Genomic DNA, 114,777 nt, shown 5'->3' with positions numbered 1-114,777 from the left:
GTGTGGAACTTGAGGTCGGGTCGGGCACCGCCGCAGTCAAGCGAAGAGCCCAACGACGCAGCTCCGCCTGCACCGGTTCATGCCGCGCTGTTCTCCACTTTGGCCGGGGTCATCTGCGGCGGCGCGGGCTGAGCCGCGCTGGCAGCTTTGGACTCGCTTTGCGCCCAGTGGATCCGGCGGTAGTCGAAGCCCACAGCGGTGGCGTGGTGGACTTTCACGATGTCGAAGTAGGGCGACAAATCGAAGTCGCGCGGTGTGACGAGGGCCGGATCCTCCTTTTCATACAGCGCTTCGTACTCCGGCCGCCTGAGCCAGCTGAACCACCTGAACCAGCGGCGTCGTGGGGGCTCGGGGTTCAGGGTGACGCGCGGAATGATCGGGAACCCCACAGAGGCAAAGGCGCGCGCCAACATGGTTGTGCAAATCACTTGCGTGGCCTCTCCACCGTAGCGCAAGGCGGCACGGCGGTAGCGGCGGGGAATGAGGCTCACGGGGAAGAAATAGCGTGCAAGCTCCAGCACGTGGCGGACGTTGTAGGGTTTACCCAGTTGCGCCGTGACCTCGGCAAGGATGCGGTCGAGATCCTCCCGCCGCAACCCCCGCGGCCTGCACACACGGATATTGTGGCGCGCATACTTGGTGACTGGATTGCACACCACCCCGTCTTCCAACGCTTCGACGAGCAAGTAACTGGCGTCGCTGCCAAAGCGCTGCCGCAGCTCGGGAACGAGCTCGGGACGAAACCGACGCAGCTCGTCCCCGATGTACAGGGCGGCGTGCGACCATGAACTTTGCGTGAGATAGCGAATCACTTGGCTAATCCGCTGGTCCCCTTCGACCAAGATGACATCACCGGGACGGAGCTGGCTGCGCAACGCGGCGAGATCGTTTGGAATACGGTGCTCATAAACTTTGCGCGGTTTCGTGAGCACGCCCATCATCCACTTCACGACGCGACGGCGGATCGGTTCCGTCAGCCGTTGCCACCAACGCATAGCCCCTAGCTAGCCCGTGCAATGCCGTTATGGCAAGGGAAATTTTGTCGAGCGCGGGCACATTGAGCCGCCGGCGACGGCGACAAGCGGTGCACGACCGCGCCAAAAACAATTTGCAGAGGAGGAACGGCATGGAGCTCGGACGGATTGGCATTTGGACCTTCGCCTTCGATTTGCAGCCAGGCCAGAAGGCGCGTGAGCTCGCTGCCCAAGTGGAGGAACTCGGTTACAGCGCCATTTGGATTCCCGAGGCCATGGGGCGGGAGGCCATGACCAACGCTGCCTTGCTGCTTTCGGGAACCAAATCCGCCGTGGTGGCTACCGGCATCGCCTCGATTTGGGCGCGCGATGCCATGGCCTGTGCGGCAGCGCAGAAAACGCTTTGCGAAGCTTTCGGGGGGCGCTTCCTGTTGGGACTGGGCGTGAGCCATGCGCCAATGGTGGCCGTGCGCGGGCAGGAGTACGACAAGCCCTTGACCGCCATGCGCAAGTACTTGGATGCGATGGACTCCGCACCCTTCATGTCGGTGCCCCCTCCGGAACCGCCGAAGCGGGTTCTCGCCGCTTTGCATCCGAAGATGCTGGAGCTTGCGCGCGAGCGGGCACATGGGTCGCACACTTACTTCGTACCCCCGGAGCATACCGCGTGGGCGCGCGAGCGGCTCGGTGCTGAGGCCATCCTGGCGGTGGAACAGACGGTCGCTCTCGAAACCGATCCCCAACAGGCGCGCGACATGGCGCGGCGCTTCATGTCGGTTTACTTGGGGCTGCCCAACTACGTGCGAAACCTGAAGCGCTTGGGCTTCAGCGACGATGACATCGCAAACGGCGGGAGCGACCGACTTGTCGACGCAATCGTCGCGTGGGGCGATGAAGAAGCAATTCGCCGCCGGGTGCAGGCACACCTCGATGCCGGCGCCTCGCACGTGTGCATTCAAGTGCTCGATCAAGATCCCCGTGCTGTGCCCATGCCACAATGGCAGCGCTTGGCCTCGGCCCTGCTGTAGTGCCAGGAAGCAAGGAACCAGGGCAAACACGCTGCGCGGCGAGTGTATGCCAGAGGAAAGTCGCCTGCCGATGATGCATCGCGGCGAGCGCGACCGGTTTTGGCGGAGAGATCCCGGTCGGCCGCCCGCGATTGGATGACCCAGCGGCGTAGTCGCGCCTAGCGGATGGTGCCAGGCCAACCATTTTCGTTCTTGACAAAGCGGGTTCCCGCTCGCGATGCTAACGAGCCGTTGCGCAAACAGTGGACGGCGCAGAATTCTGGAGGAAAGGATACTGAATGACTCGGAAGCCCGAACGCGTGGCACTGATTGCCATGTTGCTTGCATCGGCTGCGGCAGCCCGTGCAGCCACATTGCAAGTGTCGAACCTGGGGAGCGACAGCTTGAGCTGTGGGCCGAGCAGCGCCCCGTGCCGCTCGATCTCGCAAGCGATCTCGAATGCGAACCCGGGCGACACGATTGTCGTCGGGCCGGGCCTGTATGGCGATATCAACGGCGACGGCGACCTTGCTGATGCCGGCGAAGAGAACTCCGGCGTGGCCGGCAAAACCATCCTGGTTTCGAAGCCGCTCACGATTCTCTCTCGCGATGGCGCGGGCGCCACGCTGATCCGCAATGTCGCGAGCGCGGACGCTGTGGCCATCGGCGCAAATGGCGTGAGCTTCGGGAAAAAGGCCAAGGGATTTACCGTTCGGGGTGGGGCTCCGGGAAGCGTTGGTGTGCGGGTGGATCCGGGTGTAAGCGCCGTCAGCCTCATGGGCAACGTGTTCGACAACCACGCGGGCGGACTCGGGATCGTGTCCGGCAGCAATCACAGTATTCGCAACAATTGGTGGCTCAACGGCACGCTGACGGTGGATGCGAGCACCGTCCTCGTGCGCGACAACCTCTTCGTCGCCGCAACCTTGGCCACGGGCGCGAGCTCCAATGCGGTGACGATCGACCGTAACCAAGTGAACCGCAGCACTGGAGTGGGGATCGACTTGCAGGGGACCGGCCACAATGTGCGGCGCAACGTGGTAGTTGCTGGACTTTCCGGGGCCGGGTTTCGCTGTACCGGAACCTGCTCCGGGGTCACCTTCCAAGACAATGTGGCCCGACGCAACAACGGGCATGGCTTTGAGATTTTGGCCGGTAGCGGACATAGCCTCACCGGCAACTTGGCCACCGGGAACGGAAGCTCGGGCTTCTACATCAATTTCTCCACGCCCACGGCAATTCCTTTGCTGCGCAATACCGCGACGAACAACGGTGCCGCGGGCTTTACCTTCCCGGGGATGACGGATTCGAGCAACTATCCGACTCTGACCAACTGCGTGGCGGTTGGGAATCAAGGAGATGGTATTCAAGTGAATGGCCACCTCGTGGTCACCAAGAGCAACCTTTACGGGAACATCGGCTCGGGTTTTAACTGCGGCATCAATAAACTCTCGAGCCTCGGATCGATCTCCGCAGTGCAAAATTTCTGGGGGAGTGCTACCGGCCCAGGCCCGGATCCGGCCGACCAACTCTGTGGTATCACGATGGCGATCGACGCCTCGTCGCCGCTGGCGAGCGAGGCGAAGGTGGCATCGCAGCGCGTACCGTGAACACCGACGGCGGGGAGAAGTAGTCTCTTCCCGGACCAGCGCGGCTGCATCGGCTAAGGGAGCTCGGATCCGACCCTGCCCGTCGGCGACGGTGCTGTGTGCCCGGCCGTTCCGGCGCAACCGTGCTTGCTTAAAAACCATCAACGGAGAGGGAAGAGCCGGCGCGTGCCAGTGAAAATATGCCCCGGCCGCGGCCTTGAACTGGAGCGACCCTGAATCACCGCGCTCGTGCACTGGCGGTGCGGTTACGGAAAGCGATGTCGGCGCGGACCCGTGTCTCGTCGCTCGAGCGCAAGGGTTTTCCGCATTGCAGAGTGAGCATCCTTTGGATTACACTTCGAGCAATGCTTCGCGGCCCGAGCGGGTGAAGGCGGCGAGAAGTGTGTCCAGGTCCGCGGCGCTGAACCGGCGGTAGCTGAGCTCGCGCCCGGGGCGCCAATACAGCGGATCGCGGCAGCGCTCAGGTAAAAACTTTTGGCGCCGGAGTTCGTTCTTGAGCACCTTGGTGCTTGCGGTTTGGGGCAATTCTGCAGCGATGCGCACAAATTTGGGCACCCATTTGGGAGATAGGTCTGGCTGCGCCTGCAGGAATGCAGCGAAGCGATCCGGGTCGAAGCTTGCGCCTTCCCGCAGCACGAGTGCAGCCATCACCTGGTCACCCCCGTCCGGGTCGGGGACGCCGTAAACTGCGGCGAGGGTTACGTCGGGATGGCGGAGGAGAATTTCTTCCACCGGACGGGCCAGGAAATTTTCGCCGTCCACCCGGAGCCACTCGGTTGTACGCCCCGCAAAGTAAAGGTATCCGCGCTCGTCCTTGTACCCCAGATCGCCGCTCCAGTACCAGCCAAAGCGGGTTCGCTCGGCGGTGGCGCTTTCGTTCTTGTAGTAGCCTTCGAACCAGGCCACACCTTGGGTGTTCACGATCTCCCCGATGCACTCCTCGGGATTGAGCAGCCGGCCGTGCTCGTCGAACCGTGCCGGTGGCCGCTCGCGCCCATGCTCGTCGACCACCGCGATGCCAGGCGCGGGAAAGCCGATGCTGCCGGGTGGGTCGTCGGGCTGGCGGGTGACGCCGAGTCCGCCTTCGCTCGATCCGAACACGTCGACAACGCGGCAGCCGAATCGCTCTTCGAACTCGCGCACAACTCGGTGCGATCCTTCATTGCCGAAGCAAATGCGCAGGGGGTTGTCCGCATCGTCCTCGCGTCGAGGGGTCGAGAGGATGTAAGCGAGCGGCTTGCCCGTGTAGTTGAAGTACGTCGCACGGTAGAGTCGAATGTCGGCCAGCCAGTGTTGTTTGGAAAACTTGCGCGCGAGGCCCACAGGAACACCCGCAGCCAGCGCAGGCAGGAAACCGCACATCACCGCATTGGCGTGGAACAGGGGCATGGCGATGTAGCCGGCGTCGCCCGCGCCGAGGCCATACACGTTCCGCGCCAGGTTCTCGCCCGTTTCCATCAGGCGGCGGTGGCTACACTGCACCGCCTTCGGCGCTGTCACGGTGCCACTGGTGAAAATCAACATGGCGAGATCCTGCTCCGCGCAAGCCACATGTGGGTCTGGCCTCCCGCGCAAGGCCCGCAAAAGTTCTTCCGCATCTTGCATTGGAGCTGTGGGATGCGCTGGTGGCTGCGCCATGCTCGGGTCGCGCCCTAAGCCTTGCCAGCGCCGCGACACCACAACCTGTTCAGGAACCAGGCGAGCTCGTTCGAGAACTGGCAGTAGAAACTCCAAGTAGTGGGGCTCGGTGATCAGCAACCCGCAATCCGTATACTCGATGTCGCGTGCCAAATGTTGCCCACGTTTGGTGTTGTTGATCCCGACGGCGACCGCTCCGGCAAGCCACGCACCGCCGAGGGCGAAGAGGTAGTCGGGAGTGTTGTCGAGCAAGATGCCGATGTGAAACGCTTCGCGGGCGGATGAATTCTTGCTGCGCAAGGCCAAAAACAAATGCGCCCAAGCCACGCACTCCTGGTAGTACGCGGAGAACGAACACTCCCAACCGAAAAAGCGGACGAAGGGCTTGGAGGCGGTTACTGGGTCCGTTCCTCTTTGGCGGATCAACGCGCCGAGGGTCATACGCCCGCGGGGGAGTTTCGTTTCAGGACGCCGCCTTCCTCTCCACCACAGCGAGTTTCACCCGAGCTTCCTTGCGGCGGCGGCTGCGGCTCTCGCTACGCTTGCGTTGTGCTTCGGCTGCTTGCTTGAGTTCCGCGAAGGCGTGCTCGATGTCCAGGATGAAGTCGTGCAGGTCGGGGAAGTGTTCCCAATCCGCGTTGACTCCCCAGTACAACCCGCCGTTGTACGAAAACAGTCCCACCACGACCCCGATGTTTTCGAACAGGGGCACCACCGGGTACGCGGTGCGCATTTGGGCCCCGAGCAGGTAGAGGGGAACTTGCGGACCGGGAACATTCGTGACGATGAGGTTGTACGGGCGCGTGCGCGCAGCCAGGCGCACGGCTTGCACGAGCAGGTTCGGCACGGTCCACTCGCTAATCGCCGTGAGCACCTCACCGCCTAACGCTTGCTTCGATTCTTTGAGGTCCTTGGTGGTCTCGGTCACGGCATGGAGACGCGCCACGGGATCGGCGATGTGGACCGGCAGCGGAGCGGCAATCTGCGTGACTCGGTTCCCCAGCGTGCCGCGCTGATCGTGTGTACGCACGCTCACCGGTACCATGGCTCGGATTTCCAGCTCATCCGGGTTGAGGCCGCGGCGTTCGAAGAAGCGACGCAGCGCGCCACTGACGGTTGCCAGGACAACGTCGTTAACCGTTCCCCCGAGCACGCGCTTGACTTCCTTCACTTCGATAAGGGGCATGTCTGTCCAATCGAACCGCCGGTGCGGTCCCACTTCCACCTGCAAGGGGGTTTGGGACACCGGGCTCAACGCTGGAGCTAGGGTTTCGATGATCCCCTCGATCGCGTCGGCAATTTCGTGGACTCGTTGCTCGGGGTGGCGGAGAGTTTCGATGATTGCCTTGGCTGCAGTGAGCGGTTGCTCCGCGCGGCGAAGCAACTCGTCCAGGAGCAACTGGCGTGGTGTCGGCTGCGGCCGCGGGTTCCAGGGCTCCGGCACGCCCGGATCTTCCTCGGGAAATGGGCTCAGAATTACGGACATGAGATCCGCGCCGGAAATGCCGTCCACCATGCAATGATGGGTTTTGCTCACCAGCGCAAAGCGGCCCCCCTCCAAGCCTTCGACAACCCACATTTCCCACAAGGGACGTTTACGGTCGAGCGGCTGCGACATGATCCGGCCCACCAAGCGCTTGAGGGTGCGTTCGTCGCCCGGGCGCGGGAGGGCAGTGTGGCGTACGTGGTAGGCGAGGCGAAAACGGTTGTCGTCGACCCACACCGGATGTTTCTCGTAGGGAATGTAGGCAATCCGCTGACGAAAACGGGGCACGAGGTGTAGGCGCGCGGCAATCGCCGCGCGGATTTTTTCGATGTCGATTCCACCTTCCGGCGTTTGCACCGGTGCGGCATCGAAAATACTCACTGCTCCCACGTGCATGTGGAAGTTCGAATCTTCGAGCCCGAGAAACGACGCATCCAAAGCGCTCAAGCGTTCGTAGTAGTACTGCTTTGTCATTGGCCCTTGTCCTCCGCGCACAGCAGCCGTAGCATGCCAGCCCTGACGGCGGAAAGCCAGGGGCAGAAAACTCCCCCGGTTGTCGCGGGGTGGTTAGGCTGATAGCGGCTTCGCAGGCAGCACGCGCACGGTTCCGGTGCCGCTGCGCGAGCACCAGCCCGCGTCGCCCCCGTGCGCACGGCGCGTTGCTCGCCTACAGGACGGAAATGCACGTTCACAGGCCGCTCCGCAGCGAGCGCTCTAATGCGCAATCTGAGTTCGCATTCTTCGTCACCGCCGCGCGTGGCACCGAGGTGTGGGTGCAGCGGGAGGCGTTGGCACTCGGGGCGCGCGAGGCAAAGGCGGTTCCCGGTGGCGTACACGTTGTTGGTCCGTTTGCGACCGGTTACCGGCTTTGCTTATGGTCGCGTGTCGGGCAGCGGGTGCTCCTGCCGCTAGCCACGGTGGCGGCTGCCGACGCTCAGGCCCTGTACGAAGGTGCCATGACGATCGACTGGGGCGCGCACATGACGCTGGACACTCGCTTTGAAGTCGAGTGTACGGCGGCCACCGATACCTCCATTCGGCACACCCACTTCGCTGCCTTGAAGGTGAAGGATGCGATTGCCGACTCCTTTCGCCACCGTTACGGCGGCCGGCCCTCGGTGGGACGGCAAGGGGTGCGGCTTACGGTTCACGTTTACCTTCACGGGAGTTCGGCTTCGTTGGCGATCGATCTTTCCGGGGAGCCGCTTTACAAGCGCGGCTACCGCGGCGAGCAGACCGAGGCGCCGCTCAAGGAGACGTTAGCGGCAGCGTTGCTTTACGCGGCCGACTGGCCCGAGCGTTTGCGGCGCGGAGACCTGCTCGTCGATCCCTTCTGTGGCTCGGGTACGATCGTCATCGAGGCGGCACTCATGGCTGGCAACCGGGCACCAGGACTGACTCGCACGCATTTCGGCTTCCTCGCTTGGAAACGACACGACGCTGAGCTGTGGCACCTATTGGTGGAGGAAGCGCGGCAGCAAGATCGCACTGCGCAGATGAGCCAACCGTTGGTGTACGGATCCGACATTTCACAACGCGCCCTTGCGCTGGCACAGGAAGGAGCAAAGCGAGCCGGCGTCGGTCGCCTGATCCGCTTTGCCCGTTGCGACGCCCGCAGCCTGGCTCCGCCGGGGCGTAACGGCATCGTCGTGACCAACCCACCCTACGGGGTGCGTTTAGCGAAAGGTGACTTGGACGAACTGTATGCGTCGCTGGGCGACACCTTGCGGCGGCGTTTTCTCGGTTGGACGGCCTTTATCTTTACCGGCAACCCAGCAGCGGCCAAGCGCATCGGCCTCCGGCCCGACCGTCGCTTCGAGCTGTGGAACGGGCCCATAGAGTGCCGCCTGTTGCGCTTTCCGATCTCCGCCGCCCCAGTGGCTGGCGAGGGACCCCACTGGCGCCGCTCCGGTAAATAGCGAGCGATGGCCTGGCAAATCGCGAATGGGGAACACGTGGATTGGCGACGGCGTCGTTACCGGTGTCACGCGCATTGCCATCTTAGCACCCTGCGCCAGCGCGATCGTAGGGGCAGCCCTTGTGGCTGCCCTCGTTGCCGGCACCACGCCGCGACGGAATGTTTCCGACGAGACGCAACCCGTAGGGGCGACGCATGCGTCGCCCCTGCTGCCGGTGTGGCACAACGCTACCACGGTCCGACGGCATCTTTCGATCGAGACGCAAGGCGTAGGGGCAGCCGACCGGTCGGCCGTGGGCAATGTGGCGCCGCGCGCACGTGGGTTGCGTGCCTCGACATGCGGTGTTAGCGAGCCTGGGCCTGCTGTACGGCGGACGCGAGCCGTTAGCTCAGGAGGTAGAGCACCTGCCTTTTAAGCAGGGGGTCGCTGGTTCGAATCCAGCACGGCTCATCATTCCGAGTGGCGTTACTCGGGCGCTCTGCCGGCGGTGTTTGTCCCTCAGGGTCGTGCCCGTCGTCCAACTCTGTTCGCTTACGCCTTTCCGGTTCATCGCCGTTTGTGGGCTACGGCGAGGATCTCGCCCGCCACGATCCACGGCGAGATGCGCCACAACGTTCGCAACAGTGGCTGCCAGCGTCGCTCCACAGTCCAGCCCCGATGCGAAGGCAGCGCCAGATCCCAATCGCCCTGACCCTTAGGAACGAAGCGAATGGAGAGCATGTTGTGATCGGCCACCCAGCCCATGTTGCGCGGCGGAAAGAACTCATGAGGAACGAAGCGTTCCACAGTCAATCCTTGCTCGGCCAGGAAGCGGCGGAGTTCCCGCGCGCCGAAACGGTATTCGACGAAATAGTGGCCGCGGCCTGCCCAGCGGTTGTTGTAGCGGCGGTAAAGGCGATTAAACACCGTCCGCCGCAGCCAGTTGTTGTAAGGCACGGACAGCAGCAACGTGCCCCCAGGTTCGAGCACGCGGGCGAGCTCGTGCAGCATTGCTGCGGGGCCGGCGGGATCGTGCTCGACAACGCCGAGGGAAATGGCTCCAGCGAGCACGCCGTCGCGAAAGGGTAGGCGACCGGCATCGGCCGCCACCAACAGTGCTTGGGGCGCGCGCGAGCGCACCGCGTGGAGCACGGGGCGGTGCCAGTCGACGGCCACGACCCGGCAGCCGCACGCCAGCGCAAAATGCGTCCAGCGCCCACCTCCACATCCCGCATCGAGCACCAAGCCGTGGCGCGGCAGCGCTGCGGCAAAGGTTGCGGCCGACACCATGTGGTGGGCCTCCTCGAGGTACGACGCTTCGCTTTCCGGCGTGGCTTCGCGGCTCAGCAGTCGATGCGGCTCGGCGTTGGGGAAGAAGGGTACGTAGACGGGAAAGGGCATAACGGTGGCGCCGTCAACGCGAGGGCCCACCTGGGCGAGCGTTCTTGGCCGCTGCGAGCAGGGCCGACCGCAACCTCCCCAACGAGGGGCGAGTGGGTAGGGTCGTAACCTCCACTTCGAGTTGCTTGGCTGCCGCATCGGTGGCCACACGGCAGACGTTGTGGCGGAACTTGTCCAGCACTTCGTCACGAGTGAGCGGTAGTTCCGGATGGCCCCGGTTGATCGCTTGGCGATGCTCCCACACGCTACCGTCGCGGAAGCGAATTCGCAGCGTGCCATCGAAGTAACGCGGGTATCGGCTGGTTTCATCCTGCCGGTAGCGAACGAGGCGGGCGACGGCGAGCACGGCCTCGTCGCTGATGGCGGCAGGCGTAAAGTCGTCGACGTTCACGTGTCCCCGCACGAGCATCGCTGCCACGGTGTAGGGCAGACTGAACTTGGCCTCGTAATCGGTGCGTGGCATCCATTTATTGGCGAGCGGCTCGCACACCACCGGCACGGCGCGCGGATGGATGTCAGCTTCGATTGCAGCGATGCGGTCCAACGCAAACCCGGGCCGCTCGCGCAGCACACGGGCAGCGTCGATAAACGCGTGCACCATGTGGCACGCCGGGTAGGGCTTCAAGCTGACTTCGAGAAGACGCCAGCGCGTGCCGAGCCCATCGGTGAGAACACCCACGTCCCACCCCCTGTCGCCGAGATGGGTACGATACAAGCCGAAGCGTCCTTCGAACGTTGCGCGGGGGCCGAGGAAGCCGGCGGAACCTAGCCGCGCGGCAAGCACGCCAGCATGTGCAGCCCAGCCGGCGTGGAGGCGCTTCGACCAACTCCCGTCTCCCAAAAATTCCAGCGTGCCGGCGGCTTGGCTTCCAGCGATCCCGAGCGCGTCGGCCATGGCCCGCGCATCCAAGCCAAAGGCCTTGCTCGCCGCGACGCTTGCGGCGTAGGCCCCGCAAATGCCGGTGGGATGAAAACCGCGATCGTGAAACGCCCCGGGGGCCGCCAAGCCGATGCGCGCGTTGACTTCCATTCCCACAGCAACTGCAGCCAGGAAATCGCTGCCTGCAAGCTCTCTCTCCTCAGCCACGGCAAGTGCGGCCGGCACGACGGTCGTGCTTACATGGAGCACGGCCTCGGCATGGGTGTCGTCGTAATCGAGCCCGTGGGCGAGCATGCCGTTGTAGAGGGCTGCCCACGCAGCCGGCCAGCGCCGCGCATGGCCGAGCACGCTCGCCCGACCCCGCCCGGCCACGGGCTCCAGTGCCGCCATCGCTTTGCGAGCAAATTGCTCGGGGCACGCCGCCAGGGCCACTCCCAGCGTGTCCAGTACGTGCAGCGCGACCTTCTCCCGCACCGCTTCGGGCAGTTGGCCGAACGTGGTCCGGGCGGCAAACTGTGCGAGCTGCTCGCTCGCCGAAGCGGCTCGCGCCTCGGCGCTTGCTTGCTCAGGGTGCTGTTCAGCCGTGTCTCTCATGGCCGAGGCACCGTAGGGCCGGCCACTTCTTTCGTGGCCTGAGTCTGGCTGTCGACCAGTACGGCGCGCACGCCCGTGTACTTACCCGCCGGGTAAAACACAAAGCCACTGACCGGAATCCCTGGCTTCACCTCCCGCTCGCCGAAATACAAGCCGTGGAGTTGGTCGATAATTTCCTGCTCGGTTTTCGATTTCGACTCATGGTATCCACCGATGGCGCCCACAGCCACGCCAATTCCGGCACCGATGGCGGCACCCTTGCCCGCTCCTTCCGCTCCACCTTGCGCGGCGCCGATAATTGCGCCGGGAATGGCACCGAGGAGTCCGGTGAGAAAAGCCCCGGCGCCTGCGCCTTCCAGTCCCGCAGCCAGCGCCGTCGCCCCGCCCGCCTGGCGCGCAGCCTCTTCGACAGAGAGCGGCGCAATGCGGTGCCCGGCTTCATCGATCGCGAAAATGCGATCGGCAGAAGCAATGTAGGTCCGTCCCTGCTCCCCGTTTGCAATGCCGATCCCTAGAGCCACCATGCTACCAAAATTTTTGCCTTCGGAGCCAACAATGCGGACTTGATCGCTGACCGTCTCGGGCACAACCGCGCGAGGTGCAGTGACGGGCTTCTTTACGCACGCGGACACGAAACCCAGGGACAATCCGAGGGCCAAACCAAAGAGTCGTTTCTTCATTTTGTCTTCCTCCTTTGCTTGCTCTTGGCCGCCGTCGAGCGGTCTTGCCGTGTTCGTTTGGTCTTCTCGGTTGAAGCCTTGCGCGGCGGCGCAGTCGCGGCTGTTGGCGTCGGCGTGATCAAGGAGAACGCCTCGGGAGATAGCCGCGGTGTGGGCGTGGCGGGCCAAAACTCCGGCGGTCGTAAGTGCAACACTCGCCGTGTGCCAGCAAAAGCATCGACCGGTGTGCGCACGATCCCGGCATTGAGCGTCGAGGAGACCACCACGTCTTCGCTTTCCAGCACGCCCACATGGTACGGAGTGTCCTCGTCGAGGTAAAGCACGACATCGCCTGCTGTTGCTTTCTCCGTGCGGCGAAACACTTGTGTGCGTGTGAGGGCGAGGGTGTGTTCGAAGGGAATTTCCCAGCCATTGCGCCGATAGAGCTCCCACACAAACAAAGAGTTCGGCAGAAAATTCACACCGCCCCGCTGGAGCGACTGTTGCATGGCTGGGATGTCGACGTCGTGAGAGAATATGTGTGGCGGGGGTGGCGGAGCAGCGATCCTCCAGGTGCCGTCGTCGCTCGGTTCCACGCGGTACCGCCGTGCTTCCACCGTGGGGGCTTGTTCGAAGCCGGTCGCGGTTACTGTGCCCTGTACCGCGTAACGCACCTCGATCGCGAAGACGTCGTCCGCCTCGGCAACGGGCCAGCCCACGGTGTAGCTGGTGATGAGCACGACCCGGTCCCACGCCGGCTCGAGTTGCCAGGCGACCAGCGGCGCCACTTGTGGCCAGCCTTGGAGCGTGGCACGTGCACCGAGGGCGTCGAGGCGGCAAAACTCCCGCACCACGTTTTGCGGCCCGAGCTGCGCGGCGCTGCTGTTGGCGAGCAACACCGCCACCGCCGACAGGGCCCAGGCCTGGGCGCGGCTGTGGGTTCGCAAGCGAGTCACGGCGGCGAGTTTTCCACCCATGGGCGCAATCGCGGAATCAGTAGCAGCGCGGGCAAGGCTAGAACAAAGGTGAGTGCGAAAAAGGTTGGATAGCCGAGAATCTGCGTAAGCCAGCCGCTGGTAGCACCGACCACTTGCCGGGGAACGGCAAACAAGGCAGAGAGCAGCGCATATTCCGTGGCAGCACGCTCGCGCTCGCACGCGCGCATGAGGAAAGCGAGAAACGCTGCGCTGCCGAGACCGCCGGTAAAGCTTTCCGTAAGGGACGCGGCATAAATGCCGTACCGCCCCCAACCGGCTGCGGCGACTAGAGCGTACCCCAAGTTCGACAACGCCTGCGCTAGCCCGAGCACGAACAACGCCCGCGAGATGCCAGCGCGGCTCGTGTACCAGCCACCGACGAGCGCCCCGGCAATGGTGGCGAGCGCCCCCGCAGTCGTGGACACCATGCCGATTTCCGCCGGGCTTAAGCCGCGGTCGACCCAAAACGGCTTGATCATCGGCCCCATGCTGGCGTCGCCGAGCTTGTAAGTGAGCGCGAACAGGAACAACGCCGCAGCCCGCGGCCGCTTGAGCCAACGCCCCAGTGCGCGCGCCCATTCGGCGGCAGGCCCGGGTACCACCGCCGCGCGGGGACTTAGCCACAACACCCCCGCCAACACGAGAGCGGTAACGGCAATCGTATGAAACACCGCCGGCCACCCGAACGGAGCCACCAGGAGGAGCGAAGCTCCGCCCACAATCATCAACGCAATGCGATAGGCAGCTTGCCGCACGCCATTGGCTACTCCTTCGTCGCCCCGGCGGACCAACTGGATGGAGTAGGCATCGATGGCGATGTCTTGCGTGGCACCCGCGAAGCAAACCACAAACAACGCAAGCAACCAGACGCGAGAGGTTTCCGCCGCTCCCAGCCGAGCGAGCACAGCGAGCGCGGTAGCGACAACCGCCAAGCAGGCAGCAATCCACCATTGATAGCGCGGCCAGCGGTCCACCAGCGGAGACCAAAACACTTTCAGACTCCACGGGGTGCCCAGCGCGGAGAGCAGGCCGATGCTCGCAAGATTCACCCCGTGTTGCCGCAGGAACACCGGCACGACGTCCACGAACACTGCGAGCGGGATTCCCGATGCAAAGTAGAGCACGGCAAGCCACGCCAGGGTGGCTCGCCGGGTTGGCCTCAACCGCCGCTCTGCCTCTCCCGACACGCTCCGGCCTGCCTTTCTGCTCGCCCCTCTCCCATACACCTCGAGCAAGCGCGTGCAACGGCCTGTCGCTTCAGCGAGAACCCTGCCGCGCTCAGGCCTCGGGGGCGACGCATGCGTTGCCCCCGAGGCCCGTCCCCAGTCGTAATCACCATTTCCCCAAAGCTACCGCTTGTCAGCCCGGGGGCGCGTGCACGAAGGTTGGCGCAGCAAGGTGTTAGAATGGCTGGCGATCGTCGCGGAGTTTGGCCAGGCGGCGCGGCTCGAAAATGGAAAGGGCGCCGAGGTCGAGCACGTGCTGGGCGTGGCGCGCGAACATGGTGAGGAACATGCGATCCCCGCGAGTGGTGCGTTCCACGAGCATCGCCGCCGCAACCGCCATCGTGATGCCGCTGAAGGCAAACACAGAATGGTCTTCGACGCAGCGCAAAAACGACAAGCTGCGTACTCCACGGCGGCGCAAGCGTTCAAAGTAGAACTGTAGAAGGTCTCCCTCGTAGCGGCGCCGCTCCTCGGGTTCGAATGCGCCCCCGATGAAGTACGCCACGTCGGCAAACGGCGGGCCCCAGGAGCACGTTTGCCAATCGATCACCAAGGTGCGGTAGGGCGCGGCACGGTGGCGCAAGAACAAGAGGTTGTCCGGACGAAAATCACCGTGCACCAAAGCAAACGGCCCGCGTGGGAGCTCGACCCATTCGGCAAAGCGCGGCGCGAACTCCTCGAGCACCCGTAGGTGGCGCGCGGCGAGCTCCCCGCCGTAACGCTCTAGGAAACCCGGCACCGCGGCTTGGAAGAAGGCAACGAGTTGGGCATTTTGCTCGGGGGTACGGCGCGGAAGCCAGTCGAGTGCGGCCAGCGACGGCTGCGCCCAGGTGGCGGCGTGAATCGCCGCTAAGGCGTCGAGCGCGCTGCGCGCTTGTTGCAGCGTGCACGACGCGAGTTGATCTCCAGCCTCCCCTTTCCTGATGTCTTCCAGGACGATGAGGAAATCGCCGTTCGTAGGGTCGAAGGCGGCAAAGAAGCAGCGCGGCACCGGTAGTGGAAAGTGAGCAGCGACCTGGCGGTAGAAGTTGGTTTCGATTTCATAACTGCGCAGCGCCAGCCCGGTGGCTCGGCTGGTGGGATCGGGCGAGGCAAACTTGCAGACCAAGCTCGGCGGACCGCACGCCTGTTGCGGGCACTCGTAGTCGAGCGCCACGCGGACGTTACACCCCATTTGTCCGGTGCCGATTCGTTCCCAAGCCAACGCGCGAACCTGCCCTAAATCGCGGAAGAAGGGCAGCAGCACCCGAGTGAACCACTGCGGATCAAGCTGCTCCGGGGAGCGGGGAAAGTCGCTATCGGCGTTTGCGTTCATCGGCACCAACGTTCCACCGTGTCCTCGTCGAAGCCGCGCTGTTGGATGACCTCGCGGAAGAAGAACGCGCTCCGGCGCGGCCTGCGCTCTAACGTTTGCCGGTCCACCTCGATCAGTCCGAACTTCGGGCCGTAGCCGAAGTTCCACTCGAAGTTGTCCATGGCCGACCAGTAGAAATACCCGCGCACATCCGCGCCGCGGCGGCGTGCTTGGTCGACTTGCGCCAGGTGGTCGGCGATGTAGCGGATGCGCACACGATCGTCGTCGTGGGCGAGCCCGTTTTCGGTGACCACCACCGGCAATCCGGTGGCCGCGGCGCGCTCCAAGAGCGGACCAAACCCTTCGGGGTACACTTCCCAGCCCATGTGGCTGAGGATGCGGTTGAAGTCCGGCATCGCCGGCCCCTGGGATTCGCCATCGTAGCGCACCCGCGAGTAGTACTGCACGCCGACGAAGGTGGAAGCTTCGCGCAACCCGGGGATGGCGACTGGCTCACGCCCGGGATAGGCAAACACGCCCGTGCGCAAAGCCTCGAACATCACGCCGTTAGTTTCCGCATCGCGGCGGGCTGCCAAGGCTCGGTCGGCCTCGCTTTCCAAACGCAGCGGCTCGTGCGCTTGCACGGCCAGAGTAATCCCGATCTCCACCTTGCTGCGCGCGTGCGCATGGAGCACCTCGGCCATGCGGGCATGGGCACGGAAGAAATTCGTGAGCACCTGCGCAGCCAAATCGGCATCGAGGAGCCGCGGCGGAAAATATCCGAAGCGGTACCCCATCTCGGCGACAACGTTCGGCTCGTTGATGGTGCACCAATGGGAAACGAGATCGCCGTACTCGCGCGCGAGCAGTTCCGTGTGCCGCACTAAGGCGTCGAGGTTGCGCTCCTCAGTGAAACCGCCTCGTGCAATGAACCAGAGCGGCGAGGTAAAATGGTGAATGGTCACCCACGGTTCGATGTTGTAGTCGCGCAACGTCCCGAGCACCCGCCGGTAATGTTCGAGGGCGCCACGGTCGATTTCTCCCGGTGCCGGCTCGATGCGGCTCCACTCGAGCGAAAGCCGATGAGCCGGATGGCCGAGCTCCCGGAGAAGCTGGAAGTCTTCTCGGAAGCGATGGTAGTGATCGCAAGCAATCCCGGAAGGCTCTACCGCGTTGGTATCCGGCGAATTCTCGTGGGCCCACCAATCGTTATGGATGTTGTTGCCTTCCACTTGATGGGCGGCAGTGGCAGAACCAAAAACGAAATCTCGAGGAAATTCGATGCGTGCCATGCTTCTTAACTCCTTGCTGCGGCGGCAATGTCAAGAGCGAGGCTGGAAACCAACCCAGCTAGGCAGGGATGTGCACGGTGGTGCAGGGGGAGGAGGTGAGGGATGCGAGCGGCGCTTTGGGCAACGGCGCCGAGCACTGTGCGCCGCCTTCGCTTTGCTTGCCTGCGCTGCCGGAAACGCGTTTGCACGCGCACCGAGTGCCGGTTGTGGAAAAACCGATGCCGGGGAAGAAGCTGCCGCCCGCGGGGTAGAGCAGGAACTGGAGGTCGATGGGCAGAAACGCACGTACATTCTCGATGTGCCACCTTCGGCCTTGGGCCGCGTACCCGTACCGTTGCTCCTAGACTTTCACGGCTTTCAACACAGCGCGGCCGGTGTGTGGCGGGTATCCGAGTTCAAACGCCTAGGCGAGGAAAACGGCTTCGTTACCGCGTACCCGCAAGGCTTGCCCGTGCAACTGCTGGGCAGGGAAGGCGCCGGGTGGCAGATCTTTACGAGCGAAAACAACCGTGATTTGCGCTTTGTCCGCGCGCTCATCGATCACCTAGCCGAGCGTTATTGCATCGACCGGCACCGCATTTACGCCACCGGCTTTTCCAATGGAGGCTTCCTCGCGCACTTGCTCGCCTGCCACATGGCCGACGTGATCAGCGGAATCGCTCCGGTAGGGGCGGGCCTCCTCCCCGTGCCCTGCACCCCAGCGCGGGCGCTGCCAGTGATCATCCACCACGGCACGATAGACGATCGGGTGCCGATCGAGCGGGCGCGGGCACTGCGCGACCGCTGGCGAGAACTCAATGGCTGTGACGTTGCGTCCGATAGGACCAGCGACGGCTGCCTTGTTTACCGACATTGTAGGAGTGGCGGGGCAGTGGTGTTTTGCGAGTCGGAGCTCGGCCATCATTGGCCCCCGGGCGCGAGCGAGCGTATTTGGCGCTTTTTCGAGCAGCACCGCGGCGCCGATCGCGACCGAGGCATGAAAGCGCCGGCTTGCGCTGGCTGCGTGCCCACGCCGTGAGTCCCCAGGTTCGGTTGGTTTGATATGTCCCTCCGATGAAAACGTGCGGGCGACCGCCGATCGCCCCTACGCGTTGCGTCTCGATCGGGTGATTCCGTCGGAGCGCTGGCCTCGTCCCGTAACCGCAGCAGGGGCGAGGCAGACGTCGCCCCTGCCATCCGCCATTCGCCGAGATTGCCTCCGACTCAGTCATTTCCGGCGGCCATTCGAGCGGGGGCAAGCGCTAGGTAGTTTGCAAGAGGGCCGAAACTTGGCAAAGAGCGTAAGCCAGGATGGACGTATGAACCTTGCCGAGCGCTGGCAGCTTCGAGACTTGATGCAGCGGGAGTTGGCCGACGACTGGGGCAGCGGTGATATCACATCGGCAGTCACGATCCCGCCTGGGCGCAGCGCCCGGGCGGAGATTCGCGCGAAAGCCCACGGCGTGTTGGCCGGCGTCGAGGCAGTCGCCGTTGCGGCCGAGCTGGTCGGCACCGTTCGTGCCGAGCTCGTCATCGTCGATGGTGCACGGCTAGAGCCTGGGCGGGTGGTCGCCGTGCTGCATGGGTCGGCGCGCGAGTTACTGGCGATCGAACGAGTGACGCTCAACGTGCTCCAGCACCTGAGTGGCGTGGCGACGCTGACCCGGCGGTATGTGGACGCAGTTGCTGGCACTCGGGCGCGCATTGTGGATACGCGCAAAACCCTACCCGGTTTGCGCCTGCTGCAGAAGTACGCGGTGCGGGTCGGCGGCGGGCACAACCACCGATTCGGCTTGAGCGATGGCATTTTGATCAAGAACAACCACATCAGTGCTGCGGGAGGGGTGCGCGCCGCTGTGGAAGCCGCGCGCCGGCACGGCCCGCACACCCTACGGGTGGAAGTCGAGTGCCGCACGCTGGAGGAGGTAGACGAAGCACTGACAGCCGGGGCCGAAGCGATTTTGCTGGACAATATGGACCCCGCCGGGCTTCGTCGTGCAGTGGAGCGCATCCAGGGGCGGGCGCTTACCGAGGCCTCGGGCGGGGTGAATTTGGAAACGGTGCGGGCGATTGCAGAAACGGGGGTAGATTTAATTTCCGTGGGTGCCCTCACCCACTCGGCCCCAGCCTTAGATCTCCACATGATTTTGCAGCGATGACAACTGTGGTTGCGACGCCGCTCGACATTGTTCGCCTGGAGGCGCTTCTACAAGGAGCGCGTTTGGGGCTGCCGTTGCATTACCGTGCAGTGACCGAGTCCACCAACGACGATGCGGCAACGCTGGCCCGCGAAGGCGCTCCGGAGGGCACCACGGTGGTTGCCGATGCGCAAACGCGCGGACGGGGGCGCCGGGGGCGAAGCTGGAGTTCGCCGCCGAACCTGAATGCGTACGTGTCGGTGGTGCTGCGCCCGGCAATCCCACCCGAACGCGCCCCGCAACTCGGCATCGTTGCCGGACTGGCCGCGTTACAGGCCATTCGCGCACTCTTGCCGGAAGCAGAGCTCAAGTGGCCGAACGATGTCCTCGTGCGCGGACGGAAGCTGTGCGGAGTCCTGGCGGAGATGAGCGCCGCAAGCGAGACGGCGCTCGATTTCGTGATTGTGGGCATCGGGGTGAACATCAATGCGCTGGTGGCAGATTTCCCCGAAGAACTCCGTGGGCTGGCGACAAGCCTTCGCATCGAATGTGGCCGGACGATCGATCGCGAGGAGTTCATTGCCGGTCTGCTCGCTGGCTTGGGAGCGGAGTACGAGCGCTTCACAGCCGAGGGCTTTGCGCCAATCCGGCAGCGCTGGGAGCAGGTGTGCGGCACGATCGGGAAACGGGTCGAAGTCGACACCGGCAGCACGCGATTTGCGGGCACGGTTTTAGGGCTCGACGAGGGCGGCGCCTTGCGCGTCGAGCGGATGGACGGCGGCGAAGTCGAGATCATCAGTGGCGATGTCTATCTGCGGGAATCGGCCTCTTCTGTGCGTTGATGTTGGCAACACCCACGTCGTCCTCGGGCTATTCGAGGGCGGCGCCTGGGTCCGGCAGTGGCGGGTCAAAACCAACCCCCGTGCCACGGCCGACGAATACGCCGTTTACCTCGAAACCCTTTTGCAAGGAGTGCTCGCCGGTGGGTTGGAAGCCGTGGCCATTTCTTCTGTCGTCCCACCGGTCACCGCCACTTTAGTGCGGTGGGCGCGCGACTACTTGCAAGTAAAGGCGGCGGTGCTGGGCGCAGATGACGTTGGCCGGGAGCGGGTGCGTTACGATGATCCTCGTCAACTTGGCACCGACCGCCTGGCGAACGCCATGGCAGCGCATGCGCTCACGGGTGGAGCAGCCATCGTCGTGGATTGCGGCACGGCAACCAAGTTCGAGTTTGTCGACGAACGCGGTGTGTACTGGGGTGGAGCAATTGCTCCGGGTCTCGGGATTGCCAGCGACGCGTTGTTTGCCCGTGCGGCGCGTTTGTACCGCGTGCCGTTGGTCGCACCGCAGCAGATCCTCGGGCGCAATACGGTGCACGCGTTGCAGGTCGGCTTGCTCTATGGCCATGCTGCGCTGGTTGATGGCATGGTCCACCGCATCCGGCGCGAAACCGGTGTGCAAGCGCCGGCCATCGCCACAGGCGGATTTGCGCCGCTGGTGGTGCCCTTGTGCCGGGCTGTCGACCGCATCGTAGACACGTTGACCCTCGACGGGATCCGCTTGATCTTCGCTGAGCGAAAAGAAAAAAACACAAGATCGGCCGCATCATGAGCCATCGCTGGTTCCTGGCTATCGATGTCAGCAACACGCAAACTGCTCTCGGGGTGTTCGAGGGGGAGCGGTTGCGTCATCATTGGTTCCTACAAACCGATGCGGGCCGGACTGCCGATGAGTATGCGGTGCTCCTCCGCAGCTTGCTCGAGCGCGCCGGACGCCCGCCGATCGGCGCGGTGGCGGTGGCCTCGTCGGTGCCAGCGATGCTTCCGATCATGGAGTCGCTGGCCCGCGACGTGTTAGGGTGCGAGCCGCTGATGGTCGGACCTGGGGTCCGCACGGGCATGCCCATTCTTTACGACAAGCCGCAAGAAGTGGGGGCCGACCGCATCGTGAACGCCATTGCCGCGTACGCCCGCACGCAGCGAACGACCATCGTCGTCGATCTCAGCACCGCGACCATTTTCGATTTCATTTCGGCACGCGGCGAGTATGTTGGCGGTGTGATTGCGCCGGGCTTGGGGATCGCGAGCGACGCCTTGTTCGAACGCACCGCCCGGCTGTTTCGCGTGGAATTGCGCCGGCCCAAACAGGTCATTGGCCGCAACACGGTCCACGCCATCCAATCGGGGCTGGTGTACGGCTATGTGGCGCTCGTCGATGGCATCGTGGAACGCATGCAGGAAGAAACGCGCGAAAAGGCCCATGTGTTGGCGACGGGAACCTATGCGGAACTCATTGCTCCCGAGTCAGAGACCATCGACGAGGTGGACCCGTTTTTAACCTTGCAGGGGCTTCGCCTGCTGTACGAACGCAACAAAGAGAAAGGATGAACGGCCATGGCAGAAGATGTCAGCTTGGTGCGCAGCATTGGCGTGATTGGACAAGGCGGTGTGGGTAAGACTTCGGTGGCCGATGCGTTGCTGTTTGCGGCTGAAGTCGTCAACCGACTGGGCCGGGTCGACGATGGCACCTCGAATTTTGACTTCGAGCCCGAAGAAATCCGACGCAAAATTTCCTTGAGCACGGCGGTGTATCACTTCGGGTGGAAGAAACATTCCATCCACCTGTTGGACATGCCTGGTTACTCCAATTTCCTGGCGGACACGCTCCTGTCCATGCGTGCTTGTACGGGCGCGATCCTCGTGCTCGCGCCGGCTGCCGGCGAGCTGCGCGTGGAGGCGGAAAAAGTGTGGGCTCGCGCACAAGAGCTAGGGTTGCCGGTGGTGGCCTTTGTGACGCGCATGGACCGGGAAAACGCCGACTTTCAGGCTGCCGTCGAGGACATGAAAAAAATCCTCGGGGCGAAACCTGTGCCTGTACAGTTGCCCTTGGGCAGCGCGGAGTCGTTTCGCGGAGTGGTGGACCTCTTGAGCATGAAGGCGCTCGTGCAAGGCGGGGACAATGCTGTGCGCGAGGAGCCAATTCCCGCGGAACTCGCTTCCGAGGCAAACAAGGCGCGCGAGCTGCTGATCGAACTTGCGGCCGACGCAAGCGACGAATTTACCGAGCGTTACTTGGAAAACGGCACACTCACGGACGAAGAATTGGCTCAGGCCTTGAAGTTGGGCACATTGGCGCGCCGCTTTGTGCCCGTGCTTTGTGGCTCCGGAGTCAAGGGCATCGGTGCGCAAGCATTGTTGGAAGCGATGGTCCGCTACCTCGGATCCGCCATCGAGCAAGGAAAACAGGTTGGCAAGGATCCTAAACTCGGTGTGGAGATCGAGCGCTTGCCGGACGTGAACGAGCCGTTTTCGGCTATCGTGTTCAAGACAGTGGTCGACCCCTTTGCGGGTCGCCTGTCGATGCTGCGAGTGATCTCGGGCAAGTTGGGTCCCGATACTGCCGTGCTGAACACGAGCCGGGATGTGCGGGAGCGGATTGGCCACTTGTTGAAACTAACTGGGAAGAAGCAAACCGGTGTGGGAGTGGCTGTGCCCGGCGACATTGTTGCAGTGGCCAAGCTCAAGGAGACGTTTACCGGCGACACGTTGGCGGACGAGAAGGCGCCGATTGTGTATCCGCGAGACACCTTGCCTCCGCCGGCAATTTCGTTCGCTATCGAGCCAAAGAGCAAGGGCGACGAAGAAAAGGCCACGCAAGCCTTACAAAAGATGATCGAAGAGGATCCGTCCCTGGAACTCCATCGCGATCCACAAACCCGCGAGCTGATTTTGTCGGGTGTGGACCAGTTGCATCTCGAGGTGGTGATCGAGCGCTTGAAGCGGAAGTACGGCGCCGAGGTGGAGCTCAAAGCGCCCAAAGTGCCGTACAAGGAAACCATCAAGGGTCGCGCCAAAGCGCAGGGCAAGCTCAAGAAGCAAACCGGGGGGCGAGGGCAATACGGCGACACCTGGCTGGAAGTGGAGCCGCTGCCGCGCGGAGCGGGCTTCGAGTTCGTCGACAAAATCGTGGGCGGGGTGGTCCCACGCCAGTACATTCCAGCCGTGGAAAAGGGCGTGCGCGAAGCCATGGCCGAGGGGTTTTTGGCGCATTATCCAATGACCGATATCCGCGTCACCTTGTACGACGGCTCATACCACGAAGTGGATTCGTCGGAACTGGCGTTCAAGATCGCGGCTTCGTTGGGGTTCAAAAACGCCGTGGCGCAAGCCAAGCCGGTACTCCTCGAGCCAATCATGTCCATGGAAATTACCGTGCCCGACGAATGTATGGGTGACGTCATCGGCGACCTCAACGCGCGACGCGGCAAGGTGCTTGGGGTCGATGCGAAGCCCGGGAGCCAGGTGATCAAAGCACTGGTGCCGCTTGCGGAAGTGCTGCGTTACTCGCCGGATTTGCGCTCGATGACCAGCGGCCGCGGCTCGTTCACCATGGCCTTCTCTCATTACGAAGAGGTGCCGCCTCACCTGACCGAGAAAATCATCAAGGAAGCCGAGGCCATGCGGGCCCAGAAGCAACACGCATGACGACCAATCCAGAAGAATTGCAGCGCATTGCCGAGGAAATTCAGCGCGGCACCGATCCCTATCACGTGCCTCCAGAGCTCGTGGAGGAGCCGAAAGACGAGCGGCCGCCGAACCGCAGCCTGCACGCGCGCATTGCCAACATGAGCGTGGCGGAGAAGATCAAGCTCGCACTGCTCGGCAACCGCGAAGCACGGGCGCTGCTGGTGCGCGACACCAATAGGATGATTGCCCGCTTCGTGCTGCGCAACCCTCGGCTGACTGAAGAGGAAGTGTTGGGCTTTGCCCGCAACCGCAATCTCGACAGCGAGGTGCTGCGCGAGATCGGCGAGCACAAAACCTGGCCGCGCAATTACCAAATTCGCCACGCACTGGTGACCAACCCGAAGACTCCGTTGGCCATCGCCTTGCACTTCGTCAGCTCGTTGCACGAACGCGACTTGCGCTTTCTCGCCAAGAGCAAGAACGTGTCGGCGACAATCGTCACGCAAGCGCGCCGCATCCTGGCTCAACGCGGCAAGATGTGACGGCGCCCAACAGTAGCGAGTGGCGAGCGGCGAATAGCGAATCGCGAAAGGGGGAATGCCTCGATCGTTCGCGGTGCCGCGCGTGTTGCCTCTTGGCACGCGGCACCTGCAAGATCGTAGGGGTGACGCATGCGTCGCCCCTACGCTGCCACATCGCAGCAGCGTGCCCGGTGATGCGGCGGCGAGCAGCGAGTGGTGGGAAGTGGCAGATCAGGGAACGCATGCATTGGCGGACGCTGTCGCGACCGCGGCCCCGCGCGTTCCCATCTTGGCAGCCTGTACCAACCCGATCGTAGGGGCAGCCCTTGAGGCTGCCCTCGTTGCCGGCCTCCACGCGGGCGCTGCCTGCTCCATGACCGATACTCCCGCTGCCCGACGGACAGACACGAGGCCTGCGCCTACAGTTTCTATGCACTCGCCGGCGGCTGTGGGGAAATAGGGACCTGCGCGAAATTCTGGTGGGTGGGGTTTTAACCCTGCCCCGATTGCCGCCTGGACACGGATTACTTGCCGCGCATCAGGTTGAGTGCAGCTCCTGCCTTGAACCACTCGATTTGCTCGGCACTGAAGGTGTGGCGGCAAGTAATTTCTTCCTCGCTTCCGTCCGCGTGGTGAAGGATGACCTTCACCGGCTTCCCTGGGGCAAGTTCAGAAAGGCCCACGATGCTGATGCGATCGTCTTCGCGAACCTTGTCGTAATCGGCTGGATTTTCGAACACGAGCGGCAGAAGCCCTTGCTTTTTGAGGTTCGTTTCATGGATGCGAGCGAAGCTGCGGGCAATCACGGCTTTGCAACCTAGGTAACGAGGTTCCATCGCCGCATGTTCGCGGCTCGAGCCTTCCCCGTAGTTCTCGTCGCCGATGGCTACCCAGCCGATGCCCTGAGCCTTGTAGTAGCGGGCAATCTTGGGGAACGGCACGCCGGTCTCCCCGGTGAGCACGTTCTTTCCCTTGCCCACCTCGCCGGTGAAGGCATTCACGACGCCGGTAAACAAATTGTCGCTAATCCGATCGAGGTGTCCGCGGTACCGCAGCCAGGGGCCGGCCGGGGAGATGTGGTCGGTGGTGCATTTGCCTTTGGCTTTTACCAGCACGGGCAAGCGGATGAAGTCTTTCCCATCCCACGGAGGAAAGGGCTCGAGGAGTTGCAACCGTTCGCTATCTGGCCGCACGATCACCTGCACATCGCTGCCGTCTTCCGGTGGCTCGACGTAGCCAGCGGTTCCCGCCGCAAAGCCCTGTGCAGGAAGCTCAGGTGCTTCGGGAGGCTCGAGTTTCACTTCCTTACCGTCCGGAGCCGTGAGCGTGTCGGTGAGAGGGTTGAAGTCGAGGCGCCCGGCCAAAGCAAACGCGGTGACAATCTCGGGACTGCCGATAAAGGCAAGCGTTTCCGGATTCCCGTCGTTGCGCGCGGGGAAGTTGCGGTTGAACGAAGTCACGATGGTGTTGCGCTCGCCCTTGTGGATATCGTCCCGCTGCCATTGGCCGATGCAGGGGCCGCAAGCGTTGGCCAGCACGATCCCCCCGATCGCAGTGAGTGCTTCCATTTGGCTATCGCGCTTGATGGTGTTGTAAATTTGGTCCGAGCCTGGAGTGATGAGGAATTTCGTGCGTGCGCGTAGGCCGTGCTTCAATGCTTGCCGCGCCACATGCGCGGAGCGGCCGATGTCCTCGTAAGACGAGTTCGTGCAACTGCCCACCAGGGCAGCGCGAATTTCGACTGGGTAGTTATTTTTCCCCACATCCTCTTTGAGTCGAGAAATGGGGCGCGCGAGGTCAGGAGTATGTGGCCCGACGATGTGGGGCTCCAATTGGGACAAGTCGATTTCAATGATCTCGTCGTAAAAGCGTTCGGGGTGCTCTTCCACCTCGGCATCAGCGCGCAAGTGAGCCGTGAAACGATCCGCCAAATCCGCAACGGCGGCACGGTTGGTCGCTCGCAGATACGTGGCCATACGCTCGTCGTACGGAAAAATCGACGTTGTGGCCCCCAACTCAGCGCCCATGTTGGTGATCGTGGCTTTGCCCGTGCAACTGATCGAACGCGTGCCCGGGCCGAAGTACTCGATGATTTTCCCGGTGCCCCCCTTCACTGTCATGATGCCTGCGAGTTTCAAAATGACGTCTTTCGGGGCAGTCCACCCGTGCAGTTTTCCTGTCAACCGCACACCCACAAGCTTGGGCAACTGCACGTTCCAGGGCAGGCCGGCCATTACGTCGGCGGCGTCAGCCCCGCCCACCCCGATGGCAAGCATGCCCAGGCCGCCGGCATTGGGAGTATGCGAGTCGGTGCCAATCATGAGGCCACCGGGGAAGGCGTAGTTTTCCAGCACCACTTGATGGATGATCCCCGAGCCCGGCTTCCAAAAACCAATCCCGTATTTGCGCGAGGCCGAGAGCAGAAATTGGTACACCTCGTCATTTTCCTGCAGGGCCGCCTGCATATCTGGCTCTGCGCCCACGCGTGCGCGAATCAAGTGGTCGCAGTGCACGGTCGTCGGCACCGCCACCCGTTTGCGGCCGGATTGCATGAATTGCAGCAAGGCCATTTGCGCGGTGGCATCTTGCATGGCCACGCGATCGGGCCACAGGTCCACCCAGCTCTTTCCCCGTTCGAGTTCGGCGCTCTCCGGCTTATCGAGGTGGACAAACAAAATTTTCTCCGCCAGCGTCAGCGGACGCCCCAGCCGGCGCCGAAGTGGCTCGAGGCGAGTGGGGAAACTCTCGTATAACTGACGAATGCGATCGATCATGGTTGGCCTCTCCCGCACACGCATCGGGCGTGTGCTCACGTGTACTGGTTTGCTTAGCAGGCTTGTCGGAAGGGGGTAGGGCGAACCAGGCTCAAGCCGCCTGCCGCAGCGCGTCGGGGAGGTTGGTGTCTACCTCCCACGGGGCCTCCGGCGCACGCCGGATACAGGAGCCGACGAAGTCGTAGCGGTGCCAGTAAATGACCCGCTCGTAAGCATGTGCAGGATCGTTACGCGGGCGCTTGTACAGCCAACGCTCGTTGTAACGGAAGCCGTTCTCTTCCCGTTCGCGTGGCTCGTTGACCGAGCCCTCAGCAACGTCGGGGGTCCCAAACAATTTCACTACATCGTTGCGGCGAATGCTGCTGGCCATCGACACCCACCCTGCACCATAACACGGGGCTCGCGCTGGTTCTGCACGGCCTACGTCAAACCACTGCTTCCACAGCTTTTACCAGTACTTGCTTCGGCACGGCGCCCACGATTTGGTCTTTCACCTGGCCCCCCTGGAACAAGAGTAAGGTGGGGATACCGCGCACCCCGTAGCGGCTCGCTGCCTCTGGGTTTTGGTCCACGTTAACCTTGGCCACCTTGAGTTTACCTTCGTATTCCTTGGCCAATTCTTCCACAATCGGGGCAATTGCCCGGCAGGGTCCGCACCACGGAGCCCAAAAGTCGACCAGAACGGGCAAGCTCGATTGCAGAACTTCCTTGTCGAACGTTGCATCCGTAACCTCGGTGATTTGTGCCACGATGCGCCTCCTATGAATGAGACTTCAACCATAAGACCCTTGCCCCTTGACTGCAACCAGAGAAATGCCACGAGTGTGGACGCGCTGCCGCGCCCTCGCAGTTTGTTTGGCCGCAGCGAAGAGCCGCGAGGCAGAGCGCTCGGATCCTGTCGGGGGACCTCGAACGCCCGCGCAACCCTCACGACGGCCGCATGCCTGCGCGGAGAAGCTGAGGACCCGCTTCTGCTCGGCCACCGCGGGGGCGTGGCTTAAGGAAAGGCCCTTTTGGTTAGGGAGGCCCAGTTGTCCGTGGAACCGAAACTTGCCTGCCCTTGGCACACGTGTGCAACGCCGTACGGTCTCCTCGGGTAGCGCACCCGCTTCGGTGAAATTTTCTTGAGAAAGAAAAAAATGAGCTGAGAGCTGCCCATTCGAGGAGGCAAGAGACGTGACTCGAGTCGGGCACGCGAGACGATTGGGAGCGTCGAGTGCCATGTTCTTTGGTGCTGCGCAGCAGCTCGCTGCGCCAGCCGAGGACGCGATGACCGCATACTTCCACATCGCGGGTGATGGTCGCGCAGTCATGCAAGCACTTAAGAAGCAGGTCGGGTTGCGGCTGCTTACGGTTGCGCGGCTTCGATGATTTGGTGGCTTAAGAGGTTAGTGCTGGTTGGGTTTCAACAACGGCACGTGGGAACCCGGCAATATTTGTGGGGGACACTTTTCCCACCATGCGCGGCGCTGCTCGTCGTTTTGGGCAGCGGCGGATGTTTCTGCTTGGCGGCGAGGCTAACACCCTTCGAGAGGGCGGACCACTACTTTCACCCACGCTTAGGCAGAACCACGTGCGCCAGCCTGAAGCTGCAGTGGCGAGATCTGACGCTATTTTTCAGCGGGGAGTTGGTCCCATCGGTGCGGGCCTGATTGGCCCCATTAAACGGTTAGGTGTGAGCTGCGGGCTTGGGACGGGCTGAGCAGTCGCCGGCTGAAGGACATCAACCTTTTCGGGTACGCCTTCGATGCGAGTCCCGGTTAGCCCGAGCCGATCGTCTGGCACGGTGTCTCGCACTTTGTCGTAAGTGATGGCGAGCGTGGGCAGAGCTCTGGCAGGCCGAAGTTTTCTCGGAAGAAGGCGCCGGCTGAAGCGGCTGGTGTGGACCCCATGGCAGCCGCCTGCGTTGCCACCTGCCGAACCTCTGGGCCTCAAAGCGGACACGCTGCCGTCGGGCGAATATCAAAGCGGCGGAATTCGCCGGTGGGCTCGTGCCAGTGCTCTTCCACTCGATCGACTACCGCGCTGCGGGGGCCGCGCCGGCAGGCCTCCGCGAGCCTCGCGAGAGCGGGGGACGGTCCTTCTGCTAGGACTTCTACCGCTCCGTTGGTCAAATTCCTCACCCAACCGGTAAGACCGAGCTCTCGCGCCTGCTGCTCTACGAAGAAACGGAACCCCACGCCCTGGACCAATCCGTAAATGACGAGATGGAGACGGCGCTGTCGTTCAGCCGAGTTCATAGCTCAGCCCCGCAGCATGCGCTCGAGCTCTTCCTCGTCGATGGTCGGAATCCCGAGCTCGCGCGCGCGATCGAGCTTGGATCCCGGGTCCAGGCCAACAACCACATAGTCGGTATTTTTGCTCACGCTCGAGGCCACACGACCTCCTGCCGCCTCGATGTCGCGCGCCACTTCGTCACGCGGACGGGAAAGGGTGCCGGTGATCACGAACGTTTTTCCAGCCAATTTGCCCGTGCGTGGCCGCCGCTCCGCATGTGGTTTCACTCCGGCTTGCAGCAAGCGGCGGATGACCGCACGGTTGTCCGGCAGCGAAAAGAAGGTGCGAATCTCGCGCGCGGTTTCTGGTCCGACCTCGGGGACCTGTAGGAGTTCCTCTTCAGTCGCATTTTCCAACCGTTCCATGCTACCGAAATGGTCGGCCAACACTTTGGCCAAGTGTTCCCCTACGTGGGGAATTCCCAAGCCGTAAATCAGGCGGGACAGGGTGGTGTTTTTGCTGTTCTCGATTTGTTGCAAGAGATTGTCGGCCGACTTCTCTCCCATGCGCTCGAGTTCGACCAGTTGCTTGCGCTCGAGGCGGTAAAGGTCGGCAACGTTGTGCACGAGCCCCTTGTCCACGAGTTGGCTCACAAGCTTCTCGCCAAGCCCCTGGATATCCAGAGCATGTCGCGAGGCGAAGTGACGAATGCTCTCGCGCAGCTTGGCAGGACAACTGAGGCCAACACAGCGGTAGAAGGCGCCACCTTCGTCGCGCACCACCGGGCTTCCGCACGCGGGGCATTTGCTCGGCATGCGAAACTTGCGCTCTTTCCCGGTGCGCCGCTCGACCACCACTCCGCTGATGTAGGGAATCACGTCGCCGGCCCGCTCCACGATGACATAATCGCCAATGCGCACGTCTTTGCGTTCGATCTCGTCCATATTGTGGAGCGAGGCGCTGGAGACGGTAACGCCTCCCACCTGTACGGGTTCGAGTTGCGCCACCGGTGTGATGATTCCCGTGCGCCCGACAGAGGGGATGATATCGAGAACACGAGTGATCGCCTGCTGGGCTTTGAATTTGAAGGCGATTGCCCAACGCGGCGAGCGCGACACTTCGCCAAGCCGGCGCTGGTAATCGAAGCGGTCGACCTTGGCGACCACACCGTCGACGTCGTAGTCCAAGGTGGCACGGCGCTTTTCCATCTCCGCATGGTACGCGACCACAGCATCCGCTCCTTTGCACCGGCGGTTGAGCGGGTTGGTTTTGAAACCCCACGCCTTCAGGCCTTCGAGGAACTCCCAGTGGGTCTCGAAGGGCAACCCGGTCATATCGCCCGGCGCGTAACAAAACATGTCGAGCGGGCGCGAGGCGGTCACGCGGGGATCGAGCTGGCGCAGAGAGCCAGCGGCGGCGTTGCGCGGGTTGGCGAACAATGGTTCGCCAGCTTTGGCGCGCTCCTCGTTGAGCTTTCGGAAGGCCGACTTGGGCATAATGACTTCGCCCCGGACTTCGAGGCGCCGGGGAATCGGCGGAGCTCCCCGCTCCGCGCGCAATTTGAGCGGAACGGAGCGAATCGTGCGCACGTTGGCGGTGACGTTTTCTCCATGAATGCCATCGCCGCGAGTGGAGGCAACCACGAGCGCGCCGTTCTCGTACACCAGTTCGACACCGAGCCCATCGAGCTTCGGCTCGGCCACGTACATCACCGGCCCCGAGAGCCCGAGCCCCTTGCGGACTCGCTCGTCGAACTCGCGGAACTCTTCCTCTGACATGGCATTGGCCAGCGAGAGCATGGGCACGGTGTGCCGCACAGTTTCGAATTTTTCCGCCGGGGGCGCTCCCACCCGCTGGGTAGGCGAGTTGGGGTCGAAAAATTCGGGGTAGGCTTTTTCCAATTCTTGCAGGCGGCGAAACATGCGGTCGTACTCCTCGTCGGAAATCACCGGCGCGTCGAGCACGTAGTAGCGATAGTTGTGATATTCGATTTCCTTGCGCAGCCGCTCAATTTCCTCGCGGATTCTTTCCTTGTCCGCTTTCGAGGTCATGGGCTTCGCATATCCCAAGCACGCAAGAACGGCCAGATCGCACACCTGGTACGTTGACATTACTTGTCCCTTCCGAGAAGGTGAAAGATCGTTGTGTACCGAGGCTTCCATTATCCATCTGTGATCCGAACGCTGCTTGTCTGCTTCCCCTTGCTCCTGGCCGCTCTAAGGGTTGGTCCTGCCAAAGCGCAATCCGTTTGCGCAGGCGATCTTGACGGGGATGGTACTTTGACCAGTGCGGACTTGGAGCTTGTACGCCAGCTTCTGGTTGATGAGGAGCGAGCCTTGCTGCTCGGTTACTTGGCTGACGTTAACAACGATGGCGTCCTCACCGCTGCGGATCTCGTCGCTTTGGTCCGGCAGCTCGGTCGTTCGTGCCTTCCGCCCACGGCCACGCCGCGGCCGAGCTCCACCGCAACGGCAACGGCGACCGCTACACAGCCAGTATCTTCTCCCTCCCCGACCACTCCGGCACGGACGGCGACACCCACGCCGACCCGAACGCGGACCTCGACGCCGACAGTCACGCCGACCCCAACACCGGTGTGTGCCGTGCAAACCTTATCGGCGGGTAGCGTGCTCGATGGCTCATTGGGGCCGAGCGATTGCAGCCGATTTCTCGCCGGGGTCCTGCGTTTTGTCGACGTGTATCAAGTAAGCGCTCCGGCTGGAACAGCACTGCGGGTGGAGGTGACCGGCCTTAGTAATGGGCTCACGTCGCCGTGGGTGGCGGTGGACGATCCCAATGGTCAATTCGGCTTTGCCGAGGGAACACCGCCGGTGGAGTGGTCGGTCGTGCCGGGTCAGCCGTACTTGATTTACGTCACCTCCCATCCTGGCCAGCCGCAGCAAACCGGTGCTTACCGCATCCGTGTGACCACCCGTGCCTGCCCGACGCCGCGAACGATCGACCTCACGCGCGGATTCAGCATGTCGAACTTGCGGCTGAGCAGTAGCGATTGTGCCGATCCGGTGAGTTTCGGCACGAATGGCAAGATCGACCCGGCGCATGTGTACACGTTCCAAGTGAGTAGCGTGCCGACGCAGGTGGACATTGTCATGCGTCAGCTCGTCGAGGACGACCCGCTCGATCCGACGTTCGTCGTCCTCGGTCCCGACGGGCTGGAGGCGGTACCGTCGGACCAAGTGGATGACGCCGCTGGGGGACCAATCGGTGTGGACGCAGGTGCGCGGTTTCTCGCCATTCGTCCGGGAACCTACACCCTGATCGTGGGCGGAGGCGAGGGGCGGTACTCGCTGGTGGTGAGCTCGCCGCGGTGCCCGGCTACGACTGTGAACAACATACCGGTGGATCGCCCACTGGTTTGCCCGGGCGAAGCGGGTCCGGGCTGCCAGGGAACGTTGTACGGTAGCCGCACCAATGGCACTTGCGGTGCCCCGCTGCCGGTGTTCGCCGACGAGGAGGCTCCGCAGATCAATGCTGGCGCCAAGGCTTACACCTTCACTGCGCAGCGCGGGGAGCTCGTGAGCGTGGGAGTAGAAGTCGACGGCGACGAAGCGTATGCACTCTTGCTCGGCCCGGCTAGTGAGGGTAATCCCATCGTCGGTTACGACTCCTCCACCCTCAGCGGTGCCGATTCCACTCAACTGAGTGCGACGGTGCTCCGCTCTGGCAGCTACACTCTCCTGCTCGGGAACGTGAACCCGCTCGCTCCACCGGATCTTAGTGCCGGTGACCCGGGAGATGTGTTGCCGTATCGGTACTACTTGCAGAAGTGCTTGCCCGGCGGGGTGGTGACTCCGGGTAGCGCACAGGAGTTGCGCTCAACGTTTCGGGTAAGTGACTGTTGGGGTTCGGGCCAAACGCCGCATCGGATTTACGTCGTACCGGGGCAGGCGGGGCAGTTCCTCATGGTGGAAATGGAGGGGGACGAGGGCGTCGATCCAGCGCTCAAGCTTTGGGCGCCGGATGGCTCGGTGAGCGACAACGACGACGACCCGTTCGGCAGCCCTCAGGTAGCGCGGGTGGCGCGCGTGTTGCCCGAGGCCGGAGATTACCTCCTGGAAGTTTACGCTTCCCCGAACGCTGGAGAACTCGATACGAGCGTGACGAACGCCTTTTCCGTGCGCGCGCGGACTTGCCCCACTCAGGGGATCCGGCCGGGGTTGATGTCTCTCAGCTTCGGTCCGCAAGATTGCAAGTTTGGCTCGGGCCAACCTTTTAAAGCATTGACTTGGTCGTTCAGTGGGGGCGCGCCGCAAGTGGCGAGCTTTACCTTGAGCGATGGTGTGTGCGCGCAAGCATTGTTGCCCACCGGTGAGGCCATTCCCGCGTATTCCTGCGCTGCCAATTTGCTCGAGGTGCCCATGATTCGCAGCGGAACCTATGCCTTGGTCGTCGCTCCTGGCCCTGGCGAAGCGCTGACACCGTTCGTGCTCTCGATGCGCCAGTGTGCGCTGACAGGCAGTGTAGCTTTTGCAGATCGCGTCTCGGGAACGCTGAGTTCTGCGAATTGCCTGGCGGCCGATGGGGTGCGTGCCGACTGGTACTGGCTTGCCGCCGGGGAGAACTTGTTGCGCTTTAATGAAGGGATGGCCGGCACGGTCGAAAGCACGTTCCGCGTGATCACCGGGCTTACCGACGCGTTGGGAACCGCAGAGGGTTCGAACGTGGTGTCTGTGGACCCGAGCACGATGCTGCGCGGCCAACCAGGGCAGCGTGGTGCGTTGGTGCGGCTCCGCTCGGCGGGAGCGAGCGCTGGCCCCTACCGTTTCATCGTCGATCCCGCAGTTAAGCGGCGGTAATCCTCTGAGCGACAGGCTTGCTCTCCTGGCTTAGAGAAGCTGGCCTGGCGCCAGGGCGAAGGCTCCTCGGCTCGGGCTGCGATGCATTCTTGCCAGGGCGGCGTTGGAGCGGGTCTTGACCAGTTGCAAGCGAGAGCACACGGAGCCGAGGACCGCCCACTGGCTTTGTGCCGTCCGGTGCGAGCGCAAGTGGAAAAGCAGGGTTTGCGGCTTGACCATGGGATTTTCGTTGGTGTATGTCGGCGCCCGGAGGTTGTATTGCGGGGAGTGGTGCGAAAGCTGGGTCGGGCTCGGGTTTGGTCAACCGTAGGGCTCCTCATTGCACTCGGAGCCACCGGTTGTGGTGGTGGCGGTTCGACGCCGGCGGCGAGCGGAGAGCTAGCGCTGCGGATTCGCTGGGAAACGGCTGCTGCCGCGCAGCGCAGCTACCGCGCACGGGCGTTCGAAAGTTCTTCGGAGCTGCCGCCCACGGTCCGCACGGTGGAGGTTCGTGTCGCGGATCGCGTGCAAATCGTGGACCCCACGCAAACCCGCTCTGTGTTATTCCAAGGTCTGCCACCTGGTCGGGCGGACGTGGTTGTGCGTGGCTGGGATGTAGCCTTCGCTCAGCGGGAGCGAATTGACCAGTTCCGCTTGCCTCCATCGTTTGCCGGACGCACCTCGGCTACTGTGATTGCAGGGGCGACGGTTACCGCCGAAGTCGACTTGTTGGCGCAGCCGTTTGTCACCGAGCTAGAACCTGCTCCCGGCGCGAGCGACGTGTCGAGGTTACCACGAATCCGCTTTCTCGTTGCCACGGCGGTGGGGGAGCTCGACCTGGAAACTCTGAATGTGACGATCGGCGGGAGAAACATTGTCCGCGAGGGCAGCTCCGCGGCCGCCGACTTGAACGCTTGCACGGACCGCGCTGCAGAAACTGACCTGCACTGCAGTCTTGGCGGAGTGAAGCAGGTTACGGGCTTTCACTTCGACTTCGAGCCCGATGCCCCCTTTGATCCGAACACTGACGTAGTTGTGAGTCTTGAAGTGGCCTCGCGCACGTTCCCAGACCGGCAACTGTCGTTTTCTTACAGCTTCCGCACGGGCACCTTCCTGCCTTCTCCAACGGCAACCGAAACGCCAGTTGCCACGGCGACGCCAACAGCAACGACCACGGCGTCCGCAACTCCGGCGACTCCCTCACCAACGCTGACCTCGACACAACGGCCGACCGCGACCTACACCGCGACGGTGACAGCTACGGGAACACCGGTTCCTACCACAACGGAAACGCCCACGGAGACCGAAACTCCAACGATTACACCGACCGAAACGCCGACTCCTACGGAAACCGCCACTGAGACGGCTACGCCGACCGAAGCCCCAACGGAAACCTCAACCGAAACTCCGACGGCCACGGCTTCCGCGACGCCGTCGCGCACACCCACCGAAACGCTGACGCCGACGCTGACTCACACTCCGACCGCAACCTGGACGCCGACAGATTCTCCGACGCCAACCGAAAGCCCGACGCCTACCGTCACCCCGACAACGACCGCGACGCCTACGATCACGGACACGCCGACCGAAACGCCCACCCCGACGGCAACGCCGACACCTACGGAAACTGCAACAGCAACCGAAACGCCAACCGCGACGAATACCCCCACCGAAACAGCAACGCCTTCGCCGACGGCTACGCCGACGGAAACTCCTACGCCTTCGGCGACGCCGACCGTGACGGACACCCCAACTCAGACGGCCACGCCTACTCCGACCGACACCGCAACCGAAACTCCGACGGCCACGCAAACGCCGACTGCGACACTCACACCGACCGACACGCCCACGTTCACCCCGACCGAGACAGCAACCGAAACGGCAACACCCACACCGACGGCAACACCAACGGAGACAGCAACGGCAACGCCGACGGAAACGCCGACCCCGACCTTTACCGAAACCCCCACGGCCACGGCGACGGACACGCCGACAACGACGCCCACCGCCACACGGTCCGACACTCCCACATCGACACCTACGGATACGGCGACGCCGACTCCCACGCCAACGGCAACCTTTACGGTCACGTCGACGCCGAGCCCCTCTTCCACGCCGACGGTCACCCCGACTTCGACGCCGGTGCCGCTGGTGTTCGTGAGCAACTCCGGATCGAATTCCGTCTCGCTGATTGACGCCGCTACCGGAGCCGTGGTGGGCACGACCATGTTAGGGTCGGCCCCATTCGGCGTGGCCGTTCATCCGTCGGGAAATCGGGTCTATGTGACCAACCACCTCGGCGGCCAACTGTCGGTGCTCGACGGTATGACCGGTGCGTTGTTGAACACGGTTGACTTAGGCGCTGGCTTACGGCCAGTTGGTGTGGCGGTGACCGCGGATGGCACCAAGGTGCTGGTCGCCATTCAGTTGCCCGCGACGTTACGGCGACTTGCGGTGTACGACACGGAAACGCAATCGCTGCGGGCAATCACGGTGGGCAATAGCCCCACGGGCGTGGCGGCCCATCCTACTGAACCGCTGGCGTACGTGACCAATCAGTTGAGCAACACCGTGTCGGTCGTGGATACCGCGTCGGAAACCGTGACGGCAACCGTGACTGGCTTCAACCAGCCCTTTGCTGTGGCGGTGAACGCCTCGGGCACGCGCCTGTACGTAACCAACTTGGGCGACAACACGGTGCGAGAGGTGGACACGACAACCTTGGCGACGGTGCGGAGTTATACCGTGTTGCCACGACCGTTTGGTGTGGCCGTGCACCCGCAAGGCGACCGTGTGTACGTGACCAACATCGAGAATGCGCGGCTTTCGGTGGTGAACACTGCGAACCAGACGGTCACCACCGTGGCTGTAGGACGGAGCCCGTGGGGTGTCTCCGTCGATCCGAGTGGCAGCCGCGTGTTCGTGGCGAACTTCGAGGACAACACCGTGTCCGTCCTCGATGCGGCAAGCAATGCGGTGGTGCAAACCGTTACCGTGCAACAATCCCCGGTCGCCTTTGGTGTCTTCGTGCGGCCTGGTAGAGTCCCTTGAGGGAGTGAGGCATGACGCGGTGGTGGGGACGAAAACTGGGTGCACTGGTGCTGGCGGTTGCCTTGGGCTTGGCCGCCGCAACCGCACGGGCGGACGTCGCCTCGCAGGTGGCTTATGCGCGCGGGTTGGTTGCGTTCCACCAAGCGCGGTGGAACGAAGCAATTGCGGCGTTCGATCGGGCCTTGGGGGCAGACAGCAGGGATGCCCGCGCTCGCTACTACCGCGGCCTCGCCCGCGCCCGTGCGGGGGACACTGCCGGTGCAGTCGACGACCTAGAGCAGGCCTTGCGAGACCAACCGGATCTGCCTCACGCGTGGCTGGATTTGGGCATTGCGTATCTGAGCTTAGGCAAGCTCGACGACGCGCGCGTGGCCTTGGAACGTGCCGTGGAGAAGGGGCAGGAACGGCAGGTCGCACAGTTTTTCCTAGGCTTGGTGCTCTACCGGCAGGGAAATGTATCGGCTGCCGCCGAACTCTTCCGTGCCGCCCAGGCGGACCCCGAAGTGCGGCTCCCCGCGATGTACTACGAAGCGTTGCTCACCGCTCGGCAGGGCCAGGCGGAGGCAGCACGGCCAATGTTGGAAACGGTGGCACGCGAGGCTGCGGCGGCGGAAATTGGGCAGGCTGCCGCGCGGTATTTGGAGGGTATACGCTGGGGACTGGCGCCGGAAGCTGAGCGAGCGTGGAGCGTGGCTGGGCGAATTGCCCTCGAGTACGATTCGAACGTGACGCTCGGTCCCAGCACCGTCACCGTGGTCACACCGCGGGATATTACAGAGCAAGCCGATGGTCGAGTCGTGGGTGTTGCTGCACTCCGTTATCGGTTCTTGTCTGGAGCACCGTTCCATTTGTCGGGCGGTTACGAGTTTTCGCAAAGTGTGCACTTCGACCTTCGCCGGTTCGATTTGCAGGGCCACCGCTTGGGCCTGGCGGCTACCTCCCAACACGACCGCTGGGCTTATGGGGCGAGCGCTGCGTACAACTTTTTCGCCCTCGACTACAGTTCGTTTTTCCACGAAGGTTTGCTCACTCCCTGGGCCGCGTTGCGGTGGTCGGACCAAGTTGCCACACAGGCGTTTCTGGATTTTCGCGGCCGGGATTTCTTGCGGCGCCCCTACGATCCGGGACGAGATGCTTGGAACTATAGCCCTGGGCTGCGGCAATACTTTGGCCTTGGCCGCCCGCAGGGTGTTTTCGCGCTCGGCTACCGGTATGAAATCGAAGACACGGTGTCGAATGGCCCCCAAGGGCGCGCGTTCGCGTACAAGGGCCATGTCTTCGACGCAGAGGTTCATTGGCTTGTGGCGGACGCGCTGCAGGTGGAGAGCGCATACGTGTATCGGCGGTACGACTACGACAATCGCGCAAGCGGTTTCGGGGCACGGAAGCGGAGCGACAATGCGCACGAGTTCGCGCTGGGGCTCAGTTATCCTTTAACCGAGCATGCGGCTTGGACGATTGCCTACATCGGCCAGGTGCACGATTCCAACGAGCCGCTGTTCGAGTACGACCGGCACATTGTGTCCACCGGTCTGCAGCTCAAGTACTGAGGGAGAAAGGCGATGAAACCACAACAGCGCTGGTTGTGGGCGGTCCTGCTGGTGAGCGCTCTCGCGGAAGGTGCCACTGCTGAGGTTGGCGCGGCTGCGGAGTTCGCGGCAGTGCAGGGAGAAGTGCAGTGGACCCGCGCGAGCGGCCGTGCGGTGGCTCAGGTGGGGGAGAGCGTGAGCGTGGGCGACCGCATCCGTACCGGCGCTGCGCAACGGGTTAAGCTGGTCATTTTGGATGCCGGCGTGTTGGACATTGCGCCAAACACGGAGCTTGCCATCGATGAGTTGAGCGCTGTGCGCGAGGTGCAGCGCTTGGCATTCGCGGCTCGTTTGTTTCGCGGGCGCATTCTCGTGCGAACAACCCCAGGGTTTGCTCGTGGAGCCTCGCACTGTCTTGTGGAAACGGGCTCGGCGAGCGTGGCTGTACCGGATGGAGAAACCGTGATTCGCTACGACCCTGAGGATGAGTTCACCGAGGTGGTCACCCTGAGTGGTGAAGTGGAAGTCACGGCAAAGGTCGAAGCAATGGCAGGTGGCCGAGTGCGCTTGACTGACGGGTTGGCCGTACGGGTGGCGCGTGGGCGCCTGCCGCAAGTACCAGCGGCATGGGGTGTCGAGCGGGCGCGGCAGTATGCGGCCGACATCGAGCTGTTCGGCACCGGCCGCCGGGACGGGCTCAACGTGTTGCACCCATTGACGTTGGGCCGTCTGCTGGACCCGAGCGATGTGCCCGGTGCACCCGCACCGCAATGGTTGGGTGCACAAGCCCCGAGCGTGCCGCTGCCTCAGTTCATGTCGGAGGATGTGTACACCAACACCCAGCCGATCGAAGTCTTCCGGGTGTTCCGCCCGGGCTATCCCCTGACTGGGGACGTTCGTGTTGATTTCTGAAGCGTCGTGACAGAATTTCTCATGAGGGTTTTGCCCTTGCGGCTGCGCAAATTTTGTGCAACAAGGGCCCCGTCGTTGGTTTGCCAAGACAGAGGAAGGAGACAGGGTATGCGAAGAGTTCAATGGGCCTTGGCAATTGTGGGGCTGAGCTTGGTCGGCAGCGTGGTGACTGGTTGCGGCGAGCGTAAGCCGATTATCGATCCGAACACTGTTGCTCGTGTGGAGTCAGCGGCGAGCCGGGCCGAGTCGGCGGCAAGCCAGGCCGAGGCAGCGGCGAAGCGGGCGGCCGATGCCGCCGCAAAGGCGGAAGCTGCGGCGGAAAAAGCTGCTGGCCGGTTCAAGGAACGGTTGCGTAAGTAAAGGGGTTTGAGGAATCCTCGCAACAACGCGGAGCGGGTGCTCCCAGAACGAATAGGAGGTGAGAACGATGAAGTTTGGGATGCAGGCAAAGGCTCTGGTAGCGATCGCAGCAGGTGTTGCCCTTTTAGGTGCAACCTCTGGTTGCTCGCGCAAGCTCAGCGCTGAAGAGCAAAACGCGGTGTCTCGGGTGGAAGCGGCTGCGAGCAAGGCAGAGAGCGCTGCCAGTCGTGCAGAGCAAGCAGCCCGAGCCGCGGCCGATGCTGCCAGCCGTGCGGAGGCAGCGGCAGCCAAGGCAGAAGCGATTTTCTCGAAGCACCTCCGTAAGTAATTCCGCTCGGTTCGAGTCGGAAAATGCGCCGCGAGCACCCGGCAGGTGGCGACGCCTGTCGGGTGCTGCGTTTCAGGGATCCGAGCCCGTCGGTTCTCAAAAAATGACCACGACTTTGATTGCCGACGGGTCTTGCGCCGCAGTGCGATACGCCCGGTCGATCTCTCCGAAGGGGTAGGTGTGCGTGACGACGTGCTGGGCACGCACGACTCCTTGCTCGATTAAACGAAGAGCCTCGCGCGTATCCGTGGGGCCAGCGGAGTAGCTCGGCACTAGGCGAATTTCGCGAAAGTAAATGTCGTTGGTGTCGAGCGGGTAGAACTCGCCCGGCGGTGTGCCCATGAACTGCACCACGGTGCCGCCGCGTGCAGCGCAACGGATTCCGAGGCCAATTGCTTCGGTGGTGGCTGGGCCGGCAATGACCACGTCGCAGCCCCTTCCATCGGTGAGCTCGAGCACGGCGGAGTACAAGTCGCGTGCGCTGGCATCGATCGTGTGATCGGCACCGAGGCTAGCGGCTTTTTCACAACGAACCTGGCGGAGGTCAGCCCCAATCACGGTTCGCGCTCCCCAGTGCCGCGCGACGAGAACGTGTAACTGGCCCATCACGCCGAGGCCAATGATGAGAACCGTTGCGCCCTCGAGGGGTGCCGCGCGGCGTAAGGATTTCACCACGCAAGCTAGTGGTTCTACCAGAATACCATCGAGGTCGCTCACAGTTTCCGGCAGCACTAGGGTGTCAACCTGAACGTGCAGCGACGAAACGCGAAAAAACTCCGCCATACCTCCAGGGTCGAGCGCCGTGGAGCGCCAAGTCGCGCACTGCACGAACTCGCCGCGATCGCAAGCCGAGCAGGCGAGGCAAGGCACATGGTGGTGCACGAATACCCGCGCACCGGGGGCCAGATGTTGGACCCCTGCACCCACCTGCACGACTTCCCCGACCGGTTCATGCCCTAACACCACTGGTGCTTTCTTGCGGATGTACCACGGGGTGACATCTCCCGAGCAAATGCCGCATGCACGGGCGCGAACGAGAATCTCCTTGGCCCCCACGCTGGGCACAGGGGCCTCCTCGAGGCGCACGTCGAGGTAGTCGTAGGCTTTGGCCACGCGCATGGTTGCCTTCATGGCTGAATCGCAAACTTGATTCCCTGCCCAGCGCGATGAGCCGCCAGTGCCGCTGGCAAGTCCTCGAGGGCAAAATGGCCCGAGATCAGTTCACGGCCCCGGAAGCTCGGCTCGGTGAGCAGTTCGTAAGCCGCGCGCACGGCGCGGGGCGTGAAGTGAAACGGGCTATGAATGCGCAGTTGCTCGTAGTGCAGGCGTTGCGTGTCGAACCGCACCACGGTGCCCGCCGCGCAACCACCAAAGAGAATCACGGTACCGCCGCGGCGAACGAAGCTCGGCGCTTCCTCCCATACCTCCACTTGGCCCGTACATTCGATCACCAAATCTGCGCCACGGCCCCCAGTGGCCTCGTACAACTGCTGGCGCGCCGCCGCGAAGCCTTCCGTGAGCACCCGCCCGGCACCGAGGCGGGCTGCATTCTCTGCCCGCGTTGGGTTGCGCCCCACCACCCAAATGTTTTCTACACCTCGCGCGCGCAACACCAGCACATGGAGGAGCGCAATCGCACCAGCGCCGAGCACGACCACCGTGTCGTCGGGCCGCAGGGGCACGCCCTCGAAGCCATGAGTGACACAGGAGAGCGGCTCCAACAGTGCGGCTTCGGCAAACGAAAGCGAGCTGGGCTTGCGATAAACATTGGAGCGTACCGTGCGAGCAGGAACTTTCACGAATTCCCCGTAGGCCCCGAGGACCATCGTTTCGATCACCGTGTCGCACAGATTTTCCTGCTCGCGGGTGCAGTAGTAACAGGTGTTGCAGGGGCCGGTCGGAGCTACCATCACTGCGTCCCCCTCGCGCAATTGACCAACGTCTGCTCCGACAGCAGCGACCTCACCACTGAATTCGTGACCAAAAGGAGTAGGGGTGGGAAAGCGCGGGTGTCCGCGGAGGAACATCTTGAGGTCGGTGCCGCAAGTTAAAGCAGCCCGCACCCGCACCACGATTTCGCCAGGCCCCGGCTGCGGCTCGGGCCAATTGCGCAGTTCCATGCGCCCGGGTTCCTGCAGAATGTACGCACGCACGTCGTTAGCGGTATCGGTGGGCTGGGGGGATGTCAACGAACCGGATCGCTGGCGGTGGGTTGCTCCGGCGCGTTGAAATTTCTTGGCTCTCCCGGAACGAGTGCCAGCCGGCGCGCGATCGTGATGAAACCGGTGTGTGCCACCATGCGATGCTCGGGGCGCATGCTGCGTGGCTCTACGTGCCAGAAGCGCTGCAAGGTTTCGAACACCTCGACGAGCCCGAAGCAAGCTGTGGAGCGCAGAGAGTCTACGAGCTCCTTCACCTGCAGCACCGTGGGCAAATAGCTCAGCAGAACCCCGCCGGGGCGCAGCACTTGCGCTGCTGTTTCCAGCAGCCGCCACGGCTCCGGTAGGTCGATGACCATGCGGTCGACATCCCGCTCGTCGATGCTGTGGAACACATCCGCCTCTTTGAGTTCCCAGTGGGGAACATTGCCGAGAAACATGGCCACATTTTGGCGCGCGCGTTGGGCAAAGTCTTGCCGGACTTCGTACGACACCAGGCGGCCGTGGGGTCCGATAGCTTGCAGCAAGGCGATCGTGAGGGCGCCCGGACCGACGCCAACCTCGACCACCCGCGCACCAGGGTAGAAATCGCCCCAAAGGAGAATCGGACCGATATCCTTGGGATAAATCGGCTGCGCCTGCCGAGGCAAATGCGGAACGAACTGGGCGAAGGTTGGCCGCACCAGCACGAAAGGCTCGCCGCTCGAGTCGTACACCGTGTGCCCCTCCCGCAGCCCGATGAGATGGTGCGCCCAAAAATAGCCCGCGCGGATGTGTAACCGCTGGCCGGGAACAAGCTGGCGCAGATATTGACGCTGGCGGCGATCGACGAACAGCACATGCTCTCCCGCCCGCAAGCGACCCGATGCACGCTGCATGGTGGTCAACCCTTGGCGGATTTCACTCAGCCGGCGCAGGGCTCGCGGGGCGTTGGCTTGCGCTGTGGCGCTTGGCTTCCACCTCGGCGAGCAAGCTACAGAATCGGCAAACCGGCCGATGCGAGGGGAGGCCGCAACGAGTGCAAGTGGTAGGCGCATCAAGCTCTTCGCGAAGCAGTGCAGGACGCGCGCGGCGATAAAATTCCACCACGAAGCTTTGCTTGGTCCCTGGCATGTCGGCTTCCAAGCGTTGCAGCACCTCCTTGTAAAGAAGTTGCGATGCACCTACAGCATTCGGGCACTCGTCGAGCACGTAATCGATCTTGCGCAAGAAGGCATACGCCGCAGTTTCGTACTCGCTCAAACGGAACAACGGCTTCACCTTGCGGGCAAACTTCTCGTGCGAGGGTGCAAGCACGGGCGATTGCCGGGCGAGATAGTGCAAATCCCATCGTAACACGTTGCCGAGCAAGCGAGCGGCCTCGTCGTCGAGATTGTGCCCGGTGGCCACGACGGGAAACCCGTGCTCGAGGGCAACCCGATCGAAGTGGTGGCGCTTGGCGGTGCCGCAGGCGGAGCAAGCAGGCCGACGTGTGAGGCCCACGACCTCGGGAATCGCATGCCCTTCGGAGGTAAAGTCGACAACCAGCAGGGGCAAGCCCCGTTCGCGCGCAAAGGCTTCCGTTTTTGCACGCGACACTTGGGAATACCCACCGATGCCCAAGTCGAGGTGGAGGCCAGTGGTGCGATAGCCGAGGTGGTGCAGGACATCCCATAGGGCGAGGCTATCTTTGCCGCCGGACACCGCGACCAACACTGGCTCTTCGCGCGTAAACATGTGCTCGCCCTCCACAGCGCGCTGCACTTGGCGGCGAAAGTAAAACAGGAAGCATTCCTGGCAAAATGCGGTGTGGTGCGAGTGTAGTTGCACCACAGCCGGCTGTCGGCATCGCTTGCACTTGGGCTTGTGGCCAATTTTGCGCGTGCTCATAGCGCCGGTTTATAGGGGAAGCGCGGAATTCGGCCAGGGGCAAGTCGCCGCCGTTCCGGTGCTCTGGCAGCACAGCCGAGCAGGGCTGACTGAACCGCGCGGACAATTTCTTCGATGGTGATGCGCTGGTCGCCGTTGCCGTCGGCGGAGGTGCACTCCTCGACGCTCCCCAGCTCGAGGGCGATGTTGACGAGAAGCACGAGTTCGTCCACGGTCACTGCACCATCACCGTGGCAGTCGCCGAAGCACACTTGGATCACCGTGGCCGTGGGCTCGGCGGTGAATGTTGCGGTGGGCACCGGCGTGGGCGTGCGCGAGGGGCTCGGGGGCCGCGTTGGCGTCGGGGTCGGTTGCTCCACCATCGGATAGAGAACATCGCGGCCCGCGACGTCATCCGGCGCAAGCACTGGATCGGCGAGGCGGCGCAACAACGCGAGCAAATCTCTCGGGTTGGCTTGCGAGAGCCCGCCCCACATGATGGGCATCGACCGAACGGGCGGATTTCGCGGGTTCGGCCACACGGCGAGGTCGCCGGTCGGGTCCCGCGGATCGACCGTGAGCGTGTTGTAGGGATTCTCGTCGGTGTCGAGAAAACGGCCCTCATTCGGATGCCCGAGCCCGAGCGCATGACCCACTTCGTGCGCAACTAGAACCTGAAACGCCGCGGCCAAAATCGTGAGCGGTTGGCCGATGGCCATGAGCAAACGGGCGGCGTCTGGCACTCGGTTGCGATTGATGACGATATCCGCTCCGATGATGGCGTTCCCCGGAACAGTTTGGCCATTGGTGAGGAGGCGTGCGGGGTCGAACTCTCAGGCAACCGTCGTGAAGCCGAAAAAGGTTCCCGCTTCGCCGACGAAAATGTCGATCTCGTTCCCGCCCCGGGGCGCTCCCGGCACAACCGGCAGATCGAAGCGTACCTCGAAACGCAAGGCACCGTGCTCCCAGGTGCGCACTCCGTCGACAATGGCCTGCCGCGTGAGCTCGCCCAGCGTCTCCGCATCCACTCCATAATGCTGGGCCACTTCGGCTGCGATTCCGAGGTCGTGCAAAATGTCCGGGGATACGCCCACAGTGATCCGGTCTGACAGGGTGTGCTCCGCTTGCTCCGCGGGTGCCGCATTCCACCGCGCGGCGATTGCCGCAGCCTCGGGTGGAGCGAGGTCCGTGCGGTCGTCGAGGAGCGTAAACGCCCACGTCGGCGATGAGCGTAGGAGAACAACCGTAAGCGTCATGGTGCCGAGTAGCGCGCATACCGCCGTGGACCGAAACCGAGCCATTCGGTAAGCGCTTACCCTAGGACGCTTCGGGAAGTAAAGGATCCTGAACCTTGGGGAGCAGGCGGGTGCTTGGCGCAGCCAGCGCGGTCAAGCGGATTTCTCTATGCGATCCGCAGTGCCGCCAGAAATCACGTTGCGGATTTCCACCGTGTCGCTGTCGTGCACCTCGTCTTCGGTCGTGAGCATTTCGTCGTTGCGGATAACCAACACCGTGCCCGGCAGAAGTTTCAACTCGCGCAGCAAATCGCCCACGCGATAGCTGCCACGAAGCTCGATCTCCTTTCGGCTTGGAAGAAACACGATGCGCATCACCGAGCGTGTAGAGTGCCGTTCTCGACCACGCAACGCAACCGTCCCGTAGGTTCCACTTTTCCGCGGTGAGCGGAACGCGGATGGGAACGAGCCCGATAGCCGGAACCCCGCAGCCGCGGCGCGCTGGCACGATGCTTTGCCCGTGCGGAGTGGTCAACGCGCCGAACGCATTTCGGCAATCTGCGGTGTGGTTGCGGGCAGAGCAACGGCGCCAACCGTGGGGCTGCGTAGGGGTACGTAGCCCGCTCACCGCGGCGGTGGCGTACGGGCCAGGGTCGGCCGGCGGGTACGTGCAGGAGCGTGCAGCATCCAATTTGTCGGAAGAGGTTGAGTGAGAATCTCTCTCATGTGGGTGTCCAAAATCTGTCTGCTTCACCTGCTGCCCGCCGTAATCGAGCCACAACGGACCCAACAGCGGTGATCACAGCTATTTTCCCAACACACCCCCGTCGGATGGGTCCCGTTCACCGGATCGCCGCCGCAACTGTGCCGGGTGGGGAACTGTCTGGCCGGGGTTAGCCTGAAGTTCACACCATTTGACTTCAACCACCTCCGTGATGACTTCTCTAAAGTCATTCGGGAGAAGCGCCGAGGCCAGCTTGCCTTTGACACTGATGTGCTGACCTTCGCAGCGGCGTGCACGCCGATAATCTCCGGGCCGCCGAAACGTCAGCTGCACCTCACGAACATACTCTTTCGTCTCCGTGTTCAGCTCGCTCCCTGGATCACCGCGAACGCTGATTGGCTGTGGAAGCTAAAGGATAGGAATGTGCAACCTCTGATCCGTCTTGGGGTTCTCACCAAAGTTCGGCGGCCCAAAGTGAAATTCAATTTTAATGATTCCTTGCAATTCCACGGTTGCCGACTCGAAGGCAAACCAACGGGGAAGACTGTCTCCATCTTGCGCAGCGGAGACCATGATGACCCACAAGGCCACCGGTACGATCGCGAAGTGTCTCATGCGAATCGTCAATCGGGCCGTCACGGTTGCACACCTACTGTGGTACGCCATAAGTGACTGTCCTGACTCGCCAGCCATCCATTCTCTGGATAGCCGACGCGACGCTGCGGAGTTGAGAAGGTGTTAACTGATCGAGCCTTCTTGTTCCCGCAATGCCTGTCCATCGACTGACAAGTTGCTGGTAACGCGCGATGCTAGCGTCGCGCGCAAAGCTCGCGATAGCCTGGTTCAACGTGCGGCTTTGATATGCTTGCGTATTGAGCAAGTCGACAAGGGCTCTCTGGCCCGTTCCTTCATCTGGGAACACGACGAACCCGTGGGCCTCACCGATCGAGCCATGCCGCTGAGAGAAAGGATAGTTGTGGAGGTTACCGGGATTATTGTTGCGCCACGAAACGGTGCCACCAGAACGTACCTCTACAGTCCCGTCATTATATTCGAGCATGGTATCTCTGCCCTGCGCGTAGGCGCGGACCGCCACACGATCTTCCCGAGCCTCTGCCGGTAGCGGTGGGCGCGAGCTTTTCGGTAGGAAGGGGCGGGACGAGTGCTGACGCGGCAACTCGACATGCCTGCAACACCGCTACCTCATTGGTTACGGAAGTGTGACGCTTTTGCAGAGGAGCTCGCGCGTGTCCCCGATCGCTAGCCCCGCGAGATCATCGCTGCCGCGCTGACCGCTGGAGCCAACCTGCTCCATGCTGCACACGCGAGCGCCCATTACGACACGCTCCGTAGCGCCGTCGTTGACTCCTGTCGTAACCACCACAACTAGTCCGCACTCATCGACGGCAACGGATTCCACATATATCCGTGCGATGATACTCCTTCCACGCTGGAGTATTTTTCTCCCATTTTGCGCTAGCGCATACAGGCCGTGAGGAGTGACAGAAGGGCTCGGCTGGCGAAGTGCACCGTCCGTCGCCGCGTGGCCAGCTTGCCACCAAGATGTCTCGAGTGTAGTTGAGTTGTGATGCGAACAGCTGCCGTCCAAGCAGCTTCTCTGGAGCCGGGTAGAGATCCGGTGGTGGCTGAGAACGCACACACGGTCGCAGGAATTGAGCGGGCCGACCTCAGGAGGCCCTCTGCGCTGCAATCGAGTTCCTTTCTCTGTAACAGCACCATCGCGAGGCGAGTATTTGCTTAATCTTCCTGTCACCGGTTCCAGTGAACCTTCGCCACCGGCATCCGCCCCCTTCTCTCTGTGAGACCCCGCCGCATCGGGCGGGCGTGTCCACCACTGTGGGCGCGTTTCGTCGATCCCGCGCGGCTCTCCCGCTGACCAAAAGACCACGCTGCTGCCGTCCGCTCCGGTCAGGCCTCCGCCGAGTCGTGGACCGGCCTACTCCAACGGCGCCGTCAGTACGGCCCAGACGCTGCAGTAGAGCGCGTAGCCAATCGTAAGCGCCCGCACCCACCAGGGTATTTCCGAGAACCGCAAGCAGACCAAGGCAAGCAACAACGTCACCAACGAGACCAGCGCGCCCAGATTCACTAAAGAGAGGGTGGCGATCTGTAACCGCTGCGTTGCCTGTTCGACCCTTGCGTAAGTTGTACTTCCCGCATGCATCTCGTTTTCGAGCGACGATTGTAGCGACACCAAATCAGCCGTCGTCACTCGCAGGCGACTGAGCACGACTTGAACGCGCAAGGAGACCACGCCTAGTACCATGACCGAACCGGGTAAGAGCCACCACCGGCGCTCAAGCAACCTTCTCACATCGCGCATCGGTGATGCTCTTGGCGGGCAGTCCGGAGAAGTCGAGTTTGTCCACATCCACCGTAACCGGCGCCCCATTGCCGTTCTGCCACTGTCATTTCGCCTCACCCAGCGTGAGGTAGCCGTCGCCGTTTTCCGGTCGTACTTCGAAGAAGTTGTCACTGTACGAACTGGACCGAGTCTCGCTCTTCGGCGTAAGCTTCGCGTTGTAAAGCTCCTCCATCTCTTCGAGCGTGACGCTGGCTCTCCCGCCAGGATTGCTGTTATCGCCACCCTGCGTTGCCGCCGGCTGTCCCGTGCTCGAGCGGCGGGAGTAGAGCGCGTACGCACCGGCAGCGAGCAGTAGCGCACTTACCGCGGCGGTTGGGGGAGCGGGATCTCCGGATGGCAGGCGTTGATGCTGCTCTGCCGCTGCGATGCGGACTGGGCGCAACGCGCACGTGGTGTTCGCCCGGCGTGACGACGGAGCGGCCGCATGCGCGAAACCGCAGCGCCACCGCGCCCACGGCGCGCACCGGTGCGACCGTGCCCGTGAGGATTCGCGCCCAGTCATCGTCGAGCACTCACGGCATCACGCTACGCCCCGCGCTCGATTGGTTGTCCATCGCCGAACCGTGCGGGGCCGTGCTGGATCTGGCCGGGGCGTCACCAGTCCGCGCCTCCACCACGGCTTCGACGGGCTCCGGAGTTCTTCTCGCCACAGAATCAGCAGGCGGGGTTCGGGAGCCTGAGGCCTTCGTCGCGCGGGCCGTGGCGCAACCGCCGTGAAGCCCTCATCCTTAATGAGGCTCACTGTCGGGCTTCGGCGTGGGTGAACCCTCGCTCCCTGGTGTGCTGGCGCCCACCGTGGCTCCAGCAGTCTCAAGCACGTTGGTGCGCCAAATCCCGTGCTTCAGAATCTTTGCCGCCGAACGAGCTGTCACCTGCTTGGTGACGCTTTCGGACAGCTTCGTGCTGCTGAGGCGCCGACGACACGGAATACTCTCCTTGCCGCTGGTAGGCTTCGTCTTCGGTGTCGTTGTTGAGGTGGAGCTGTATGTTTCAGACCTCGTGCGGCTCTTTGATGAGCACGTACGTGAAGTCATCCTCCACGTTGAAATTGGCGATCACCAAAGTGACTTTGTCCGGGTACGACGGCCTCTCGCCCCGTGCACGCTCATGATCGACGATCCACTGCATAAAGTTGCGCATGTTTCGCACGATGTTCTCCACCATGCGCTCCTTCTCGGGAGTTGGCGGATCGTAGCGCGGGCAATCTGGTGGGATGGCAAGCTGGAATGACACTGTGGGCCGCTCCGCAAACCACTGGCGCAACCACGGTCTGCCGAGGTCATCCCAAAACGAGTCCTCCGCCAAGTCGAATGCTTGTACGACCCGCGCGTGACCGGGCTTCACCGTTCCCTCGGAGAACCACGTCATCATCTCCGGCCGGGTGAGCTTGTTTCGGAGCTTTTCCCGGATCGCGTAGAAGCGGGCATCAACGTTGAGCACGGTAGCCTTCTCGGGTTTTGTCCATGCCCCGGTCCCTGAGAAACCCCGAGTAGCCCTTGAAACAAAAATATCGCTCAAGTGCCAGGCGAAGGGCCGCGATATCCTCTGGCCTGGGCTGTTCTGCTGCCCAAGCCAGGGCCGAGCTCAAGGCCAGGGACAACTGCACACAGATGAGAACGACCAGCCGTTCCATGTTCCTTCTCCTCGGCTCCTACAAGTGCCCCCGGGAGAACCGATGGTAGGTGAGAGGGCCAGGTTCGATACCACCAGGGTTCCGGCCTCGATGAGGGGCTGGTCGTCCTTCGGCTCGTAGCCAATGATCTCCGCCGCAAACTTGGCCTCGTCAGAACATGTTTGATTGGCTCGCGCGTACGCCGCACCCGCAAAGGGCACCGGCATTTCCTTGGCCTCCGCCCCACTGTGCCGGTGCCGTGCGGTGGGCTGGCCGCTGGCCAGAGCGGGGAGACCAACGCATACAGGCAGGTCGGTAGCAGTTCGGTAGCAGTGAGGTGCTGGCGGGAGTGGCGGGGGGCTGGCCTGGCCTGCGTCGCGGTTGCTCTTCGCAACCCCATCGGAGGGAAACACGCTCCAGCGGTCGAACCCAAAGCCCGGCGCGTTTGCAGCGCCAATGCTGCGCCGCCTGTCGTTCCCCATCCGCAGCAGCGCACACGCTGCACTGCTGCAGTGGCCGCTACCTTCTCGCCTATCGCTCCTCCACGACTAGCGACGCCCAGCACGACACCGCCCGCGCCGACATAGTCCGCTTCGCCCAGGCTCAACAAAACTAGCCTCGCTGCTTCGTCCAGAAGAATGGACGCTAACATACATGGCCGGCGCGAGGTTGGATGTCCACTGGCGAATACGCGCTTCGGCGCTCAGGGCTGCTTCGATGAAACGGGCACCCAGATGGTCCTCATTGACGAACCCCCCTTCGTCTCGATGCGTGCATGGAAACGCGGCGACCTCGCTTCGTGTTTGGCTCTCCGAGCTCTGAGGATTCCGTAGCCCGCACCGGCGCCTGATTGATGTCGCTGCTCTGCAATGAGAATTTGCCGGTGTGGAGCTCGGCGCTTCGCGTACTCGGTCCGAGGACGCTCGCTTCCACGAGCGTGGAAACGCGGCGCTTGCGTTTTCCTGCGTGCGAAGGTAGGCAACGGCGTCGCATGAGTTCGCATGCACCGCGTACTTACTGCTGTTGTTGCTGTAGTCAGGCTCAGGGGTTCTCCCGGGGCCGGGTGGTGGTGCGCTGCGTGCGCCGGCACTGCGTTGCGTTGTAATAATTGAGAATCAACGCACCACCCGCGAAGGCCCGGGAAGCCCCTGGGCCTTCGTTGTTTTGCGCCAAGACCGCTGCCTCTCGCCGCGCTCCGCGACGGCGGTGGGGCGAGAGGCGGCACATCGAGCGTTGTCATTCTTTCACTCGTCGAGGAGGGATTTATGAGAACTCCGATTGCATCGGGAATTGGATACGGTGCCGAACGGCAATTTTCGCGCGTCTCCCGTCGGCGTCGTTACGCAAGTTTGTGGGTCGTCCTGCCACTTTGCGTGTGGATGGCGGGAGCGGTGGGCCTTGCCTTCCCCGCGCTCGCCGAGGAGGCGCTCGAGTTGCTCAACGCCTCGTACGATCCAACGCGGGAGCTGTGGCGCGACCTGAACGGCGCATTTCGCGCCAAGTACGAAGCCGAAGGCGGCAAAAGGTTGGTCATCCGTCAATCGCACGGGGGCTCGGGAAGTCAGGCTCGTGCGGTGATCGACGGCTTGGCCGCCGATGTTGTGACCCTGGCGTTGTGGCCGGACGTGGATGCAATCCGCAAGGCGGGCTTGATTCCGGAGGGCTGGGAACAGCGGCTGCCGAACAATTCCGTGCCTTACGTGTCCACCATCGTGTTCGTCGTGCGTAAGGGCAATCCGAAAAACATTCGGGACTGGGCTGACCTTGTTCGCCCGGGCGTGCAAGTGATCACGCCCAATCCCAAGACATCGGGCAACGGACGCCTGAGCTTCCTCGCCGCTTGGGGCGCGGTGGTTCTCCGTGGCGGCTCGGAGGCCGATGCTCGCGATTACGTCACCAAGCTGTATCGCAATGTGCCCGTGTTGGACACCGGTGCCCGTGGTGCAACTACCACCTTTGTGCAGCGGGGCATGGGAGATGTGCACCTCAGTTGGGAGAACGAGGCCCACCTCGAAGTTCGCGAGTCTCAAGGAGGAGTCGAAATCGTCTACCCGCCCATCAGTATTTTGGCAGAGCCGCCGGTTGCATGGGTCGATCGTGTGGTGGAGCGTAAGGGAACTCGGGCGGTGGCGGAAGCGTACTTGCGTTTTTTGTTTACCCCGGCGGCGCAAGAGATGATCGCGCAACACTACTACCGCCCCGTCGATCGCGCTGTACTGGAGCGCTACGCGGAGCGGTTTCCGGCGCTTCGGCTGTTCCGCGTTCAGGAGATTGTTTCCGGTTGGGAGGCCGCCCAGGAGAAGTTCTTTGCCGAAGGCGCGCTGTTCGACCGGATCTTTGCATCGGGGGAGGGGCAGCGATGAGTCGCTACGAGCGCAGGATTCTTCCCGGGTTTCGCGCCGCCCTTACCTTGTCCGTGGTTTCGGTGGCGGTTGTGGTGGCTTTGCCGCTTGGTGCGGTGTTGCTCCACGCTGCGTCGCTCGGCTGGCATGGGTTCTGGGCTGCCGTGCTCACGCCGCGCGCGCTCGCTGCATACCAGCTCACCTTCGGTGCCGCTCTCTTGGCCGCGACCGTGGCGACGCTTCTCGGCAGTGTTGTCGCGTGGGCGCTGGTGCGGGCAACGTTCCCGGCACGCGGACTCGTCGACGCCCTGGTAGATGTTCCTCTGGCATTGCCGACGGCCGTAGCGGGTTTGGTGTACGCGAATTTGTACGCACCGAACGGCTTCCTCGGCCAGTACCTGACTCGCTGGGGCGTGACTCTGGCGTACTCCCGTGCGGCGGTCGTGTTGGTGCTGGTATTCGTGAGTTTCCCGCTGGCTGTGCGCAGCCTGCAGCCGGTGATTGCCAATTTGGAAAGGGAACTCGAGGAGGCAGCCGCTTGCCTCGGTGCGTCGCGTTGGCAGACGTTGGTTCGTGTCCAGATTCCCCAACTCGTCCCGGCACTCCTAACCGGTTTTGCTTTGGCCTTCTCTCGGGCGGCCGGCGAGTACGGTTCGGTGGTGTTCGTTTCGGGGAACAAGCCCTTCGTCACGGAGATTGCGCCGGTTTTGGTCGTCGCGCGCTTGGAGGAGTTCGCATACGCCGAGGCTGCAGCGGTTGCCTCGGTGCTTTTGGGCGCCTCGCTGCTCGTTCTGCTCACGATCGAAGTTCTGCATCGTTGGGGGGCGCGCTATGTGGGCTGAGGAAATCCGCAAGCGGTTAGTAATGAACCGGTGGTTCAAGGAGCGGCCAAAGCGGCTCTTGCAGGTTGAACAGTGGGCCAACGCTGTGGTGGCCTCCTCGGCGCTCGTGGTTGTCGGTCTTTTGATCCTGCTGCCGCTTGGTGTCATCGCTTCGCAAGCACTAGTGCATGGCCCGCGTGCGTTTTTGCGCCAGCTTGTAGGCGATCCCGACACCCGGGCTGCTGCGTCGCTGACTCTGCGCGTGGCCTTGCTTGCCGTGGCGATCAATACCGGCTTCGGCTTGTGCGCAGCGTGGTTATTGGCTCGCTTCGAGTTTTTCGGCCGCAAGCTGTTAGCGGCCGTGATCGACCTGCCGCTGTCGGTGTCTCCCGTAGTGGCGGGGCTGAGCTTGGTTCTCGTGTTCGGTGCCCGGGGGCCCTTGTACCCGTGGCTGGAGGCGTGGGGCATCAGGATCGTGTTTGCTGAGCCAGGGCTCGTGCTTGCCACCGTGCTGGTTACGTTCCCCATCGTGGCGCGACAATTGGTAGCGTTGTTGCAAGCCGTCGGTGCGGAGGAGGAGTTGGCAGCGCGTAGCCTGGGGGCGAGTGCGTGGCAGATGTGGGGCAAAATTACCCTGCGGAACATCCGTTGGGGCCTCTTGTACGCCGTGGTTTTGTGCAACGCGCGAGCCATGGGCGAATTCGGCGCAGTGTATGTAGTGTCGGGACGCATCACCGGGGTGACCGATACCTTACCGCTGCGGGTCGAGAAGTTGTTCCAGGATTACGATCTACCCGGCGCGTTTGCTGTCGCGAGTTTGCTCGCTTTGCTCGGCATGGCCACCGTGGTCGCGAAAACGTGGCTCGAGCGAAGGACACGCCAGGAGCTGCAAGCGTTCGAAAGCGAGGACGATCCCTCGCGGGGACAAGAGGAAGGGCAAGGTCGTGGTGACCATGTGGCAACCGGGCCGGTTCACTCTGCGCAAACCGCTAGTGCCGCACCGAGCACGTTTTCGGCGTCTCCCTCTGCGAGCGGCACAGAAGATGGCATCCGAGTGGAGGGAGTGAGCAAGTCGTTCGGGCGCTTCGTGGCGTTGGACAATGTGAGTTTCACCGTACCCACGGGGAGCTTGCTTGCCCTCCTCGGTCCGTCGGGTTCGGGAAAGACTACGTTACTGCGGATCATTGCGGGACTGGAGCAACCTGACCGCGGGCTTGTACTTTACCGCGGGCGTGATGTCACCGGTGAATCTCCCCACCAGCGCAACGTAGGATTCGTGTTCCAGCACTATGCGCTGTTTCGGCATCTGACAGTGTACGAAAACGTGGCCTTTGGGCTGCGCGTGCGTCGGTGGCCACGCCGGCAAGTGGATCGCCGCGTGCGCGAACTGTTGCATTTGGTGCGCCTCGAGGGGCTCGAAGGGAAGCGGCCTGCCGAGCTTTCAGGTGGCCAACGGCAACGTGTTGCCCTGGCACGGGCACTAGCCGCGGAGCCCGAGGTTTTGTTGCTCGACGAGCCGTTCGGCGCCCTCGACGCCAAAGTGCGCCGCGAACTGCGGGAATGGCTTCGCCGCTTACACGATGAGATAGGCGTGACGAGTGTGTTCGTTACCCACGACCAGGAGGAGGCATTCGAGGTAGCGGATCAGGTTGTGTTGTTGAATCATGGCAAGGTCGAGCAAACGGGAACACCAGTGGAGGTCTTCGAGCATCCAGCGAATGCATTCGTCACTGAATTCCTCGGCTACGTGAATAAGTTCCCTGGCCGCGTGCGGGAGGGGCAAGGGTTCGTTGCCCCGCTAGGTGTGAGCGAAGAGGAACAGGCCGACGGAGAAGCCGCCGTGGCGTATGTGCGCCCGCATGAACTGGAAGTGGATCGCATCCCCCGTGGCGTATATAGCGTGGAAGCCCGCCTGCTACGCGTGAATCCGCTCGGTGGCACCGTGAAACTGGAACTCCACGCGGTGCACTTCGGCATGGTGCTGCGCGTGGAGTTGCCGTGGGAACGTTACGCGGAGCTGCGCCCACAGCCGGCGGAGCGGCTGTTTGTCTTTCCGAAGAAAATGCGCGTGTTCGTACACAACTACCAGATTTGAATCGGCGCGAGTTGCGCGCGCGTTGCTGACGGTAATCTCGAGGCGCCGGAGAGGGGCGGAGGGCTCAACATGCGCGCCCGGCGCTTGACTCGGGCCCCGAGACGTGATGGCACACGAGTGGGGCAGAAAGCCAGCCGAAGGAGGTGCCCATGGGATTTCGTTTTTGGCGGCGGGTGCAGATCTTGCCAGGGGTGAGCGTGAACCTGAGCAAGTCGGGAGCATCGCTGAGTTTCGGGCCGCGCGGGGCCAAGTTCACGATCGGTCCGGGTGGACAGCGCGCCACCGTTGGCATTCCCGGAACAGGAATCTTTTACACGACGACTTTTCCGACGAAGAAAACCAGTCGCGGGGGAAATGCGCAGGTCAGCGAGCCGGCTCTGCCTGCGGTCAGGCCGGAAGATCGCCTCACGCTAGGCTTTTTTGCGCGGCTGTGGACGCCCAAGGAGGAAGAAGCGTTTGTGGATGGCTGTCGCGCGCTGGTGCAGGGCGAGACGGCGCAAGCTTTGGCGATGCTGGACCAAGCCCCGCAGCTTGCCGATGCGGCGTTTTTTGCCGGTGTGCTGGCATTCGAGCGGGGCGATTGGGACAAGGCAAAGCGGCACCTTACCTTCGCCTTGGAGCACGAGAAGGAGCTTGGAACGTTGTTCGCCAAGTACGGTGTGGCCCTCACCGTCAGTGTGCGCATTGCCCCGGAGATCTGTGCCCACGTTGGCCCGAACCTGCAGGGGCTGCTCCTTGCTCTCGCCGAGCTCTATCAGCACACCGGACAGTGGGTGGATGCATCGCTCTGCCTCGAGCGGCTACGCTCGCTTGCGCCGGACGATCTCGTGGTGCGCCTTTCGTTAGCCGAGCTGCTCTTGGACGCACGCCCGAACGATCGCGAGTCGCTGCAGGAGGTCGTGCAGTTGGCCGCCGGTGTAGAGAACGACACCCCGCTGCACACCGCGCTGCTGCTTTACAAAGCCAGGGCTCTACGTCGACTCGGTTTACTTGCTGCCGCGCTGGAGACGCTGAGCACGGCGCTCCGGAAGACGGCAGGCAGAGACCCAGAGTTGCTCCGCGCCCTCCGCTACGAGCGCGCTCTGGTTTACGAAGGCCTGGGCGACGTTCGGCGTGCCCGGAACGACCTTGAAAAGCTGTACGCCGAGGTGCCGAACTACGAAGACGTCGCGGCCCGCCTCGGCTTGGTCTGATGGCCACTGCGCCGCCCGTACGCGTTGCGGCGCGATCGCAAGGTACCGTTGGAGCAGGGGCGGCATTTTGGCACTATGGCAACGCGGCGACGCATGCGTCGCGCCTACGATTGTGCAGGTGCCGCGACAGTGCATGGAAAAGTTGTAGGGGCAGGCCTCGCGCCTGCCCGTGGGAGGTTGAGGTATTAGCGGTGGCGCAGGCAAACGAGGGTAGCGACAAGGGCTGCCCCTACGACCGCGCTGGTGCCGCGTGCTAGGATGGCAACGCGTAGCAGCGGTGGCGACAGCATCACCGATCCACGCGTTCCCCATTTGCTATTCGGGAGTCGCCGATCCATAGCCGTCACTGCTCGGCAGTTTCGCTGGTCGTACGCAAGATGGGCCTTGCGGGGCGGTACGAGGAGCGAACACTTGTAGTTCTTGTTGCCGAAGGAGCCTTTTCGTGATAGCCGCAAAGCGATTCGCGAGCCCAAGGCTGTGGCCTGCGCGACCGCGAGCGACTCGGGAGGTGGACGTTATGAGACGGCGCGTGAATATTGGCAGCGGGTGGTTCTTCGGGGCTCTTCTGGGCTTGGCGTTGTTGCCTGCCGCTCGGTGTCTTGCCCAGGAGGAGAAGTTTGGCCGCACCGGTTTCTATGTGGCGGGGCTGGGTGCCTACTCGGTCGAGAATTTCGACACCGATGCCACCGGCGTAAATGTAAAGAACGCGCTCGGGTTCGACTTGCGCGTTGGCTACCGTGCACATACGAACGTGGCGGTGGAAGGAAGCTTCCAGCATTATCGCGACCGCGAGCTGGAACCCCCGGATGGACCATCGGTGGATCTCTTAAGTTGGGGCTTTTGGATGAACGTGAAGCTTTACGCGCTCACCGGAAGGGTGCAGCCGTACGCCTTGATTGGCCCTGGGGTGATGCACCTGGATGCCGGCCGCTCCGGTTTGATGGGCATTTCTCGCGACGACAACGGCTTCAGTCCACGGGGTGGTCTTGGCTTCGACGTGTACGCCACCGAAAACATCGCGGCGACGTTGGAAGCTTCGTACGTGTTCACGGCCTTTGACGTGGAGGACAAGGATCACATCCCCGTCACCTTCGGCCTGACCTATCGCTTTTAATTGCTCCCACGACGCGAAGCCGAGTTCACACGCGGGGCCCGTCCGCGACTGGCCGCGAGTGCCGGCACCGTTGTCTGCGCGTGGGCTGGGGACACGAGTGTGAGGACCACAGAAGAGTAGGCACGCCGCATCGCGCAGCGCGCTCGAGCTACGGGGGCGCTTAGACACTTTTGCAATCGGTTGCCGGTAGCTCCGGAGACGTTGCCTTTGCTATGGGCCCAGCCATGCGCCGAATCGAATCCCGCGTTCGCCCCCAAAGCTCGGAATTTCAGGAAAATCGCCGCTACCATGAAGCGCTAGCCGAGGAGCTGCGCGAGCGGATTCGCGCGGTGCAGCAAGGTGGACCGGAAGACCAGCGCCAACGCCACCGCGAGCGCGGCAAGCTGCTCGTGCGCGAGCGCATCGATGCGCTCGTCGACCCCGACACGCCGTTCCTCGAGTTATCGCCCCTCGCAGCGTACGGGTTGTACGACAACGAGGCCCCCAGCGCCGGTATCGTAACGGGCATTGGCATGATTCACGGGCGCGAGGCCATGATCGTGGCGAACGACGCCACCGTCAAAGGCGGCACTTACTATCCGATGACGGTGAAAAAGCACCTGCGCGCACAAGAAATCGCTTTGGAAAATCACTTGCCCTGCGTGTACCTCGTCGACTCGGGTGGAGCGTTTTTGCCGCTGCAAGCGGAGATCTTCCCCGACCGCGACCACTTTGGGCGCATTTTTTACAACCAAGCCCGCATGTCCGCGCTGGGGATTCCCCAAGTCGCCGTGGTCATGGGCTCGTGTACGGCTGGTGGCGCGTACGTGCCAGCAATGAGCGACGAAACGGTAATCGTTCAAGGCACGGGAACGATTTTTCTCGGCGGGCCTCCGCTGGTCAAAGCAGCCACGGGAGAAGAGGTCACAGCTGAGGAGCTCGGCGGCGGCGACGTGCACACCCGGATCTCCGGAGTGGCGGACCACCTCGCGCTCAACGACCATCACGCCTTGGAGGTCACGCGCAGCATCTTTGCGAGTTTGGGGCCGCCGAAGCGCGCCTTATTCGACGTGGCGCCGCCGGAGGACCCAGCCTACCCCCCGGAAGAAATTTACGGCATTTTGCCGCGCGACCCACGGAAGCCGTTCGACGTGCGCGAGATCATTGCCCGGCTCGTCGATGGCAGCCGATTTCATGAATTCAAGGCTCGTTACGGGACCACTATCGTGACCGGCTTCGCCCGCATCCACGGCTACTTGATCGGCATCGTGGCGAACAACGGGATTTTGTTCTCCGAGTCCTCGCTCAAAGCCACCCACTTTATCGAGCTTTGTGGGCAACGTGGAATCCCGCTGCTGTTCTTGCAAAACATCACCGGCTTCATCGTGGGTAAGCAGTACGAACACGGGGGCATAGCCAAGGACGGCGCCAAGATGGTGCACGCGGTCAGCACCGTGGGTGTGCCCAAGTTTACGGTGATTATCGGCGCCTCGCACGGTGCGGGGAACTACGGCATGTGCGGGCGAGCATACCAGCCGCGGCTGTTGTTCATGTGGCCGAACGCGCGAATTTCCGTAATGGGCGGGGAACAGGCGGCGCAAACGCTGTTGACCGTCAAACTCCAACAACTCGCGGCCCGCGGCGAGACGATGACGGCGGAGGAACAAGAAGCTTTCCTCGCACCGATTCGGGCCAAGTACGAGCAGGAAAGCAGCGCATACTACTCCACCGCACGGCTGTGGGACGACGGCATTCTCGATCCGGTGCAAACTCGCGACGTGCTGGGTTTCGCTCTTGCCGCTGCGCGCAATGCGCCAATCGAGCCCATGCGTCCGGGGGTGTACCGGATGTAACGGTTCGCGCTTCGCGCCGGTGTTCTCCGAAAAACAGCCGCGCGCACGAACCTGCCACTGTTCGTTCAGCGGCGGTCGGCAAGTGCATCGAGTCCGACGCCGGCAATTCCACGGTAACCTACAGCTATCCGGCCAGAGCGCGGATCGGGCACGGTGACGATATCCAAGTCGATCAACAGCAGGAAGTGGATGTAGCCATCGCTGGCTTCTGCGCCCGGGGGCGGGTTCGCATCGAAAAAGGTGTCCGGGGTAGTGACACTCAACAACACGCGATCGGCACCGAACGTGCTCGTGCTTTGCCGCTCGACCACACGCGCACGCACAAGCTGTCCTTGCCGGTCCATGATTGCTTCCACAATGGCATATTCCCGCCCCGCGCTGGCATTGCCCGCACGTGCGGTCTGCCGCAGGCGGATGTCCAGGTGCTGGAACACGCGTGCCGCCACACGCCGCACGAACGGCGCAAAGCGCTCGGCCTTGGTATTGAGCAGGGTAATGTTGCCCTCGCGAATTCCCGGCAAGAAGTCGGCCGTTCCCGGTTGCACCGAAAACGTGGGACCGCCGCTGTCCAACAGCAGGCGCCGTTTCGGTCCTGCCTCGCTCGTTCCGCCTTCCGCGGGGGTGGGTTGCGCTGCGGCTGGTAAGGAAACGTCGCCAATGTTCGGCAGCAACTGATCGAGTTTCGGGAGCGCGGCGATTTGCTCGCCTGCCGGGGCAGGGTTTTTCATCGCCTTGTGTTCACTTGCGCGGTTTGACCCCGCCGCCGCGCCCGCGCTCTCCTTTTGCCGGCGCTCTGTAGCGGCTGCCTGCTTGGCGGGCTTTTCTTGGTAGCGATCGGCGCGCCGCACGGTTTCCTCGGCAACCCGGTTGTCGCGATCGCTGAGGAGCCGCGTGTTCCGCGGGGTAGCCTCCTCGCCGGCATCGGGTGGATTCACGATTTGGCGCTCGGGGAGGACCAATTGTGGTTGAGCGGGCTCGGCATTCGGCGCGGGCTCGAGGGGTAACTCATTTGCCTTGGGTGCAGGCGGTGGCGGGGGCGGAGGAGCAAGGTCGACTTCGATCGGCAACAGCGCTTGTGGAGGCACGATTGAAAACCACGAACTCCTGAGGGAGGTGAGCAGCATCATGTGCACCAGTAGCGACGCCACGAGCCCCCATATGAGGCGCCGATCGAGCACTGCTTCCTCCATGGCGATGGCATGGTAGCGTCGTTTAGCGAAGAGGAAAACTGCGGTGTTGCGGGCGAGTGCCAGCGGTTGCCGTTCGGGGCAGGAATTCCGCGCGCTATCCCGGCACGCTGAGTTGAACTGCGCAGGTGCAGCGGCGAGGCGTAACCTTTCCGCCGTGCTGGTTGCGAAATGATCCGGTGCGCCTAGGAGCTGCTCCGGGCCGTCGCGAATCGCCGCACGCGCGAGCGACACGGCTATCGGGGGACGAGGCTTTGCCAACAGTCTTGCAAAGCCTGCGGCAGGCTCCCGCTGGAGTCGACTGGCAAGATACGAAAAGGGGTGGCAGGTTCGTCTTGTCCGGCACAATTGCTCCGCCCCGCTTCCGACCAACAGCGACGGGTGCCCCGGCAAATCGTCATTTCGCGTGGTAACGCAGCGGCCGTGGGTACGTCCGCGGTCGCATCAGCCCGCGGTTCGTCTTCCGGTTGGCGAACCTCGATTTGCACCGGTTCGGCAGCCCGCACGGGCCAGGCCTCAGTCCAGCTCGCGAGCAGGACGAGAACGGTGCACAGTGCCTTATTCCCGGACATCTCACCCACTCTGCAATGCGATGGCAAATCCCACCATCCCCGCCACGAGCACGCACCAGCCGAGTTCCACCGTGGCGAGCAAGAGGGCCAGCGCAGGTTGCACGCGCGGCTTGCCAGATCGGGCTCCTCCGCGAAGAGCCACTATGGCAAACCCGGCTGCAATAACCGGTAGTGCTGCGAAGGCGAGCGGCGCCCAGAAAGTCGGCGGTAGCCAATGTTCGCGCACGCTCCACAAATACGCGAGCGACAACGGCGGTTGGACCACGAGCAGCGCCCACGCGATTCGCGGCACCCGTAGGGTTGCCAGTTGCGCCGTCGGAAGATGCGTCACTCGGGGTTCTCCGCCATTGCCTCGAGCCGGCGCAACTCCTCGGTCTCGCGCTCGATGGCTTCCAAGTAAAACGGGTCGTTGAAGGACTCGGCGGTGAACTGACTGGCCCGGTAGGGTTGCGTGACGAACTTCGGCTCAACGAGACGGCTGAGAGCGTTGGGCATGGAAGTGGTCGTCATCAAGGAAACGAACCGGAGGACGTAGGGGCCGTCCACGGGGCCGGTGCCGGTCTCGAAGCCATGGAACAGCCGGCCGTAAAATCGCAGTGGTAACCAGTACATGCCGGGCTCAAGTTCGTGACTGCTTTGGGCAAGGCCGAGCGGCCGATTGGCGTTGGAGTACAACGTTGCGGCCAAATGGAACCGGCCTGCTTTGACTACCTCGACTTCCGCCTCGATGACCAAGCTGCCTTGGTCCAGGCGGTCGCGAAAACGCCCCGTGAGGCGGGCGTGCGGGCGGCTTACCTGAAAACTCGTTCCGGCACGGCGCTCGATGCCTTCCAGGGAAAAGGCAATCACGCGGACGAAGTACGACGCCGCGAGCGCGGTGTCGTCCGTCGGCGGGGTCCAGGTCACCGTGTAGACGTTGTCGAAAGCTTCTGCGTCACCGGCTTGGCCGTCATCGTGAAAGACCAACTCGCCAACAGGAACCATTTCATGAGTGAACACGGTCCCGGTGATTTCTCGAGCGGCTACTTTTTCACCACCAACGGTGAGGTGCGCAAAGATCCTTGGGGTTTCGCCCTCCTCGAATGAAATCTGCTCGGGGAAAACGGTGAGGACCGGATCTTCGCCGTCCGGCCCCCCAGCAGAGATCGGCGACACCTCGCGGTCGCTCAGCAAAGGATCCTGCTCTTGCGTGATGGGTTTCGTTTCCGGCGGATATGCCGCGCGCTTCTTGTAATCGTCGATGAGCTGCTTGGTCATGGCGATGGCGGTGGAGCGCGCATCGAGGGCCGCTTGCTCCTCGGGAGTCGCGGGCGACGGAGGTGGCGCCGCGGTGGGAGAGGGAGCTGCAGCCTGCGAGTGTGCCGCAGTGTGACTCTGCACTCGGTCCCGTTGAGGCTCGACCACTGGTGCTGGGCGGAGCGTTAGCTCGCTCTCTTGAGGAGGGCGTTGGCCGCCGCGAGCGAGCAATAGCCAGACAATCGTGAGGAGCAGCAGAGCGGCGGCCGCAGCGGCGAGCACGAACAATGCGGGGCGCCGTTGCGGGGAAGCGTCGGTCTGAGGCTCGCTGGCCTTGGGCATTGCGAAACCGTGTATAAAAAACAGCGCGCCCCGCAGCCATGCCTGAAGCTGACTGCGGGGCTCAGCGCTCGGCGGTGAGAGTTACGAGCGATTAGTAAAGCAAGGTGACGAACTTTGCCGTCGACATCGAACTTTGCACCGTGGTGTTCGGAGCGCACGGCGAACCGTTGCAGTACCACACGCCGTCGGGAATTTGCTTGCGGTTTGCGTAGCGAGAGTCATTGCGGATGTTGTCGTGGTTTTCGTGACCGGCGTCGAGGTTGCGGAAGCCCGAGCTCTCCTGCTTGTAGGAGTTATTGCATACGTTCGAGTTGTCGTAGCCAGCGGTTGCGCTGCCGTTACAGGCATAAATCGACGCGTACTGGACAATCCCGTCGTCCTCCCCGCTGAGGCAAGCACTGGCACCAAAAATGGCTTGGTAACCGCCAACGAGATACACATTCTTCGACGGTGCATTCGAATACGTACGCACCTGCACATCGTCGGCGCTGCGCAGCCAGTAGGTGGCGGTGTCGCAGCTTTGAATGAAGAACGCGATGAAGTTGCACAAAAGGTTACTCTGGCCACAAACGGCGTCCGCTCCCTGCGAGCCGCGGTGTGCCCCGCTCACGGCAATGACTCGGCTGATCCTCTGGCCCACGGTGCCATAAATGCTCTTGTAGTTCGGATCGGTGGTGCGGCTGTTCCCGAGGATGTAGTCCATGATCGTGCCGCCCATGCTGTGAGCAATGACCCAGAAAGTACCGCCGTTCGCATAAGTCAGCGCGCAGCGATTTCCGCCCCCGTCTGCCCCGCCGTTCGTGGCATTGATGATCTCGTTGGCGACTTCGTCAGCGGCGCCTGCACCCCAGTAAGGATCATTTCCTTTGTAGCCGACCACGTAGTAACTCGCCGCGAAATTCTTCGTGGCAGTTTGCACAAAGTCGGTGCTGCTTGTCTTCCAATAGTTCCGCGCGTAGGACCAGTTGGTGTACGTATTCGTGTCCGTTTGTTTGCCGTGCACGAAGATCATGCACGGCTGTGCCTGCGCCACAGTGGCAGCGGCCACGGTCACAACCCCGAGCACCAAACCACGTACCGAGCGACGATTCATCCTTCTCGATCCTCCCCTTCCTTTGTCTGCGGAACGCTGTTGCGACCGCAGCGAAAATCCGCAACCGCATGCCCGATTCCCCTTGCGAAGTCAACGGTCGCGGCCTGCTTTTTAACGAGGACAGGTGAGTGGCGAGCGGCGCTGCTTTTTATGGAGACGGAGGCGCGGGTGGTGAGGGCGATGCGGACGGTGTTATGGAGGGGCTTGGCGTGGGTGTGGGTGTTGCGGACGGCGTGGCAGAAGGAGTGAATGTGGCGGTGTCGGTGGGGCTCGCCGTGGCTGAGGGTGTGCGTGTAGGCGTGCGGGTGCGCGTGGGCGAGCGGGTGCGGGTGAGGGTCACCGTGGGTGTGGGTGAAGGAGATGTGGGGGTCGGGGTCGGAGTAACGGTTGGCGTGGCCACGACCACGACGATTTGTGCTGTCGGACCGGTGTTTCCGGCCACATCGCGCAGGGCGACGCTCAGCAAGTTTTCTCCGGGCGGAAAAACCATCGTCGCGGTCACCGCACTGCAAAACTGCCAGGTGGAGTTCGGTTGCAGGAGCTTGGGATCGCGCGAGGCGTCGACGATCGTGCACGGCGTGTTCACAGTGATGTACGGATCGAAACGGCAGGCAAAGTCCACGAGTGCATTCGTGACAAAGAGATCGTCGGGGTCGAATCGCGGTGGGTCCACTCCGGGAATGCCGCCTCCACCGAGGGAAGGCGGACCCGTATCGCACACGGTCAAACTGCCATTGCCGAGATTACGGTTGTTTTCGATCCAGATGTCAGGGCGACCGTCTGCACCCGGTTGCAGGGAGGTTCCGAGCGGTTGGGCACTGAGGCCAGGACGCCCCTCGACGACGATGAGAAACTGTCCGGACGTGAGCCTGTAGACGAGCCGTCCGGCTGCATCGAACTCTGGCGTCGGCGTCGGCCAGCTTTGGCATTCGAGCTCACAGCAGAACACGCAGCCATCGAGCCGGGCAATCGCTGCAAACGCGGTGACGACGGGCCCCTGACCCGTCGGTGTCGGTGTTGCGGACGCAGTTGGAGTGCTGCTCAGCGTCGGAGTGGCTGAAGGAGTGGCCGTGTGTGTCCGCGTGCGTGTGGGGGTGTGCGTGCGCGTCGGCGTCGCAGTGTGGGATGCGGTCGGGGTTGGAGTGGGTGTCATTGTTACGGTCGGTGTGGCTGTGCGCGTGGCCGTGCGGGTCATCGTGGGGGTGAGCGTGGCGGTGGCCGAGTGAGTTGCCGTCGGGGTAGGGCTCGCTGTGCTGGTAGGTGAGGGCGACGGTGTGGGAGAAAAGGTGTGGGTTGCCGAGTGGGTTGGCGTTGCTGTGTGTGTGGCGGTGGCAGTGATCGTCGGGGTATCGCTGGGCGTGGGAGAGGGCGTGGACGTCGGCGAGACGGTAGGGCTCAGCGTGGACGTCGCTGTTGGGGTTACCGTGGGTGTCGCGGTCAAAGTGAGCGAAGGTGTTGGCGATGGGCTGTGAGACGCCGTTGCAGTGGGTGATGGCGTGGGGGTTGCCGTAGGGGTTGCGGATTCCGTTGCTGTCCCCGTGTTTGACGGTGAGACGGTCGGGGACGACGTGTGCGTAACCGTGGCTGTCTCAGTAGCTGAACTCGTTGCCGTCGGACTTTCGGTGGCCGTGGGCGAGTGGCTCGCTGAGGGCGATGCACTTGGAGAAGGGGTGAGTGAAGCGGTGTTCGTTGGCGTGGGCGAGGGCGCGCTACTGCGCGTGCGCGTAGGGGTCCGAGTGCGCGTCGCTGGAATCGTGAATGAAGCCGTCGGCGTGTTTGTCGGCTGGCTTCCCGGGATTGGGGTTCGCGTTGCCGTCGGCGACCCCGTCGCGCTGGCCGTTTCCGTAGGCGAGGGTGTTTCAGTGGGTGTTGCCGAGATCGGCTGAAGGGTGGGAGTGGGCGAAGTCGTCTCTGTTGGGGTCTCGGTGGCCGACGCTGGTACCGGGCTGGGCGAGGGGGACGGCTCCGGCGTGCGAGACCAGCTCGGGCTGGGCGACGGTGGTTCGGGAGTGAGAGACGCTGCCGGGCTCGGCGATGGGGTTGCGCTGACCGTGCCCGTGCCCGTCGCTGTCGATTGCAAGGTTGCGGTGGGGGTGCTGCTCGGAGTCAGGGTCCCGCTCGCACTGCGGACGCTGGTGTACGTGCTGGTGGCGGAATGCGACGGTGTGGGCAGGGTCGGGGATGGCGGTGTGGGCGTCAGTGTGGATGTCCTGGAAGGCGTCGTGGATGGCGTTCGGGATGGTGACGCGGAAGCCGTTGGCGAGGCCGTGGCCAGAGGGCGAGGCGTGAGCGAAGGCGTCCCACTCGGTGTGGGCGTTCGGCTGTCAGTGGGGGGTGGCGTGGTGCTATGCGTCGGCGTTGCCGTCACGCTGCTTGTGTCTGTGGGACTGGGGAGTGCCGGCGTGGATGTTGCGGTGGCGCCGGGTGTACGAGTGCTACTCGGGGACACTGGCGTGGTTGTCGCTGCGGGAACTTGCAAGCGCGCAATCGCGCTCACTAGGTCAGCCGCAGTTACGGCCCCATCGCGATTGGTGTCGGCGTCCGAGCAGTCGGCAGCCTCCTCGAACAGCAGTCCGAGCCAGGCAATGGCCCCGTGCGCGTCCAGCGTCACCGTGCATTCCGCACCTCGGCTCGCCGCTGGCAAGAGCCAGAGGAACGCAGCCACGAGACCCGTTTGCGCCATTTTGCCCCGCACGGTGACTCCTCAGGGAGTGCGGGTGGCCGTGGGTGTCGCCACGCGCACCACGATTTGCGCCGTCGGCCCAGGGTTTCCTTGGGCGTCCCGCAAGCGCACAGTGAGAATGTTGTCTCCGGGCGGGAACACAGCGGTGGCTGCGACGAAGTCGCAAAATTGCGCGGTCGACGTCGCCACCACCAGGCTTGGCTCGCGGCCCGGGTCGAGCATGGTACACGGAGCAGAAGCGCTGACGGAAGGATCGAAGCGGCAGGCAAAATCTTGCAATGCATTGGTCACGAAGGTGTCTGCAGGATCGAAGCGCGGAGGCCACACGCCCGGTACACCGCCACCTCCTTGGCTCGGAGGGCCAGTGTCGCACACGGTGAGGCTACCGTTTCCCATGGCCCGCGAGTTCTGGATCTGCAGGTCTGGCCGCCCATCGAATCCGGGTTCTAATGAGGTTCCCACTGCCGCGCCGCTCGCGCCCGGTTTGCCCTCGACCACAATGATGAATTGCCCGCTGTTCGCTGAGAAGATGCGCCGCCCTTGCGCATCGATCCACGGGGTTGGCGTGGGGGTGCGGCGGCAGCGTTGGTCGCAGCAAAAGACGCAACCGTCCAGGTTGGTGACGACACCAAAAAAGGTGACCTCAGGTCCGATGCCCGGCGGCGTGTAGGTCGGGGTGTTCGTTGCCGTGCGCGTACGCGTATCAGTGATCGTGGGTGTTGGTGTTCGCGTTGCGGTGGCGGAGCGGGTGCGCGTGAAGGAAAATGTTGCCGAAGGGGTGGGTGTTGTCGTCGGAGTTGGCGTTGTCGAGCGGGTAGCCGTGCGAGTCCGTGTGGCAGTCGCCGTGGGCGTGAGCGAAGGGGTCCGAGACGAGGTGGCGGTGGGGCTCCAGCTAGGAGTCAGCGTCGGCGGCAGCGAACGCGTTGGGGTCGGCGATGGAGTCCAAGAAGGGGAAGCTGTGCTCGTCCGGGTCGGCGAGGAAGTTGGGCTTGCCGTGAAACTCGCCGTAGCTGTGGGTGTGAGCGACGGCACTGGGGTGCGCGACGGCGTCCTCGAGCGTGTAAGTGTAGCGGTACTGGTGTTTGTGGCAGTACGCGTCGCTGTGCGAGAAGCCGACGGAGTCGCAGATAGGCTCGCTGGGGGCGGTAGTGTCATGGTGTAGGTGGGCTCTGGCCGTGAAGGAGTTCGAGTGGAGGTGACGGATGTCGACGTAGAGGCTGTGGTTGCGCTTGGCAGTGGGGACAAGGTCGGAGACGGAGTGACGCTGGAGGAGAGGGTCGGAGATGGGTTGGTGCTATTTGTGGCTGTGGGAGTTGCGGTGCGTGTTGGGATTGGGGTTGCGGTTGCCGTGCGAGTCCGCGTGGGTGGAATTGTGTTCGAGGCGGTGGGGGTTCGGGTAGGCGTGCCAGTGGGCGTGGGAGTGCGAGTTGGCGAGGCCGAGCGTGTGGCCGTGGCCGAGGCCGTTTCCGTGGGTGTCAGTGTCCATAAATGCGAGGGCACAGGGGTGAGCGTCGGTGAACTGGGAACGGACGGCGTGGCAGATGCGGACGGCGTGGGCTCCGGGGTGTCGGTGGGCGGCACAGTCGAGGACATGGTCGGGGTGGGCGATTCCGGCGCTGTTGGGGTGAACGAGGCCGTCTCGCTCGAGGTAGGCGTTGGTGTTGCCCATGCCGTGCTCGGCGTGGGCGTGGGAGTTGCCGGTAGGATGGTGAACGAAGGAGTTGCCGTGGGGCTTGGTAGGCTGCTGAGGCGAAGGATTGCCGCCGGTAGATCGGCGGCGGTAGGGCCGCCGTCGTTGTTCGCATCCACGAAGCCACAAGGGGGAAGTCCGCCGAAAACCTGCCCCGCCAAGGTGCGCACCACCGACGGCGGGTCTTCCACCGGCACACACCCCTCCGCCGCAGCGCCACTGGTCGCCGGCCGGCAAATCGCGGCGAGGACGAGCGCTACCCACCAAACGGCGGAGGCACGCCCACGGGCTACACGACGGAACATGGAAAGCCCACTGTATGCGTGGCGGCACGCGGTTTTCAACCGAGCAAACGCGCCCGCCAGCGGAAAGTTTAGTACAGGCCGCCGAGTTTGCTGTGATCCCAGCTACTGATCCGCACGGGTCGAATGCGCACCACCACTCGCTTTTGTGCCTGCCGGCGCATAGCTTCCTCCACTCCTGGAACCAGTGCGCCGAGCATCTTTTCGTGGATGCGCTTCAAGACGGCGAGTGTGTACTCCGGCTCGCGGACTAATTCGGCTTCGCCCCGAATGAGAACGCCCTTCAGTGTGTCGTAGGTCTGACCGGACTCGGCCATGAACGCCACTTTCGGGTTGCGCTCCACGTTGCGAGCTTTTTGCGACTTGGCATACGTGGTCATTACCGGGCAATCGCCCTCCATGGCGAACCACATGGCCACGGTGTGCGGGTAGCCCCACGGGTCGATCGTGGAAAACGCCGCAGTGCGCGCGTGAGCCAAAAACTGAGCTCGCTCTTCTTCCGTCATTTCGATTTGTTTCCGTCGATGCATTGCCCTCCTCCAATCATGTGTGCCGAGTCTGCCCGCGCTTCGTTAAAACCGCCTGGGCCAACTCGACACCGCCAAGAAAACTCAGCACGCTGAACACGAACAGCTCGGGCTTTTCCGTCGGCAGATTGTGACCAGCCTCGGGCACCAGCAGCAAGCGGGCATGCGGCAGTGCTCGCGCCATTTTCACCGATCCACCCGGTGGCGTGAGCTGATCGTCGAGCCCCTGTAAGATCAGAGCCGGTTGCGCCACGCCCCTGAGCTCGGCCGTGAAGTGATAGTCGGCCACGGAGCGTGCCGCGGCAGCGTACGCGCGCGGATCGCACTGGCGTGTGAGTTCACCCAGTGCTCGCACCCGCTCCGGGTAACGCGCGGCGAATGCGGGCGATACCGAACGGGTGGCATCCACGGCATTGTCGCCGAAGCCGCGGCTTTCGATCATGTCGGCCAAGCGCAGCCAAGCCGCAGTGGCACGCGGCCCCACCTCGCTGGAGGTCGACACTAAGATCAGCGAGCGGACGCGCTCCGGCCGATCCAGGGTGAAGCGTTGAGCGATCACCCCGCCCATCGAGATCCCGAGCAAATGCACGGGGCCGAGTTGTGCTTGCTCGAGTAACGCATCCAAATCGCTGGAGTAATCGGCGAGCGTGTAGGGTCCGGCGGGCTTATCTGACTGGCCAAAGCCACGCAGGTCGGGCCGTACCACTCGGTGATAGCGGGTGAAATGAGGGATAAACTCGTCCCACACGTGCGAGTTGCCGCCGAGGCCGTGCAGCAAGACAAGCGGTGTTCCCTCTCCTTCATCGAGATAGTGCAGCGTGACTGCACCGCGGACCTGAACCTCAGGCATGAGCCGCGCTTGTAGCCAAGGGGCGAAAACCGGCCAAGAGTGGCAAGGTAACGGCCCGGGGCGGCGGAGACGCTTCGCCTGCAAATGGTCCCGTGAGGACCCGTGGCGAAGCCGCCTTAGCGGATGATGTCTTTGACTGCGACCTCGATATCCTTGGCGCTGTCCAGCAAGTACTTCTTGAGCTTCTTCTTTACGCGCTCTTCCAATTGGCGCACGCGCTCGCGGCTGATGCCGTAACGGTCGCCGATTTCTTGCAGCGTCTTCGGTTCCTCTGCCATCAGCCGCTCGTCGAAAATGACTTTCTCCTTGCCGGTCAGAGTGCGGCCAAATTCTTTGATCTTCTGCTTGAGCAAAGCGCGGGCTTCGGCGTCAGCCACTTTTTCTTCCGCATTCGCCTCACGGCTGGCGATGAAATCGAGCAGCGTGCTTTCTTCGCCCTCCTCGATCGGAGCGTCGACCGAGAGCTCGCGAGAAGAGAGGCGTTGGTCCATCTCGATGACCTCGGACTCCTTCACGTCGAGCCGTTGGGCGAGCAGCTTGGGTGTGGGTTTGAAGCCCTCGCGTTCGAGCCGCTCCTTTTCTTTTTGCAGGTTGAAGAAAAGTTTGCGCTGTGCCTGCGTGGTACCGACCTTCACCAGCCGCCAGTTGTTCATGATGTAGCGGATGATGTAGGCGCGGATCCACCAGACGGCGTACGAAGGAAAGCGGATACCGCGATACGGATCGTAATTCTTGACGGCCTCGAGCAAGCCCATGTTGCCTTCTTGGATCAAGTCCAAGAGATTTTGAAACGCGCGCTGGTACTCACGCGCGATCATCACCACGAGGCGCAAATTCGACGTGACCAGCCGGTAGGCGGCGTCGAGGTCGCCATGTTCCTTGTAACGAACCGCCAGCTCGTGTTCCTCTTCGCGAGACAAGATGGGATAACGCCGGATTTCCACGAGGTACCGCTGCAGCGGGTCGAACGGCACCACCTCGCGGCTTGTCGGGCCAGCCTCTTCTTCCTCCTCCGCCGCCGGTGCCGGCAATACGTCCAGTGCGGTTTCCGGTACCTCCGGAACCTCGCTGGGAATTTCCACGATTTCCGGCTCGAGCGTAGGAAGGTCGTCGCTTGAACCGCTCTCCTCGCCCAGCGCGGTCTCTCGTTCTTCTTCGCTCATGGATGCGGAGGCAACCTATAGGCTTTTGCAGAGGGGGGCAAGTTTGTTGCACCGCAGGCTCTTGCCGTCACGCCTTGGGAAGTTGGCGGCGCAACTCCTGCACGAGTTGCTCGAGAATTTCCCCGAACTGCCGCTGCATGGAGAGGATTTCATCGCGCAAGTGCAGCACGATTTCCACACCGGCCAGATTGACTTCCAGTTCGTGCATCAGCAGGCGGGCAACACGCACGCGCTCGACATCTTCGGCTGAAAGCACGGGTTCTCCCTCGGAGGACAGTTTAGGATGGATGATTTCTTCCACCTCCAGCACGTGCACGAACTCGCGATCTACGCCCAACTCGCGGAGCACTTCTTCCAAGCGGAAATAGCGATGGACCACGGTCCCTCCCCTCAGAGTTTTAAGTTGTCCCGCGGGTGCGGCACGGTGTGCTCATCGAGCACCTTGGCCGCCTGGCGGACCGCTTCTGTATCCTTCGTTGGCACATGAATCATCAGGCGCAAGTACAAATCACCCGCACCCCCGCCGTGTAGATGAGGCACGCCGCGCCCGCGAATGCGGAGCAACTTCCCGCTTTGGCTCCCTGCGGGCACTTGCACCCGGAGCGCACCCCCTGCTGGGCTTGGCACGGTGATGGACGCTCCGTTCACCGCCTCGCCTACGGTAATGGGGACGTTCATATACAGGTCATCGCCACGGCGCTCGAGGATTGGGTGCGGGCGGATGTGCACGCGCAAGTAAAGGTCGCCCGGAGGGCCGCCGTGTAAGCCAGGAGCGCCTTTACCGGCGAGACGTACACGTGAGCCATCTTCCACGCCTGGAGGAATGCGCACCTGCAGCCGTTCGGTTTGCACCGTCTCCCCCGCGCCGCCGCAGGTGGAGCAGGGGCGCGTGGACATTCTTCCACTGCCGCCGCAACGCGGGCAGGTGCGAGAAAAGCGTACCGGTCCGCGCGCTGCCTGGACGCGCCCGCTACCCAAGCATTCGCTGCAGGTCGTGGCGGCGGCACGGTCCTCACCCGTACCTTGGCAGCTCGCGCACACGGAGGGCCGTTGCAGCGAGATTTCCATCGTGCGCCCGCGCACCGCGTCCAGCAGGTCGATTTCTACCTCGGTTTCCAAATCCGCGCCGGCGCGTGGGCCCGGGCGGGCGCGTTCACCGAAAAGGTCGCTAAAAATATCCTCGAAACTCTCGAAGCGCCCAAAGCCGCTGAAGCCGCCCGGACCGAACCCGCCTGCGAACTCCCGTTGTTGACGCTGCCACTGCTCGTAGGCCCGTGCGCGATCGGCATCGAACCCAGCTTGCAGGCCCGCCATGCCGAATTCGTCGTACAGCTTGCGCTTCTCCGGGTCGCTGAGGATTTCGTGGGCTTCCGAGATTTCCTTGAACCTCTCCTCGGCTTCCTTGTTGCCCGGGTTGACGTCAGGGTGATACCGCCGCGCGAGCTTCCGGTAGGCCCGCTTGATTTCCTCTTGGCTCGCGTTCCGTGGAACGCCCAAAATCGCGTAGAGATCCTTTTCTCCCATGGAAAAACATCACCCCCTCCCGCAGCTGGCCGTTTCAGGCGCGGGCCGGGAGCTTGCCCCCGGATTGTACGAGCAATCGATCAGCCCGCCTTGGGATAGCGGCGATCCACCCGCCCCGCAGCGATTTCGCGCAGTGCGGTGACGACCTCCTTGTTGTCCGATTCCACCAGCGGGCGCGCACCTTTGAGCAGCATTTTGGCTCGGCGAGCCGCAAGCAAAGCCAGTTCGAAGCGGTTGGGTACTTTCTCCAAACAGTCTTCCACAGTGATGCGTGCCATGCGGAATCTCCTCTCTTTTGGCGAGCGACGCGCTTTCTTAGCGAAAGGCATCGCCCAGGGGTAGGGTAAGAGCTGGCCTCGGAGAAGCGAACGAACACCCGCTATGAGGGGGCGGGCCACCCCGCTGGAATAGTGGCGAAAATCGGACTCTGGGCTAGCTTGGCGGCTTATGGAGGAGTCTGAACGTAGCAGGCGGGAAGCAACGAAGGGCGCGGCAGGGAACGAATGGGGCAGATGGAGTGCGCAGGAGATTGCCGAGCGCTTGCGCGAGCGACCTGTTCATCTGGTGAAGGATCCCCCGGACCTGCCGCGGGCAGCGGTCGCGCTCATTCTGCGCGACGGGGTGCATGGCAGCGAGTTTGTGGCGATTCACCGAGCACACCGTAGAGGCGACCCTTGGTCGGGCCACATGGCGCTTCCCGGCGGCCGGCAGCAACCAGGGGATGCGCATTTGATTGCCACTGCTGTCCGCGAGACGCGTGAGGAAATTGGCGTCGATCTGGAGCGGGCAGCGGAGGTGGTCGGCGAGCTCGATGAGTTAAGGGCTGTGGGCCGCGGCCAGCTTCTAGACTTGGTGATTCGGCCCGTGGTGTTCGTGCTGCGTGCCCCTGTTCAGCTCGTGCCCAATCCCGAGGAGGTCCAAAGTGCTTTGTGGATCCCCCTTGCGGCGCTGCGGCACAATTCCAAGCCGTACCGTCATCCCACAAACGCTCAGGTGGGATTTGTGCCCGCATTCGAATTTCAAGGGCATACGATTTGGGGCCTTACCCACCGGATCTTGTCGGGACTTCTCGACATCTTGGCCAAGCAAACTCCACCGGCAGAAGAGGGCTAGTCATCGGAAACACCGCTGCCGCGCGCGCCCTCTTCACGCTTCGCGGTAGCCTGGCGACCGCTTTCGCCAATGGTAGCGGCTGCGCGGTCTTCGCGTGCAGTCTCCACGCAGCCCGAAAGCGCATTGCGCACCGCGCGCACCAACTCCTCGATACTCACCAGCCCATCTTCGTTGCCGTCGGCTGCCTCGCAACTCCCCGCCTCCGCCTAGCCCAACGCCACCGCCACCCCGCGCAAGATCTCCTCCACCGTCACCACGCCAGCGCGCTCGCAGTCCCCCACGCAGGGCACCACCCGCAGTGTGTCCACCTCGCATTCCGGGCAACAACAGCAACGTATCGGGGGCGGAATAGGGTGCAGGTTGATCGCCTCCCCGCAGGCATCGGTTCGCTCGCAGGCGTCGTCCTCTCCGCAGCAGGACATCGGCCCACAACCCAGCGTGTACAAGCCTGGGCGGCTTTTGGGCGCGATCTTCACCCGGCAGCAAAGGGTAGCTCACCTCGGCGTCCGCCGGATCGCGCGGCCAGGGGATGTCGCCAGGGTAGGGCGGCTCCCAGGATCCCCCACCGTAAACTGTGTTGCCAAAGCCACTACACGACTCGCGGGAACCCGGCGGGTCACAGTTCAAGAGTCCTCCCCGGCCCCAAATACACGGCCAAGTGCCACGTTTCCGGCACTCGACGGACGAGAGCGTCAAGCCCGCTTGCTCGGCGTAAACCAGGAAGGAGCCGCCGAAAACCGCTTCATCATCCCGCTCAGGCACGTCCGGGGGGGGCTTGAAACCCACGCAAATGTGCGTGCTTTCCCCCGGAGCCACCTCCCGCTTCCCGAACGCCCGCCCGCTGGCATCCACCAGCTCCGTGCGTACACGCACCGGCGGAACGACATACGACCGCTCCGGGTCCATGGATAAACAAGGCATCTTTGGCTCCGCTTCCTTTGGCAGGAAGAGCACGCAAGCGAACAGCATCAGCCACCCAATGGTGGCCACCCTGCCCTTGCTCCGCACGCCATGGCGTTTCGTGTCTGTGTACCTCCACCGGTGGCGGGACCTTCGGCAGCAACTGCCACTGTAACCTCCCACCCAAAGTGTGCTGCGGCCAGCAAACGGCCAAAGCGACGTGCCCCGCACATCGCCCCCACGCGCGCGCTCCACGCGCAGGGGGTAGGCGCCGCGCTGGGCATTGGTCAAAATCGTAAGCCAGCACTGCACCACGATGCCATCGGCCAGCACGTCGGTGGGATCGTAGCTGGAGTCGACCACGTTCGGATCCACGACCAGCAGGCGCACGCGGTCGTACCCTGGCAACGGATGATCCGACGCGTAGGCAGCGCGGAAGCGGTGGGTAGTGGAAAAAGTCCCCACAAGGCTGCAGTCGCCCCTGCTCTCGGCGACGTTCAGCGCGGCCAGAGCTGCCTGTGGGAGGAGCAAGTCGAACTGCAAGCCTGCCGCCAGCCCTCGGCTTCCAGTGAGGTGAACGTCGAGGAGTACGCGTTGGCCAGGCGCACCCTCGACACCCGGAATCAACACGGCAAGGCCAGGTAGGGCCGGGGTGGGCGGAGTCGACGTAGGAGTGCGGGTGGGGCCAGCGGGTGTGACGCTGGGGGTGGGCGTGCGGGTCGGTGCTGTGGGCGTAGGTGTTGGTGTAACGCTGGCACAGGGTGTAACGGCTGCTCCTCAACCCTGGGAGCACTCCGCATCGGCGGGGCAAGTTCCACAAACACCTAAGCACGCGACGCTGTTCGGATCCTGAAGACTAAAGTAGTCCTTGCAACGCCCGCATGGGGAGAACTCGTCACCCGACTGGCACCTTCCGCCCGGTCCCGAGCAGGGGCAGCAATCGGGGCTTACGGATCTACAGTCAAGATTCTTGCAAGCCGATGCGCTCGCTCCGCATTGCCAACTGGAGGTTGTACGCACGCACGCTTGCGGGGTGGAAAACGTCACTGGTACGCGCACCACATTGTTTGTCCGATCCTCCTCTTCGATGGCCCCGTCCAAATTCGCTTCTGCTTCGAGCCGGTACGTGCCGGAAAGGCCAGTGGTTTCGATGAGCTGGCCGAACAGTCCACTGTCGTAGACGTCCGACCAGCCCCGCTGGATGCCCATGTGCACGAGCCCGTCGGCTTGAAGCTCGCAATCTGTGAAGCGCCTGTCAGGGGGGCCAATCTCGCGGTCGAACGTTTGGGTGTCTCGGATGCAAAAGCTCAGCTTCTCAGATTCCCGCACCACGCACGATTGCGGGCGGGAATTCACCCGGTCGCATACCCCTGGGGTCGGCTTCACCAGCCGAAAGCGCGGCCAGTTACGCAAGTGAAAGTGATTGTGTGCTGGGTGGTGTTCGATCGATGCAGGCGGCAAGGCGCGTCGGCGGAAACTGCTTTGCTCCTGGTCAAGGGCAATCCACTGCTCGACGCGGTCGTTGCTCGTATCGCAGTCCTCCACGTTGCTGCCTTCGAGGCGCAGGTCTCCCAGCCCCACGTTCGGGGTAGCGATACCGAGCCGAAGGACGCGGATGTCTCCCCAGCCGTCCGGCATGCCGACGCAGATGTGGCGGCGGTCGCTTACCATCTGTCGCTCGTCGACGATGATGTCGGGGAGGATCCCCTCCGGGGGGCGTTGTGCCTCGCGGGTACAGAGGCCACGCGTCGGTTGCCGCGCTGCGCAGCGTTCCAGCACGGCAAGCGGCAGTCGAGAAAGACATTTCGCGTTGAGTGAACTCTACCGGTCGGTAGAAGACCCGAGTCGAATAATCGGGCGGTCTTCGCACGCGCACACGTTCCCAACCCGGGGTCGGCGGTGGTGTCGCCGAAGTGCTCGGCAAACAAGGAGCGGCGCTTGGGTCGAAGGCGAGGGTCGGCGGCGGCAAACCAGGCCACATGAGTGGTGGGCTGCCGTACGCTGTCTGCGCCCAAAGTGCTGGCGCGGGCCTCGGCGTGCCGCTGTTCTTCGCTGGCCAATACCAGTCGGGGTGCTGCGCTCCTGGCGAAGCAAGTGGTCAGGGGTTTGCCTCTACGATCGCATCCACGAGGGGCAAGCGCGTGAGCGCGTCGACAATGGCTCCCCGCCAGCCAGCAGGGGAAACCACCCAACGCCAGCCCACGCCGCGGGCGGTGGCGCCGCGAATCAAGTCCTCCACACCGTAGTCCGAATTGCCATCTGCATCCACGGCTGGGCAGCGCACGGGGAGACCCTCATTGGAAGGTTCCAGTACATTGTTCAGCGCATAGCGCAGTTCGGCGAGGTCCACAGCTCCGTTGCCGTTGCAGTGAGCAGGGTAAGCTGGTGCGGCGAGAAGCCGCCCCCCCAAGGCAGAACGGCTACACACGGCAACACGACAGCCAAAAACATCCGCCCCGTCAGTCGGAGGTGCCGCGGCGGTGGCTTCACACTGCTTCGCTGCCTTTGCAGCCTGCAGGCGTGCACGGCTCCTCGGCACCAACCTGCGCCGGTTTGCGGAGTGGGCCAGTAAATCATTGCAGGACCCTTCTCGGCAACTCTCACCCCGTACCACCATCGATTAGGAAACGCAAGAAATCAGATTAGCTGCACTGCAACTAAAGGCAGGTGGCTCGAGAGGGCGAAGTACCCCTCCAGGTACCCCGCCACACGCCGGCCGTGCTGCAGCCTGCGGCGCCCGGTACGTACGGCACGGGGGACGTCACGTGACAACTATCATCCACCGCTGTTCGCCGTTCGCCCCCCGCGGCTCGCCTTCCTGCTCCAAGCGTTGCGCCCGCGATGGACGGAATTTGCTAGGGGCCTCCGGCGAAAGGGCGCGGCGTGGTAGGATCGAACTCGCGAGCAACCGGCTGGCGCAGCAGAGCAAGCGGGCTCACCGAGCTGCTTGCAGCAAATCGCGCGCTTGCTCGGCCAGACGCTCGATGTGTTCCACCTCGGCTTTTAACCCTGGAACCCCTTGGCGCAGCCGCTCGTATTCCTCTTCGTAAGCGTCGAGCTGCTTGGCCTCGCGCAGTTGTTCCACCCGCTCAGCAGTGCGTTCCGCAATCCGTCGCAAACGCTGCGCCGTAGTCGACTGCCCGGCCTGTACGGCCGCTTGCGCGCCGCTTTGTAGCCAGGCGGTCACAGCTTGCATTTCTTTCTTCAAGGTTTCCCGTTCGAAGCGAACGAGCCCAGGCAAGTACCACTGGTTCCACACAGCTCGGCGGAGGATCTTGAAGCTTCCGCTGTTGGCGCGGACGTTACGGTCCTCGGGGGCGAGGCGACCGACCTCGAGGGGCTGGCGCGCGCGAATGGAGAGCGACAGGTCAGCCCCAAACGCCGCAGTAGCCGTGACCAGTTCGTCGCGAATTTCTCGTGCGAGCGAGTGCATGTCGTTTACGAAGGCGCTGACCGCTGTGGCCACGGCCCGTTCGAGCTTCAGTAGATGACCATTGCGCATCCAGCGCCGTCGAGCGGCGTGAATTTCTTCGAGCAATCGAGCGCCTCGTTCGTGCGCCTGTTTGGCCCGGCGCTGCACCAGTTGCTGGATGCTGGCTTCGAATTGTGCTTCCCGCTTGCGTGCTTCGGCGAGTTCGTTTTCGCCCTCTTGTTGCACAGCACTCACAGCCGCACGGGCTTCGCGCACGTATTGCTCGACAGTTTGCAGCCGAAGTTCCAGTGCCGGCAAAACATCGGCAAACCAGCGAACGCCAGCCTTGGCTGCTTCGCGCAGCGCTGCAACATCGCGCGCATTCGAGGCGGCAAACTCGCGCAAGGCGGCAACGAATGTGTCGATTCCACTGCCGCGACGCGCCTCGGGGTCGTGGGCCCGCTCGAAGGCTGTGCGCGCATCGACGAGATGAAGCTCGTGCGTCATCCCGACATTGTCGGAAAGTTGGCGGGCAAAGTGGCGCCGCTCGGTTTCCGAGAGATCGATGCACCCGCGATCCAAATTCCACACGACGAAAAGCTTGCTGATTCTTCCGTCGAGTCGCTCCACTAGTTCGTGGGTGAAGCGGGTAAACAATCCAGGGTAGCGAACAACCAGCACAACCGCGTCCAGCGCCTGCAGGATCTCCTCCGTAACGGAATCGAAATGTCGCTCGCGGCTACCCATGCCCGGAGTGTCGAGCAAATCAACTTGTCCGCCGAGGGCGAGAAGGTCGAGCGGGGTTGTCACCCGCACCTCCGAGGCTTCGAAGGGGTGCGTGCGCATGAAGTTCTCGAGCTCTTCGATTGCTTGCAGCCGGTGTTCGTTGACCGACCAAGTGGTTTCTTGGCCGTAGGTAATGTGCACGGGCACGGAGGTCAGCGGGTCGAACGCGACGGGAGAGAGGGCACGACCAGCGATGGCATTGATCAGCGTGGATTTGCCGGCCTTGACTTCGCCGAACAAGGCGATGCGGATGCGCCGGCGGGCAAATTCGTCGAGCAACTGATCGAGCGTTTCCAATGCTGCCGGTGGCAGGTGCGCGGCCTCCTCGGCAACGAGATCCCGAGCCAGGTGCAAGCTTTCACGCAACGCTGTGGACAGGAGCCCACAGGCCCGCGCGACCAAAGCGGCGTCATGCATGCCAGCAGTTTCTGCCTCTTGTGTCATCGACTGAACTCCCATGCCACTACGTGCTCGACGGCGCAGCGCTAGGCGTCGAAGCTGCCTGGCGCAAGCGGGGCATGACTTCGGTGGCAAACAGTTCCATGCTGCGCCAGGCCTTGTCTTTCGGCATGTCGCCGGTGCGCCCGCTGAAGATAAAGATGCCTACCCCGAGCTCCTCGTGCACGGCGCGCAGCCGTTCCAAAACCGTGGCCGGGCTACCGGCGAGCACGTACCCGTGGTCTAACAACTCTTTGTACGAAAGCTCCGCCGGCAATCGGATCCCTGCAGCCAAAAACTTGCGTAACGATTCCTCGGTAATGTAGCCCGGGGGCAAGAGGAAATTCGGCGGGATTTTGAGCCCCCGCCGAAACAACCAAAGGAAGTGCGGCTCGGCCTCGGCCACCGCGCGCGCGTCGCTTTCGGCAACGTAAATCGGCAGGGCAAACCCGATCTGCTCGGGTGGGGCCTCGTAGCCACAGGCGCGAGCGGCCTCTTTGTACTCCTCGATCCAACGCTTGGTGAGCGCGTAGGAATTAAACACGCTGACGAAGGGGTAGCGATGCTCTGCGCCCCAACGAATCGTTTCTGTGCTGCCCTGAGACGGCAGCCAAATCGGCGGGTGAGGCTGCTGCAGTGGGCGAGGCCACACATTCACGTAACGGAAGCGATAATGTTTGCCCTCGAAGGCAAATGGACCGGGCTCGGTCCACGCCCGTACGATCAAATCGTGCGCCTCGTAAAAGCGCTCGCGCGAGAAGGTGGGATTGACGCCGAGCGACACATACTCGCAGCCAATGCCGCGCACGAAACCGGAGATGATGCGGCCCCCGGAAAGAACATCCAACATCGCAACCTCTTCGGCAACCCGCAGAGGGTGGTCGTGCAGGGGCAATGCGTTTCCGAGGATGGCGATTTTCGCGCGGTGCGTGCGCCGCACCAGAGCGGCGGCCATCAGGTTCGGAGAGGGCATAGTGCCGTACGCGTTTTGGTGGTGTTCGTTGACGGCCAGACCGTCGAAGCCGAGTTCTTCGGCACGCTCTAGTTCGTCGAGATACTCGTTGTAAAGCGTGTGGCCTTCTTGCGGGTCGTAGTAGCGGTTCGACAACGTCACCCACGCACTCGGCTCGCTACGGTCGAAGTGAGCAGGCAAACGGGGCCACGGCATGAGGTGAAAGTAGAAAAATTGCAACACGGCCTACCTCTGCAGGAACGGTAACACGTGCCCGATGAACTCTGACTGACATTCGAGTGGCGGGAGGTGTCCGCAGCGGGGCAAGAGCACAAGCTCGGCTGTGGGAATCGACGCAGCAAAGGCCCGCGCGTGCGCAGGCGAAAGGAAGCGGTCCTCCGCGCCCCAGACGACCAGGGTAGGGCAGCGAATGCGCCTGAGCCGCCGTTCGAGCTTGGGATTGTACCAGTAAGGATTCCAGCTCACGCGCGCGAGCGTCGTAGCTTCACGGTAGGTCCGCAAAATCAGCTCCGTGCCAGGCTCCGTGGGCATGAGTTGCAACCAGCGGTCGGGAGCAAAAAAGAGGTGTTGCAGCGTTTCTTCGAAGGGCTGCGCGAAGAGGTCGAAGCGGCTCTCCCCTTCGACCTTGAGCCCGCCCGCGCCGACTAGAACGAGGTGGCTCACCCGTTCAGGAAACAGCGAGGCAAATTCGGCAGCGATCCAGCCGCCGAACGAAAGACCTAGCATCCGCACTCGCTCCCAGCCGCAGGCCCGAAGGAAATCCGCGTAAAAAATCGCGAAGTCGTCGATGCGGTCTAACCATTCGGGGCGCGGAGTTTTGCCAAAGCCGGGATGGTCGGGCGCCAAGACGTGGAAGTGCTGGGCCAGATCGTCGTGGTAGGGGAACCAACGGCCTGAGGCAAATTCTGAGTGAAGAACTAACAGCGGCTCGCCGCGACCCCCTCGCAAGAGGTGGACCTCGATGTCGTCCACCCGGATCGTGTCGCTTCGGCACGGCATTGCACGCTTATTAAGGACGATGCGGCAAACGGTGCAAGATGCGGGCGGTGCACCGGTGGCTGTCTGTGTGCCGGAAAATTAGAAGAGCGGATTTGCGCTGGCCGTGACCGCCGTTCCAGCGATGGCGCTGCGGTGGAAACCTGGCGTGGTTCGTACTGCCATGTCGGAACTGCGCTCTGCGTTGAGTGGAATCCCCGTCGGGGTCCAGGCCCACCGAGCCTTCTCGCTTCTAAACGCGACTTGGAGTAGGAAGCCGACCATCGCTGAGGTTCGGAGCGTTCACCGTGGCACAAGAAACAAGATTCGGACAATACAATCCGCGGATTGCGGAGATGATGATCCAGGCGAATGCAGCAGCAACAGGACTGCCACAGTTCTTGGGCGTGCAGTTCGTCGAATTTCGGCCCGGTTATCTGCGCGCAGAAATGCAGGTCCGTAGCGAACTCATTACCCCCATGGGAACGATGCACGGTGGGGTCATGGCTGCACTCATCGACCACGTGCTCGGCTGTGTTCTTTACCCGCTGATGAAGCCCGGCCAGTGGGCAGCGACCACGGAATTCAAGCTCAATTACCTGGCGGCGGTGAAAGGCGGCAAGCTCGTGGCTGAGTCACGCGTACTTGCCATGACCAAACGGACGGCAGTGGTGCAAGTGGAAGTTAAGAATGACGATACTCTCGCGGCCGTTGCCCAGGGGACGCTCTTGATTGTCGATCCTCCAGCGAAGGGAGACAAAGCCGTGGGGTGAATCTCCACGCCGCTGTCGTGCGGCTCGGGCGTGCGCGTGGTTGGGCAAGGGTGGGGCTATGTTTGCAGGTGGGTGTGAGTGCCCTCTTGTGGGCATCCTTGGTGGGGAAAGCGCTCGGTAGCGAGGCGCGCGTGACCATTGAAAAAGAAACCTTCCTCGGCTGGCCCAACACCTATGTGCTGCGGAATGGCGCAGTCGAGGTGCGGGTAGTGACCGACGTTGGTCCTCGCATTATGGCGGTGGCGAGCCGCGGCGGGCCGAATTTGTTTTACGTGCGGGAAAGCGAAGCCGGGTGGAGCGGCGAGACGGAGTGGGTCTTCCGCGGGGGATGGCGTTTGTGGGTTGCGCCAGAACGGCGCGAGACCACATACGATCCCGACAATGCGCCGTGTAAGGTGGAACTGCGTGACGATCGCACGCTGGTCGTCATGGGTCCGCCGCAACCGCGCGCCGGCATCCAGAAAATTGTCGAGGTTCGTCTCGATCCGGAACAGCCGCGCATTCGGCTGAAAAGCCGCATCCGCAATCTCTTCGAGCGCCCAGTAGAGTACGCCCCCTGGAGCTTGGCGGTCATGCGCCCTGGTGGACGCGCACTCATCCCGGTAGACCGTGGCCCGCTGGACGCCTTCGATGCCGTGCGCCGGTACATCTTGTGGAGCTACGCGCGCATCGATGACCCGCGGTACCGCTGGGGTAATGAACTGGTGCAGGTAGATCAGCGGCAGGTTCGCGCGGGCGCGGCGTGGCCGCGAGCCCAACGGCGGCAGGATGAGAGCAAAATTGCCACCGATTCGCAGCAAGGCTGGGCAGCGTATGCATGGAACGACACCGTTTTCCTCAAACGGTTTGCCTATGTTCCTGGCGCGAAATACCCCGACGGTGGCGCGACCATCGAAGTATACTCGAGCGCAGAATTCCTCGAACTCGAGCACCTCGGCCCACTCGCCACGATTGCGCCTGGCGAGGAGGTGATCATGCCCGAGGACTGGTGGGTCATCACTGGCCTGCGGGTGCCTGAAGAGGAAGCTGCGGCGCTGGCGGCGCTGCGCCCTTGGCTGGAACGGAGCGCTTGGTGAGCGAGGCTACAGCTCGTCTCCCGCTTCCCACCGCGCCCATTGGCGCAAGTAGTCATCCAGGTTCTCGGCGGTGACAATGTCGATCCCGGAGTGCTGGAGCGGCTGATCGAGGCGCTCGCCTTGGCGCAGGCGGTAAAGAAGGCGCACGGATTCCCTCCCCCAGCCAAAATACTTTTGGCCAATCAGCAGGTGAACCTTTCCAGCACGGATGAGGTCTGGAGCTGGGGGAATCGTGTCGAACGCCACGACTTTTGTTCGGGTGGTGTCCACCGGATCGAGCGCATTGCGAAGGAACACCGGCCAACCGCCGACCGAGAGCCAGCCGGCGAGGTCAGGGTATCGTTGCGTGCCCGTGGCGATAACTTCGCTAACGCGCACGGCATCGTCGCGAATGTCGAACACCTCGACGACCTCGATTCCCGGGTAGCGAGCGAGCGCTTGCCGCGCGCCATCTAGCCGCTTTTGCAGGTTGTCTGCACCCAATGCAGTGATCAGCGCTACCTTCCCGCGTCCGTCGAGTAACTTAGCCAGGCCCTCGCCGAGGGCGCGGCCCGCTTCCAAGTCGTTCACGCCGTAAAACGCTTGCCGCTTGCTTTTCGGGGCATCCGAGTCCCAGGTGACCACCGGGATCCCCGCGTCCACTGCACGATCGATGGCGTCCGCCAGCAAGTCGCCATTGAGGCAGGAGATGGCAATGCCGTCGACCCGTTGCGCGATGAAAGATTCCAAGATCTCTTTTTGCCGGATCTCGTCGGTGGTTTCGGGTCCCTTCCACAAAATGTCGACGTTGCCGATACGCTTCGCTTCCCGCTCCGCACCGATCCGGGCGTAGCGGAAGACGGGAATGTGGAGCGCTTTGGGAATAAAGGCAAAGCGTAAGCGGGCCGACGGAGTGGGTTCACTTCGGCTACACGCCATAGCCGAAATCCCGAGGAGCACCGCAACGTATACGCCGAGCTTCATAGAGCCCTTCCTTCTCGTATGGATTGCCGGGTAGCAAGCCGATCGAGCACAACGACGACGAGGACCGCGATGCCGAGAATCAAGCGGTCGGCAAACGTGCCGCCCGGGAACTGCGTCAGCGCGTTGCGCAGCACCCCGAAGATAAGCGCGCCGAACACCGCGCCGACAACGGAGGCACGTCCGCCGCTCAACGAAGCGCCGCCGATCACAGCAGCAGCAATCATATCGAGCTCATAGCCCATGGCGAGATCCGCTTTCCCTTGGCCTTGCACGAACGCGAGGAGCACGCCGGCAAGGGCGGCAAGAAAACCTCCGCAGGTGTACACGAAGGTTTGCACGCGGGCGACGCGTATCCCCGCATAATGCGCGGCCACCGGATTGCTGCCCACCGCCAGGATGTGGCGGCCGAGGGCCGTGCGGGTGAGAAGTAGGTGGAAAACCACAGTGCACAACAGGATCAGCGTTGCTGGCCACCAACTGAGCGGCACGCCGAGCGGAGCAAAGTTCGGTGGGAGATGCGCGGAGAGATCGTAAAAGCGACCTTCGGTGAGCAAAAACGCGCTGCCGCGGGCGACTCCCATAATTCCCAAAGTGGCAACAAAAGGCGGCAGGCGCAGTGCAGCAATCAGGCCGGCGGCGAGCACTCCCAGCACCGTGCCGACAGCAAGGCTGGCGAACGCTGCTGTGACCCACCACCAACGGGCTTCGGCAAGCAGATGGCCAGCGACCACGGAAGCCAAGGCCATGACTGCCCCGGGTGCAAGGTCGATTCCGCCGGAGCCGATGATCAGCGCGGCGGCGATGGCGCCGAGGCTGAACACTGCAGAATATTTGAGCACGAGGGCGAAGTTCTCCGCGTTGGCAAATGGGTGAGGGCGACCATCGCTCGGGGCTAAAAGCCAGGTGAAGAGGAGAACTTCTAAAACAAGGAGCGCAGCCGCACTCCAGCCCGGAATGAGCCCAAATTGCCCGAGGCGTCTCCAACTCTTCATGGCAGAAGTACCCGGCTCCCTCCGCTCGCTCCGGTGATGAGCGCAACTAACTCTGCTTCATTGAGCGAAGAGCTGAGGCGGTCGGCGATCAGCCGGCCTCGATACAGCGCAAGCACGCGATGGCTGTGTTCCAACAGTTCCTGCGCGTCGCTGGACGCCCACAGAACGCCGCAACCTTCTCGGGCGAGGCTTTGCAGCAGCGCATAAATGTCCGCTTTAGTCGCCACGTCGACTCCCGTGGTTGGTTCGTCCAGCAGCAACAACCGAGGCTGTCGTCGCAGAGCACGCGCCAGCAGCACTTTTTGTTGGTTGCCGCCGGAAAGCGACGATAGCGGGGCATCTGGCCCCGCGCTGCGAATGCGCAGGCGGTCGAGCCACGGGCGCAAGAGCTCTCGCTCACGGCGGTGGTGCAACCAGGAATGTGGCGCGGGCACGAACACATTCTCGCGCAGCGATAGAGAGGGCAAGAGCCCTTTGCGCAGCCGATCTTCGGGAACAAATGCACTGGGTTCTACGCGGAAAAACCTCGTTGCCGTAAACGGGCGTAAGCCAGCCAGCGCTTCGAGGAGCGTGGAGCGCCCCGAGCCCGAAAGGCCGGCCAGCCCGACAATTTCGCCCTCTTGCAGAGTAAAGGAAACTCCATGGACCTGTCCGCTGCTCAACTCAGCTACCTGCAAACAGAGCGTTCCCTGCGGAGGGCTCGGCAAACTTGGCTGCACTTTGCCGCTGCCTGCCATCAGTTTTAGGAGGTGGTCGGGTGGGAACGAGGGCTGGGGTCCGCTGGCGACAACTTGGCCGTCGCGCATCACGGTGACCCAGTCGGCGAGAGATTGAATTTCGGCCAGCCGATGGGTGACGAACACCACTGCCGCCCCTGAGGCACGCATCGTGGTAAGATACTCGAACAGCACAGCGGTGTCGGCCAGGGAAAGCGTGGCGGTGGGCTCGTCGAGAAGCAGGAGATCCGGCTTCATGCTGGCAGCACGGAGGATTTGCACCCATTTGAGTTGAGGAGCAGATAGGGTGGCGAGCGGGGCGTCGGCGCTAAGGGTAAGGCGAAAGCGGCGGAGCCACTCCGAGGCAGAGGCCCGTTGCCGGTCGCGATCGAGAGAATGCCAGCGAGTCTTCATCTCGTGTCCGAGAAAAAGCCAATCGGCGACGGTGAGCGTCCAGGGCATCTCCAACTCCTGGGGCACGAAGGCCACGCGGATGCCCTGGCGCGCACGCACCGCGCCGGTGTTCGGCCTCACGAGACCCGCGAACACCTTGAGAAGGGTGGATTTCCCCGCGCCGTTCTCGCCGAGCAAGGCGTGGACTTCCGCGCTGCGTAGCGTGAGGCTCACAGCGTCGACTGCTCGCGTGTCGCCGAAGCGCACGGAGACGTTATGCAGTTCGGCAATGGTGTCCGGCGGTCGAGCGGCGATGGGCACGGTGGCCCCTTGTTGCCGGAATTGCCCCACGGAGGCAATTGCCTGTTCGACTTCGAGGCCGGTGAGAGGAGCCAGCTGTTGGGGCCGAAGTCAGACGGCGCTACGCCGGACCACTGGGGAGCAACGCAAGGAGTGACTCACGAAGGCGCGCTGGTAGCGTGGTGGAGGAAGCAATTCGTCAACGGCTGGCGGTCGACCCACCTCGTTTGAGTTCCACCACAATTCCCTCGTTGGCATCGAGCTCCCACTGTTGCTTAGGGCCTGCGTCCCGTCGTTGGGGAGAGGTAGAGAGCCACAGCGTGCCCGCGTGCGGCAAAGTCAGCGCTGTCGGCTGAGTTCCGAAATTCAAGACCACCACGAGGGTTTGCTCCGCATGGGCCCGTTCGTAGGCAAAGACATGTTCCGGCGCATCCAGCGTGGAGTAGCTACCTCGCTGCAGGGCCGGGCTTTGCTTTCGTTTCCAAATGAGTTTGCGGTAAAAACTCAACAGCGAAGCAGGGTCATGGCGTTGCTTCTCGACATTGCAGTCGGCGAAGTCCGAGGCCACGGGGAGCCACGGTTCGACGCTCGAAAAGCCAGCGTAGGCGGCACCGCTCCACTGCATGGGTGTGCGTTCGGGATCGCGGCCGAGACCGGGAAACCGCTGGCCCACCGGGTCGCAGATGCGCTCCGGCGGAATCGGCACGTCGCGCATGCCGATTTCCTCGCCGTAATAAATAAACGGCGTCCCGCGCAATGTGAGCAGCATGAGAGCGGCAACGCGGGCACGTGCATCGCCGTACTCAGGATGGTCGAAGCGGGTACGATGCCGGGGGGCGTCGTGGCTCGAGAGCACGTAGGTCGGCTGCGCGCCGCGGGGCAGCAGCGCTTCCATGGTTTCCACTTCGTGGCGAAAACTCCCAGCGTCCCAAGGGCTCCACAAAAAGCGGAAGTTAAACGCAAGGTGGAGTTCGTCCTGGCCGCTGCCGTAGTAGCGGGCGATGCGTTGCGCATCGAACAAATACACCTCACCGACCATCATCCGGCTGCCGTAGCGGTCGAGCAACTGTCGCCAGCGGCGAATGATGTCGTGCACTTCCGGCTGATCTTCGTCGTACAGGTGCACCTGACCGCCGAAGTGGTAAACTGGGTGCTCTTCTTCCGGTGGAGGCTTGGGGTTGTCGCGCAGCGCTGCATCCTTGACGAGCTTGTGAATCACGTCGATACGAAAACCATCCACGCCGCGGTCGAGCCAAAAACGCAACACATCCTCCATGGCGCTGACGACTTCCGGGTTACGCCAATTGAGGTCGGGCTGCTCAGGAAGAAACGAATGCAAGTAGTATTGCCCGGTGGCTGGCTCGAGGGTCCACGCCGGCCCCCCGAAGGAGCTCACCCAATTGTTCGGTGGGCTACCGTCAGGCTTGGGGTCGCGCCAAACGTACCACGAACGCTTTGGGTTCGTGCGGCTGCGGCGCGATTCGAGAAACCAGGGATGCTCGGATGACGTATGGTTCGGTACGAAGTCGAGGATGATGCGGATGTTGCGGCGATGGGCCTCCTCGACGAGTCGATCGAACGTCCGGAGGTCTCCGAACAGCGGATGCACCTCGCAGTAGTTGGCAACGTCGTAGCCGAAATCGCGCATTGGCGATGGATAAATGGGCGTAAGCCACAGGGCGTCGACCCCGAGCGAACTTGGCGTCCCATCGTTGAGGTAGTCGAGGTGCTGGAGGATGCCTTCGAGGTCACCGACGCCGTCGCCGTTGGAGTCTTGGAAACTGCGGACGTAAATTTCGTAGAAGACGCCAGTGCGCCACCACTCTGCCATCGGGCACCTCTTTAGGCGCTCAAGCAGCGTCGTCGAGCAACACTGCGTTCGGTGAGCTCAAACGTCCGAGTTCCCACTCGGCGCGGCCTTGATAGGCGTGGGCGCCTTCCAAATCCGCAATGGGCCAAACCGCATCCGCATGATGGTGCTCGCTGGCGCAGCGCGGGTCGCCGCACTCGACTTGCGTAACGAGCACAGCGTCATCGCCGACCATGCGGACCACGCGGCCATACAGCGGATATGGGGCAAACCGCGGGCGGCACACGAGAGTTCCTGGTTCAACGCGCATGGCCGCTTAGCTACTTGCCGCGCTCGCCGGATGCAACAGGAGCTGCCCAGCTTAGTGATCGCGGGCTGGCGGTTGGAGCGGGCGAGCAAGATCCGTCGGGTCGGCGTTTCCGTGAGCGCTGCTTCGGCGGGGCTTTGCCGAAATGGGAAGAAAGGATTTGCCATCGCCAAGAGATTGTGGCAGGGGGAAACGCAACGAAGCATTTTGTGGCAGGGGACAATGACGATTCGCAATGGCTCCCTAGGGCAACCGCTTGTTTGGGCACGCGTGCGCGGTACGCACGAGGGCGAGGCGTCGGCGAAGCGGACTTTGGCGAGCGCCGCTGCGGTTTTGCTTCTCGGGCGCCGGGGAGGAGCCGCTGCGTTGCTGCGGTGAGAGAAGGCGAACTGTATTCGGGAGCGAAGAGGTGTTGTTGCGAAGTTCGGCCGTGTCCGGGGTTGTGATAGGGTTCGTGTTTTTCCTCAGTGTGGGCGGCTGTGTTTATCGCCGGGAAGAGCCGGTTGGTGAGCATGAGTTGACCCTCGGCAGGGTGCAGAAGGAGATCCACGTGGGCTTGTCGCAAGCCGATGTGGCCGAGCGATTGGGTTCGCCGAACATCGTGACGCGCGATGCGACTGGGCAAGAAACTTGGATCTACGACAAGATGGCCGCGGAGGCCTCGTATTCGAGAAGCGGCGTCTTCGGAACCGTGTTGCTGGTAACTGTAGGTGGGGCTTCCGGAAGCGTGCGCACGTCGCAAAGAACGCTGACCGTAGTCATCAAGTTCGACGATTCGGGGCGAGTCGAGTCGTTTTCGTACCATGCGAGCAGGTTTTGAGCGGGAGAGGCAACTTCGCCAGAAGATGTGCGCTATCGATGGTGGTGGGTCGAATCGAGACTAGGCAGTTCTTTGCACTGGTGCTTGGTATGGGGGCTCTGATCCTCGGGGCGCTGGTCTATCTTGAGTTTCGGGGTCTCGGTAGTCTCTTTCTCTTTGCTTCCGCAGCCCCAGGGATTTCGGCCGCGGCCGCCTGGGCAGCGGGGAGCGCAGCCGCACTAGCAGGCGTCCTGCCAAGTGCGCTGTATACCTTTGCATTCACGCTCTTCACTGCGGCGGCGATTGAGGGCCCATTCGCTGGATTGTTAGCAGCTAGCCTGTGGCTTGTGCTCGGTAGCCTGGGCGAATTCGCGCAGGCGGGAGGTGCTTGCCCAGACTGGCTGCGAGGCGCCAATGGAGCGGCTGCCAGGTTGTGGTGCGCCTACGTAGCGAACGGCACGTTCGACTGGTGGGACCTCATAGGGGGTTGGGCCGGTGTCGGTGTGGCGTATCTTTGCTGGATGCTTCCGCGCCGAAGGAGCGAGTCCGTTGGAGGAGTGCCCGGCAGGCTTCGCCCGGTGGCCTTCCTCGGCGTTCTCTGCAGCGGAGTCGTGTTTATGGTCGGCAGTGCCGCCGCACCGCCGATGAGCCAGTTGCAAATCCGCGAGCTGCAAACCCGCTCGTATCCCACCAAGGACACCAAGATGGTGCTCAAGGCGCTCCTCGCGGTATTCCAGGATGAGGGGTTCATCGTAAAACACGCCGATCGCGAATTAGGGCTTGTGAGTGCGACCAAAGAGGTTGACGTCGAAAGCCCGCTAGCGTTGTTGCTGGCGCTCGGGGCCGACGGATCAGAGGCCAGATGGGCGAAGGTCACAGTGATCGAGTGCTCGGCCACAGTCAGCGAGTTCGGCGAGGAAACCAAGGTGCGGCTGAACTGCCAGACCAAGACCTTCAACAACCGTGGCGAAGTCATGGAGGTGCACACGATTGTCGTGCCTGAATACTACCAGCAGTTCTTCTCCAAGGTGGATAAAGGCCTCTTCCTGGAGAAGGAGCAGCTCTGACCCCCTCGAGGAGGAGTCACGTGGCATGTGGCACGTGTCGAACTCCCCGAGGCTGCTGGTCATGGCTGAGCGGTTAGCCGAGGCGAGCCACCCTGCGGGTGCGTCACATTCGCGCTGCAGGTAAAACTCGCGTCCGGCGAAAACAGACACACCGCGATCGTGTGAAGTCGTTGCGATTCCAGCTAGCCTGCAAACCGGGGCGTCGCACGCTTTGCGGAGTCCTTCGCTTGATTTCCTTAAAATGCCGATTAGTTGCCGCGGACGATTGTGCAAAACGTGCCGATGATTCCTAGGATGTGCTTCGACTCGTGGACGACGGATACAATTTGCTTGATGCCGCCAGCTCTCGTGGCCGCTTCGATGCTGGCGTCGCCTGTGGCGACAAGCCCCAGGATTGTTTGCGCGCAAGCTCTCCCTTGCTTAGTGGCAGACGTCGCCCTCGGTAGCGGCGACGGGCCCCTTAACGTCGAGATACAAGTGCCCATGCACGGGTGCCCACATCGGTTGCACACATGCTGCAAGACTCAACGGGAGCAAAGCCGTTAGCGTGTATAAAGCCTTCCTCATCATCACAAACCTCCTTGTCCGTTGGGAAACGCGTGCGACCCCCGGGTCGTGGTGCGCTTCTACTCTACAGGCGCGACGATAGTCAGTCGCGAGAAACGATCTTGCTTCCTCAGAATCGCTCCGGTAGCAGGTAGCTATCATTCGCCAGGGAGGAGTTTGTATGGGGACGACGTGGGTACGCCTTGGGTGTCACTTGGGGGTTGCAGTGGCGTTGGTCTTGGCGAGTTATTTTGGGGGAAAGGCTCACGCCCAGGTTGCGTGCGACGTGGCGAACCCGTGTATGACCGGCGGTACCTGCCAGCCGGACGGATCTTGCCAAGGCACGCCGCTGCCGAATGGCACCTCATGTGACGACTTGAACCCATGCACGGTGAACGACGCCTGCCTGGCCGGGGTGTGCATTGGTGAGCGGGCACCAGATGGCACCCCGTGCGTCGACGTACTTGGTGCATGTACGACGAACGATCGCTGCCAGTTTGGTTTCTGCTTGGGTGATCTGCAGTGCCCCCTTCCGGAGAATCTTTGCACCGCCACTTGTAACCCCGTTACCGGCCAGTGCGGCACTTTTGACATACCGTGCATGGATCCCTGCAAAGTGGGTGGAACGTGCGATCCGGAGACGGGCTCGTGCACCTACGCTGGCAACGCGCCAGATGGGACGGCTTGTGATGATGGGAACGAGTGCACCGTGAATGATGCCTGCCAAGCAGGCGAGTGCCGTGGAGAACCCGTGGTGAACGGCGGCGAGGTCCCGACCGCAAGCCCCAGCGCGGAGCCGACCCCCACCCCCACAGCCGCGGCAACCAACACGGCTGAAGTGACCGCTACGCCGACGCCTACACCGGCGGAAACGCCAACGCCGAGCGGCTCGCCGGGAGAGTCCCCCGTTCCGACAGCGACGGTCGAAGAGAGTCCGGTGCCCACGGCCACAGCCGAGGAGTCACCGACAGCGACCACAACGCCTGAAAGCTCTCCCGTGCCGACGGCGACAGTGGAGGAAAGTCCCGCACCAACAGCGACTTCAACACCCGGCGGGGAGGCCTCACCAACTGCGACCGCATCGCCTGCTGAATCTCCGACACCTACGGCCACGCCGGCTGAGTCCCCGACGCCGACCGCGACAGTTGAGGAGAGCCCGGTGCCGACAGCTACACCGGAAGAGTCGCCGACCGCAACGGCGACCCCGGCGGAATCCCCGAGGCCCACGGCGACGGTGGAGCAGAGCCCAGAGCCGACCGCAACGCCCGAGGAAACACCGACACCGACTCCTGAAGAATCGCCTATAGCAACCCCGGAAGAGTCGCCGACAGCAACGCCCACAAGCCCACCGCCTCCGGCCTGCGTTGGCGATTGTAATGGCGACGGCGCGGTAACCATCGACGAGCTGATCCTCGGCGTGAACATCATCTTGGAGCGGGTCGGAGTGAGCGCTTGCTCAGACATGGATCTGAACCGCGACGGGAGTGTCACCGTGGACGAATTGCTCGTGGCGGTGGAAGCTGCCCTCACCGCTTGCCCCTTGCCGTAAGGGCGGCTGTACGTCCCTCGGATCGATTGTTGTGGGAGTGGTGAGGCTCGCGTGGCTTCGCCCCTCACCCGCGGCTAACGCCGCACCCCCTGCCCCCTAACGGGGGCGAGGGTGTCTGGTTATGGCTGCGCAAGTGCAATTTGGTGACGATGTCTGTCGCTAATAAAAAATCCCCCCTTTCCCCCGGGAGGGCGAGAGGGAGAGAGGGAGAGAGGCTTAGGGGCGCCCCCGTTCCACTGGGCCACGCTGCTGCACTGCGGCAGCGTAGGGGCGACGCATGCGTCGCCCCTACGATTCGCGATTGGCCGATTCGCACCGTCCGCCACTTGCTGCTTGCCTCCTACTGGCATTGGAGGGTCGTCCGGCAACTGATGTTCCTTCTGACCCCACGGAGGCACTGCCGCTGGCCCTTGGGCAGGCCCGCGCTCGCATCATGCGCTGCAACTCGCTAGACAGGCGGCCCATGCAAGCGAGAGTGTTGGCCTGGGGCCACCATTTGCCGCCTTTTGTGGAGAGGGTGGGCACTCGCCGGCCGATTGCGGAAGAGCCGGTGGGGCCATCGACCCTGGCAGCACGCGCCGCGGCACTGGCCTTCGAGCGTAGTGGTCGCACTGCCCAAGATGTGGATTTCATCGTATTCGCGACTACCACTCCAGATGTCACCTTTCCGGGCTCGGCTTGCTACCTGCAGGATCAACTTGGCTGTGGCACCGTGCCGTGCCTCGACATCCGCGCCCAGTGTGCGGGCTTTATCTTTGCCCTGGATGTGGCGGAGAAGTTCCTCCGAACGGGGCAGGCCCAGTGCGCTTTGGTTGCTGGGGGAGAAGTGTACTCCTCTGGGGTGGATTACGAGTGGCAGCCGGAGGTTGCCCGGCTGTTCGGAGATGGTGCGGGAGTCGCGGTTTTAGGGCCGGCGGCCGATGGGAGCGGAATCGAGGCGATAGTGACCCATTCCGACGGGCGTCATCATCGTGCGTTTTGGTGCGAGTACCCGGCAAGCCGACAGCATCCTTTGCGGATCACCCGCGAGGACTTCGGTTTGGGAAAGCACTTGCCGCGGCTGAACGTCGACACGGTTGCCGAGTTCGGACGGGAGCACTTGCCTGCCGTCGTCAAGGAAGCATTGGATCGGGCCGGCTGTTCGTTGTCGGCAGTTGACCACTTCGTAATGGCGCACGTTTTCCCCGAAGTGGCCGAGGAAGCCGGGCGTCGCTTGGGCCTCTTGGAAGGCAACCTCACGAACCCGGCGGCCGATATGGGGCACCTCGGCGCGGCTAGTTTGCCATTGGCCGTGAGCCGCGCTCTTCAAGAGGGGCGTCTTTCTAGCGGAGCGAGGGTGTGCCTGGCCGCGTGCGGTGCTGGGTTCGCGTGGGGTGCCGCGTTGCTACGTGTGTAAGCCGGAACCAGGAGGCTGAGGAGGAGTAGGTCATGCGGAGATCGCATATCCTGGGCGTCGGGCGCTGTGTCCCGGAGCGTGTGGTGACCAACCAGGACTTGACCCGACTCATGGACACGTCGGATGAGTGGATTCAGCAGCGAACCGGAATTCGCGAGCGTCGTTTTAGCGATGGCTGTGTGGGTGCATCGGATATGGGTGTCGTTGCGGCGCGCGAGGCACTGGAGCGTGCGGGCATTGGGGCCGAACAAGTGCAATGTGTGGTGTTTGCCACCCTGAGCCCAGACGTGGACATGCCGGGCAGCGCGTTCCTGTTGCAAGACAAGCTGGGCATTCCAGGGGTCCCTGCGTTCGATGTGCGCAATCAGTGTAGCGGCTTCCTCTACGCGCTCGCGGTTGCGGACCAGTTCGTGAAAACAGAAACACTCGATTACGTTCTCGTGGTTGGGGCTGAAGTGCACTCGACGGGCGTTGATCTCAGTACGCGCGGCCGGGACGTGGCGGTGATTTTTGGCGACGGGGCCGGAGCCGTCGTCGTGGGGCCTGCGCCCGATGGCGAGCGCGGTGTGTTGTCCACGCACCTCCACGCAGAAGGCAAGTACGCGGAAAAACTGTGGGTGGAAGCTCCGGGAAGCCGACTGCGCCCACGTTTGACGGAGGAAATGATCACCGGGCCCGATGCCAAAGTCTTCCCCCGCATGGAGGGGCGCTATGTGTTTCGACACGCGGTCACGCGAATGTGCGAAGTAATTCGCGAGGCGCTCGATGCCAACGGCGTGGCCCCGACGGATCTCGATTTACTCGTGCCCCATCAGGCGAACTTGCGCATCAACCAAATGGTGGCCATGGAGTTGGGCTTGCGGGAAGAACAGGTGGTCAACAACATCGACCGGTACGGCAATACCACCGCCGCATCGATCCCGCTTGCGTTGTACGACGCCCTAGCAGACGAGCGATTGCAACCGGGTATGCTGGTTTGTTTTGCCGCCTTCGGTGCAGGATTCACCTGGGGGAGTGCCCTTGTGCGGTGGTAAGCGATGAACACCGGGACGGATGTGCGCCTTGAGCCCATGCGAGAAGAGGACCTCGATGCGGTCATGGAGATCGAGCGTCGCTCGTTCGCCGAGCCGTGGTCGGTGGGGCTGTTTCGGCACGAATTGCGGTTGCCGTTTTCGAAATGTTTGGTGGCGCGGGACGAACGGAGCGCGCTCGTTGGTTACGTGTGCTGGTGGATGGTCGGCGACGAGGTCCACTTGCTGAATCTCGCTGTTCATCCGGACCGGCGCCGGCGGGGGATCGGTCGTTTATTGCTCGAGGTCGTCCTCGATGCTGCCCGTCGTGCCGATGCCCGGTTGGTGACTTTGGAAGTGCGGCACGACAACCAGGCAGCCCAAGCGCTGTACTCCGCTCACGGCTTCGTGCAAACGGGGCTGCGGCGCAACTACTACGCTCCGGGTCGGCACGCCGTGTTGATGACGCGATACTTTCCACAGTCGAAAAAACAAGCGGCTACTGGCGCACCGCGGCAAACTTGACTCGCCCGACCCTGCTGCATATAGCCCCGCGAACCTCTTGTGCTCGGGTGCGCCGGGCAAGCAAGGCAGCACAAATAAGCCGACCGTGCGGATACAAGAATGAAGAAGCCGGTTGAATCAGTCCTGGAGCGAGCTTTGCAGCGCGCTCGTCGTGAAGGCTTACTGCAGAGCGAACCTCCGCCGTTGGTGTTGGAAGTTCCGAAAGATCCCGCTTTGGGCGACTTGGCAACTCCGGTGGCACTGAGCTTGGCGCGGTCAGAGCGTTCCGCCCCGCGTGCCGTGGCGGAAAAGATCGTGGGCTGCCTCGAGGACCCCGAAGGACTGTTCTCAGCGGTGGAAATTGCCGGCCCAGGTTACATCAACTTTCGGTTGTCCGCAGCGTTTTGGGCTCGTTGCCTGGCTGAGATTGAGTCGCCGGGATTCGGGCCGACCGCGTTTGGCAAGGGGCAATCCGTGTTGGTGGAGTTCGTCTCCGCAAATCCGACTGGGCCGTTGACCGTCGGGCACGGACGCAACGCTGTGCTCGGGGATGCGATTGCTCGCTTGTTCGAAGCCACAGGCCACAGTGTCGTCCGGGAGTACTACTTCAACAACGCCGGCCGGCAAATGAAACTCTTGGGCGAGTCGGTCAAGGCGCGGTACTTGGAGCTGTTGGGAGACTCGGTCACCTTTCCAGAAGAGGGGTATCAAGGCGAGTATATTCGCGAGATTGCTGCCGGTTTGTTGCAGGAACACGGCGACCGCTTGCGCAGTGAGCCTGCCACGGGAGTGTTCAAAGACGCGGCCGAAAAAGCCATTTTTGCCGATATCGAGCGCACCTTGAACCGGCTCGGCATTCGCTTCGACTCGTACTTCAACGAGGACTCGCTGTACAAAGACGGCAGCATTAAGCAAACGCTTGCCGATCTTCGACGCCTCGGGCTGGCTTTTGAGCGCGATGGGGCCGTGTGGCTGAACGGCGCGGCGGTTGGGCTCGACCAAGATCGTGTCTTGGTAAAGTCCACTGGCGAGCCAGCCTACCGGCTGCCGGACATCGCGTACCACCGCCACAAGTTTGCAAGAGGTTTCGATTTATTGGTCAACGTCCTTGGTGCCGACCATATTGCGGAGCACGAAGATGTACGCGCGGCGCTGAAAGCGTTGGGCTACGACGTCGGTCGATTGCGTGTCATCCTGTACCAGTTCGTGACCCTGACGCGCGGCGGGGAGCAGGTAAAAATGTCTACGCGTCGCGCCGAGTATGTCACGCTGGATGAGCTCATTGACGAGGTCGGTGCAGATGCGGTCCGGTTCTTCTTCCTCACTCGCAAGGCCGATAGCCACTTGGAGTTCGATCTCGACCTGGCAAAAAAGCAGTCGACCGATAACCCGGTTTTTTACGTCCAGTACGCGCACGCGCGGGTGTGCAGCTTGATGAAACAAGCAGCCGCCCAGGGAGTGTCGCGGCCCGCCGCAAGCGCGGCAGCCTTGCAGACGCTGACTGCGCCGGAAGAAGTCGCGGTGACGAAGTTGCTTGCGTCGTACGCAGACGTTGTAGAGGAAGCCGCGCGAGTCTGCGAACCTCACCGCGTGGTGTTTTACCTGATCGATCTCGCTGGCGAGTTTCACCGGTTTTACAACCGCCACCGTGTGCTGACGGAAAACCCGGAACAGTCGGGGGCACGCTTGTATTTGGCCTGGGCGGTAGGAAAAGTCGTGCGTCACGGACTCGAACTCCTCGGGGTGCGTGCCCCGGAGGAAATGTGAGAACGATGAAAATGCGGGGCGCACGGCAATCGGGCCTGACGTACTTCCAGGTATTGGTTCTGATTGTACTGTTTGCCGGGGCGTCGGTGGTGATCTTTTTTTTCGGCTTGTGGGTGGGGCGGGATGCGGCCGAACGCAGGCTCTTGCAAGAAGAGCGGATTGTCCGGGCACCGATTGTTTTTGCGACCCCTTCCCCAGCGCACGTCGAGGAGCGCCCGGAGGAGGCGGTGGACCGGGCGTTTTACGAGCGCCTCCGGCAGAAAGCTGCAGAGCGGTTGGCGCAGTCGAATCCCTCTCCTCTCGCAGTGGAAACAGCACCCACGGTGGCACCTCCGACCCAAGGACGTATTGCGCCGACCGTGGCTGCGCCTCTCTGGCTTCCGACCCCCACGCCGCTGTGGCCGCGAGTGACTCCTCGGCCCACGAACACGCCGCGACCCCGCCCAACTCCGACTGCTCCACCGCGCCTGCGGGACGAGGGGCGGGAGACGTGGGCGGATGCAGGGTGGACGGTGCAAGTCACCGCTACGACGGACGCCACCGAAGCTCGGGCCTTGGTTCAGCGGCTTCGTTCTCGTGGGTACGATGCATATCTGGTGCAGGTCCCGAGCCGTGAGGGTGCGACTTGGTATCGTGTCCGCGTGGGGCGGTTCTCTTCGCGTGAAGAAGCGCAGCAGTGGGAGAGGCGTTTGAAGAATGAAGCGGGACTGAGCGGCGCCTTCGTCACGCCCCGCTAATGGGATAGAAGGATGTTTGAGCCGGACTATGCGCAATTTTGCGACTTGGCGGCGCAAGGGAACTTCGTAGCCGTCACCCGCGAAATCCTTGCGGACTTGGAGACGCCCGTTTCTGCGTTTCTCAAGCTCGACGATGGCAGCGACGCCTTTTTGTTCGAGAGCGTAGAGGGTGCAGAGAAATGGGGGCGGTTTAGTTTTCTCGGGATTCGTCCAGCGCAGGTGTTGAGCGCGAAGGATCAGCGGGCAGTCCTGACCCGGGTTGGAGAGCCGCCCACCGTGTTCGAAGGGCGCAACCCCTTGGAGCACGCCCGCAGGGTACTCCGAGAGTTCCACGTCGTCTCCGCACGGCCTTTGCCGCGCTTCGATGGCGGATGGGTCGGCTACCTCGGTTACGACCTCGTGCGGCACTTCGAACGGTTGCCGAAACCTCCGCGCGACGATTTGGGGGTGCCGGATCTCTACTTGATGCTGGTCGACACGTTCTTGGTGTTCGACAACCTCCGCCACACGATCACCGCCGTGACGTATGTGCCCACGCAAAAGGATTCGCTACGGGAGAGTTACGCGCAGGCATGTGCAAGACTGGAGGACATCATCGCGCGCCTGCGGCGCCCGCTGCACGCTCGGCGAGAGTTCGGTCCCCCGAGAACGAGTCCCGGGGAGCGCGGGAACGTGACGCAGGAGCAGTACGAGGCCATGGTGCGGCGTGCCAAGGAGTACATCGCTGCCGGTGACATCATTCAGGTTGTCTTGGCGCAGCGGTTCGAAGGTGAGCTCCGGGCCGACCCTTTCGAGGTTTATCGCTGCTTGCGCAAGGTTAACCCAGCTCCGTACATGTTTTTCCTGCGCGCGGGGGAGGTGACCCTGGTAGGCTCCTCGCCGGAGGTGATGGTGCGCTTGGAGGGCCGAGAGGTGACGGTGCGCCCGATTGCGGGCACGCGCCCGCGTGGCACCGATGAGGTGTCGGACCGTGAGCTGGAAGCTGAGTTGCGTCAAGATGCCAAAGAGATTGCCGAACACATCATGCTGGTGGATCTGGGGCGCAACGACGTGGGACGCGTAGCGGAAGTAGGCTCCGTGGAGGTGACGGAGTGCATGGCGGTGGAGCGTTACTCCCACGTTATGCACCTTGTTTCCAACGTGCGTGGCACCTTGCGAGCCGGATTGGACGCCTTTGACGCGTTTGCCGCAGCGTTTCCCGCGGGCACGCTCACCGGTGCGCCGAAGATCCGAGCCATGGAGATCATCGACGAACTCGAGCCCACGCGCCGCGGAGTGTATGGAGGCGCAGTCGGCTACTTCGGCTTTTCCGGCAATATGGACACCTGCATTACCATCCGGACCATTTTGATCAAAGGGCACCATTACTACGTGCAGGCTGGAGCGGGGGTGGTCGCCGATTCCGTGCCGGAAAAGGAGCATCAAGAGTGTGTGAACAAAGCACGGGCTGCGCTGCATGCGATTCGCCTGGCAGAGAGCCTGCAGGCCGACTAAGGTCGTAACCTCGCATGCTTTTGATGATCGACAATTACGATTCGTTTACGTACAACCTCGTGCAGTACTTCGCGGAGCTGGGGGCTGATGTGCGCGTGGTGCGCAACGACGCAGTTACGGTCGAAGAAATCGCTTCGTGGCAGCCTAAACAAATCGTGATTTCTCCTGGTCCTTGTACACCAGCCGAGGCTGGGGTATCGGTGGCGGTGATCCAGCATTTTGCCGGGAAAATTCCGTTGCTTGGCGTGTGTCTGGGCCACCAAAGCATCGCTGCAGCTTTTGGCGGGCGGGTGGTGCGAGCCGCTCGATTGATGCACGGCAAAACTTCGGAAATTTTTCACGATGGAAGAACCATCTTCCTCGGCCTCCCAAACCCCTTTCAGGCCACGCGGTACCATTCGTTGCTTGTCGAGGAGAGTACCTTGCCGGCATGCTTGGAGGTCAGCGCCCGTACGGCTGAGGGGGAAATCATGGGCTTGCGCCATCGGGAGTACATCGTGGAAGGGGTGCAATTCCATCCTGAATCGATCCTTACGGTCGCCGGGAAGCAGTTGCTGCAAAATTTCCTCACGCTCACAGCTTGAAGCGCATGTCGGAGCAAGTGGTTGGTGCCCTCAAAGCGTTTGTCGACGGGCGAGATCTGCAAGCCAGCGAAGCAGAAGCTGTGATGCTGGAAGTGATGGGCGGTGAGGTTAGCCCGGTCCATTTGGCCGGACTGCTTGTGGCTTGGCGCATGAAAGGTGAAACGGTTGCGGAGCTTGTTGGGGCAGCACGCGCGATGCGGGCGCGTGCGGAGAACATTCGCCCCCAGGTTGCAGTTGTGGATACGTGCGGAACGGGTGGGGACGGGAAGAGCACCTTCAACATTTCCACGGCAGCAGCGCTGATTGCCGCTGCGGCCGGAGCCGCGGTGGCGAAGCACGGCAACCGGGCGGTGTCGGGCCGAGTTGGTGGGGCCGATATTTTGGAAGCCTTGGGCGTGCGCATTGACTTACCGCCCGACCAAGTTCGCGAGTGCATCGAGGCCACTGGTTTCGGATTCTTGTTCGCGCCGCGGTTCCATCCCGCCATGCGTCACGTTGCTCCAGTGCGGCGAGAGCTAGGACTGAGAACGATTTTCAACTTGCTAGGGCCGCTGGCCAATCCGGCTGGAGCAAAGCGGCAACTCGTGGGGGTGTTCGCGGGGAAGTGGCTCGAGCCGTTGGCGTGGGCCTTGGCGGAACTCGGGGCCGAGCATGCCATGGTGGTGCACAGCGAAGATGGATTGGACGAAATCTCTTTGTCTGCCCCCACGCAAGTGTGCGAGTGGCGGGGAGGGGAGTTGCGCCGTTGGCGCTTGGATCCTGCTCGACTCGGCTTCTCGACCTACCCGCGCGAGGCGTTCGTGTGCCCAGACCTGCTCACTGCCCTCGAGCGGATGCAGGCTGTTCTCCATGGAGAGCCCGGCCCTTGTACAGAAGTAGCCGAGCTCAATGCGGGTGCAGCACTGTACGTTGCCGGGCACGCCGCTACCCTCGAAGAAGGTGTACGGCAAGCACACGAGGCGATCGTGGGAGGAGTCGCTTGGCAAAAACTCCAACAGGTGATTGCCTGGACGAACCGATGATTCTCGATCGTATTCTGGAAGCCAAACGCGCGGAGTTGGCGGACACAAAGCAGCGTGTGCCGCTCGCAGAGCTGACCCAGGTTGCGTTGTACCACGAACCGCGGCGGGATTTCGTAGGGGCTTTGCAACGGCAGCGTGCAATCATCGCGGAGGTAAAACAGGCGTCGCCCTCTAGGGGTGTGATGCGACAGGATTTTAACCCCGTGGGGCTCGCGCGCGCATACGAGGCTGGTGGGGCAGCGGCGATATCGGTGCTGACCGAAACCCAGTTTTTCCTCGGGCATTTGCAGCACCTGCAGGCAATCCGCCGAGCGGTGCGGCTACCGCTGTTGCGCAAGGATTTTCTGTTCGACCCCTACCAGTTACACGAAGCGCGTGCGTATGGCGCGGATGCGGTGTTGCTGATTGTGCGAGCGCTCGCGACCGATCTGTTGCGTGAGCTCATTGAAGGGGCGACGGCCTTAGGACTTGCTGCGCTCGTCGAGGTCCATGGCGAAGGAGAATTGGAGGTTGCCCTGGCGGCTGGAGCTCGGTTGATCGGCGTCAATAACCGCGACCTGGGAACGTTTGTTACCTCGTTGGGCGTCACCGAGCGGGTGGCGGCGCGAGTTCGGCACCAAGACGGCTTGATTCTTGTTGCAGAAAGCGGGATCGACAGCCGGGACGACATTGAGCGCTTGGAGCGTGCGGGGGTGCACGCATTTCTGATCGGGGAAGCACTGGTACGGGCGAACGACCCCGCGGCCAAACTTGCCGCGTTGTTGGCCTGAGAACCAATTGGGCACATGGTCGTGGTCAAAATTTGCGGTGTCACAAGGCCTGAGGATGCGATGGCTGCTGCGGAAGCAGGAGCAGATTGGATCGGGCTAAATTTTTACCCGCGGAGCCCGCGGTTTGTGACCAAGGATCGAGCTTGCGAGATTCTCGCCGCTGTCCCCTCGCACGTGCAGGTCGTGGGCGTGTTCGTCGGAGCCACGCGGGATGAAGTGGAGGAAACGGCGGCGAGCCTGGAGCTCGACCTCTTGCAGTTCCACGGGGACGAGCCGCCGGACTACTGCACCGGATGGCGGTGGCCGGTGATTAAAGCGATCCGCCTGCGCACGCGAGAGGATTGGGAGAGGGCCCGCAGTTACCCCGTCGATTTCCTGTTGATCGATGCACATGTGCCAGGTCAGTTCGGCGGCACGGGAGAAACTGCCGACTGGATGGAGATTGCGCGCTTGCCGGTGGAGCAACCGTTGATTCTGGCTGGTGGATTGCGTGCGGAAAACGTCGCCCAAGCCGTGCGCGTGGTTCGTCCGTTTGCCGTCGATGTCGCCAGTGGTGTGGAAAGCAGTCCGGGCGTGAAAGATGCGGACGCCTTAAGGAGGTTCGTTCAGAATGCAAAATCTGCCTGACCGGCGGGGGCACTTCGGAATTTTTGGCGGGCGGTATGTGGCGGAAACGCTCATGCCGGCGCTCATTGAGCTCGAGCGGGCGTACCGACGGATCGCACGTGATCGGAGCTTTCGCCAAGAATTGCAAGCTTACCTGCGCGATTACGCGGGCCGGGAGACGCCCCTGTATTTCGCCGAACGACTCACCGCCAAGCTCGGAGGGGCGAAGATTTATCTCAAACGAGAGGACTTGTGTCACACCGGCTCGCACAAGATCAATAACGCGCTCGGGCAGGCATTGTTGGCCCGCCGGATGGGCAAGCAACGCCTGATTGCCGAGACCGGCGCTGGCCAGCACGGCGTGGCCACGGCAACGGTGGCGGCTTTGTTGGGGTTCCCCTGTGAAGTATTTATGGGCAGCGGGGATGTTCAGCGGCAGTCCCTCAACGTGTTTCGGATGAAACTCTTGGGTGCGCAGGTTCGTGCGGTTTCTGCGGGTAGCGCCACGCTCAAAGACGCCATCAATGAAGCCCTCCGGGATTGGGTGACTCATGTCGAGACGACCTATTATTTGGTCGGATCGACGATGTCGGCCCATCCCTACCCGATGATCGTGCGTGACTTTCAATCGGTCATTGGCAAAGAGACCCGCCGCCAAATCCTGCGGCGCGAAGGCCGCTTGCCGGACTACCTGATTGCCTGTGTGGGTGGCGGAAGCAATGCGATGGGACTCTTTTACCCCTTTCTCGACGATCCCGACGTGCGACTCGTGGGCGTGGAAGGCGGGGGCAAGGGTTTGCACACGGGAGAGCACGCCGCGTCCATCAGTGCCGGGACCATTGGAATTTTGCACGGGAAGAAAACCTACATTTTGCAGGATGAGATGGGTCAAATTCGGCCTGCACACTCCATTTCGGCTGGTTTGGACTACCCCGGAGTCGGGCCCGAGCACGCGTATCTGCACTTCACGGGTCGGGCGCAGTACGTCGCGGTCACCGACGACGACGCCTTGGAGGCCTTCCAACTGCTCTCGCAATGCGAGGGGATCATTCCGGCGTTGGAGAGCGCGCACGCGGTTGCTTATGCGGCGAAACTGGCGCCGACGCTGGCCCGCGATCAGATCATCGTGGTCAACCTGTCTGGCCGTGGGGACAAGGATATGGGCACCGTAGCGCAGGCACTGGGGGTGACGCTGTGAGGGAGGACAGGGCGCGAACTTTGGCGGTTGGGATAAGCGCACCGCAGTTGAATCGCATCGATCGAGTTTTTGACGCGCTGCGCGCCCAGGGCGAGGTGGCTCTCGTTCCATTTCTGACGTTGGGAGACCCGGACCTGGAAACCACCCTCCTCCTGATGCGCAAGGTAGAAGAGGCCGGGGCAGATTTGATCGAGCTCGGGGTGCCGTTTTCGGACCCGACTGCCGATGGCCCAGTGTTGCAGCACTCGCTGGAGATCGGGCTACGTGCAGGAGCCACATTGCCCCGCGCTCTCGAAGTCGTGCAGGAATTTCGCCGGCATTCGGATACGCCGATCGTCTTATACGGCTACTACAACCCAATCTTTCGCTACGGCCTGGAAGCTTTCGCACGCGATGCTGCGCGTGCGGGCGTCGATGGCTTGCTGGTGGTCGACCTGCCGCCAGACGAAGCGGGTGAGTTGTTGCAGTGGACGCGTCCGGCCGGCATCCACTTTGTTTGTTTGCTGGCACCGACTAGCGGGCCGGAACGCGTGCAGGTGGTTTTGCAGCACGCCGCTGGGTTCATTTACTACGTTTCCGTTACGGGTGTCACCGGGGTAAAGCCCGTGCAGCCTTGGGAGGTACGGCCCGTCGTCTTATCTCTGCGCGAGCGCACGGCTCTTCCCATTGGTGTGGGGTTCGGGATTTCTACGGCGGAACAAGCGGCGGCGGTAGCAGAGTTTGCTGACGCAGTCGTTGTGGGAAGTGCGATTATGCGCTTGGTGGACCAACACCGCGGAAGTCGGGGATTGGCCGATGAAGTGACGAGTTTTGTGCGCCGACTGAAAAGTGCAGTCAAGGATGTACGGCGTTCCATAGCGGCAACATCTTGAGCTGGACGGGATGTCGCAATGATTGCAACCACGTACCAAGAGCTCTTGGATTGGTTGTTCGCTCTCGAGGCCCGAAAGGGGATGGATTTCAAGCTCGAGCGCGTCGAGCTGGTACTGCAGGGGCTTGGTCACCCCGAACGAAAGTACCCGGTGATCCACATTGCGGGAACCAACGGGAAGGGTTCTGTCGCCGCCATGCTGCACGCCATGGCCGGCGCCGCGGGGCTGCGTGCGGGCTTGTACACTTCGCCCCACCTCGTGCGGTTTACCGAGCGCATTCGCGTAGGCGAGGCGGAAATCTGTCCGGAAGAGGTGGTTCGCTTGGCGCGTGACGTCCACCGTGCAGCGACCTTGCGCGGGATCGACCTGACATTCTTCGAATTCACTACAGTTCTGGCATTTCAGTACTTTGCGGATTGTGAGGTCCCCTTGGCCGTGATCGAGACGGGTCTGGGCGGGCGCCTCGATGCGACGAACGTTGTGGTGCCCGAGGTTGCGGTGATCACCAGCATTGGGTTCGACCACCAAGAATTCCTCGGCCGCTCGCTGGCTTCGATTGCAGCGGAGAAGGCGGGCATCATCAAGCCGGGCGTTCCCGTGGTTGTTGGCAGAGTCCCCCCCGAGGCGGAGGTTGTGATCTTGCAGCGGGCGCGAGCCCAGGGCGCTCGAGTTTGGCGGGCAGGAACGGACTTCGACTGGTCAGGCACGGATCGCTGTTGGTCGTTCCGTGGACCGCGGGGCGAACTGACCAACGTTACCCTTGCCCTGCGTGGTTGGCACCAGTGCGGCAATGCCGCGGTGGCAGTGGCGGCAGCTCAAGCCCTGCCTGAAGCGCTGCAGTGGTCTCCATATGTTTGGCGGGCCGGTCTGGAGGGTGTGCATTGGCCAGGCCGCTTGGAGGTCGTGGGTGAAAATCCGTTGGTGATTCTCGACGGAGCTCATAACCTCGACGGGGTTCGGGCTTTGCTGACGGCATTGCCAGAATGTACCCAAGGACGCCGTGTGCACTTGCTCTTCGGCGTCATGGCAGACAAGGATTGGCCCGAAATGGTCGAGCTTCTCGCCCCTCACGTGGCGAGCGTCATCGTCACCCGCCCGCTTCCCCGTCGTAGCGCGGACCCGGAGCGGGTGGCCTCGGTATGGCGTGAACGAACGCAGGTTCGTGTAGAAGAGGATCCGCGCCGCGCCTTCGAAGGCTTGCTCGCTACCGTCGATCCAGGCGACGCTATTTTGGTTACCGGTTCTTTGTTTTTGGTCGGGGCGGTACGATCGCTCACCGCTGTGGGCGAGCGGGCTTGGGAAGGGCTGGCGAACGCGCGCGCGGGCGTATGAGGAGTAGTCGGTGTGTGCCCGGGTTGGGCTGGCGGTGGCAATTTGGCTTGGAGTGGCAAGTGCGCTCGCGTCGCTCGGGCGAGCACAAGAACTCCCATCGAATCTGCCGGTTCAAGTCGAGGCGGATGCACTGACCTACAACCGTGAGCGGGACCTCGTTACCGCCAGCGGCAATGTGGTAATCCGTTACGGTGACGTTGAGCTCAGGGCAGAGCGGGTGGAGGTAGAGCGTTCGACGTCTGTCGTTTCTGCCGAAGGTGAAGTCCGCCTGGACAGTCCGGAAGGCGTTCTCTTTGCCGACCGTGCTCGTATCGACCTCGAACAGGAAGTCGGCAACTTAAGAGGCGCAGCGATTCGTTCGCGAAAGTTGCAGTACTCGCTTTGGGGCAGCTCGATCGAAAAGTTCGCGGGACAGCGGTATCGCATCGTCAACGGCCGGTTCACGACGTGCAACTGCGAAGAGGGACGGCAAAGCTGGAGCATCGCGGCGAAAGAGCTGGATGTGACCGTCGATGGCTACGCGGTTGCCCGCGGGGCGACGTTCAACATTTTGGACGTGCCAGTCGTCTACTTGCCGCGCGCACTGTTCCCGGTGCAGCGTGAGCGCCAAAGCGGCTTCTTGATGCCGCGGTTCGGTGCTTCAAACCAAAGGGGATTCCAGACGATCGTGCCATTTTATTGGGCCATCGACCCCACTCGGGAAGCAAGCTTGGCGCTCGATGTGGAAACATCTGCGCGTGTGGGTGCGCTTGCGGAGTATCGCTACCGAGCGAGCCTCGTAGACCAGGGCAGTTTGGCGGCTTCATATTTTAACGAGTTCCTGCGGGGCGACCGGACCCGGGGAACAATGACGGTGCCGCAGGACCGCTGGAGCGTGTTGAGCTCCATCGACCAGCATATGGGCGAATCGGTCCAACTTTACATCGAAGGAAATTTAATTAGCGACGACCAGTTCTTTCGGGAGATGAACACGTACTCTTTCGAGCACCGGCAAACGGTGCTGTTTCGCACGCTTCCCTACACTGCCTCTCACGCGGGCGCGGCCTACAGTCTCGGCCGGTCATTGTTGGCCCTCAATGCGAGCTACTATCAGGACCTCACTGACCCTCTGGAATCGCGCACCGTTCAGGTAGCTCCACGGCTCGCCTGGCTGGGCCAGGCTCCGCTGCAAAAATGGCTGCTTGCCGATTGGCGACTCGATTGGACTCAGTTCGAGCGTGCTCAAGGCCCGGCTGGAGCGAGGCTGTTTGCCCAACCGCGTATCTCGGCGACGATTCCCCTAGCGCCTTGGGGATATGGCTCCGTGTCCGTGCGTTTTTGGCAGAATGCATATGCGCTGCACCGCACCGAGCCTCTGACGGCGGCCGGCGTCGTAGAAAGTTTGCCGTCCTATAGTCACCGCGAGCAGGTAGAGGTGAGGGCAGAAGCGGGAAGCGAGTTGCAGCGGGTGTATGACTTCCCCCATTGGGGCATGGACCGCATCAAGCACACCATCGAGCCAGTTGCCCAGTACTATTTTGTACCTCGAGTGAGCCAAGAAGACTTGCCGTTCTTCGACGTTTTCGACCGGGTCAACCGCCGGAACGTGGTCGCCTTTGGTATGATCAGCCGTTTGCTGGGTCGCTTTCCCGCGTCAGCTCCGTCAGACAGCGGATCGTCGGAAAAGACGACCACGACCCGGGAGCTCGCCCGCTTCTCTTTGCTGCAGGCCTACGATCTCGACCGGGTCATCCCCCCGCTTACCCAGCGGCTAGGTGAAAGTCATCTCTCCGATGTCGATTTGCAGGGTCGAATCAATCCGAGCCGCTTCTTCTCCTTTCGGTTTGCGGGCACCTTCGATCCACAGGCCGTAGAGTTCAGCTCCACTCAGGTCGGGGTGTTTGCTGAAGACCCGCGGGAGGTTGACAGTGCCGCAGGTCGTCGGCTGGCAACGAGAACGAGTGCTGGGATTGCCTACCGTTTATTGGCTAACAATGTCTTACAGCAGATCGACGGCAATTTTGTGGTGCGACTTACGGACTGGGCAGGGGTTACGTACGCAACGCGGTACAACGTGCCCGCCGGCCGCTTCTTGGAAAACTACTTTGGGCTGCGCTTTGTTTCGCTATGCGATTGCTGGTCGGTGGACATTGCGATGTCCAACCGGACCAATCCGAACGAGACCGAGGCGCGCTTGCAGGTCACGTTGATTGGCCTCTCCAGTGTACGGCAGGCGTCGCGAGTCGCTCTAGCGCCCTAGCGAGCCCCTGCGCTCGGGCGACTATCGTGCTTGGCACACGTGGTGGCGCAATTGGCCTGCGAGAGCCTTCGACTTTTGGTGCATTTTCAGGGCTTTTCTCCACCAATCGGTTCGCGAGGCGAGCAGTACGGATTAGAACGAAGTCGGCAGCACGATCACATCGCCTTGAAGGGCTCCGCCGATAAAGTGGGGGGTGATTGTCGCGGTGCGGTTGCCACTCACGGACTCGGTCCCAAGCAAGATCACGCCCACTCCGTGTTGGACGGACCGTGTCGGCACCGGTCGCACTCGGGTTTGCCCAGCGATCGTGCCTTGAGTTGCGAAGTGGAACACTGAGCGCGTTGGATCGGAAGGGCTATCGATCGACGGGAGTGGTAAGTCAGCAAAGCAGGTGACCGTTAGACTGGCAGAGAGGCGCTGTTCGAACTCGTTGAATGTTTCAAAGAGAAGATTCGTAGTCGTCGGGACTGCTCGATTGAAATCAGCGCTGCAAGGGACAAAGGTGACGCGCGTGTCGACCGGGCTTCCGGTGATTGGGTCCGGCGCTTGCGCGTAGAAGTGATTGAACATCAGGATCCGAGGGCAGGCGCTGTATTCGCGATCATCCAGGGCGAGAATGTTGTCGCGGTTGTTGGTGCCAATACCCCGGAAGGTAAAAGCGGGGTACTTCTCCTGAGCGCCGGTCGACCGGTTCACAATTGTGGCCTCGCCAATGAGTGCGTTGCGCGAGCTCGGTATTTCTCCTTCGTCGATCACCACACAGCGGAGCTCGCCAAGAAATCCCTCCGCCAGCGGCGGTACGAGTCCAGGATGGAGGTCGGCCGGGCGTCCGTCCGACGGCTGCGGGCCAAGGCCCATGCTGGCAACCCAGAAGCTGGGTTGCTGCCGGGTCAGTGCAATTTGAAAGTCAACGGTTTGCCAAAGCGGCTGGCCGGTTGCCGGATCAGGGGCGCCATTGACGTAGATGCAGAGGAGCGACACTCGCACGCCAGTTGTGTTGGTGAGCTGGATGATCGTGTCCCGATCCGCATCGCGGACGACCTTCGGGAACCACACGAGGGCACCTGGCTGATTTGTTCCCATCTCGCTGTGCACGGGGAGGCTCGTGAGAGAAGCAGCAGCTACCAACAGGCTTACAATCCATTTCTTCATCGGGATCGACGCACGGCACTGGGAGTTTCGCATAGCTCGCTCCTAACGCATTTCTCACCGTCATCGAAGTAGCTTGGGTGCTTTCTGCGGCGGTGAGTCCTGGTAGGTCGAGGCAGTTGGCTCCTAGAAAAGTAAAAGGGCAGAAGCGTTGTGCTTCTGCCCTCCGAAACTTCCCGATCAAGTGGGATAGCCTAGTCGTTCGGGCTCAAGATGATCAAGTCAGAGCGATCACGGCTGCCGGTAAAGTGAACGTTCTCAGCACTGGTGTTGACGCGGGGGGCTGCCCCATCCGAAATCGTGAGGAAACGTTCTGCCACGACCATGATGCCGTTGGCACGCTCGCTTCCTTGCACAGAACGGATGCGTGTCTGCCCGCTGAGTGTGCCTTGCACGCCAGCGCTAAAAATCGAGAACTGATTGTCCGCCGTACCGGGCCGCGTGTCGATATCCGACAACTGGACCTCACGGAAGCAGGTAAAGCGGGTGGAGCTCGAGAACCGTTGCTCGAACTCGTTGAAAATTAGGAATTGTAAGGTTGCTCCCCCGAGGTTGTTTTCCTGCAGCAGAAAGTCCTCGCTGCAGGGGACAACGGTGATGTCCGTGGCGGCCGTCTGGGTAACTCCCTGATTACCACCGGAGAAATGGGATGGAATGGATGCACCATCGAAGAAATGGTTGAGGATCCACACATTGGGACAGCCATCGTATTCTGCTCCGGGTCCGCCGAGGATGAGGGTATCGTTGTTGTCGTTCGCCGTCGTCGACTTCAGGGTGATCGCGTTGTACTTCCGGGCATCGATGTCCGCTGGCGCGCCGCTCGACGCGGAAACGATGGTCGCGTGGCCTGCGAGGTCTCCAGCAGCATTGTTGGCCGGGTTCAGCCCGGGGGTGGGCCGGAAGTCGTCCGGGTTCACCTGCACACACTTGAGTTCACCGATGAACGGATCCTCAGGCACGGGAGGAATCGAAGAGTCGGCGTTGGTTTGGCCTCCGGGCCCCTGGGTGCCCCCAGTTAAAGGAAAAGTTGTCAAGCCGTCGGCAGCATTGAAAGAAATCGGCTGCCGTTTGGTTAGCCGGAAACGGAAATCGGTTTCGGTCCAGCTTTCGAGACAGCGGCCACCAGTTGGGCAGCGTTGACTGGCTGTCTCCGGCGTGCACGCCACCGTCGGCGCGTTGCTGCAATGCCCAGTGGCGTTTACCCAGTAGCAACGGGCAGCGATAATCGAGTTCGAAGTGTTAGTGATTTGAATTTCCGTGTCCGTCGGCCTCCCGAACAGCACGCCGCTTGTGTCCACAACCACTTTGGGGAAAACCAAAATCGCGCCTGACGAATCGGATCCCACCGTTGCGTTGGCCGAGCCCGCGCCCCAAACAGTTGCCGCTCCGAGGGCCAAAACCCACAGCGCCCTAGCGAGTTTCGTTAGCGTCATGGTGCTCATCACGTCGTCTCCTTTCCTCACCACCAGCAGATGGCCCTGCATGACGTGCTACTCGACCGGAACCGAGATAACGTCAGTCGCATTCGGTGCGGGCAGCGGGTCGTCATTCTCGCCTTGGGTTGCGCCGTCATAACGGTTTCCTTGCACGTAGGGATTGTACGCTGCCATGGCCGTCGCTCCCGTCGATGTTACCCGCATCTCCTCTGCTACCATCAACACACCGCCCTGACCCGGAACTGGCCGGAAACGCGTGTGCCGGGTCGTGGAGCCGCCGAGAGCTCCCGGAGTGAATGCCGCCGAGAGTTGCCCTAAGGGGGCGGTAAGCCAGCAAGTCACCGAGAAACTCCCACTCAGTCGCGCTTCGAACTCATCCCACGTCAGGAACTGTAACGTCACGGTTGTTTGCCGGCCCGCTTCAAAGTCCTGCGTGCAAGGAACCACCGTGAGCATGGTATTCACGGGGCAATTGTTTCCGGCACACAGGCCCAAACCGCCGAGAGAGGTCGCCGAAGATAGAGAAAGCTGCGCCGCGCCATGAGCGAAGTGGTTCAAGATCGTGGTGTCCGGGCAGGCGGCATATTCGCCACCCCAATTGGCGTCCGTCAGAGTGAGTTCGAGATCAGGGCCCGGAAGATTGGCCGTGTTGGCCGGCAGTGCGATGGCGTTGTACGTGCTCACATCCCCGTCGTCTCGTTGAATCGTCGCTTCGCCCTTGAGGCGGTTTCCAGGCCAGGGTTGGCCCGTTTCATCCACTTGCACGCACTTAAGCTCCCCAGTGAAACCCTGCGGAACCGGGGGGATCAACCCTGGGTCGAACCCGGCCCCGTAAACTCCAAACGGACTCGTATGATCCACTCGCCGCCCAGCACTGGCTACCCACATCGTCGGTTGCTGGCGCGTGAGGACAAGTTCGAAATCCGTCACCGTCCAGAGCGGGGGATTGCTCGGCCCGACAGGCTGATTGGGATTGGCCGGAGCGCCATTGACGTAAAAGCAATGGACGAACGCCAAGCTGTTGCCGGTGTTACTAAGTTGGATAATTGTGTCCCGCGTGCCGTCCCACACAACCTTAGGATACACGACCACGGAACCGCTGATTTCGCTCGTCACGCTGCGAACTTCTTGGCTCATTCCAACGTTGGACCAAAGAAGCACGCCGAGAGCGGAGGCTCCCAACGTCCCCAAGCCCCAAAACCGCTTCTTCACTCGCATCCGCTTTCTCCTTTCTTCGCCGGAAGAGAGCTGGCTGCAGTGCCGGATTAGCGACAAACGCCAAGTGTTCTGCACGCCATTAGAAGGAACCCCGTTCCGGCACCAACGAGCCACACTATGAAAGCCCCGCCCAAATACTGCAACCCCCAAACCTTGTCAAGCTGAAAAGCCGAACCTGAGCAGCCGAAGAGCTAGCAAAAACGCGTTTTGCCACACGCTTGACCCCCCTCAGGCTGTTTGGTAGAAGCGCAGCCACTTTAACTGCAAATGATTTAGCCCCAGCCACGTAACCATGAGCCGCTAAGGAGGGGGCGGCGACCCCGGGGGAACGAGGAGTAGGTAGATGAGGAAAGCGGAATGGTTGTTGATTGTGACATTAGTGTGGCCGGCCGCGACCGTGTTGAGCGGGTGCCCTGCAAAAAAGCCCCCGGCTACGCAGGAGGCGGTGCGTGTCTCCGGCAAGGTGCCGCGCTACACGCCGGCTCGCACTGGCCTGCCGACCTCAAAGATCTGGAAGAGCCAAATTGCATTTGGCGACATAAATAACGACGGCTTTGCCGACTTAGGCGCGGTATCACGCTTAGCCGACGGCCCTTGGATTTGGGCTGGCGATGGGAAGGGTAATTGGCAGGATGCGTCTGCGGGTTTGCCGCGCGAGTCGTTCTGCGGGGGCGGGATGGACTTCGGCGATGTGAACCGTGACGGCAAGATGGATGTCGCCATTGCCGACCATTGCAAGGGAGTGTTCGTATTCCTGGGCGACGGCACCGGTCGGTGGACCTCGGCCTCCGCAGGCTTGCCAACGATTGGCTGTGAGGACGTGGCGTTGGGCGACTTCAACAAGGACGGGTGCCTCGACCTCGTAACCGTTGCGGCTTCCGAAGAAGGGGTGCGGGCATTTACCGGCAATTGCAAAGGAGTCTGGCGAGAAAGCTCCACAGGGCTGGCGCACAGCGAGTGGGGCAACTCGGTCTTGATGAGTGACATGAACGGTGACGGTAACCTTGACGTCGTCGCTGCTTACTCTGCCGGCCCCCGGGTGTGGCTGGGAGATGGTCGCGGTAATTGGCAAGAAGCTTCGGCAGGCATGCCGGCTCCGGAAGTCCATGGGCTGTACTGGGGTGTCGCCGTAGGGGACATCAATGGCGACGGTCGTCCGGACGTTGTCGCCACAGATCAATCGCGTGGTCCGGTGGTATTCCTGCAAACGGAAGCCGGTGGCTATGTGGCAACTGACTCTCGGCAATGTGTGGGAGGAGCCAACGATGGCCTTTATTGCTCCTCGTCTGCCGACTGTCCGGGCGGTTCATGTGCGACGCACGTGTGTAAGGGCGTTTGTGTGAAAGGTACCCGTGGTTCTTCCTGTTTTACCGACGATGATTGCATCGACCCTTCGCCCCCACGCCCCGGACGCGAACCGGAAGAGCCGAAGTGTGATCTCCCAAAGAACGTGGGGCAGCAATGCAACGCGGAAGGGAACCCAGCTCAGTGCGTACCCGGCGTTTGCGCTCCGGTGCAGAACGGACATGGCTTGCCGTTGATGAACGCTTTGGGTGTCGCTGTCGGTGACCTCAACAACGACGGGAAGGCAGATTTGGTCGTGGCTGGGAAGACGAATACCCGTGAAATCGGTGGTGTGTACGGAGTGTTCGCTTTCTTAGGCGACGGGAAAGGGAATTTTACCATGCTTCCCGAATCGGCCGGGCTTCCCCATGATGGCCGCGAGCGCACCTGGGGGGTCGGCCTAGCGGACATCGATCGTGACGGCGTTCTCGACATTGGTGTAGCCTTTGGCGACGTCCTTCCACCCACATTCCGGTCTGGCGACCTGGCCCCGAAGCCAGCAAAGAAGCCTAAGGAGCGTGGTTGGTTGGGCCGCTTGTTTGGCGGCGGCGAAAAGGATCAGGGTAAAAGTGGGGCAGCCACGGCAGCCGAAGCCCCGAAACCGCCCGAGCGTGGCTACTTTGGTTCCATCGAAGTGTGGCGCGGCTCGCTCCAATAGGGCGCAGATCCTCGAAGCAGCTGGGGCGAGGGCTTTCAGACTCGGTCTGAAAGCCCTCGGCTTTTGTGGGCCTGGTGCGCACTGCCGTTGCACGGCAGTTGGCGTGTGAGAAGATGCAGGGGCCATGAGCCGATTGTGGGGATACTTGCGTCGCTATCGTGGCCGCTATGCGGCGGGCGCCCTTGCCCTATTGCTCACTGCAACAATGGCGATGGCGATTCCGTACCTGCTCAAGCGTGCGGTGGACTCTGCCGCATTGGGTCACGGAGCGCAAGTTGTGCAGTTCGCGTTGCTGGTTGTGGTCATTGCGATCGCACAAGCTGTGGCCCGCACGTTTTCGCGGGCGCTGATCTTCAATGTGGGGCGTGATGTCGAGTACGACCTCCGCAACGATCTCTTTGCTCATCTCCTGCGCTTGCCCGTGTCTTACTATCGTCGCAATCCGACAGGGGATGTCATGTCGCGCCTGGTGAACGACGTTACAGCCGTACGGATGGTTCTCGGTCCCGGTGTGCTGAACCTGATCAACACGCCGCTGTACTACGCGTACGGTCTTGCCATCATGTGCCAGCTCGACGCGTGGCTGACGGTACTGGCACTCTCACCATACCCGGTATTGCTGGGGGTGGTGAAGTTCTTGAGCCGCCGATTGATGGAGGGAACTCTCCGCGTTCAAGAGGGTTTGGCCGGACTTGCCGCACTCGTACAAGAGAATGTGAGCGGCGCCCACATCGTGCGTGCGCACGCCGCGGAGGAAATCGAGATCGAGCGCTTCCGCAAAGCCAACGACAGCTTTCAATCGGTCAGTGTGGAACTTGCGCGCATTCGCGGACGCCTCTTCCCGCTGATGCGGCTAGCCTCCGGAGCGGGATCGTTGGTGGTTCTCTGGTATGGGGGGTACCTGGTGATCCGCAACCAGCTCACGGTGGGGGATCTGGTTGCCTTTCTGGGTTACTTGAACCTGCTGGCTTGGCCAACGATGGCCCTGGGCTGGATTCTCTCAGTTTTCCAGCGCG

106 protein-coding genes, 1 tRNA gene and 3 pseudogenes (2 of these 110 only partly in view) are annotated in these 114,777 nt (G+C 62.6%); 55 read left to right on the top strand and 55 right to left on the bottom strand.

The window, feature by feature from the left end; translation table 11 throughout:
* Both N3C12_12955 and N3C12_12950 read right to left on the bottom strand, forming a co-directional pair.
* Window positions 1-73: the beginning of an MFS transporter gene (locus tag N3C12_12955; protein ID MCX8073340.1), read on the bottom strand. 1,202 nt of this gene lie to the left of the window's left edge; 73 of the gene's 1,275 nt are visible here — the first part of the coding sequence; the start codon lies at window positions 71-73; its stop codon lies off the left edge, out of view.
* A 4-nt stretch (window positions 74-77) separates the two neighbouring features.
* Window positions 78-995 (bottom strand): YiiX/YebB-like N1pC/P60 family cysteine hydrolase, encoded by a 918-nt coding sequence (locus tag N3C12_12950; GenBank protein ID MCX8073339.1) that lies wholly within the window; start codon window positions 993-995, stop codon window positions 78-80.
* A 131-nt stretch (window positions 996-1,126) separates the two neighbouring features.
* Between N3C12_12950 and N3C12_12945 the strand changes: the two genes are divergently transcribed.
* Together N3C12_12945 and N3C12_12940 are read left to right on the top strand one after the other, a co-directional pair.
* Window positions 1,127-2,002, top strand: a complete 876-nt coding sequence (locus tag N3C12_12945) for an LLM class F420-dependent oxidoreductase (protein MCX8073338.1) — start codon at window positions 1,127-1,129, stop codon at window positions 2,000-2,002.
* A gap of 278 nt (window positions 2,003-2,280) precedes the next feature.
* Window positions 2,281-3,591, top strand: a complete 1,311-nt coding sequence (locus N3C12_12940) for a right-handed parallel beta-helix repeat-containing protein (GenBank protein ID MCX8073337.1) — start codon at window positions 2,281-2,283, stop codon at window positions 3,589-3,591.
* Window positions 3,592-3,921: 330 nt separating this feature from the next.
* Here N3C12_12940 and N3C12_12935 read toward each other — a convergent pair whose 3' ends face one another.
* Together N3C12_12935 and N3C12_12930 are read right to left on the bottom strand one after the other, a co-directional pair.
* The gene (locus N3C12_12935; protein ID MCX8073336.1) at window positions 3,922-5,670 is read right to left on the bottom strand and encodes an AMP-binding protein; all 1,749 of its coding nucleotides are present in this window, start codon (window positions 5,668-5,670) and stop codon (window positions 3,922-3,924) included.
* A gap of 22 nt (window positions 5,671-5,692) precedes the next feature.
* The gene (locus tag N3C12_12930) at window positions 5,693-7,189 is read right to left on the bottom strand and encodes a wax ester/triacylglycerol synthase family O-acyltransferase (protein MCX8073335.1); all 1,497 of its coding nucleotides are present in this window, start codon (window positions 7,187-7,189) and stop codon (window positions 5,693-5,695) included.
* Between the two features lie 206 nt (window positions 7,190-7,395).
* Here N3C12_12930 and N3C12_12925 point away from each other — a divergent pair, with 206 nt between their 5' ends.
* Both N3C12_12925 and N3C12_12920 read left to right on the top strand, forming a co-directional pair.
* Window positions 7,396-8,634 carry a THUMP domain-containing protein gene (locus tag N3C12_12925; GenBank protein ID MCX8073334.1) on the top strand — a complete coding sequence of 413 codons (1,239 nt, stop codon included), beginning with the start codon at window positions 7,396-7,398 and terminating at the stop codon, window positions 8,632-8,634.
* Window positions 8,635-9,011: 377 nt separating this feature from the next.
* A tRNA-Lys gene (locus N3C12_12920) sits at window positions 9,012-9,084 on the top strand.
* A 96-nt stretch (window positions 9,085-9,180) separates the two neighbouring features.
* On the opposite strand, the gene N3C12_12915 is transcribed toward N3C12_12920, so the two are convergent.
* The 7 genes from N3C12_12915 to N3C12_12885 all read right to left on the bottom strand — a co-directional run bounded on the left by N3C12_12915 (window position 9,181) and on the right by N3C12_12885 (window position 16,936).
* A complete protein-coding gene (locus tag N3C12_12915; protein MCX8073333.1) occupies window positions 9,181-10,014 on the bottom strand; it encodes a methyltransferase domain-containing protein in 834 nt (277 codons plus the stop codon).
* Window positions 10,015-10,027: 13 nt separating this feature from the next.
* On the bottom strand, window positions 10,028-11,488 hold the full coding sequence (locus tag N3C12_12910; protein MCX8073332.1) for an MmgE/PrpD family protein: 1,461 nt from the start codon (window positions 11,486-11,488) through the stop codon (window positions 10,028-10,030).
* Window positions 11,485-12,168 carry a hypothetical protein gene (locus N3C12_12905; protein ID MCX8073331.1) on the bottom strand — a complete coding sequence of 228 codons (684 nt, stop codon included), beginning with the start codon at window positions 12,166-12,168 and terminating at the stop codon, window positions 11,485-11,487. Before N3C12_12905 ends, N3C12_12910 begins: the two co-directional genes overlap by 4 nt.
* Entirely contained in the window at window positions 12,165-13,124 is a 960-nt protein-coding gene (locus tag N3C12_12900) for a hypothetical protein (protein ID MCX8073330.1), read from the bottom strand. The genes N3C12_12905 and N3C12_12900 overlap by 4 nt, the downstream gene beginning before the upstream one ends.
* Entirely contained in the window at window positions 13,100-14,311 is a 1,212-nt protein-coding gene (locus tag N3C12_12895) for an MFS transporter (GenBank protein ID MCX8073329.1), read from the bottom strand. Before N3C12_12895 ends, N3C12_12900 begins: the two co-directional genes overlap by 25 nt.
* Before the next feature lie 214 nt (window positions 14,312-14,525).
* On the bottom strand, window positions 14,526-15,665 hold the full coding sequence (locus N3C12_12890) for an ecdysteroid 22-kinase family protein (GenBank protein MCX8073328.1): 1,140 nt from the start codon (window positions 15,663-15,665) through the stop codon (window positions 14,526-14,528).
* On the bottom strand, window positions 15,662-16,936 hold the full coding sequence (locus N3C12_12885; protein MCX8073327.1) for a glycoside hydrolase family 1 protein: 1,275 nt from the start codon (window positions 16,934-16,936) through the stop codon (window positions 15,662-15,664). Before N3C12_12885 ends, N3C12_12890 begins: the two co-directional genes overlap by 4 nt.
* Between N3C12_12885 and N3C12_12880 the strand changes: the two genes are divergently transcribed.
* From N3C12_12880 to N3C12_12850, 7 genes are all read left to right on the top strand, one after another.
* The gene (locus N3C12_12880; GenBank protein ID MCX8073326.1) at window positions 16,926-17,954 is read left to right on the top strand and encodes a hypothetical protein; all 1,029 of its coding nucleotides are present in this window, start codon (window positions 16,926-16,928) and stop codon (window positions 17,952-17,954) included. The genes N3C12_12885 and N3C12_12880 overlap by 11 nt on opposite strands.
* Before the next feature lie 280 nt (window positions 17,955-18,234).
* Window positions 18,235-19,074, top strand: a complete 840-nt coding sequence (gene nadC / locus N3C12_12875) for a carboxylating nicotinate-nucleotide diphosphorylase (GenBank protein ID MCX8073325.1) — start codon at window positions 18,235-18,237, stop codon at window positions 19,072-19,074.
* Window positions 19,071-19,895, top strand: a complete 825-nt coding sequence (locus tag N3C12_12870; GenBank protein MCX8073324.1) for a biotin--[acetyl-CoA-carboxylase] ligase — start codon at window positions 19,071-19,073, stop codon at window positions 19,893-19,895. The genes nadC and N3C12_12870 overlap by 4 nt, the downstream gene beginning before the upstream one ends.
* Complete coding sequence (locus tag N3C12_12865; protein ID MCX8073323.1) at window positions 19,858-20,664, top strand: type III pantothenate kinase; 807 nt, start codon at window positions 19,858-19,860, stop codon at window positions 20,662-20,664. The genes N3C12_12870 and N3C12_12865 overlap by 38 nt, the downstream gene beginning before the upstream one ends.
* On the top strand, window positions 20,661-21,440 hold the full coding sequence (locus tag N3C12_12860) for a type III pantothenate kinase (GenBank protein MCX8073322.1): 780 nt from the start codon (window positions 20,661-20,663) through the stop codon (window positions 21,438-21,440). The genes N3C12_12865 and N3C12_12860 overlap by 4 nt, the downstream gene beginning before the upstream one ends.
* A 6-nt stretch (window positions 21,441-21,446) precedes the next feature.
* Entirely contained in the window at window positions 21,447-23,537 is a 2,091-nt protein-coding gene (gene fusA, locus N3C12_12855) for an elongation factor G (GenBank protein ID MCX8073321.1), read from the top strand.
* Window positions 23,534-24,061, top strand: a complete 528-nt coding sequence (locus tag N3C12_12850) for a hypothetical protein (protein ID MCX8073320.1) — start codon at window positions 23,534-23,536, stop codon at window positions 24,059-24,061. The genes fusA and N3C12_12850 overlap by 4 nt, the downstream gene beginning before the upstream one ends.
* A 503-nt stretch (window positions 24,062-24,564) precedes the next feature.
* Here N3C12_12850 and N3C12_12845 read toward each other — a convergent pair.
* The 3 genes from N3C12_12845 to trxA form a co-directional block, all read right to left on the bottom strand.
* Window positions 24,565-26,814, bottom strand: a complete 2,250-nt coding sequence (locus N3C12_12845; protein ID MCX8073319.1) for an aconitate hydratase — start codon at window positions 26,812-26,814, stop codon at window positions 24,565-24,567.
* Window positions 26,815-26,905: 91 nt separating this feature from the next.
* Window positions 26,906-27,184 carry a hypothetical protein gene (locus tag N3C12_12840; GenBank protein ID MCX8073318.1) on the bottom strand — a complete coding sequence of 93 codons (279 nt, stop codon included), beginning with the start codon at window positions 27,182-27,184 and terminating at the stop codon, window positions 26,906-26,908.
* Window positions 27,185-27,239: 55 nt separating this feature from the next.
* Window positions 27,240-27,563, bottom strand: coding sequence for a thioredoxin (trxA, locus tag N3C12_12835; protein ID MCX8073317.1), 324 nt, complete (start codon window positions 27,561-27,563; stop codon window positions 27,240-27,242).
* 427 nt (window positions 27,564-27,990) lie between these two features.
* On the opposite strand from trxA, the gene N3C12_12830 reads away from it, so the two are divergent.
* On the top strand, window positions 27,991-28,185 hold the full coding sequence (locus tag N3C12_12830; protein MCX8073316.1) for a hypothetical protein: 195 nt from the start codon (window positions 27,991-27,993) through the stop codon (window positions 28,183-28,185).
* 560 nt (window positions 28,186-28,745) lie between these two features.
* Here the strand turns inward: N3C12_12830 and N3C12_12825 are convergent.
* Both N3C12_12825 and ligA read right to left on the bottom strand, forming a co-directional pair.
* Window positions 28,746-29,054 (bottom strand): acylphosphatase, encoded by a 309-nt coding sequence (locus N3C12_12825; GenBank protein ID MCX8073315.1) that lies wholly within the window; start codon window positions 29,052-29,054, stop codon window positions 28,746-28,748.
* Between the two features lie 3 nt (window positions 29,055-29,057).
* Window positions 29,058-31,082, bottom strand: coding sequence for an NAD-dependent DNA ligase LigA (gene ligA, locus N3C12_12820; GenBank protein MCX8073314.1), 2,025 nt, complete (start codon window positions 31,080-31,082; stop codon window positions 29,058-29,060).
* 120 nt (window positions 31,083-31,202) lie between these two features.
* Here ligA and N3C12_12815 point away from each other — a divergent pair, with 120 nt between their 5' ends.
* The 8 genes and pseudogenes from N3C12_12815 to N3C12_12780 all read left to right on the top strand — a co-directional run bounded on the left by N3C12_12815 (window position 31,203) and on the right by N3C12_12780 (window position 40,007).
* Entirely contained in the window at window positions 31,203-33,848 is a 2,646-nt protein-coding gene (locus N3C12_12815; protein ID MCX8073313.1) for a dockerin type I repeat-containing protein, read from the top strand.
* 189 nt (window positions 33,849-34,037) lie between these two features.
* Window positions 34,038-36,878: a YncE family protein gene (locus tag N3C12_12810; protein MCX8073312.1), complete on the top strand. Its 2,841-nt coding sequence runs from the start codon at window positions 34,038-34,040 to the stop codon at window positions 36,876-36,878.
* Window positions 36,879-36,889: 11 nt separating this feature from the next.
* Window positions 36,890-37,021 (top strand): annotated as a pseudogene (locus N3C12_12805) (hypothetical protein).
* Window positions 37,022-37,026: 5 nt separating this feature from the next.
* Window positions 37,027-37,158 (top strand): annotated as a pseudogene (locus N3C12_12800) (hypothetical protein).
* A 4-nt stretch (window positions 37,159-37,162) separates the two neighbouring features.
* Window positions 37,163-38,428: a tetratricopeptide repeat protein gene (locus tag N3C12_12795; GenBank protein MCX8073311.1), complete on the top strand. Its 1,266-nt coding sequence runs from the start codon at window positions 37,163-37,165 to the stop codon at window positions 38,426-38,428.
* A 12-nt stretch (window positions 38,429-38,440) separates the two neighbouring features.
* On the top strand, window positions 38,441-39,319 hold the full coding sequence (locus N3C12_12790) for a FecR family protein (GenBank protein MCX8073310.1): 879 nt from the start codon (window positions 38,441-38,443) through the stop codon (window positions 39,317-39,319).
* A gap of 108 nt (window positions 39,320-39,427) precedes the next feature.
* A complete protein-coding gene (locus tag N3C12_12785) occupies window positions 39,428-39,679 on the top strand; it encodes a hypothetical protein (GenBank protein ID MCX8073309.1) in 252 nt (83 codons plus the stop codon).
* 67 nt (window positions 39,680-39,746) lie between these two features.
* A complete protein-coding gene (locus tag N3C12_12780; protein MCX8073308.1) occupies window positions 39,747-40,007 on the top strand; it encodes an alanine-zipper protein in 261 nt (86 codons plus the stop codon).
* Window positions 40,008-40,103: 96 nt separating this feature from the next.
* Here N3C12_12780 and N3C12_12775 read toward each other — a convergent pair whose 3' ends face one another.
* The 12 genes from N3C12_12775 to N3C12_12720 all read right to left on the bottom strand — a co-directional run bounded on the left by N3C12_12775 (window position 40,104) and on the right by N3C12_12720 (window position 49,992).
* A complete protein-coding gene (locus tag N3C12_12775; GenBank protein MCX8073307.1) occupies window positions 40,104-41,138 on the bottom strand; it encodes an alcohol dehydrogenase catalytic domain-containing protein in 1,035 nt (344 codons plus the stop codon).
* On the bottom strand, window positions 41,135-42,127 hold the full coding sequence (locus N3C12_12770) for an alcohol dehydrogenase catalytic domain-containing protein (GenBank protein MCX8073306.1): 993 nt from the start codon (window positions 42,125-42,127) through the stop codon (window positions 41,135-41,137). The genes N3C12_12775 and N3C12_12770 overlap by 4 nt, the downstream gene beginning before the upstream one ends.
* Before the next feature lie 65 nt (window positions 42,128-42,192).
* Entirely contained in the window at window positions 42,193-43,044 is an 852-nt protein-coding gene (locus N3C12_12765; GenBank protein ID MCX8073305.1) for a tRNA (adenine-N1)-methyltransferase, read from the bottom strand.
* Between the two features lie 22 nt (window positions 43,045-43,066).
* On the bottom strand, window positions 43,067-43,882 hold the full coding sequence (locus tag N3C12_12760) for an adenine nucleotide alpha hydrolase family protein (GenBank protein MCX8073304.1): 816 nt from the start codon (window positions 43,880-43,882) through the stop codon (window positions 43,067-43,069).
* 149 nt (window positions 43,883-44,031) lie between these two features.
* Entirely contained in the window at window positions 44,032-44,757 is a 726-nt protein-coding gene (locus N3C12_12755; GenBank protein ID MCX8073303.1) for a hypothetical protein, read from the bottom strand.
* A gap of 90 nt (window positions 44,758-44,847) precedes the next feature.
* Entirely contained in the window at window positions 44,848-45,315 is a 468-nt protein-coding gene (locus N3C12_12750) for a hypothetical protein (protein ID MCX8073302.1), read from the bottom strand.
* Window positions 45,316-45,402: 87 nt separating this feature from the next.
* Complete coding sequence (locus tag N3C12_12745) at window positions 45,403-45,624, bottom strand: MoaD/ThiS family protein (protein MCX8073301.1); 222 nt, start codon at window positions 45,622-45,624, stop codon at window positions 45,403-45,405.
* Window positions 45,625-46,381: 757 nt separating this feature from the next.
* A complete protein-coding gene (locus tag N3C12_12740; protein ID MCX8073300.1) occupies window positions 46,382-46,612 on the bottom strand; it encodes a hypothetical protein in 231 nt (76 codons plus the stop codon).
* A 1,318-nt stretch (window positions 46,613-47,930) separates the two neighbouring features.
* A complete protein-coding gene (locus N3C12_12735; protein ID MCX8073299.1) occupies window positions 47,931-48,317 on the bottom strand; it encodes a hypothetical protein in 387 nt (128 codons plus the stop codon).
* 85 nt (window positions 48,318-48,402) lie between these two features.
* Window positions 48,403-48,741, bottom strand: a complete 339-nt coding sequence (locus N3C12_12730; GenBank protein ID MCX8073298.1) for a hypothetical protein — start codon at window positions 48,739-48,741, stop codon at window positions 48,403-48,405.
* A 608-nt stretch (window positions 48,742-49,349) separates the two neighbouring features.
* A complete protein-coding gene (locus tag N3C12_12725) occupies window positions 49,350-49,799 on the bottom strand; it encodes a hypothetical protein (protein MCX8073297.1) in 450 nt (149 codons plus the stop codon).
* Entirely contained in the window at window positions 49,786-49,992 is a 207-nt protein-coding gene (locus N3C12_12720; protein MCX8073296.1) for a hypothetical protein, read from the bottom strand. Before N3C12_12720 ends, N3C12_12725 begins: the two co-directional genes overlap by 14 nt.
* A 1,358-nt stretch (window positions 49,993-51,350) precedes the next feature.
* Between N3C12_12720 and N3C12_12715 the strand changes: the two genes are divergently transcribed.
* The 7 genes and pseudogenes from N3C12_12715 (at window position 51,351) to N3C12_12685 (ending at window position 59,368) form a co-directional block, all read left to right on the top strand.
* Window positions 51,351-52,334 carry a sulfate ABC transporter substrate-binding protein gene (locus tag N3C12_12715; GenBank protein ID MCX8073295.1) on the top strand — a complete coding sequence of 328 codons (984 nt, stop codon included), beginning with the start codon at window positions 51,351-51,353 and terminating at the stop codon, window positions 52,332-52,334.
* Window positions 52,331-53,155 carry a sulfate ABC transporter permease subunit CysT gene (gene cysT, locus N3C12_12710; GenBank protein ID MCX8073294.1) on the top strand — a complete coding sequence of 275 codons (825 nt, stop codon included), beginning with the start codon at window positions 52,331-52,333 and terminating at the stop codon, window positions 53,153-53,155. The genes N3C12_12715 and cysT overlap by 4 nt, the downstream gene beginning before the upstream one ends.
* A gap of 22 nt (window positions 53,156-53,177) precedes the next feature.
* A pseudogene (locus tag N3C12_12705) lies at window positions 53,178-54,002 on the top strand (sulfate ABC transporter permease subunit).
* Window positions 54,003-54,182: 180 nt separating this feature from the next.
* The gene (locus N3C12_12700; GenBank protein MCX8073293.1) at window positions 54,183-55,229 is read left to right on the top strand and encodes a sulfate/molybdate ABC transporter ATP-binding protein; all 1,047 of its coding nucleotides are present in this window, start codon (window positions 54,183-54,185) and stop codon (window positions 55,227-55,229) included.
* 149 nt (window positions 55,230-55,378) lie between these two features.
* Window positions 55,379-56,422, top strand: a complete 1,044-nt coding sequence (locus N3C12_12695; GenBank protein ID MCX8073292.1) for a DUF4236 domain-containing protein — start codon at window positions 55,379-55,381, stop codon at window positions 56,420-56,422.
* A 517-nt stretch (window positions 56,423-56,939) separates the two neighbouring features.
* On the top strand, window positions 56,940-57,536 hold the full coding sequence (locus tag N3C12_12690; GenBank protein ID MCX8073291.1) for a porin family protein: 597 nt from the start codon (window positions 56,940-56,942) through the stop codon (window positions 57,534-57,536).
* 224 nt (window positions 57,537-57,760) lie between these two features.
* Complete coding sequence (locus tag N3C12_12685) at window positions 57,761-59,368, top strand: methylcrotonoyl-CoA carboxylase (protein MCX8073290.1); 1,608 nt, start codon at window positions 57,761-57,763, stop codon at window positions 59,366-59,368.
* Between the two features lie 65 nt (window positions 59,369-59,433).
* On the opposite strand, the gene N3C12_12680 is transcribed toward N3C12_12685, so the two are convergent.
* From N3C12_12680 to N3C12_12660, 5 genes are all read right to left on the bottom strand, one after another.
* Window positions 59,434-60,816: a hypothetical protein gene (locus N3C12_12680; GenBank protein MCX8073289.1), complete on the bottom strand. Its 1,383-nt coding sequence runs from the start codon at window positions 60,814-60,816 to the stop codon at window positions 59,434-59,436.
* 312 nt (window positions 60,817-61,128) lie between these two features.
* Complete coding sequence (locus tag N3C12_12675; GenBank protein MCX8073288.1) at window positions 61,129-61,458, bottom strand: hypothetical protein; 330 nt, start codon at window positions 61,456-61,458, stop codon at window positions 61,129-61,131.
* Complete coding sequence (locus N3C12_12670; GenBank protein MCX8073287.1) at window positions 61,455-62,705, bottom strand: hypothetical protein; 1,251 nt, start codon at window positions 62,703-62,705, stop codon at window positions 61,455-61,457. Before N3C12_12670 ends, N3C12_12675 begins: the two co-directional genes overlap by 4 nt.
* A gap of 91 nt (window positions 62,706-62,796) precedes the next feature.
* Complete coding sequence (locus N3C12_12665; protein ID MCX8073286.1) at window positions 62,797-63,798, bottom strand: hypothetical protein; 1,002 nt, start codon at window positions 63,796-63,798, stop codon at window positions 62,797-62,799.
* 148 nt (window positions 63,799-63,946) lie between these two features.
* On the bottom strand, window positions 63,947-64,747 hold the full coding sequence (locus N3C12_12660) for a hypothetical protein (protein ID MCX8073285.1): 801 nt from the start codon (window positions 64,745-64,747) through the stop codon (window positions 63,947-63,949).
* 85 nt (window positions 64,748-64,832) lie between these two features.
* On the opposite strand from N3C12_12660, the gene N3C12_12655 reads away from it, so the two are divergent.
* From N3C12_12655 to N3C12_12645, 3 genes are read left to right on the top strand one after another with little or no spacing between them, the layout of a single operon-like run.
* Complete coding sequence (locus N3C12_12655) at window positions 64,833-65,024, top strand: hypothetical protein (GenBank protein ID MCX8073284.1); 192 nt, start codon at window positions 64,833-64,835, stop codon at window positions 65,022-65,024.
* A 24-nt stretch (window positions 65,025-65,048) separates the two neighbouring features.
* Complete coding sequence (locus tag N3C12_12650; GenBank protein MCX8073283.1) at window positions 65,049-65,270, top strand: hypothetical protein; 222 nt, start codon at window positions 65,049-65,051, stop codon at window positions 65,268-65,270.
* A 24-nt stretch (window positions 65,271-65,294) separates the two neighbouring features.
* The gene (locus N3C12_12645; protein ID MCX8073282.1) at window positions 65,295-65,684 is read left to right on the top strand and encodes a hypothetical protein; all 390 of its coding nucleotides are present in this window, start codon (window positions 65,295-65,297) and stop codon (window positions 65,682-65,684) included.
* Window positions 65,685-66,502: 818 nt separating this feature from the next.
* On the opposite strand, the gene N3C12_12640 is transcribed toward N3C12_12645, so the two are convergent.
* Window positions 66,503-66,943 (bottom strand): hypothetical protein, encoded by a 441-nt coding sequence (locus N3C12_12640; protein MCX8073281.1) that lies wholly within the window; start codon window positions 66,941-66,943, stop codon window positions 66,503-66,505.
* 226 nt (window positions 66,944-67,169) lie between these two features.
* On the opposite strand from N3C12_12640, the gene N3C12_12635 reads away from it, so the two are divergent.
* Window positions 67,170-67,643 (top strand): hypothetical protein, encoded by a 474-nt coding sequence (locus tag N3C12_12635; GenBank protein ID MCX8073280.1) that lies wholly within the window; start codon window positions 67,170-67,172, stop codon window positions 67,641-67,643.
* Window positions 67,644-67,670: 27 nt separating this feature from the next.
* A complete protein-coding gene (locus N3C12_12630) occupies window positions 67,671-68,585 on the top strand; it encodes a hypothetical protein (GenBank protein MCX8073279.1) in 915 nt (304 codons plus the stop codon).
* Here N3C12_12630 and N3C12_12625 read toward each other — a convergent pair.
* From N3C12_12625 to rpoZ, 6 genes are all read right to left on the bottom strand, one after another.
* Entirely contained in the window at window positions 68,545-69,003 is a 459-nt protein-coding gene (locus tag N3C12_12625; GenBank protein ID MCX8073278.1) for a TIGR03618 family F420-dependent PPOX class oxidoreductase, read from the bottom strand. The genes N3C12_12630 and N3C12_12625 overlap by 41 nt on opposite strands.
* A 13-nt stretch (window positions 69,004-69,016) precedes the next feature.
* Entirely contained in the window at window positions 69,017-69,850 is an 834-nt protein-coding gene (locus N3C12_12620; GenBank protein ID MCX8073277.1) for an alpha/beta hydrolase, read from the bottom strand.
* Between the two features lie 116 nt (window positions 69,851-69,966).
* Window positions 69,967-71,013, bottom strand: coding sequence for an RNA polymerase factor sigma-32 (locus N3C12_12615; protein ID MCX8073276.1), 1,047 nt, complete (start codon window positions 71,011-71,013; stop codon window positions 69,967-69,969).
* A gap of 67 nt (window positions 71,014-71,080) precedes the next feature.
* On the bottom strand, window positions 71,081-71,392 hold the full coding sequence (locus N3C12_12610) for a MerR family transcriptional regulator (protein MCX8073275.1): 312 nt from the start codon (window positions 71,390-71,392) through the stop codon (window positions 71,081-71,083).
* An 11-nt stretch (window positions 71,393-71,403) separates the two neighbouring features.
* The gene (locus tag N3C12_12605; GenBank protein ID MCX8073274.1) at window positions 71,404-72,537 is read right to left on the bottom strand and encodes a J domain-containing protein; all 1,134 of its coding nucleotides are present in this window, start codon (window positions 72,535-72,537) and stop codon (window positions 71,404-71,406) included.
* Window positions 72,538-72,617: 80 nt separating this feature from the next.
* Complete coding sequence (rpoZ, locus tag N3C12_12600; GenBank protein MCX8073273.1) at window positions 72,618-72,815, bottom strand: DNA-directed RNA polymerase subunit omega; 198 nt, start codon at window positions 72,813-72,815, stop codon at window positions 72,618-72,620.
* Window positions 72,816-72,984: 169 nt separating this feature from the next.
* Between rpoZ and N3C12_12595 the strand changes: the two genes are divergently transcribed.
* On the top strand, window positions 72,985-73,650 hold the full coding sequence (locus N3C12_12595; GenBank protein ID MCX8073272.1) for a CoA pyrophosphatase: 666 nt from the start codon (window positions 72,985-72,987) through the stop codon (window positions 73,648-73,650).
* Between the two features lie 33 nt (window positions 73,651-73,683).
* On the opposite strand, the gene N3C12_12590 is transcribed toward N3C12_12595, so the two are convergent.
* From N3C12_12590 to N3C12_12565, 6 genes are all read right to left on the bottom strand, one after another.
* The gene (locus N3C12_12590) at window positions 73,684-75,180 is read right to left on the bottom strand and encodes a hypothetical protein (protein ID MCX8073271.1); all 1,497 of its coding nucleotides are present in this window, start codon (window positions 75,178-75,180) and stop codon (window positions 73,684-73,686) included.
* Between the two features lie 147 nt (window positions 75,181-75,327).
* A complete protein-coding gene (locus N3C12_12585) occupies window positions 75,328-76,329 on the bottom strand; it encodes a lysyl oxidase family protein (GenBank protein ID MCX8073270.1) in 1,002 nt (333 codons plus the stop codon).
* 319 nt (window positions 76,330-76,648) lie between these two features.
* Window positions 76,649-76,900 carry a hypothetical protein gene (locus tag N3C12_12580; protein ID MCX8073269.1) on the bottom strand — a complete coding sequence of 84 codons (252 nt, stop codon included), beginning with the start codon at window positions 76,898-76,900 and terminating at the stop codon, window positions 76,649-76,651.
* A gap of 585 nt (window positions 76,901-77,485) precedes the next feature.
* A complete protein-coding gene (locus tag N3C12_12575) occupies window positions 77,486-79,192 on the bottom strand; it encodes a dynamin family protein (GenBank protein ID MCX8073268.1) in 1,707 nt (568 codons plus the stop codon).
* Between the two features lie 19 nt (window positions 79,193-79,211).
* Window positions 79,212-80,381, bottom strand: a complete 1,170-nt coding sequence (locus tag N3C12_12570) for an LLM class flavin-dependent oxidoreductase (protein MCX8073267.1) — start codon at window positions 80,379-80,381, stop codon at window positions 79,212-79,214.
* A gap of 3 nt (window positions 80,382-80,384) precedes the next feature.
* Window positions 80,385-81,158, bottom strand: coding sequence for an alpha/beta hydrolase (locus N3C12_12565; GenBank protein ID MCX8073266.1), 774 nt, complete (start codon window positions 81,156-81,158; stop codon window positions 80,385-80,387).
* Window positions 81,159-81,442: 284 nt separating this feature from the next.
* On the opposite strand from N3C12_12565, the gene N3C12_12560 reads away from it, so the two are divergent.
* Window positions 81,443-81,907: a PaaI family thioesterase gene (locus tag N3C12_12560; GenBank protein ID MCX8073265.1), complete on the top strand. Its 465-nt coding sequence runs from the start codon at window positions 81,443-81,445 to the stop codon at window positions 81,905-81,907.
* Between the two features lie 74 nt (window positions 81,908-81,981).
* Entirely contained in the window at window positions 81,982-82,983 is a 1,002-nt protein-coding gene (locus tag N3C12_12555) for a DUF4380 domain-containing protein (protein MCX8073264.1), read from the top strand.
* 6 nt (window positions 82,984-82,989) lie between these two features.
* Here the strand turns inward: N3C12_12555 and N3C12_12550 are convergent, their stop codons facing one another.
* The 5 genes from N3C12_12550 to N3C12_12530 all read right to left on the bottom strand — a co-directional run bounded on the left by N3C12_12550 (window position 82,990) and on the right by N3C12_12530 (window position 88,467).
* Window positions 82,990-83,946 carry a sugar-binding protein gene (locus N3C12_12550; GenBank protein ID MCX8073263.1) on the bottom strand — a complete coding sequence of 319 codons (957 nt, stop codon included), beginning with the start codon at window positions 83,944-83,946 and terminating at the stop codon, window positions 82,990-82,992.
* Window positions 83,943-84,938, bottom strand: a complete 996-nt coding sequence (locus N3C12_12545) for an ABC transporter permease (GenBank protein MCX8073262.1) — start codon at window positions 84,936-84,938, stop codon at window positions 83,943-83,945. Before N3C12_12545 ends, N3C12_12550 begins: the two co-directional genes overlap by 4 nt.
* Window positions 84,935-86,368, bottom strand: coding sequence for a sugar ABC transporter ATP-binding protein (locus tag N3C12_12540; GenBank protein MCX8073261.1), 1,434 nt, complete (start codon window positions 86,366-86,368; stop codon window positions 84,935-84,937). Before N3C12_12540 ends, N3C12_12545 begins: the two co-directional genes overlap by 4 nt.
* A gap of 178 nt (window positions 86,369-86,546) precedes the next feature.
* The gene (locus N3C12_12535; GenBank protein MCX8073260.1) at window positions 86,547-88,178 is read right to left on the bottom strand and encodes an alpha-amylase family glycosyl hydrolase; all 1,632 of its coding nucleotides are present in this window, start codon (window positions 88,176-88,178) and stop codon (window positions 86,547-86,549) included.
* A 19-nt stretch (window positions 88,179-88,197) separates the two neighbouring features.
* Entirely contained in the window at window positions 88,198-88,467 is a 270-nt protein-coding gene (locus N3C12_12530) for a hypothetical protein (protein MCX8073259.1), read from the bottom strand.
* A 30-nt stretch (window positions 88,468-88,497) separates the two neighbouring features.
* Between N3C12_12530 and N3C12_12525 the strand changes: the two genes are divergently transcribed.
* Genes N3C12_12525 through N3C12_12515 form a run of 3 tightly spaced genes read left to right on the top strand, consistent with a single transcriptional unit; the run spans window position 88,498 to window position 90,330 of the window.
* Window positions 88,498-88,842: a hypothetical protein gene (locus tag N3C12_12525; GenBank protein ID MCX8073258.1), complete on the top strand. Its 345-nt coding sequence runs from the start codon at window positions 88,498-88,500 to the stop codon at window positions 88,840-88,842.
* A gap of 31 nt (window positions 88,843-88,873) precedes the next feature.
* Entirely contained in the window at window positions 88,874-89,284 is a 411-nt protein-coding gene (locus N3C12_12520; protein ID MCX8073257.1) for an outer membrane protein assembly factor BamE, read from the top strand.
* Between the two features lie 38 nt (window positions 89,285-89,322).
* Complete coding sequence (locus tag N3C12_12515; protein ID MCX8073256.1) at window positions 89,323-90,330, top strand: hypothetical protein; 1,008 nt, start codon at window positions 89,323-89,325, stop codon at window positions 90,328-90,330.
* 420 nt (window positions 90,331-90,750) lie between these two features.
* Here N3C12_12515 and N3C12_12510 read toward each other — a convergent pair whose 3' ends face one another.
* Window positions 90,751-90,900: a hypothetical protein gene (locus N3C12_12510; GenBank protein MCX8073255.1), complete on the bottom strand. Its 150-nt coding sequence runs from the start codon at window positions 90,898-90,900 to the stop codon at window positions 90,751-90,753.
* Window positions 90,901-91,057: 157 nt separating this feature from the next.
* Here N3C12_12510 and N3C12_12505 point away from each other — a divergent pair, with 157 nt between their 5' ends.
* The 15 genes from N3C12_12505 to lptD all read left to right on the top strand — a co-directional run bounded on the left by N3C12_12505 (window position 91,058) and on the right by lptD (window position 107,956).
* The gene (locus tag N3C12_12505) at window positions 91,058-92,425 is read left to right on the top strand and encodes a hypothetical protein (GenBank protein ID MCX8073254.1); all 1,368 of its coding nucleotides are present in this window, start codon (window positions 91,058-91,060) and stop codon (window positions 92,423-92,425) included.
* A 463-nt stretch (window positions 92,426-92,888) separates the two neighbouring features.
* Window positions 92,889-93,821 carry a ketoacyl-ACP synthase III gene (locus tag N3C12_12500; protein ID MCX8073253.1) on the top strand — a complete coding sequence of 311 codons (933 nt, stop codon included), beginning with the start codon at window positions 92,889-92,891 and terminating at the stop codon, window positions 93,819-93,821.
* Window positions 93,822-93,853: 32 nt separating this feature from the next.
* A complete protein-coding gene (locus N3C12_12495) occupies window positions 93,854-94,855 on the top strand; it encodes a ketoacyl-ACP synthase III (protein MCX8073252.1) in 1,002 nt (333 codons plus the stop codon).
* A 3-nt stretch (window positions 94,856-94,858) separates the two neighbouring features.
* Window positions 94,859-95,356: a ribosomal protein S18-alanine N-acetyltransferase gene (gene rimI, locus N3C12_12490; protein MCX8073251.1), complete on the top strand. Its 498-nt coding sequence runs from the start codon at window positions 94,859-94,861 to the stop codon at window positions 95,354-95,356.
* A 99-nt stretch (window positions 95,357-95,455) separates the two neighbouring features.
* Window positions 95,456-97,102 (top strand): arginine--tRNA ligase, encoded by a 1,647-nt coding sequence (argS, locus tag N3C12_12485; GenBank protein ID MCX8073250.1) that lies wholly within the window; start codon window positions 95,456-95,458, stop codon window positions 97,100-97,102.
* A 5-nt stretch (window positions 97,103-97,107) separates the two neighbouring features.
* On the top strand, window positions 97,108-97,839 hold the full coding sequence (locus N3C12_12480; GenBank protein MCX8073249.1) for an SPOR domain-containing protein: 732 nt from the start codon (window positions 97,108-97,110) through the stop codon (window positions 97,837-97,839).
* Window positions 97,840-97,851: 12 nt separating this feature from the next.
* Complete coding sequence (gene trpE, locus N3C12_12475; protein ID MCX8073248.1) at window positions 97,852-99,333, top strand: anthranilate synthase component I; 1,482 nt, start codon at window positions 97,852-97,854, stop codon at window positions 99,331-99,333.
* Between the two features lie 14 nt (window positions 99,334-99,347).
* Window positions 99,348-99,917, top strand: a complete 570-nt coding sequence (locus N3C12_12470) for an aminodeoxychorismate/anthranilate synthase component II (GenBank protein MCX8073247.1) — start codon at window positions 99,348-99,350, stop codon at window positions 99,915-99,917.
* Between the two features lie 5 nt (window positions 99,918-99,922).
* Complete coding sequence (trpD, locus tag N3C12_12465; protein MCX8073246.1) at window positions 99,923-100,939, top strand: anthranilate phosphoribosyltransferase; 1,017 nt, start codon at window positions 99,923-99,925, stop codon at window positions 100,937-100,939.
* Window positions 100,936-101,709, top strand: coding sequence for an indole-3-glycerol phosphate synthase TrpC (gene trpC, locus N3C12_12460; GenBank protein MCX8073245.1), 774 nt, complete (start codon window positions 100,936-100,938; stop codon window positions 101,707-101,709). The genes trpD and trpC overlap by 4 nt, the downstream gene beginning before the upstream one ends.
* 15 nt (window positions 101,710-101,724) lie before the next feature.
* On the top strand, window positions 101,725-102,336 hold the full coding sequence (locus N3C12_12455; GenBank protein ID MCX8073244.1) for a phosphoribosylanthranilate isomerase: 612 nt from the start codon (window positions 101,725-101,727) through the stop codon (window positions 102,334-102,336).
* Entirely contained in the window at window positions 102,320-103,513 is a 1,194-nt protein-coding gene (trpB, locus tag N3C12_12450; GenBank protein ID MCX8073243.1) for a tryptophan synthase subunit beta, read from the top strand. The genes N3C12_12455 and trpB overlap by 17 nt, the downstream gene beginning before the upstream one ends.
* A gap of 47 nt (window positions 103,514-103,560) precedes the next feature.
* On the top strand, window positions 103,561-104,385 hold the full coding sequence (gene trpA / locus N3C12_12445; protein MCX8073242.1) for a tryptophan synthase subunit alpha: 825 nt from the start codon (window positions 103,561-103,563) through the stop codon (window positions 104,383-104,385).
* Window positions 104,386-104,403: 18 nt separating this feature from the next.
* Window positions 104,404-105,717: a bifunctional folylpolyglutamate synthase/dihydrofolate synthase gene (locus N3C12_12440; GenBank protein MCX8073241.1), complete on the top strand. Its 1,314-nt coding sequence runs from the start codon at window positions 104,404-104,406 to the stop codon at window positions 105,715-105,717.
* A gap of 10 nt (window positions 105,718-105,727) precedes the next feature.
* The gene (gene lptD / locus N3C12_12435; GenBank protein MCX8073240.1) at window positions 105,728-107,956 is read left to right on the top strand and encodes an LPS assembly protein LptD; all 2,229 of its coding nucleotides are present in this window, start codon (window positions 105,728-105,730) and stop codon (window positions 107,954-107,956) included.
* A 132-nt stretch (window positions 107,957-108,088) separates the two neighbouring features.
* Here lptD and N3C12_12430 read toward each other — a convergent pair whose 3' ends face one another.
* The 3 genes from N3C12_12430 to N3C12_12420 all read right to left on the bottom strand — a co-directional run bounded on the left by N3C12_12430 (window position 108,089) and on the right by N3C12_12420 (window position 111,759).
* Entirely contained in the window at window positions 108,089-109,141 is a 1,053-nt protein-coding gene (locus tag N3C12_12430; GenBank protein MCX8073239.1) for a hypothetical protein, read from the bottom strand.
* A 158-nt stretch (window positions 109,142-109,299) separates the two neighbouring features.
* Window positions 109,300-110,547, bottom strand: coding sequence for a hypothetical protein (locus tag N3C12_12425; GenBank protein ID MCX8073238.1), 1,248 nt, complete (start codon window positions 110,545-110,547; stop codon window positions 109,300-109,302).
* A 48-nt stretch (window positions 110,548-110,595) separates the two neighbouring features.
* The gene (locus N3C12_12420; GenBank protein ID MCX8073237.1) at window positions 110,596-111,759 is read right to left on the bottom strand and encodes a hypothetical protein; all 1,164 of its coding nucleotides are present in this window, start codon (window positions 111,757-111,759) and stop codon (window positions 110,596-110,598) included.
* A 343-nt stretch (window positions 111,760-112,102) separates the two neighbouring features.
* Here N3C12_12420 and N3C12_12415 point away from each other — a divergent pair, with 343 nt between their 5' ends.
* Both N3C12_12415 and N3C12_12410 read left to right on the top strand, forming a co-directional pair.
* On the top strand, window positions 112,103-113,761 hold the full coding sequence (locus tag N3C12_12415; GenBank protein ID MCX8073236.1) for an FG-GAP-like repeat-containing protein: 1,659 nt from the start codon (window positions 112,103-112,105) through the stop codon (window positions 113,759-113,761).
* A gap of 124 nt (window positions 113,762-113,885) precedes the next feature.
* Window positions 113,886-114,777, top strand: the 5' portion of a protein-coding gene (locus N3C12_12410; GenBank protein ID MCX8073235.1) for an ABC transporter ATP-binding protein/permease. Its footprint extends 842 nt past the window's final position; 892 of the gene's 1,734 nt are visible here — the first part of the coding sequence; the start codon lies at window positions 113,886-113,888; its stop codon lies off the right edge, out of view.

The sequence above is a fragment of the Candidatus Binatia bacterium genome, assembly GCA_026415395.1.
In the GTDB taxonomy this organism is placed as follows: domain Bacteria; phylum Desulfobacterota; class Binatia; order HRBIN30; family HRBIN30; genus HRBIN30.
Note: the sequence above shows the minus strand (reverse complement) of the source record. Positions and strands in the feature narration are given on the sequence as shown.

Excerpts from the sequence above, each read along its gene's own strand:
- N3C12_12950 (MCX8073339.1), bottom strand. The coding sequence starts at position 995 with ATGCGTTGGTGGCAACGGCTGACGGAACCGATCCGCCGTCGCGTCGTG.
- N3C12_12945 (MCX8073338.1), top strand. The coding sequence starts at position 1,127 with ATGGAGCTCGGACGGATTGGCATTTGGACCTTCGCCTTCGATTTGCAG.
- N3C12_12940 (MCX8073337.1), top strand. The coding sequence starts at position 2,281 with ATGACTCGGAAGCCCGAACGCGTGGCACTGATTGCCATGTTGCTTGCA.
- N3C12_12935 (MCX8073336.1), bottom strand. The coding sequence starts at position 5,670 with ATGACCCTCGGCGCGTTGATCCGCCAAAGAGGAACGGACCCAGTAACC.
- N3C12_12930 (MCX8073335.1), bottom strand. The coding sequence starts at position 7,189 with ATGACAAAGCAGTACTACTACGAACGCTTGAGCGCTTTGGATGCGTCG.
- N3C12_12925 (MCX8073334.1), top strand. The coding sequence starts at position 7,396 with ATGCACGTTCACAGGCCGCTCCGCAGCGAGCGCTCTAATGCGCAATCT.
- N3C12_12915 (MCX8073333.1), bottom strand. The coding sequence starts at position 10,014 with ATGCCCTTTCCCGTCTACGTACCCTTCTTCCCCAACGCCGAGCCGCAT.
- N3C12_12910 (MCX8073332.1), bottom strand. The coding sequence starts at position 11,488 with ATGAGAGACACGGCTGAACAGCACCCTGAGCAAGCAAGCGCCGAGGCG.
- N3C12_12905 (MCX8073331.1), bottom strand. The coding sequence starts at position 12,168 with ATGAAGAAACGACTCTTTGGTTTGGCCCTCGGATTGTCCCTGGGTTTC.
- N3C12_12900 (MCX8073330.1), bottom strand. The coding sequence starts at position 13,124 with ATGGGTGGAAAACTCGCCGCCGTGACTCGCTTGCGAACCCACAGCCGC.
- N3C12_12890 (MCX8073328.1), bottom strand. The coding sequence starts at position 15,665 with ATGAACGCAAACGCCGATAGCGACTTTCCCCGCTCCCCGGAGCAGCTT.
- N3C12_12880 (MCX8073326.1), top strand. The coding sequence starts at position 16,926 with ATGCGTGCCATGCTTCTTAACTCCTTGCTGCGGCGGCAATGTCAAGAG.
- N3C12_12885 (MCX8073327.1), bottom strand. The coding sequence starts at position 16,936 with ATGGCACGCATCGAATTTCCTCGAGATTTCGTTTTTGGTTCTGCCACT.
- nadC (MCX8073325.1), top strand. The coding sequence starts at position 18,235 with ATGAACCTTGCCGAGCGCTGGCAGCTTCGAGACTTGATGCAGCGGGAG.
- N3C12_12870 (MCX8073324.1), top strand. The coding sequence starts at position 19,071 with ATGACAACTGTGGTTGCGACGCCGCTCGACATTGTTCGCCTGGAGGCG.
- N3C12_12865 (MCX8073323.1), top strand. The coding sequence starts at position 19,858 with ATGTCTATCTGCGGGAATCGGCCTCTTCTGTGCGTTGATGTTGGCAAC.
- N3C12_12860 (MCX8073322.1), top strand. The coding sequence starts at position 20,661 with ATGAGCCATCGCTGGTTCCTGGCTATCGATGTCAGCAACACGCAAACT.
- fusA (MCX8073321.1), top strand. The coding sequence starts at position 21,447 with ATGGCAGAAGATGTCAGCTTGGTGCGCAGCATTGGCGTGATTGGACAA.
- N3C12_12850 (MCX8073320.1), top strand. The coding sequence starts at position 23,534 with ATGACGACCAATCCAGAAGAATTGCAGCGCATTGCCGAGGAAATTCAG.
- N3C12_12845 (MCX8073319.1), bottom strand. The coding sequence starts at position 26,814 with ATGATCGATCGCATTCGTCAGTTATACGAGAGTTTCCCCACTCGCCTC.
- N3C12_12840 (MCX8073318.1), bottom strand. The coding sequence starts at position 27,184 with ATGGCCAGCAGCATTCGCCGCAACGATGTAGTGAAATTGTTTGGGACC.
- N3C12_12825 (MCX8073315.1), bottom strand. The coding sequence starts at position 29,054 with ATGAACTCGGCTGAACGACAGCGCCGTCTCCATCTCGTCATTTACGGA.
- ligA (MCX8073314.1), bottom strand. The coding sequence starts at position 31,082 with ATGACCTCGAAAGCGGACAAGGAAAGAATCCGCGAGGAAATTGAGCGG.
- N3C12_12790 (MCX8073310.1), top strand. The coding sequence starts at position 38,441 with ATGAAACCACAACAGCGCTGGTTGTGGGCGGTCCTGCTGGTGAGCGCT.
- N3C12_12785 (MCX8073309.1), top strand. The coding sequence starts at position 39,428 with ATGCGAAGAGTTCAATGGGCCTTGGCAATTGTGGGGCTGAGCTTGGTC.
- N3C12_12780 (MCX8073308.1), top strand. The coding sequence starts at position 39,747 with ATGAAGTTTGGGATGCAGGCAAAGGCTCTGGTAGCGATCGCAGCAGGT.
- N3C12_12775 (MCX8073307.1), bottom strand. The coding sequence starts at position 41,138 with ATGAAGGCAACCATGCGCGTGGCCAAAGCCTACGACTACCTCGACGTG.
- N3C12_12770 (MCX8073306.1), bottom strand. The coding sequence starts at position 42,127 with ATGGAACTGCGCAATTGGCCCGAGCCGCAGCCGGGGCCTGGCGAAATC.
- N3C12_12765 (MCX8073305.1), bottom strand. The coding sequence starts at position 43,044 with ATGCAGCGTGCATCGGGTCGCTTGCGGGCGGGAGAGCATGTGCTGTTC.
- N3C12_12760 (MCX8073304.1), bottom strand. The coding sequence starts at position 43,882 with ATGTTTACGCGCGAAGAGCCAGTGTTGGTCGCGGTGTCCGGCGGCAAA.
- N3C12_12750 (MCX8073302.1), bottom strand. The coding sequence starts at position 45,315 with ATGGCTCGGTTTCGGTCCACGGCGGTATGCGCGCTACTCGGCACCATG.
- N3C12_12745 (MCX8073301.1), bottom strand. The coding sequence starts at position 45,624 with ATGCGCATCGTGTTTCTTCCAAGCCGAAAGGAGATCGAGCTTCGTGGC.
- N3C12_12735 (MCX8073299.1), bottom strand. The coding sequence starts at position 48,317 with ATGCGCGATGTGAGAAGGTTGCTTGAGCGCCGGTGGTGGCTCTTACCC.
- N3C12_12720 (MCX8073296.1), bottom strand. The coding sequence starts at position 49,992 with ATGGAACGGCTGGTCGTTCTCATCTGTGTGCAGTTGTCCCTGGCCTTG.
- N3C12_12715 (MCX8073295.1), top strand. The coding sequence starts at position 51,351 with ATGGCGGGAGCGGTGGGCCTTGCCTTCCCCGCGCTCGCCGAGGAGGCG.
- cysT (MCX8073294.1), top strand. The coding sequence starts at position 52,331 with ATGAGTCGCTACGAGCGCAGGATTCTTCCCGGGTTTCGCGCCGCCCTT.
- N3C12_12695 (MCX8073292.1), top strand. The coding sequence starts at position 55,379 with ATGGGATTTCGTTTTTGGCGGCGGGTGCAGATCTTGCCAGGGGTGAGC.
- N3C12_12690 (MCX8073291.1), top strand. The coding sequence starts at position 56,940 with ATGAGACGGCGCGTGAATATTGGCAGCGGGTGGTTCTTCGGGGCTCTT.
- N3C12_12685 (MCX8073290.1), top strand. The coding sequence starts at position 57,761 with ATGCGCCGAATCGAATCCCGCGTTCGCCCCCAAAGCTCGGAATTTCAG.
- N3C12_12670 (MCX8073287.1), bottom strand. The coding sequence starts at position 62,705 with ATGCCCAAGGCCAGCGAGCCTCAGACCGACGCTTCCCCGCAACGGCGC.
- N3C12_12665 (MCX8073286.1), bottom strand. The coding sequence starts at position 63,798 with ATGAATCGTCGCTCGGTACGTGGTTTGGTGCTCGGGGTTGTGACCGTG.
- N3C12_12625 (MCX8073278.1), bottom strand. The coding sequence starts at position 69,003 with ATGCATCGACGGAAACAAATCGAAATGACGGAAGAAGAGCGAGCTCAG.
- N3C12_12620 (MCX8073277.1), bottom strand. The coding sequence starts at position 69,850 with ATGCCTGAGGTTCAGGTCCGCGGTGCAGTCACGCTGCACTATCTCGAT.
- N3C12_12615 (MCX8073276.1), bottom strand. The coding sequence starts at position 71,013 with ATGAGCGAAGAAGAACGAGAGACCGCGCTGGGCGAGGAGAGCGGTTCA.
- N3C12_12605 (MCX8073274.1), bottom strand. The coding sequence starts at position 72,537 with ATGGGAGAAAAGGATCTCTACGCGATTTTGGGCGTTCCACGGAACGCG.
- rpoZ (MCX8073273.1), bottom strand. The coding sequence starts at position 72,815 with ATGGCACGCATCACTGTGGAAGACTGTTTGGAGAAAGTACCCAACCGC.
- N3C12_12595 (MCX8073272.1), top strand. The coding sequence starts at position 72,985 with ATGGAGGAGTCTGAACGTAGCAGGCGGGAAGCAACGAAGGGCGCGGCA.
- N3C12_12575 (MCX8073268.1), bottom strand. The coding sequence starts at position 79,192 with ATGACACAAGAGGCAGAAACTGCTGGCATGCATGACGCCGCTTTGGTC.
- N3C12_12565 (MCX8073266.1), bottom strand. The coding sequence starts at position 81,158 with ATGCCGTGCCGAAGCGACACGATCCGGGTGGACGACATCGAGGTCCAC.
- N3C12_12550 (MCX8073263.1), bottom strand. The coding sequence starts at position 83,946 with ATGAAGCTCGGCGTATACGTTGCGGTGCTCCTCGGGATTTCGGCTATG.
- N3C12_12545 (MCX8073262.1), bottom strand. The coding sequence starts at position 84,938 with ATGAAGAGTTGGAGACGCCTCGGGCAATTTGGGCTCATTCCGGGCTGG.
- N3C12_12535 (MCX8073260.1), bottom strand. The coding sequence starts at position 88,178 with ATGGCAGAGTGGTGGCGCACTGGCGTCTTCTACGAAATTTACGTCCGC.
- N3C12_12530 (MCX8073259.1), bottom strand. The coding sequence starts at position 88,467 with ATGCGCGTTGAACCAGGAACTCTCGTGTGCCGCCCGCGGTTTGCCCCA.
- N3C12_12525 (MCX8073258.1), top strand. The coding sequence starts at position 88,498 with ATGCAACAGGAGCTGCCCAGCTTAGTGATCGCGGGCTGGCGGTTGGAG.
- N3C12_12515 (MCX8073256.1), top strand. The coding sequence starts at position 89,323 with ATGGTGGTGGGTCGAATCGAGACTAGGCAGTTCTTTGCACTGGTGCTT.
- N3C12_12510 (MCX8073255.1), bottom strand. The coding sequence starts at position 90,900 with ATGATGAGGAAGGCTTTATACACGCTAACGGCTTTGCTCCCGTTGAGT.
- N3C12_12505 (MCX8073254.1), top strand. The coding sequence starts at position 91,058 with ATGGGGACGACGTGGGTACGCCTTGGGTGTCACTTGGGGGTTGCAGTG.
- N3C12_12500 (MCX8073253.1), top strand. The coding sequence starts at position 92,889 with ATGCAAGCGAGAGTGTTGGCCTGGGGCCACCATTTGCCGCCTTTTGTG.
- N3C12_12495 (MCX8073252.1), top strand. The coding sequence starts at position 93,854 with ATGCGGAGATCGCATATCCTGGGCGTCGGGCGCTGTGTCCCGGAGCGT.
- rimI (MCX8073251.1), top strand. The coding sequence starts at position 94,859 with ATGAACACCGGGACGGATGTGCGCCTTGAGCCCATGCGAGAAGAGGAC.
- argS (MCX8073250.1), top strand. The coding sequence starts at position 95,456 with ATGAAGAAGCCGGTTGAATCAGTCCTGGAGCGAGCTTTGCAGCGCGCT.
- N3C12_12480 (MCX8073249.1), top strand. The coding sequence starts at position 97,108 with ATGAAAATGCGGGGCGCACGGCAATCGGGCCTGACGTACTTCCAGGTA.
- trpE (MCX8073248.1), top strand. The coding sequence starts at position 97,852 with ATGTTTGAGCCGGACTATGCGCAATTTTGCGACTTGGCGGCGCAAGGG.
- N3C12_12470 (MCX8073247.1), top strand. The coding sequence starts at position 99,348 with ATGCTTTTGATGATCGACAATTACGATTCGTTTACGTACAACCTCGTG.
- trpD (MCX8073246.1), top strand. The coding sequence starts at position 99,923 with ATGTCGGAGCAAGTGGTTGGTGCCCTCAAAGCGTTTGTCGACGGGCGA.
- trpC (MCX8073245.1), top strand. The coding sequence starts at position 100,936 with ATGATTCTCGATCGTATTCTGGAAGCCAAACGCGCGGAGTTGGCGGAC.
- N3C12_12455 (MCX8073244.1), top strand. The coding sequence starts at position 101,725 with ATGGTCGTGGTCAAAATTTGCGGTGTCACAAGGCCTGAGGATGCGATG.
- trpB (MCX8073243.1), top strand. The coding sequence starts at position 102,320 with ATGCAAAATCTGCCTGACCGGCGGGGGCACTTCGGAATTTTTGGCGGG.
- N3C12_12440 (MCX8073241.1), top strand. The coding sequence starts at position 104,404 with ATGATTGCAACCACGTACCAAGAGCTCTTGGATTGGTTGTTCGCTCTC.
- N3C12_12430 (MCX8073239.1), bottom strand. The coding sequence starts at position 109,141 with ATGCGAAACTCCCAGTGCCGTGCGTCGATCCCGATGAAGAAATGGATT.
- N3C12_12425 (MCX8073238.1), bottom strand. The coding sequence starts at position 110,547 with ATGAGCACCATGACGCTAACGAAACTCGCTAGGGCGCTGTGGGTTTTG.
- N3C12_12420 (MCX8073237.1), bottom strand. The coding sequence starts at position 111,759 with ATGCGAGTGAAGAAGCGGTTTTGGGGCTTGGGGACGTTGGGAGCCTCC.
- N3C12_12415 (MCX8073236.1), top strand. The coding sequence starts at position 112,103 with ATGAGGAAAGCGGAATGGTTGTTGATTGTGACATTAGTGTGGCCGGCC.